Origin of the sequence: Natronospira bacteriovora (assembly GCF_030848495.1) — a bacterium.
In the GTDB taxonomy this organism is placed as follows: domain Bacteria; phylum Pseudomonadota; class Gammaproteobacteria; order Natronospirales; family Natronospiraceae; genus Natronospira; species Natronospira bacteriovora.
On record NZ_JAVDDT010000001.1, the window covers coordinates 56180 to 171522 of the forward strand.

Below are 115343 nucleotides of genomic sequence, written 5' to 3' on the forward strand. Positions count from 1 at the left end.
CTGGGCACGGGTGCGAGAACCCGCATACCGCGTCAGGAAATCCTCGCAGCCGTACTGGGCCAGGGCATTGGCCTGGAATTCATGGATACCGGCGCTGCCTGCCGTACCTTCAACGTGCTGGTGGCCGAGGAGCGATCCGTGATGGCGGGTCTATTGATGATTGAGGATGAGGGGGAGCCTGACTGATTTCCTCGCGCCGTCCCCCGGCGCGAATGAATCGATTACGCGCACCCTGGCTCATTCGAACAGGGGCTCATTCGAACAGGGCTTCTTCCGACAAGCCTTCCTTCTCCAGCAGGCGACGCAGGCGCTTGAGCGCGTCCATCTGGATCTGACGCACACGCTCGCGTGTCACGCCAATGCAATTTCCGACCTCTTCCAGAGTGGCCTTTTCATGGCCGTTCAGGCCGAAACGCCGCTGTACGACCTCCCGCTGCTTGTCCGTCAGACGACCGAGCCAGACATCCACCACGGCCAGCAGATCCTGATCCTGCAGCAGACGTGACGGGTCGCTGTTGCCATCGTCCGGGATCGCATCCAGCAACATGCGGTCACCGTCCTTGCCAATGGGCGTGTCAACGGAAGCAATTCGCTCGTTGAGGCCAAGCATGCGCTCTACATCCTGGAGGGGGCGATCGAGGGTCTCGGCGATCTCTTCCGGGCTGGGTTCACGGTCCAGATCCTGAGCCAGCTTTCGCGCGGCCTTCAGGTAGAGATTGATTTCCTTGATGACGTGGATGGGCAGGCGAATGGTACGGGTCTGGTTCATGATGGCTCGTTCAATGGTCTGACGGATCCACCATGTGGCGTAGGTCGAGAAACGGAAACCCCGCTCGGGATCGAACTTCTCGACGGCATGAATGAGGCCCAGGTTGCCTTCCTCGATCAGGTCCAGCAACGGCAAGCCACGATTGTTGTATCGCCGTGCGATCTTGACCACCAGGCGCAGATTGCTCTCGATCATGCGCTTGCGCGCCGCTTCGTTCCCGGCCAGGGCCTGGCGTGCAAAATACACTTCCTCTTCGGGGGTCAGCAGCGGGGAGAAACCGATTTCACTCAGGTACATGCGGGTGGCATCCAGCTGCTCTTCCGCAAAACCACCACGCCCGGTGGCCGATTCCACGTCAAAGCTTTCGGCCACCTCCGGGGAATCTCCGCCCCCCTCGTCCGGGTTTCCCCGGGAGGTCACCAGATCCGGATCAGCCGGATCAACATTTCCTTCCGTCTCTTTGACCCCCATAAGACCCCTCTGTCTCTCAAGGCCGCACCCTGGCGCCTGTCAGTGAGCGCTGCACGGCCGGAAGTCATCATTCACCGTGGTTCCCGATGACCGGAACATCAGCGACGGGCCGGCAGATGCTGCATCGGGTCAACCGCATTACCCTCGGAACGAATCTCGAAGTGCAGCATGGAACGATTACCCCGGCCAAGGCCCACTCGGCCAATCCGGTCACCTGCCTGCACTTCATCGCCTTCGTCCACGAGAATCTCCTGATTATGCCCATATGCACTCAGGAAAACATCATCGTGCTTGATGATAATAAGCTTACCGTAACCGATGAGTCCACTACCCGTATACACGACGCGACCGGGACCGGCTGCCATCACGTTGCTGCCTTCCTCCGCCGCAATCTGGATCCCCTTGCCCATCGCACCGTCACCGAAACGATTGATCAGCTCCCCCTCCACGGGCCAGACCCAGTTGAGGTCCGTCCGGCGACGGGGTGGCTGGGTCGGGCGACTGTCATTGCGCCCTTCACTTCCGGGTTGGGATCCTGCGGATGGACGACTGCCGCCGGTGCCGGTGGTGGATGCGGCCGCTGTGCGCTCACCGCTTGCAGCCGGGCGACGGCCCGGATCCTGCAGAATGAGCTCATCACCGGGATAAATCAGATAGCCTGCGCCAATACCATTCCAGGCCGCCAGTTCACGGTAATCGATGCCATGACGGAATGCGATGGAATAGAGGGTGTCGCCCTCCTTGACGGTATAGGACTCCGGCGCCCAGCGCAGAGCGCCGGCACAGGCCGTGATGAACAATGCGAGCAGCAGCGCTGCCAATGCCGCGCCGAATCGCATTGTTCCCCTGTTTCGCATCATGGAGGAGTATCCGCTGAGGAATGATCGGTTTACCGGCCTAGGCTACAACAGAAGTGCCACGGACTGTAGTGGCGGCCCTCTACCAGAAACGCCAGATCAGAAACCCAAGGACACACAGGCACACCAGCATCCAGCCGATGAGATCAATGTGCTGTTTCAGTCGTGCCTCCACGGGTGGTCCGCCCCAGCTCACCAGCCAGGCCACGAGAAAGAAACGGCCGCCCCGACCAATGATGGAGGCCAGAACAAACAGGGGCAGATTGAGTGCCAGGGCGCCGGCGGCGATGGTGAATATCTTGTAGGGCACCGGCGAGAAACCCGCCAGCAGCACGGCCCAGAATCCCCAGTCGTGAAACCACTCCCGTGCCAGCTCATAGGCCTGGCGATAGCTGGCCTCTTCGATCATCGGCATCACCAGCTCCATGGCGAAATAGCCCATCAACCAGCCCACCACGCCACCGAGCACCGATGCGATGGTGGTAATCAGGGCGAGACGAAGCCAGCGTCCGGGTCTGGCCAGGGTCATGGGAGCCAGCATCACGTCCGGTGGCACGGGGAAGAAGGTGGATTCCGCGAAACTCAGGCCCGCCAGGTAATGCGGTGCGTGGGGATGGGCAGACCAGCGCATGACCCGCCGGTAGAGAAAGGAAAATGGACGCATCAGATACGCCCGCTCCTCAGGGGCACAAAGCTCACCAGGCCAAGGTTCTCCTCATGGAACTCATCACCCTGTCGACGAATGCGCAACAGACGCTGGGCACCGCTTTCACCCACCGGTATGATCAGAACCCCGCCGTCTGCCAGCTGCGCCAGCAGAGCTTCCGGGACGACGGCAGGTGCCGCCGCCGCCAGAATGGCGTCAAAGGGCGCCTTGTCCCGATACCCTTCGTATCCGTCACCGTGACGAAAATTCACGTTTCTGATTCCCAGCTCGCGCAGATTGCGGCGGGCTCGCTGCAGCAGCGCCCCGATACGCTCCACGGAAAAGACCTCACCGACGAGGCCGCTCATCACTGCCGTCTGATAGCCACAGCCGGTGCCGATCTCGAGCACCTTCTCCGGCTTGCCTTGTTCAATCAGCGCTTCGGTCATGCGTGCCACCACCCAGGGCTGGGAAATGGTCTGACCATGACCGATGGGCAACGCCGTATCCTCATAGGCCCGACTGGACAGCGCCTCATCGACAAACAGGTGCCGGGGTATGTGGCGTATGGCTTCAAGCACTGCGGGGTGCTGGATTCCGTTTTCCTGCAGCCGCCGCACCAGGCGGTCACGAGTTCGGGCCGATGTCATGCCGATACCACTCTGCAACGGTGTCATTGGGCTATTTCCCCCTTGTTGAGCCAACCGGCGATCTGATCAATGGCCGAATACCGGGTCAGATCCACCTGCAAGGGGGTCACTGACACCGCGCCCGACCGCACGGCATGAAAATCCGTCCCCGGCCCGGCATCTTCCTCCCCGCCGGCCGGGCCGATCCAGTAGACCGTCCGGCCCCGCGGATCGGTGTCCCTGACGACGGCCTCGGCGCGCTTGCGATGCCCGAGACGGGTCGCCTCGAAACCACGGAGGGCGTCATAGGGCAGATCCGGCACGTTCACATTGAGAATGGTGTCGGCCGGGAGTGGATCTCTTTTCATGCGCGCAATGAGTTCCAGCACCACCCTGGCCGCGGTTTCATAATGACCACCACCGTTGATGACCAGGGAAACCGCAATGGCGGGCAGACCCAGGAAACGCCCTTCCATCGCCGCCGAAACAGTCCCGGAATAAAGGACATCGTCCCCCAGGTTGCCACCCTCATTGATGCCGGAGACCACCATGTCCGGCTGCTTATCCAGCAACCCGGTAATCGCCACATGGACGCTATCGGTGGGCGTACCTTCAACGCAGAAAACGCCGGGGCCTGTTTCGTGAATTCGCAGGGGTCGATCCAGGGTCAGGGAGTTGCTGGCACCGCTTCGGTTGCGATCCGGCGCGAAGACCACCACCCGGGCAATGGTGGCGAGTTCCGCCGCCAGGACACGGATACCGGTGGCAAGGTAACCATCATCGTTGCTGACCAGAATCTGCATAGTGTGATCTTCCGGGTTGCCGGCCCGGACGCTCTGGCCCGGGGCGCGGCACACTATACCATCCCCGCCCCCGGACCGAGCGTTCATGCCGGTGCCCGGATCATGGTAACTTGTTCCCCATGTCCGCATCGGCCTCCCGGGAGGGCGCCATGAGCCAGAGGAACTCACTCTCCGACGAGGATATCGCACTGTTTCGGGAAAGCCTGGATGGCGTACGCCCCCTGCCGGACGACAACCGTGCCGAGCGTGCTTCACGCCGCCCCCCTCCCCGGGCCCGTTTCCGCCGCGCTGACGAGGAAGCCGTCAAGGAGGCCTCCCTTGCCGGTGACTGGGAGGAATTGCCCGAAACCGGGGAAGTGCTTCAGTACGCCAGACCCGGCGTCCGGCGAGATGTCCTGCGCCGCCTTCGACGGGGGCGGATCCCCGTGCGTGATGAACTGGATCTGCACGGGCTGAACTGGCGTGATGCCCGGCTCTGTGTTGCCTATTTCCTGGCCGAGTGTCAGGCACGTGACATTCGCTGCGTGCGCCTCATCCACGGCAAGGGGCTGCGTTCCGGAAACAATGGACCTGTGATCAAGACCCGGTTGAACAGCTATCTGCAGAAACGCTCGGATGTCATCGCCTTCTGCTCGGCGCGGCAGAACGACGGCGGCACCGGGGCAATGTATGTCCTCGTCGGCGGTGGCTGACCGGGATACTCAGGGGTTCAATCGAAAGCCCGCGAAAGCTCATGACCACGACCAACAGGAGTAAATCACCATGTCCATCGATGTGAATCTGCTCACCGGCATCCTCGCCATCATTGGGGGGGTGCTCATTCTCATCAAGCCCAAGCTGCTGAACTACATCGTGGCAATCTATCTGATCGTGGTGGGCGTTCTGAAGGTGCTGCCCTACGTCACCTGAACCGCGGCCATCCCTTATTACCGATCGGGGGAGGTATCAGTCATGAATCGAGGCAGACTGCCTGCGTGTGCAGGCCTTGTGATCGTACTGATGTGGCTGTCCCCGCCAGTGACGGCCGGCCACTGGTCAGCGTCCATCCAGACAAGCAGTCAGTCCATCGACCGTGTCATTACCCGCGGTGACATCTGGTGGAGTGAGGTTGATGATCGCAGAGCGGGCCTGGGTGTCGGTCTGGCGTATCACGTCACGCCGGACTGGCGCCTGGGTGCCCGTTATCAGCGCAGCCGTGGATTCGCGGTCACCAACAGCTGCCCCGACAACGGTGCCTGCCCGCTCATCCTGATCAGCGAAAGCGGCCGACTGCAGATGTTTACCGTCGACATGGCACGGCAGTGGGAAATCGGCTCCAACTGGAGCCTGGGCGCGGGCCTGGGCTGGATGCAGTGGGAATTCGATACCAGCGGCATCCTGCCCGGTGACAGCGGGGGTGATCCCTACCTGTCCGCCGCGATCAGTCGCACCCTTGGCAATGCCTGGCGTGCCGAGCTGGGCATGGAGTGGTCGGATATCCGTTATCGCGCAACCCGGCTCAGCTTCACCCGCACGCTGGGACGATAATGGGCGGCCCCTGCCGCCTCGTAATGAAGGCAGGGGCCCATCGATCGGCATCAATGCTTGGCCGCCAGCCGTTCCACCAGGGCATGCATGGCCGCCTGGGTTTCCTTGCTGAACCAGACATCGCTAATCGCTTCCGCGGTTTCCCTGTCCACGTCAGAGAACAGCCCCATGAGATCCGAACGCACGGTTCGGCGGGTACTGGCCACAGCCACCGGGGGCTGCTCGGCAACGTAGCCGGCCCATTCCAGCGCTCTCTGGCGAGTGGCTTCACCGTCGTCCGCCAGGTGATCCACCAGCCCCACCCGTTGGGCTTCCTCGGGCAAGAGCAACTCGCCGGCGGCCAGCATACGGTTGGCGGTGCCACCACCCACCAGGCGCACCAGGGCATGGCAGATCACATCCGGAACCGGCAGACCCACCTGAACCTCGTTGAGGCCGATGCGGAACTCACCCCGACTCATCACGCGGTGATCACAGAAAAGGGCCAATACCGCACCACCGGCCGGGCTATGCCCGGTAATGGCAGCGGATAGGGGTACCGGGCACTCGGCCAGACGCCGCAACAGGCCGAGAAAATCGCCCCAGAAGGCACTGATCTCCTCCCGTGACAGACGCAGCAGGGTCGGAACGTCCAGACCGGCGGAAAACATCCTCTCGCTCCCGGACAGCACGACAGCCCGGGCACCACCGGCCACGGCCTCGGCCAGGGAGGCGTCCAGGGCCTGCACCAGTTGCGGGTTGAGGGCGTTGACCGGCGGGCGATTGAGCCTGAGCTCGGTCACAGCCCCATGCTGTTCCACATCAATCATCTTCACTGTCTCCGTTTTTCCGAAAGTCGATCAATTCACGCAGGACCGCTGTGGCAAAGGCTCCAGCCGGCAGCTGAAAGCTCAGCTGCAGGGTGTCGGTAGTGGACGACCAGAGCAGATCGGACACCTTGAGTCTCAGGGGGCGGCGGTCATGTTCCAGTCGAGCACGGGTCAGACACTCAAGTAATGCCGGAGCCCCATGAGCAGCAGCTGTTTCAAGGGCGGCCACATCAGCCGAGGCCGGTGTCTCGCCACCACCCCAGAGCGGTCCGCTTGGATGAATATCGCCGATACGGCAACGTCTCACCAGTTCCTCGTCAACCATGTCTGCGGCAAAATGACTGCGACTGCCATCCAGAATCATGCGATCACCCGCCATGACCTGATGCCAGGTACCGGAGCGCACACGTTCCGCCAGCACTTGATTGAAGAGCCAGGAGCGGCCCGCCGACAGCAGCAGGCTTCGCCGGTTTCCCCGGCGCGGCAAGCGTCCGCGCAAAAGCTGCTCCACATTGTCGCCGTCACGTCCGAATCGTTGCGGCCCAAAATAGTTGGGCACACCATGACTCGCCACACGGGCCAGGCGCTTGTCCAGCTCCGCTGAATCCACATCCAGATCGCGCACCACCAGCAGAAAGCGATTCCCCTTGAGACTGCCGGTACGCAGCTTTCGCCGATGGCGATGAACCGCCAGAATGCGGGCATCCTCGAGTCGCCAGTCGCGCGGGCTGCTTGACCCGGTCACGGGCACGCTGAACCACTGGCGGGCCACGGCCCGGCGATCCTTGAGCCCGGCCTGACCGACATCCCTGACCCCGACACCCGCCGCCGAGGCCAGTTGACGCGCCACCCAGTGAGTATTGGCATTGCGTTTCTCCACGTGCAGCAGCCAGTGGTCACCGTCGTCATCCGGGTCAAAACCCAGCACCTCATCGACACGGAAATCCGCCACCGTGGCTCGAATGAGGCCCGAACCCGCCGGCCCGCCATGGGCCCGGGGCAGCGCATCTTCCGAATAGCGATAGTCGATTGTCATGATCAGGCCGCTGCCGTTCTCGGGCAAAGCAGAACCACCGCATGGGCCGCAATGCCTTCTTCACGGCCAAGGGCACCGAGACCCTCACTGGTGGTGGCCTTGATGTTGACTCGATCCGTCGGCAACGAGAGATCCGTGGCCAGCACGGCCCGCATGTCCGGAACATGCGCCTTGAGCCTGGGGCGTTCGGCAACCACCGTGAGATCGGCATGGAGGGGACGCAGCCCGCCGTCATCCAGTCTTTGCATCACCCGAGCCAGAAGCTGGCGGCTGTCAGCGCCGGACCAGGCCGGATCGGTATCCGGGAACAACTGGCCGATGTCCGGCAGAGCGGCCGCACCCAGCAGCGCATCGCAAAGGGCATGCAGCGCCACATCCCCGTCCGAATGAGCCCGAATGCCGCGGCTATGCGGAATGCGCACACCACAGACCATGACATGATCACCTGTGGTGAAGGCGTGAACATCATAGCCGTGGCCGATTCGAAGCTGATCCATACCCTGCTCTCGCTGTCTGCAATGGCGCGGCATTATCCCACGCGAGGCGATTCAGGCATAATGTGGATTCTTCCCGGAAACAAACAACAGCTCAGAACGACGCCGGGCATATCCGCATTACCCGTATTACTGTCATGACACGCACCCGATTTTCGCACGTCAACATCGTCGCCCGTGACTGGGAACGACTGGCCTGGTTCTACGAGGAAGCCCTGGGCTGCCTGCGGCTGCCACCGGAGCGCGATTACGAGGGCCGGGATCTGGAACGCGGCACCGGCATTCCGGGCGCAAGTCTGCGTGGTGTGCATCTGCGCCTTCCGGGCTACGAAGATGGCAAGGGCCCCACACTGGAAATCTTCCAGTATGACCCCAGAGGTGAAGACCCGCCCCGATCGGTCAATCGCATCGGCTACGGGCACATCTGTTTCCAGGTCAGCAATGTAATCGAGGCTCGCGAGCATGTGCTTAATCATGGTGGTTCACCAGTGGGTGAGGTCGTGACCCTTTCACCCAGCGCCACGGCCGCGGTCACCTGGTGCTATGTGGCTGACCCCGAGGGCAATATCATCGAATTGCAGCGCTGGAGCCCCTTCGGGTTTCGTCGCGCCTGACGCCAACCGATTCTCAGGGCCGGAAGAGGGCCTCCACCAGCTGCCGATCCTCGTCAAAGGTCAATTTGACATTGCGCCAGCTTCCCGCCACCACATCCACGCCCTGCCCCGCCCACTCCATGGCCGAGGCCTCATCGCCCGGCATGGGGTTACGCCCGGCGGCGGCCGCATCGATGGCTGCGGCCAGTGCCGACTCCAGTCGTCCAAGGGGGAACATCTGGGGTGTCTGGGCTTGCCACAGCCCTTCCCGGGGCAGTGTGGACTGAACATGCCCCTGCCCGTCACAGGCCTTGAGCGTATCCCGCAGCGGCAACGCCAGGATGCCGCCACGTTCCGTAGCCAGGCAGTGATCGATCAAGGCCGTCAGGGCAGCGGCCGGCAAACCGGGGCGAGCCGCATCGTGCACCAGCACCCAGTCGTCCTCATCAGCGCCCTGACCGCGCAGTGCGCGGAGGGCATTGAGCACCGAATCACAACGTTCCGCACCGCCCGTGCAACAGCGAACCGATGGCCGCCGGGCCGAGTGCTGACGCGACCAGAAGGTATCCGTGGCGGCCAGCGCCACCATGACACCTTCAATCCGGGCATCCGCCAGAACGGCATCAATACTGGCATCCAGCACAGAGCGGCCGTCCGGCAGAGGATGGTATTGCTTGGGAATCCCGCCACCAAAACGACGGCCGATGCCGGCAGCAGGGACAACGGCCCAGATCCGCGCCGAATCAGCCATTATCGTCCTGCTCCAATTCCCGGAGGGGGCGATCCAGTTCAATCACCTCGAAGAAGATCTCATCTTCCCGCACCAGCCCCAGCTCCGTACGCGCCCTCTCTTCAATGGCATCCAGCCCTTCCCTGAGATTGCGAACTTCCGCCTCGAGCGCTTCGTTGCGCGCCTGCAGGCGGCGATTCTCCGCTTCCTGCTCGCGGATCTGTTCCCGCAGCGACCAGATCTCGGGCAAGCCCCCACGACCGCTCCAGAGCTGAACCTGAAGGATCAGTAACAGCAGGAGGAGAATGCTCAGGATTACCCGCATGACCGGGGGGTACCTCTGCGCTTGGCCTGACGACAGATCAGAGCCTTGCAGACCTGGGGCGGGTCTGCAAGGAAATCCGTATCATGGCCCAGGCTTCAGCCGATGCTCACCTTGCCGGGAAAGGCGGACCGCCCCGGGTAGAGCGCGCGGCTGCCCAACTCGCCTTCGATGCGGAGCAGCTGATTGTACTTGGCCATGCGATCGGATCGGCACAGGGAGCCTGTCTTGATCTGCGTAGCCGTTGTAGCCACGGCGATGTCCGCAATCGTGGCGTCCTCGGTTTCCCCGGAACGGTGGGAGACCACGGCGGAATAGCCGGCACCGGTGGCCATCTCGATGGCTTCCAGGGTTTCGGTCAGGGTGCCGATCTGATTGGGCTTGATGAGGATGCTGTTGGCCACACCCCGGTCGATGCCTTGCTGGAAAATGCGAGTATTGGTGACAAACAGGTCGTCCCCCACCAGCTGCACCTTGCCCCCGAGTTCACGGGTGAGAATCTCCCAGCCGGCCCAGTCATTTTCGTCCATGCCATCCTCAATGGAGACGATGGGATAACGCGCCACCAGATCACCAAGGAAGCCGGCGAAATCCGCGGCGTCGAAACGCTTTTTCTCGGAAGCCAGCTCATAGACACCGTCCTTGTAGAACTCGGAACTTGCCACGTCCAGGGCCAGCAACACATCCTCGCCCGCTCGGTAGCCGGCTTTATCGATGGCTTCGATAATGGTCTCAAGCGCCGCCTCATTGGACGGCAGATCCGGCGCAAAGCCGCCTTCATCACCGACAGCCGTACTCAGGCCACGACTGTTGAGCACCTTCTTGAGATGATGGAAGATTTCCGCGCCCTGGCGAACGGCCTCGGAGAGGCTGGGCGCACCCACCGGCATGATCATGAATTCCTGGATATCCACGCTGTTGTCCGCGTGGGCACCGCCATTGACGATGTTCATCATGGGCACGGGCATGGTGACCGCCTCCTCGCCGCCCAGATAACGGTAGAGAGGCTGCCGGCTGGTCTGTGCCGCCGCCTTTGCCGCTGCCAGTGAGACAGCGAGAATGGCATTGGCCCCGAGACGCGCCTTGTTGTCCGTTCCGTCCAGTTCCAGCATGCTGCGATCCAGGGCACGCTGATCGCTGACGTCACTGCCTTTCAGGGCATTTCGAAGCTCGCCATTGACATGAGCAACCGCCTTGCTCACCCCCTTTCCCAGGTACCGGGCAGGATCCTGATCACGGAGCTCCACCGCCTCGTTCACCCCCGTGGACGCACCGGACGGCACCGCAGCCCGCCCCATGATGCCGTTCTCGAGAAACACATCCGCTTCCACGGTGGGGTTGCCCCGGGAATCGATGATCTCCCGCCCGACGATGTTGTTGATCTTGGCCATTGATCCGTCCCTTCTGAAAAAGTCAAAAGATGAAAACCATTGGGACCACGAAATGGACACGAGATAAAGTGAGGCACTGGAGATAGCGAATTGGGCGGCAAGCTTTCACGCAACAGGCGACATTCAGCGTGTGTCGCGTAGCCCGATGCTTTCGCTCATTATTTCGTGTCTAGTTCGTGTCCATTTCGTGGTCCAAAAACGTCCTGGTCCAGAGTCAGTTTTCCAGGCTGTTCTCAAGGAGGGGGCGAGCCTTGACCGCGTCGTCCAGGGCCTTGAGTGAGACCAGCAATTCTTCCACCCGGTCCAGGGGCATGGAGTTGGGGCCGTCGCAGAGCGCCTCATCCGGTTTCGGGTGGGTTTCCATGAACAGACCGGACACGCCGGCACCGATGGCGGCTCGGGCGAGTACGGGAATGAACTGACGCTGGCCGCCGGAGCTCCCCCCCTGCCCGCCCGGCAGCTGTACCGAGTGGGTGCAGTCGAAAACCACGGGTGCCCCGGTCTCACGCATCACCGCCAGGCCCCGCATGTCGGACACCAGGTTGTTGTAGCCAAAGCTGAAGCCGCGTTCGGCCACCAGGATGTTCTCATTGCCCGTGGATCGCGCTTTTTCCACCACGCGAGCCATCTCCCAGGGTGACAGGAACTGGCCCTTCTTGATGTTGACCGGCTTGCCGTGGGACGCCGCATTGACGATGAAATCGGTCTGGCGACAGAGGAAGGCCGGGGTCTGAATCAGATCCACCACCGCGGCCACCTCGGCAATCGGCGTGTATTCGTGCACATCCGTTGTCACCGGCACACCAATGTCGGACTGGATCTTTTCCAGGATGCGCAGGCCCTCTTCCATACCCGGCCCCCGGTAGCTATTCAGGGAGGTGCGGTTGGCCTTGTCGAAAGAGCCCTTGAAGACATAGCCGATACCCAGTCGATCGGTGACTTCCTTCAAATGGCCGGCCACTTCGATGGCCAGTGACTCGCTTTCCAGCGTGTCCGGGCCGGCAATCAGGAAGAACGGTTGGTCGATACCGACACGGATATCCTTGATATGCATCAGGCAGTCTCCGAGACCTTCTTGCTCTCAGCCGCATGTTTGCGCGCGGCCTCAACGAAACCCTGGAAGAGCGGATGCCCGTCACGGGGTGTGGACGTGAACTCCGGGTGGAACTGCACGCCGAGATACCAGGGATGGTCCGGCAGCTCGACAATCTCCACCAGATCATCCACGGACACGGCCGAGAATACCAGGCCCTTGTCTTCCAGCTGTTTGCGGTAGTTGTTGTTGAATTCGAAACGGTGACGATGGCGTTCATTGATCTGGGTACTGCCATAGACCTTGTGAGCCAGAGTACCGCTCTTGATGTGCGATGCCTGCGCACCCAGTCGCATGGTGCCACCCAGATCGGATTCCTCGGTGCGTTCCTTGGTGGTTCCCTCCCGATCCAGCCACTCGGTAATCAGACCAACCACCGGGTTCTTGCTGTGAGGCGCAAACTCAGTGCTGTGCGCTTCTTCAAGGCCGGCCACATTGCGGGCAAAATCGATCACGGCGACCTGCATGCCAAGGCAGATTCCCAGGTAGGGGATTCCCTGTTCACGGGCGTACCCGGCAGCGGCGATCTTGCCCTCGATGCCACGTTCCCCGAACCCGCCAGGCACCAGAATGGCGTCCATGTCCTTGAGTACGTCTGCCCCTTCCCGGGTCAGCTGCTCGGAATCGAAATAGTGGATCCGGACCTTTGTGCGGGTATGGATACCGGCATGCTTGAGCGCCTCGTTGAGCGAAATGTAAGCATCCGCCAGCTCGACGTACTTGCCGACCATGGCGATATCCACCTCCGCTTCGGGGTTGCGCAGTGCCTTAACCACGTCTTCCCATTCATGCAGATCGGCCCTGGGGGCCTTGATACCGAACTTCTCCACTACCAGGTCGTCCAGATGCTGATCCCGCAGATGCATGGGGATTTCGTAAATGTCGTCCGCATCGGCGGCTGAAATGACCGCCCGCTCCTCCACATTGGTGAACAGGGCAATCTTGCGGCGGGCATCCTCCGGCAGGGCATTCTCGGCCCGGCAGAGCAGGATATCCGGCTGGATACCAATGGAGCGCAGTTCCTTGACCGAGTGCTGAGTCGGTTTGGTCTTGATCTCGCCGGATGTGGCGATGAAGGGAACCAGGGTCAGATGCATGTAGAGTGTGCGCTTGCGGCCCAATTCCACACTCAACTGTCGAATCGCCTCCAGGAAGGGCAGCGATTCAATGTCACCCACGGTGCCACCAATCTCCACCAGACAGATGTCGGCGTCACCCGCCGCCTGCAGCACCGAGCGCTTGATCTCGTCGGTGATGTGCGGGATGACCTGAACCGTGCCACCGAGGTAGTCACCCCGCCGTTCCTTGCGAATGACACTCTCGTAGATTCGGCCGGTAGTAAAATTGCTCTTCTGGCTGGTGGTGGTACGAACATACCGCTCGTAGTGCCCCAGATCCAGGTCCGTTTCGGCACCGTCTTCTGTGACGAACACCTCACCATGCTGGAACGGGCTCATGGTGCCGGGGTCGACGTTGATGTAGGGATCCAGCTTGACCATGGAAACCTTGAGTCCGCGTGACTCAAGAATGGCACCAAGCGAGGCGGCCGCGATGCCCTTGCCAAGGGAAGAAACAACGCCACCGGTAACGAAAATGAAATGGGTCATGAAGGGGGTCCCGAATTCCTGGAAATGCCGTGCACGACGGGCGCGAATCGGGACGCAAACTTACCAGATAAGCCCCTCCGCCTCAACGCGGGCGGGCGACTTCAGGCCCCTCGTCGCCAGCGCAGGCGACCGCAGCGGAAGTCATTTTCCCTGCAGTTACGGCGAAAATAGCCCGGATCGACCACGCTCTCGCCAACGGCGAAAATTCTTTCTCCGTCGAGGAGAATTGGCACACTTTCCCGCTGTTCTTCGGGAATTCCCGCAAGGCGCATCCATTCCTTCAGCCGCCGCCGGTGCCGGCCATCGTGAAAAACATCACCTGGCCGGCGATATCGCACGCTGACGAGCGCCGGAAGGCACACGCAATCCGGCCCCGGCTCCCTGCTGTCCAGCTCCAGGGCTCCGTTCCCGGGGAGCAGGCACTCCCTGGCCGGTGCCGTCCACTGGAAGGGGCCGGGTTCGGGCAACGGCCTGTCACGGGCGCCCAGATAGAGCCGGCCAGCGTGGCGACGAATCCGATATTCGCCGAAGACCAACTCCGGCGAAGCATCGTCGCGGGCATCCATGACTTCCTTCTGCAAGCGCCCCAGCCAGTCCGCGCCCGGAGGGTAGTCCGCCGTGCTGATCAACCAGTGTCGAAGAACATTGCGCTGTCGTTCCGCGCTGAGCTGGCGCAAGCCGCTGATCACAATGCCCCTTTCATCCACAACCGACTGCTGATCCAGCTCCGCCAGCGCCTGAAGCAGGCGGGCTTCCTCGGCCAGATGGGCGGATGTTCGGGCCGCCTGCGCCTCTGCATGGGGCCAGCGCTGGCGCAACAGAGGGAGAACACGGTGGCGCAGGAAATTGCGATCGAATCGCTCGTCACGGTTGGAGGGATCTTCCACCCAGCTCAGGCCATGGTCTTCAGCCCAGGCCTGGATTTCGCTTTCCTCGGTGTCCAGCATGGGCCGCAACAGCTGCCCGGCGCCCAGGGATCGGGAGCGTCGGATCCCGCTGAGGCCCATCCGCCCGGCGCCGCGCATCAGTCGCTGCAGCAGCGTTTCCAGCTGATCACCGGCATGGTGGGCTGTCAGCAGGGTATCTCCCGGTGCCAGCATCCCGGCCATGACGCCATAGCGAGCCTGGCGGGCCATGGCTTCGAGATTCTCGCCGCCCCCCTTTTCCAGCGTCAGCGACTCCACCCGGACGGCAACACCCAGTTTCCCGGCAAAATCACGGCAATGCCGAGCCCACTGGGCGGAACGGGGGTTCAGTCCATGATCCACATGGATGGCGAGCAGTTCGCGGTCGGGGCAGGCATGGGCAATGGCATGCAGCAGGACACTTGAATCACGCCCACCGGAAAAGGCGATCAGCAGGCGGCCACCAGGGGCACTGGCGGCAATGAGCTTACGCAGACGGGAGCCGAGATTGGGGGATTCGTCCGACATGTCCGACGGCTTCGCTCCTGCCCGTGACGTCGCGCATTCGCCCGATCATTGCCGGCGACGGTTCCGCTCCGGGCATCATGAGCACCGTGTCTGGCCCGGCCACGAAGGCTGCCGGCATCACTCCTTGAACTGGCCGAACCCCATCAGGCGCTTGTAACGGCGTTCCAGCAACTCATCCATGGGCATTTGATCAAGCTGATAATGTGCGTCAAGCAGTGATTTCTTCAGGGTCTGCGCAATGGCGTCCCAGTCCCGATGGGCTCCTCCCAGCGGTTCTTCCAGGATGCCGTCAATCAGCTTCAATTCAAGAATTCGCTCGGCCGTGATGCCCATGGCCTCGGCGGCATCGGAGGCCTTCTCGGCACTGCGCCAGAGAATGGACGCACAGCCTTCCGGCGAAATCACCGAATAGATGCTGTGCTGAAGCATGGAAACCCGGTCACCCACACCGATGCCCAGCGCCCCGCCGGAGCCCCCTTCACCGATGACGGTACAGATGATCGGTGTCCGCAGGCGTGACATCTCAAACAGATTGCGGGCAATGGCCTCACTCTGGCCGCGCTCTTCGGCGCCGATCCCCGGGTAGGCTCCAGGGGTATCGATCAGGGTGATGACCGGCAGCCGGAAACGCTCGGCGGTTTTCATCAGTCGCAGTGCCTTGCGGTAACCTTCGGGCCGCGGCATGCCGAAATTCCGGTAAACCTTTTCCTTGGTGTCCCTCCCCTTCTGGTGCCCGATGACCATGACCGGGTGACCGTCCAGGCGGGCCAGACCACCCACGATGGCGGGGTCATCCGCAAAAGCGCGATCACCGTGCATTTCCTCGAAATCGCTGAACACGCGCTCGATGTAATCCACGGTATAAGGCCGCTGGGGATGACGGGCGACCTGGGCCACCTGCCAGGCATTGAGCGAAGCATAGATGGACTCGGTCAGCGACTGGCTCTTGGTCTTGAGCCGCGCAATTTCCTCATTGATATTGATCGCCGAATCATCGCCCACGTAACGCAGCTCCTCGATTTTCGCTTCCAGCTCAGCGATTGGCTGTTCGAATTCGAGAAAATTCAGGTTCATTGCTTTCCTTCCAAGCTTAGCTGCGTTTGAGTCAAATGGCGAAGCCGTTGATTGTAAGACGAAAAAACCGAAAAGGCCATCAATACAGGCGTTTGAATGGGCGAACGGTGGCTTCCACCGGCATTCAGGCCTCCGGCACGGTCTCGCTTGGCTTGCGATAGACCCGTCGAATGCCTTCCTGGCCTACCAGCTTCTCCAGCTGATTGAGCAGCGCATTCGTCGGCCGGACCCGCCAGTCATCCCCGAGGGGAATGCGCGCCTCGGCCATGCCGTTGACGTAATGCACGGTCACCCGGCAGCCGCCCTGGCGATAAGGGGAAAGGACCTCCTTCAGGCGCCCGACGAACTGTCGATCCACTCCTTCCGCCTTCCAGCGCAGGAGCAAGCCCTTGACGGCCGCCTCGCGCGCCTCATCCATGTCGGTGATGTCCTTGACGTTGATGCGCCAGGCATTGATGAACTCGTCGAATCCCAGGCGACCCTGAATGACCAGTAGGGCGTCCTTCGACAGGAGATGCCGGAACTGGTTGAACGCATCCTCGAACAGGGTGGCTTCGATGCGCCCTGTACTGTCATCCAGGGTGAGCGATACCCGCCCGCCCCGCTTTTTCATTTCCACCGCCAGGCCGGCCACGGTGACAAAGCGCTGCTTGCGCCGCCCCCACGACTGACCGCCGTCACTTTCCGGCTCGGCGGCGATCAATTCACCGATGGGGGCGGTAACGATGCGACGCAGCTCTTCCTCGAACTGCCTTATCGGGTGGCCAGTCAGGTAGAGGCCGAGTGTCTCCTTTTCTGCCGCCAGGCGATCCAGCTCTTCCCATTCCGGAATTTCCGCAATGGCGGGTGCGGCTTCATTCACATTTTCGGGTGCGGCGGCCAGCCCGAACATATCGTTCTGACCGGCTTCCTGGGCCCGCCGGGCCTGATCGGCGCGCTGCAGGCACTCCGGCAGCGCGGCCATGAGGCTGGCCCGATTTGGGCCGAGCCGGTCCAGAGCCCCGGCGCGAATCAGGGCCTCCAGCACCCGGCGATTGACCTTCTGTAGATCAACCCGGCGACAGAGGTCTTCCAGATCACGGAATGCGCCGTTGTCGCGGCGTTCCTGAAGCACCACTTCGATGGCGGAACGCCCCACCCCCTTGATGGCACCGAGACCATAAAGAATCTGGCCGTCCGAATTCACCGTGAAGGCATGCTCGGAGCTGTTCACATCCGGCGGATGCACGGTCAGATCAAGGTTTCGGCACTCATCGATCAGGATCACCACCTTGTCGGTATGATCCATGTCCGATGACAGAGTGGCGGCCATGAAGGCAGCCGGATAGTGAGCCTTCAGCCAGGCGGTCTGATAGGACAGCAGGGCGTAGGCGGCCGAGTGAGATTTGTTGAAGCCATAACCGGCGAACTTTTCCACCAGATCGAAGATGTACTCCGCGGTCTTCGGCTCCACGTCACGCTCGGCGGCTCCATCCACGAAGATCTTGCGCTGCCGCGCCATTTCCTCGACCTTCTTCTTGCCCATGGCCCGGCGCAAGAGATCGGCGCCGCCCAGGGTGTAACCGGACAGCACCTGGGCAATCTGCATCACCTGCTCCTGATACAGGATGACGCCATAGGTCGGCTCCAGGATGGCTTCCAGACTTGGATGGGGATACTCGACTTCCGCCCGACCGTGCTTGCGGTTGATGAAGTCATCCACCATGCCCGACTGCAGGGGGCCGGGCCGGAACAGGGCCACCAGGGCCACGATGTCCTCGAAACTGTCCGGCTGCAGACGCCGGATCAGATCCTTCATGCCGCGGGATTCCAACTGGAACACGGCCGTGGTCTTGCACGCCTTTAGCAGATCGAAGGCCGCCTTGTCGTCCATGGGCAGCGCATTGACGTCCAGGGGCTCCAGGCCTTCACGCTGACGCTGCACATCGGCGATCTTGACCGCCCAGTCGATGATGGTCAGGGTTCTCAGCCCGAGGAAATCGAATTTCACCAGACCGGCGGCTTCCACATCATCCTTGTCGAGCTGGGTCACGGCGCTGCTGCCACCCGGTTCAACGTAAAGCGGGGTGAAATCCGTCAACACCGAGGGGGAAATCACCACCCCCCCGGCGTGCTTGCCGGCGTTCCTGGCCAGGCCTTCCAGGGAACGGGCGCGATCGATGAGGGAACGAACTTCCTCGTCATCCTCGTAGTTCTGCCTGAGCTCCTCGCTTTCCTCCAGCGCCTTGTCCAGGGTCATGCCGACTTCGAAGGGGATGAGCTTGGCGATTCGATCCACATAGCCATAACCATGGCCGAAGACCCGCCCCACGTCCCGCACCACGGCCTTGGCCGCCATGGAACCGTAGGTGATGATCTGGGAAACCTTTTCGCGACCGTATTTCTCGGCCACATACTCGATCACCCGGTCTCGCCCCTCCATGCAGAAATCCACATCGAAATCGGGCATGGACACACGTTCGGGGTTAAGGAAGCGCTCGAACAGCAGGTCATACTCCAGCGGATCCAGATCGGTAATCTCAAGGGCGTAGGCCACCAGGGAACCGGCACCGGACCCACGACCAGGCCCCACCGGCACGCCATTTTCCTTGGCCCATTGAATGAAGTCGGCGACGATCAGAAAGTAACCGGGGAAGCCCATGGAGTTGATGACATCGAGTTCGATGTCGAGCCGTTCGTAATAGGCCCGCACCCGGCTTTCCAGATCCTCCGTGCCCGGAGGAAAGATTTTCTTCAGACGTTGCTCGAGACCCTGGATGGAGAGCTCACGCAAATAGCTCTCGATGTCATAGCCGTCGGGGATGGGGAACTCGGGCAGATAGTTCTTGCCAAGCTCGATTTCCACGGTGCAGCGGCGGGCGATCTCGACGGTGTTCTCCAGCGCCTCGGGGAGATCACTGAAAAGTGCCGCCATCTCCTCGGCGCTGCGAACATACTGCTGGCGGCTGTATCGGCGCGGACGGCGGGGATCCTCCAGGGTGCGCCCATCGTGGATGCAGACCCGGGTTTCATGGGCCTCGAAATCATCCTCACTGATGAAACGCACATCATTGGTGGCGACCACCGGGGTCTCGGTATTGGCAGCCAGCTCTACGGCGGAATGGATGTAGTCTTCCTCCCCTTCCCGGCCGGTGCGAACCAGCTCCAGATAGAAGGCATCGGGGAAGCGGGCTTTCCAGAATTCCAGGGCCTCCATGGCCTGTGGACTTCGCCCGGCCAGCAGGGCACGGCCCACATCACCATCCCGGCCACCGGATAGGGCGATGAGACCGGCACAGCTTTTTTCATCCAGCCAGTCGCGATGTACCAGCGGCCGCCCCCGGTGCTGCCCCTCCACATAGGCGCGGCTGATCAGCTCAGTGAGGCGCCGGTAGCCCTCATTGGTGCGGCACAGCAAAGTAATGCGGCTTGGCTGATCACGATCGCCCGGTTCATCAATCCACAGATCCGCGCCGAGAATGGGCTTGACGCCCTTGGCCTCGGCGGCGCGGTAGAACTTGACCATGGCGAAGAGGTTGCACTCATCGGTCATGGCCACGGCCGGCATGCCCTGCCCGGCCACGGCATCCACCAGCGCCGGCACCCGGACGACGCTGTCGACCAGGGAATACTCGGTATGAACACGCAGGTGAACGAAAGCCGCTGTCATGCCTTGCTCCTGACAAGAACTGCCCGAACGGGCGCAAAACTGCGCCGGTGCAGGTCACAGGGGCCGTGATTCCTCAGGGCCGCCAGATGGGCCGGCGTCGGGTAGCCCTTGTGCCCCGCAAATCCGTACTCAGGATAGCGCTTGTCCGCCTCCACCATCCAGCGATCCCGGGCGACTTTCGCCAGAATGGAAGCGGCGCTGATTTCCGGGACTGAACCATCCCCACCGACGATGGCCTGCCCGGGAACCGACAGGCGGGGCAGGCGGTTTCCGTCAACCCGGGCGGCCTCCGCCGCCGGCTTGAGCTCGGCCACCGCCCGGCTCATGGCCTCCAGGGAGGCCTGCAGAATATTGAGGTCATCGATTTCTTCAACGCTCACGAAACTGATCGCCCAGGCCAGGGCGCGATTGCGGATCTCGTTATCCAGGGCAAGGCGGCGTTTTTCAGTGAGCTTCTTGGAGTCGGCAAGGCCTGCAATCGGCTCGGCCGGGTCGAGAATCACCGCGGCCGCGACAACCGGCCCTGCCAGTGGACCACGACCCACTTCATCCACACCGGCCACGAGACGGGCAGCCGGTTCGCCCCGAACCCACGGACTCATTGCTTCCCGCCCGCCAGCTCCAGGATGGCCTCCGCGGCCGTGTCCGGCCCGGCCGTCCGCAGGCTTGACGCCAGCCTGCGCATGCGGCGGCTGATATCCACCTGCAGACCTTCGTCCTCCAGAAGCTCGGCGGCGGATCCAGCCAGTCGCTCCGGTGTGGCATCACCCTGCAGGAACTCCGGCATCAAGGCCTCGTCAGCCAGCACATTGGGCATGGCGACAAAACGCGTCTTCAACAGACCCAGTCGCTTGACCAGCGCATAGGTCACCGGGCTGACCTGATAGGCCACCAGACTGGGTCGCTCCATCAGCATGGCTTCCATGGTGGCCGTGCCGGAAGCCGTGAGCACCACATCCGCTGCCGCCATGCACTCCCGGGACTGACCACGAACCATCTTGATGGGAAAGTCCAGTGCTCCCCACTCCTTCAGGGAAGCGAATTCACCCTCCGATTTACGGCCGGCCATGGGCACGACGAACTCCAGCCCCGGGAACCGTTCACGCAGCAGGACCGCCGTTTTCAGAAAAACCGGTCCCAAGCGACGGATCTCGCTGCCGCGGCTCCCCGGCAGGAGCGCAACGACCTGCCCGTCGCGCGGCAGCCCCAATTGCTGGCGGGCCGCCACCATATCCATGGGCTCGGTAATCTCGGCGGCCAGGGGATTGCCGGCAAACACCGCCTTCAGCCCGGTCTCCCGATAACAATCCGGCTCAAAGGGAAACAGGCACAGCAGGAGGTCGGCCGCCTCGGCAACGGTTTTCACCCGCCCCGCCCGCCAGGCCCACACCGTGGGACTCACGTAATGGACGGTCGGGATCCCGGCCTTGCGGATGCGTTTCTCGAGTCCGAGGTTGAAATCCGGTGCGTCAATGCCAATCACCACATCGGGGCGGTCTTCGATCAGATAGTCCACGAGATCCCGCCGAAGCCTGAACAAGCGAGGCAGATGCTGCAGCACCTCACTCAGGCCCATGACCGACAGCTCCTCAATATCACCGATGCTGCGACAACCCACGGCCCGCATCTTCGGTCCGGCGATGGCTTCAAATTCCACATCCGGGCGCTGACGGCGAAGCGCGCGCATCAGACCGGCACCCAGCTGGTCACCGGACGCCTCCCCCGCGATAAGGGCGACTCTCAGCGCCATGGGCAAGCCTCCTGTTCCTTGTGTTTGGGGATCAGCGAACGATACTGCGGCTGGTATCGCGAATAAAGGCCACCATGGCGGCGACCTCGGCCGAGGCCTGGGCCTCGTCCTCAAGTTCCTTCAGTGCCTCTTCCAGTCGCAGTCCGGACCGGTAGAGCACCCGGTAGGCATGACGGATGGATTGCAGTTGCTGACGGGTAAACCCACGCCGACGCAGGCCGACGGCATTGAGCCCGTGAGGATCCGCAGGCATTCCGGAAACCGTGACGAAGGGGGGCACGTCCCGGGTGACGCCGGAATCCATGGCGCAGAAAGCGTGGTCACCCACGCGACAGAACTGGTGCACCTTGCTGAACCCGCCCATCACGGCGTAATCACCGATATGCACATGCCCCGCCAGAGTGACGGCATTGGCCATGATGGTATGGCTGCCCACCTTGCAGTCATGGGCGATATGGACATAGGCCATGATCCAGTTGTCATCGCCGATGGACGTGACCCAGTCATCCTTCACGGTTCCACGATTGACCGTGCAATATTCACGGAAGGTATTGCCGTCCCCGATTTCCAGGCGAGTGGCCTCACCGTTGAAACCCTTGTCCTGGGGAGCTTCGCCAATGGAGCAGAACTGGTAGAAACGATTGTTTCTGCCAATGGTGGTGGGGCCGTTGATCACCACATGAGGACCCACCACCGTACCGGCGCCAATCGTCACACCGGGACCGATGATGGAGAACGGGCCGATCTCCACATCGTCGGCAATGTCTGCCTCCGGATCGACGACCGCCCGCTGATCAATCATTCACCGATCTCCCTCGCCGCACACATGACTTCAGCGGCGGTTGCCAGTTGCCCATCCACCTCGGCGCGGGTATCAAACTTCCAGATACCCCGGCTGGTCTTGATGATTTCAGCGTGAAGCATCAACTGGTCACCCGGTTCCACAACTCGCTTGAAACGCGCCTTGTCGATGCCCACGAAGTAAAAGAGCATGTTGTCACCCGGTGGCTTGCCCTGAGTCTCGAAAGCCAGGAGGCCCGACGCCTGTGCCATGGCCTCGAGAATGAGCACACCGGGCATGACCGCCCGCTGAGGAAAGTGTCCGGGGAAAAATGGCTCATTGATGCTGACATTTTTCACTGCCCGGATATGCTTGCCCGGCTCGCACTCCAGCACCTTGTCCACCAGCAGAAAGGGGTAGCGATGAGGCAGCAATTCCAGGATGCGATGAACATCCATTGTAATGGGTGAACTCACTGTTCTGATTCTCCGTTCTTGTCAACGGCTCGCTCCAGACGGCCAAGGCGTCGGGCAAGCTCATCCAGTTTTCTGAAGCGAGCACTATTCTTTCGCCAGCGTCCACTGTCATCCATGGGCAGACTGCCGGAATACACACCCGGTTTCAAAATCGAACGACTGACGAGTGTCATGGCTGTGACCACGACACCATCGCCTATTTCCAGATGGCCGGCGATCCCGACCCCGCCCGCGATCATGCAATTTCGTCCAATGCGGCTGCTGCCGGCAATGGCCGTGCAGCCGGCGATGGCCGTCCCGGCGCCGATATGGACATTGTGGGCAACCTGAACCTGGTTATCCAGTTTCACGTCGTCCTCAATCACCGTGTCCTCAATGGCACCGCGATCCACCGTCGTATTGGCGCCGATCTCAACCCGGTCTCCAATCCGCACGGCACCCAGTTGCGGCACCTTGACCCAGGTATCACCATCCCGGGCAAACCCGAAGCCATCCGCACCGATCACCACGCCCGGATGGATAATGCAATCTTCGCCAATCCGGCAGGCATTCGCCAGTACCGCCCGTGAACTCAGGCGGCTGCCCTTCCCGACACGGGCCCGTTCGCCGATCACGGCACCCGCCTCGATCACCGCGCCGGCCTCCACCTGGGCGGAAGCAGCAATCACGGCAGCCGGCCCTACGTAGGCGGTCCCATCGATACTCGCGGACGGGTCGACAATGGCATCCGGATGGATTCCGGCCTCGGGCGCCCTGACAGAATGAAGCAGGGCGGCCGCCCGGGCGTAATCCGCGTAGGGGTTCGGGCTGATCAATGAAGCAACCGGACACTCATCGACAAACTCAGCGGCCAGGATCACAACCGACGCCCGGGTTCGCGCAAGCCAAGCGCGGTAACGGTCATTGGCAAGAAAACAGAGCTGACCAGGGCCGGCTGCCTGGATTGTGCCGACCCCTTTCAGTTCAAGCTCACCATCGCCGCGGAACGACAATCCCAGCGCTGTGGCCAGTTCCGAGAGTGTCAAGGAGCGCTCCGGTTCAGTCCTGCTCGCGCTGGTGGCGTTGACGCAGTCGATCAAGAATGGCGTCGGTGATATCCACCTGGCTTGATGCGTAGAACACACCCTCACCCACCACGAGATCCAGGCCATTATCACGGGCATAGGCCTGCACCTCCGCCATGATCAGGCGCTGCAGACGACCCAGAGCTTCGTTTCGGCGAGTGTTGAAGTCTTCGGCCAGGTCACTCTGGCGACGCTGCAGCCCCCGCTGGATGTCACGAATCTCCCGCTCGATCTCGCGACGATCTTCGGCGCTCATGACCTCGGCGTCCCGCTCCATGCGGTTCTGGAGCGTCTGCATGCGGCTCTGCATTTCCCGCATTTCGCTCTGAGCAGGCTCGAACTCCCGCTGAAGTTGCTGAGAAAGCGCCTGTGCCTGCGGCGACTGCTCCATCACGCGCCCTACATCCACAAAACCGACACTCGTGCTGGCAAGCACCGACGCCGGGAAAAGAGCAATGCAAAGCATCGCAACGATCAATCCAATCTGTTTCCTCATTGCTCGAAGTCTCCAGCCACAAAATACACTCTCAAGATACCAAATTCCGGCATTGTAACGCCTGCCGGCCCTATATTCACGCCCCTCATAGCAGCCTCATTCGGGCGATCACGGTCAGAAACTGCCACCCAGATCAATTTGGAACCGATCGATAATATTCCGCTCACGATCCTCATCCCTGACATTTATGGGTCGCGCATAGCTGAATCGCAAAATACCCATGGGTGTAATCCAGGTCGCACCGATGCCCGTCGAGTAACGCAAATCACTGGCATCGACATCATCGATATCTTCCCAGACATAACCAGCATCGAAGAACAGGAAAAAACGATATTGCGCCGGCTGCTGTGTTTCATCATCGGCAAAGAGATTCGGCAGCAACAATTCGTTCTGCATGTTGAACTTCGTCGTCCCGCCGTATGGCCGACCAAATTCATCCGTGGGACCCAGGCGTGCAGCCTGATAACCGCGCACCGATGTCGGGCCACCGGCAAATACCTGCTTGAAAGGTGGGAGCTCCAGAGTGTTATCCCCGTACACATCCGAATAAACAAGCTCGCCATCCAGACGCAGGGTCCACTCATCACTCAATCTAAGATAGCTTTCCTGGTTGATTCGCGCCTGATAGTACTCGAGATCCAGATTTGGAACCGCCACATCCAGGCCAATGACGCGACGCTGCCCACGATCAGCCATGAACGCGCGGTTACGAGTATCTCGGACCCAACTCAGATTAATCTCTGCGGAATCCATCCTCGATCCGGTGAAGCCACCGCGTTCGAAGGATTCGCCATGATTCTCGATAAACTCCCGAAACTCCTGCGAGGTACCCTGCTGGAGCAAAAACTCGCTCCGGCGGACACTGGCGCCATAACGAATGCTGTCAAATTCCGACACCGGGATACCGTACCGAAGGTTCATGCCGGTGCTTGTAGTGGAAACCGGAGACTGCCCGCGAGCGAAAATATCCTGTTTGCTATAGAAGCCACCGACAGTACGTGAAACCCCGTGGCTGCCTGCATAGGGATCCGTGTGACTTACGCTGTAAAAATCACCAAGGGCATTGGACTGGATGTCGATATCCGCCCGATGACCAAGGCCAAACAGGTTATTATTCTGCACGGAGGCATTCAGGGACAGGCCTGTAAACCCACCGTAACCGACTCCCACCTGGAACTGACCAAAGTTTCTTTCTCGAACATTTACTTCGAGATCAACCTCGTCTGAAGATCCCGGAACCGGCACTTCCTGGATATCGACGAACTCCACGAACGGCAGGCGCTGCATGCGCAGACGGGAACGGTTCACGCTTACATTGGACAGGGGCGCCTTTTCGAATTGACGCATCTCTCGCCGATAAACCTGATCCTCCGTACTTTCACTCCCGGAAAACCGGATTTCACGAACATAGATCCGCTCGCCGGGCTCGACATAGAAAATCAACGACACTTCCTTGTCATCGCGGTGAAGATCCGGAACCGGGGTAACTTCCGCGTGAGCATAGCCCGAAGCGCCCAGACGCTGTTTGATATGCTCCGCGCTTCGGTTGGCGCGAGCCAGGGAGAATGTGTCACCGGGCTGCGTCTGGATAAAGGGGCTCAACTGTTCCTCTGGAACCGGAAACTCCCCAACCATATTCACGTCACGCACGGTGTAGACATCGCCCTCATCCACGTTGACGGTCAGGAACACATCTCGTCGATCCGGGCCAATGGCAACCTGAACTGACTGGATCCCGAAATCAGCATAACCGCGATCCATGTAATAGGAGCGGAGCGTTTCAAGGTCACCGCCCAACTTCTCGCGTGAGTATTGGTCACGGGAGGAAAAAATCGTCCGCCAACCTGCCCGCCGAAGCTCCAACTGCTTTCGGAGCTGGTCATCATCAAAGGCCTGGTTGCCCACGACATTGATCTGACGAATCTTCGCGACACGTCCTTCCTTGATCTCGATAGTCAGGTCGACCTGATTATTCCCCACTTCGCGGATGCTTGGAATGATATCGACGCCATAGCGGCCCTGAGCATAATAGGTGCGATACAACTCCTGCTCGAGCAGTGACACGACTTGCTCATTCAGAACCCTGCCTTCAGCAATTCCCTGTTCGCGCATGGACTGCCTGAGCATATCCGATTCAATTTGCCTGTTCCCTTCAAGCGTGATGCGAGCAATAGTCGGACGCTCCTCGACGCGTACAACGAGGACGCCGCCATCCCGCTCCATTGCGATATTGTCGAAAAACCCGGTCTGATACAGCTCGCGCACCCCCGCGCGGATGCGCTGTTGATCCACGCGATCACCCACGGAAATGGGCAGGTAGCTGAGAACGGTCTCTTCGGCGATACGCTGAAGACCTTCCAGCCTGAAATCTTCCACCACGAAATCGGCACTGCCTTCCTGGGCCGACAACGGAACCGAAAAGCAGAGCAGTAGCAGCGACAGGAGCAGAGATTTACCGGCTCTCAAAATAGGACCTCATCACCATTGTTGACCACAAAATGCGCCCCCGGCGGGCCTCTCGCCCGCAGCAGCTTCCGACCGGGGATTCAGCCGAAAAGGCGCATAAGATCGTTGTAAAGGGCGAAGGATATCAACGCCGCGATCATCACCAGGCCGATCGTCTGGCCAATTGCCAGCACATTGTCCGAGACCGGTTTCCCGGTGACGGATTCAATTCCCAGATAAACCAGGTGACCACCGTCAAGGACAGGAATGGGCAAAAGGTTCACGATACCCAGGCTGATGCTGACGATGGCAAGAAAACCCAGGAAAGATACCAGCCCTGAGCTTACGGTGATACCCGCATAGTGCGCGATATTGATCGGGCCGCTGAGATTTTTAACGGAAACCTCGCCCATCACCATTCGCCACAGCATGCGCAGGGTAAGCGCCGACATTTCCCAGGTATTGACCACGCCCATGCCAAGCGCCGAAATCGGGCCATGGCGTTCCTCACTGCGCATCCTTTCCAGCAGATCCGGGGGCACACGGGGACCGGCACCGATTCGACCCTGACGACCGTCGGCCGTTTCCACCGCCTGCGGGCGAACGAGCAACTCGCGCCCCTGGCCGGAGCGGTCCACGGTCAGGCGCACCTCCTGTTCCGGACGAGCCGAGACAGCCTCGCGAAAGGCACGCCAGTTTTCAACCGCCTCCCCGTCGACGGCCAGGACACGGTCCCCGGCCTGCAGTCCAGCTGCACGGGCGGCTCCCTCCTCACTCAGCTCACCGATCACCGCGGGCAAGGCCTCAAACCAGGGCTGCAACCCCAGACCCGGGAGCAAACGCCCCGGCTCGGTCAGGGCTCGACGTTCGGCAGAATCCACCGCAAGGCTTGTCTGATATTCCCGCCCATCCCTCAAATAACGCAATTCAATCGATCCGTCACGCAACATCCCGTCCAGAAGCTCGATGTTCGCGGTGCGCCAGGTGGGTGTCTGACGACCATTCACGGACAGGATCTGATCCTCGGCGCTGAGGCCCGCCTGCGCCGCTGGCGAGCTACTGCTGACCTCACCGATAATCGGCTTGATGCCGGGAATTCCGGCCACGAAAATGGCCCAGTAAGCCAGAATGGCAAACAGGAAATTGAAGGCCGGACCCGCGGTCACAATGAGCGCACGACGGGGCACGGATTGGCGGTTGAAACAGCGATGGCGCTCTTCCTCCGGCACCTCGAATTCCCGCTCGTCCAGCATCTTGACATAACCGCCCAGCGGCAGGCTGCCCACACTGAACTCGGTGCGGTCATCACCGTAACGACGGGAATACAAGGGTTTGCCAAAACCGATGGAGAATCGCAGAACCCGAACCCCGCACAGGCGTGCGGCCAGATAATGACCGTACTCATGGACGGTCACCAGGACGCCGATCGCCAGAATGAAGCCGAGGATGGCAATAATGATGTTCACCGGGCCAACCCCTCCGGATCCTGCATCCAGCGCCGAACGTCCGCATCCAGGGCCAGCACGGCTTCAAGCCCCTCGCATCCGGCTCCGGCAAATGCCTCAAGAGCCGCCGCGACCCGTTCCACAATCTGTCCGAATCGACAGCGCCCGGCGAGAAAATCCGCCACCGCGATCTCATTGGCCGCGTTCAGGACAATTGGCATGCCGCCGCCGTCTTCAGCCGCCTGACGGGCCAGGCGCAGCGCCGGGAAACGCTCCGGATCCGGATCCTGGAAATGGAGCGCGCCCTGGCTGACCAGATCCACGCTCTCCACACCCGCCTCGATGCGCTCCGGCCAGGCCAGGCCACTGGCGATGGGGGTACGCATGTCCGGCTGTCCAAGCTGGGCGATCACCGAACCATCCTCGTACTCCACCATGGAATGAACAATGCTCTCCGGGTGAATGACCACGCGGACGCGCTCGGGTTCCAGAGAAAAGAGGTGACAGGCCTCAATCAGCTCCAGGCCCTTGTTCATCATACTGGCGGAATCCACGGAGATCTTCCGGCCCATACTCCAGTTAGGGTGCTTGCAGGCCTGTTCCGGGGTTGCCCCGGCAATGGCATTCACATCCCAGGTGCGGAAAGGACCTCCGGAGGCGGTGAGCATGACCGACCGCACGCCCCGGGCGGTGTCACCGGTTCGGTACCCCCCGGGCAGACACTGAAAGATGGCATTGTGCTCGCTGTCGATCGGCAGCAGCTCGGCACCATGCTCGCGAACCGCCGCCATGAACAGATCACCACACATGACCAGCGGCTCCTTGTTGGCCACAAGGACCCGCTTGCCGGCGCGAACCGCTGCCAGAGTGGGCAGCAGGCCTGCCGCCCCCACAATGGCGGCCATGACCACATCCGTCTCCGGGGCCTCGGCCACGGCCTGCAGGGCGTCACCACCCTCCAGAACCGGCACTTCCAGACCTTCGGAACGCAAGGCCTCACGCAGACGGGCCGCCGCTTCAGTATCTACCATCACGACAACGGCGGGCCGGTGGCGACGGCATTGAGACAGCATGCCCTGTTCATCCCGGCAGGCAGTCAGGGCGTGGACACGAAAACGATCGGGGTGCCGAGAGAGCACATCCAGAGTACTCTGCCCGACCGAGCCGGTGGATCCGAGTACCGTCACCGACTTCATGCCAGCTCCCCGGCCAGCCCCAGACCGATCGCCAGAATCGGGGCGGCCACCAGCAGGCTGTCCATGCGGTCAAGCAGCCCACCATGCCCGGGGAGAATGCGTCCACTGTCCTTCACCCCGGCCTGGCGCTTGAGAATGGACTCCACCAGATCCCCGCCGACAGAGAGCACGGCGGCGATGACGCCAGCCAGGCTGAATGCCCACATGGAGCGGGCATCCAGAAACCAGGCGCCGGCAACGGCGACCAGGATGGCGAGGCAGGCCCCACCCGCCACCCCTTCCCAGGTCTTGCCGGGACTGATGCTGGGTGCAAGACGATGCCGCCCGAATGCCTTGCCGGCGAAATAGGCGCCCACATCGGCACCGGCCACCAGCGCCAGCGCCAGGATCACATACCATGGTCCGGACTGCTGGAGCAGCGTAATGGCGGTGCAGGTGGCCAGCAGGATGCCCCAACCGAAGATCAGACGCACGGCGCCCGGGGGCTGAAGATGGGCCCGACTCAACCAGAAAAAGGCCAGGATCCAGAGCGGCAAGACCGCGAGCAGCCATTCCCAGCCGGGGCTGAGGAATGCCACGGGCAGACAGCTGATGAACACGGCGAATGCGAAAACGGCGCGCAATGGCGCCCGATTCACGCCGGACAACCCCGCCCATTCCCAGGCCGCCACCGCCATCACCGACGCAAGCAAAAGACCGAATGCCAGCGGACTCAGAAGAAAGATGGCAGCAATGGCCAGGGGCGCCAGAATCAGGGCGGTGATTATCCGCTGCTTAAGCATTCCGTGTTTCTCCGTCTTTCCCGACACCGCCGAAGCGCCGTTCACGCTCCGCAAAATCACTCAGCGCCTGTCGGAAGCAATCCTCACCGAAGTCCGGCCAAAGCCGATCGGTGAAATGCAACTCCGTATAGGCAAGATCCCAGAGGAAGAAATTACTGATACGCCGCTCTCCGCCGGTTCGTATGAACAGATCCGGTTCCGGCAGTTCAGCCAACGAAAGGCAGGCGCTGAAACGCGCCTCATCCACCGAATCGATGTCCAGCTCACCGGAGGCAACGGCAGTGGCAATCCGTCGGGTTGCCTGGAGGATATCCCAGCGCCCACCGTAGCCGGCGGCAATGTTCAGATTCAGGCGGTGATTCTCACGGGTCAGTGCTTCGGCGTCCAGCATGCGTTGCTGAAGGTCGCCGGGGAATCGGGAACGATCCCCCAGAAATCGGAGGCGGACACCGTTCTCATGCAGACGGGGCACCGATTGCTTGATGGCCCGGCGGAACAGATCCATCAGACGGGAGACTTCACCCTTCGGTCGCGACCAGTTCTCGCTACTGAAGGCAAACAGAGTCAACACCTCGATTCCTTCACGGCCGGCCGCTTCCACCACCACCTGAGCAGCCCGGGCACCGGCCTGGTGGCCGGCATGACGGGGCTTGCCCCGCTCCCGTGCCCAACGCCCATTGCCATCCATGATGATGGCAACGTGGCGTGGCAGGAGCGAGGTCGTCAACTTGTCCTGCTCACCATCCGACATGGATCAATCCGGGCCCAGGGGAATCCGCGAGTGGTCGTCCGCCAATCCGGCACGCACGGCATTCCACGGCCGCCGCTCCGGATCACCAAACAACTCAGACCTCGAGGAGTTCCTTTTCCTTGTCGGCCAGAATCTCGTCGATCTGCGCCACATGCTTGTCGGTGATCTTCTGCACGTCTTCCTGTGCCTTGCGATCATCGTCTTCGGTGATCTCCTTTTCCTTCAGGAGGTCCTTGACATCACTCAGCACATCACGACGAATGTTGCGCACGGCCACGCGGGCGTTCTCGGCCTCGCTGCGGCAGAGCTTGATCATGTCCTTGCGTCGCTCTTCCGTCAGCGGCGGCAGTGGCACACGGATCACATTGCCAGCCGTCACCGGCGAAAGCCCCAGGTTGGCACTCATGATGGCCTTTTCCACCTTGGGCACCATGTCCTTTTCCCAGGGGGTCACGGCAAGAGTCCGACTGTCCTCGACGGCTACATTGGCCACCTGATTGATGGGGGTGACGGCCCCGTAATACTCGACCTTCACGGGTTCGAGCAGGCTGGTATTGGCGCGGCCGGTACGGATGCGGGCCAGCTCATCCCGCAGATTTGCCACGCTCTTCTTCATCCGCTCAGCGGCGTCCTTCTTGAGATCTTCAATCATGCCGAGTCTCCATTGTCCACGAGCGTGCCGATTTCAGTACCGCCACGCAGAATTTTCATGAGATTGCCGGGCTCGAACACATCGAACACCCGCAGGGGCAGATTGTTGTCACGACACATCACGATGGCCGTGGCATCCATCACATTGAGCTTGTCATTGAGCACCCGATCATAGCTGAGGTGTTCGTATCGGGTCGCCTTGGGGTCTTTCAGGGGATCGGCAGTATAGACGCCATCCACCTTGGTGGCCTTGAGCAGTACTTCGGCGCCGACCTCGATGGCCCGCAGGCTGGCTGCGGAGTCCGTCGTGAAAAAGGGGTTACCGGTACCAGCCGCGAAGATCACCACCCGCCCCTTTTCGAGATGGCGCACGGCGCGGCGCCGGATGTAGTCCTCGCACACCTCATTAATACGGATGGCGGACATGACCCGGGCGAAAACACCCAGCCGTTCCAGGGCGTCCTGCATGGCCAGGGCATTCATCACCGTCGCCAGCATGCCCATGTGGTCACCGGTCACCCGATCCATGCCGGCATCGGCCAGGCCCGCGCCGCGGAAGATGTTTCCGCCGCCGATGACCAGCCCCACTTCCACGCCGGCCCTCGACACATCCCGGATTTCCTTGGCGAGGCGACCAATCACTTCCGGGGAGATACCATAATCCCCGTCCCCCATCAGGGCCTCGCCACTGAGTTTCAGCAGGATGCGACGATAATGGATTTCCGGTTGTGACATGAACATCTCCCCAGTCAATGCTGCCGTCCGCAAGGGCACGGCCACGTCGGCACCTCTGGCTCACACCCGGGCACCGGGGCGCCGGTCAGGGAGTCAAAGGTTCCTTTACTAATGAACCCCTGATCCATCCCGCCGACGGCCCAGGCCATCAGGAGAAAAGATCAGAGGTTCCACTGTCCCGCCGGGCGGAACGGCCAAAGGCACACTTCGGCAATCAGGTCAGAACAGCGCCCCTGCCGCTGGCAGGAGCGCGATTCCTGCGATGACTCAGGATCCCTTGACCTGGGCCATGACCTCTTCAGCGAAGTTGTCTTCCTGCTTCTCAATGCCCTCGCCAACTTCAAAGCGCACAAAGCCCTTCACCTCGGCACCGGCGTCCTTGAGCAGCTTCTCCACCTTGGTGTCCGGATCCTTCACGAAGGGCTGTCCCAGCAGGGTCACCTCCGCCAGCCACTTGTTCAGACGGCCGCCGATCATCTTTTCGATGATCTCTTCCGGCTTGCCACTGTCTCTGGCCTGAGCGGTCAGGATTTCCTTCTCGTGCTCGATGGTTTCGGCGGGAACGTTATCACGGGACACGCACATGGGGTTGCTCGCAGCCACGTGCATGGCCAGATCACGACCCAGCGCCTCGTCACCACCCTTGAGGGCAACCGCCACGCCGATCTTCAGGCCGTGCAGATAATCGGCGACGATGCCGTCACCGGCATCCACCACCTCGAAACGACGCACCGTGATGTTCTCGCCGATCTTGGCGATCAGCGCACGTCGCGCTTCGTCAACGGTTTCACCGCCGGCCAGTTTGAGACCTTCCACAGCCGCCATGTCGGCCGGTGCTCCGGCGAGAATGGCATCCGCCACCTGGTCGGAGAAGCTGATGAAGTCGTCACCGCCGGCCACGAAGTCGGTTTCGCAGTTCACTTCCACGATAACGGCCTTGCTGCCGCCATCGTTCTTGCGAATCACGATACGGCCCTCGGCGGCAACACGGCCGGCCTTCTTGTCGGCCTTGGCCATGCCGGCCTTGCGCATGTGCTCGATGGCAGCTTCCAGATCACCATTGGTTTCCTGGAGTGCCTTCTTGCACTCCATCATGCCGGCGCCGGTGCGCTCCCGCAGCTCTTTCACCTGAGATGCAGAAATACCCATTGTTACTGTCTCTCCATCAATATGTGTCGATCCGCGCGCCGATCATTCGGAGGCGCTGGCGGTCTTCTTCTTGGCAGCCTTCTTCTTGCTGGCCTTCTTGGCGGTCTTCTTCGCAGCCTTCTTCTTGGCGGCCTTCTTGGTCACCTTCTTGCTGGCAGCGGCCTTTTCGCCCTCTTCCTTCTTGGGCTCGGCGGCGGACTCGCTCTTGCTTGCAGCTTTCTTGGCGGCCTTCTTGGCCGCTTTCTTCGCCACTTTTTTCTTCGGCGCAGCTGCCTGGGGCTTGCCTTCGGCATCCAGCTCGACGAATTCGTCATCACCCTCCGGGGCAGCCATGGCCGGCGCAGAGGCCTTGCCGTCGATCACCGCATCGGCAATACCGCGGGCGTACAGCTGGATGGCGCGAATGGCATCGTCATTACCCGGAATGACGTAATCCAGCCCTTCAGGGCTATTATTGGTGTCCACCACGGCAATGATCGGAATACCCAGCTTCTGGGCTTCCTTGACCGCGATCTTCTCGAAACCCACATCGATGATGAACAGGGCGTCGGGCAGACCGGGCATGTCCTTGATGCCGCCGAAGCCACGCTCCAGCTTGTCCATCTCGCGACGGAGCATGGTCACTTCCTTCTTGCCCAGCACATTGAAGGTGCCGTCCTGTTCCTGCTCCTTCAGATCCTTCAGGCGCTTGATGGAATTGCGCACCGTATTGAAGTTGGTCAGCATGCCGCCGAGCCAGCGATGGCTGACAAAAGGCATGCCGGCGCGGGTGGCTTCCTTCTCAATGGTCTCGCGAGCGGGACGCTTGGTGCCCACGAAGAGGATGCGGCCACCGTCCGCTGCCAGCTTGCCCACATAATTCGTGGCGTCCTGGTACAGGGGCAGGGTCTTTTCGAGGTTGATGATATGAATCTTGCTGCGTTCACCGAAGATGAACGGCTTCATTTTGGGGTTCCAGAAGCGGGTCTGATGGCCAAAGTGGACACCCGCCTCCAGCATGTCACGCATGGAAACGCTGGAAGACATACTCATTTCTCCGTTTTTTCAGGGTTGGGCCTCCATGTACCCCATACGACAACCCCGGGTTTCCGGCCCGGCTGCAGGCAGCCATTGAGTGGGTCGAAAAGCCCGGAGCACCCCGCCGCATGTGTCGGCACATGTGTGGTTTGCTTAATCAGGGCGCGCTTTATACCATAGGCGGGATGCCCAGCACAACGCGCCCGCGGCCGGCTATAGCCCCACCGGCGCCCGTTTGACGCCCTTCTGGCCCGCCTCAGAGCATCGGGAAAACAATGTCTGTCACCATCAAATCACCGCAGGAACAGGAAAAAATGCGCGTTGCCGGCCGCCTGGCTGCGCAAGTGCATGAAATGATTGAAGAACATGTCCGTCCGGGCGTGACGACCGAAGAGCTGGATCGGATTTGCCACGACTTCATCGTCAACGAACAGGGGGCCATTCCGGCGCCGTTGAATTACCACGGCTTCCCGAAATCCATCTGCACCTCCCTCAACCACGTGGTCTGCCACGGAATTCCGGGGCCGAAGAAGCTCAAGAACGGCGACATCATCAATATCGACGTCACTGTCATCAAGGACGGCTACCACGGGGACACCTCCAAGATGTACTACGTGGGCAAGCCCTCCATTCAGGGTGACCGCATCAGCCGGGTGGCCCGGGAAGCCATGATGGTGGGTATCCGGCTGGTCAAACCCGGCGTCCGCCTGGGTGATATCGGTCACGCCATCCAGAAGCACGCGGAAAGCCACGGTTTCTCTGTGGTTCGCGAGTACTGCGGCCACGGCATCGGCCGGGGTTTCCATGAAGACCCGCAGGTGCTGCATTACGGCAAACCGGATACCGGCCTGGAACTGCAGGAAGGCATGACCTTTACCATCGAACCCATGATCAATGCCGGAAAACGCCACACCCGCCTGTTGCCGGACGGCTGGACAGTGGTCACCAAGGACCATTCCCTGTCCGCCCAGTGGGAGCACACCGTGCTGGTCACCAGCGACGGCGTGGAAGTGCTGACCCGCCGCCAGGAAGAAGATGACATCTGAGCCGAGTGCCGCCCCCGCCAGCCGGCGACGGGTCACACCGCCCCGCTTCGATCGCGCCTGGCTGGAGGAATTGCTGGGCGAGCGGGAGCCACTGCCCCAGCATCTGCGCGCCGCTCATAAACATGCCAGCACTCGCCTGCGGGAGATGGCGGCCGCCGGCCTGTCCGCAAGTCATCTGGTCGCCGCTCGCAGCCGCATGATGGACACCCTCCTGCGCGCCCTCTGGCGCCGCCACCTGGGCGGCACCCGGGGGCTGGTGCTGATCGCGGTGGGAGGATACGGGCGCGGCGAGCTGCATCCCTGGTCCGATATCGATCTCATGGTGCTGATCAATGGTGCACTGCCGGCCCAGCGGCGCACTGCACTGCAACAGTTCCTGACCGAGCTGTGGGACATCGGCCCGGACGTGGGCCACAGCGTACGCACGCTTGAGGAATGTCGTGAGACGGCACGCCAAGACATTACCATCGCGACCAATCTGATCGAGGCACGCCGCCTGGTGGGGGCGAAGAAGCCCTTCGAGGCCCTGCGACAGCTGACTTTCTCCGACGAACTCTGGACTTCCCGCAGCTTTTTCGAGCGCAAACTGGAAGAACAGCGGGATCGCCACCACAAATTCCACGATACCGCCTACAAGCTCGAACCCAACGTCAAGGAGAGCCCCGGCGGCCTGCGTGACATTCAGATGATCGGCTGGGTAGCCAAGCGCCATTTCGGTGCCCGAACCCTGTCCGATCTTGCCTCCTACGGCTTTCTTAGCCGCGATGAACACCGCAAGCTGGTGGAGGGGCAAAGCTTCCTCTGGCGCGTGCGCTGGCTGCTCCACGAAAGTGCCGGCCGCAAGGAAGACCGCCTGCTGTTCGACTACCAGCTCAAGCTGGCCAAGCGGCTCGGTTATGAAGACCAGGAGCACAGCCTGGCCGTCGAACAATTCATGCAGCGCTATTACCGCACGGTCATGGAACTCAATCGCCTGAACGAGATGCTGCTGCAGCTGTTCAAGGAAGCCATCCTGCTGGAGGGCGAGCCCCGTCTCGAGCCCATCAACGAACATTTTCAGCTCAAGAACGGCTACCTGGACGTGGTGGATCGGGACGTGTTCCGTCGCGATCCCTCGGCCCTGCTTGAACTCTTTCATGTCCTGCAGCAGCAACCCGAAGCCGAGGGGGTCAGCGCAGGCACCATCCGCCTCATTCGGCAGCACCGGCGACTGATCAATGAGCGCTTTCGCCGCGACCCGAAGAACAAGGCACTGTTCATGGCCATCCTGCGCGAACCCCAGGGGGTGACCCATGAGTTCCGGCGCATGAACAGCTATGGCGTGCTGGGGCGATACATCCCCGAATTCGGGCATATCGTCGGGCGCATGCAGTACGACCTCTTTCACACCTATACGGTGGACGAGCACACCCTCTTCGTGCTGAGCAATCTGCGCCGCTTCGCCCTGTCGCGATTCGATCATGAATACCCGGAATGCAGCCGCATCATGCAGGCCCTCCCGAAACCGGAGCTGGCCTATCTGGCCGGCCTGTTTCACGACATTGCCAAGGGCCGCGGCGGAGACCATTCCGAGCTGGGGGCGGACGATGCCCTGCGCTTCTGCCGCCGACATGGGCTGAGTAATTACGATTCCCGCCTGGTCGCCTGGCTGGTGCGCCAGCATCTTCTGCTCTCACTCACCGCCCAGAAGAAGGACATCAGCGACCCGCGCGTCATCCACGATTTCGCGGAAAAAGTCGGCGATCAGCTGCACCTGGATTATCTCTATGTGCTGACCGTGGCCGATGTACGGGCCACCAACCCCGAGCTCTGGAACTCCTGGAAAGGCAGCCTCTTCCAGGAGCTTTACAACAACACCAGCCGTGCCCTGCGCCGCGGCCTGATCAATCCCGTAGCCCGGGATGAGATGATTGCCGAGACCCAGCGGGAGAGCCTGGAACGCCTGGCCAAACGCCGGGTCGCGGCCGAGCACGTTCGGGACATCTGGAAGGCGCTGCCCGGCGATTATTTCCTGCGCCATTCGCCGTCCGAAATCGAATGGCATACCGAAGCCCTGATGGCCCATGCCAACCCCAATACGCCACTGGTGCAGGTGCGACGGGCGAATGAGCGCGGCGGCACGGCGGTCTTCGTCTGCTCCCCCCGGGATGACCTCGCCTTCGCTCGCAGTACCGCGGCGCTGGAGCAACTGGGTTTGACGGTGCTGGACGCTCGCATCGTATCCACCCGCGATGAACGCACACTCTACACCTGGGTGGTGCTGGAGGCGGACGGTGAAGAGATCGACGACCCGCGGCGCAGCGACGAGATATTCCGCATCATGCGCGAAGAGGCCGGTCGCCTGGGCGGGGAACCTCGCGCCATTCGTCGGCGCATGCCAAGGCAACACCGCTCCTTTTCCACGCCCACGCGAATCCACTTCGATGATGATGAACGCAATGGACGTACAATACTCGAGATAAGCACCGGTGACCGACCAGGCCTCCTGACCCGAATTGCCGGCGCCCTGCGGGAAACCCGGATCCGCCTTCAGACGGCCAAGGTGGCCACGGTGGGCGAGAAGGCGGAAGACATTTTCTTCATTACCGAAACCGACGACAGTCCGCTGAACAGCGAAGAGCGTCGACAGGCATTGGCTGACGCACTTCTGCGGCGGCTGGATGACGATAACTGACAGGCAAGCTGACCACAATAAAGGGCAGGCATGAATCCCGACCTCGACAAGCTTCACCCCTATCCCTTCGAACGACTGGCCAGTCTCAAGGCAGGTATCACGCCGCCGGACCATCTCAGTCATATTGCCCTGTCCATTGGCGAGCCCAAGCACGAACCGCCGGCCTTCGTGGTCCAGGCCCTGAAGGACCATCTGGACGGCCTGGCGGCCTACCCCATGGCACCGGGCATTCCCGCGCTGCGCGCCGCCATCGCCCGCTGGCTGTGCCGACGTTTCAATCTGGCGGCCGAACGCCTGGACATCGAACGCCACATCCTGCCGCTGACCGGCACGCGAGAGGGCCTGTTTGCCCTGACCCAGGCCGTCGTGGAAGACAAGCCCGGCGCGGCCGTGATGATGCCCAACCCCTTCTATCAGATCTACGAGGGTGCGGCCCTGCTGGCCGGCGCCGAACCCATCTACCTCAACACCACCGCCGAAAACGACTATCTGCCGGACCTGGACGCAGTCGGTGCCGAAGACTGGGACCGCTGCCAGCTGCTGTTCCTGTGCAGCCCGGGCAATCCCACCGGACGGGTGATGGGCGAGGATTATCTCAGGAAGGCCATCGAGCTGGCCGACCGACATGATTTCGTGATCGTCAGCGACGAATGCTATTCGGAAATCTATCTCACGAAAACCCCGCCACCGGGCCTGCTGGAAGTCTGCGAATCCATCGGCCGTCACGATTTCAGACGCTGTCTGGTCATGCACAGCCTGTCGAAACGTTCCAACGTCCCCGGCCTGCGCTCGGGCTTCGTGGCCGGTGACGCCGACATCATCAAGCCCTTTCGCCTGTATCGCACCTATCATGGCTGTGCCATGCCGCTGCCGGCCCAGCACGCCAGCATTCCGGCCTGGGACGACGATGCTCACGTGGAAGACAATCGTGCCGCCTACCGCGCCAAGTTCGACGCCGTGCTGCCCATCCTGGAACCGGTGCTGCCCTGTGTTCGCCCCGAAGGCGGGTTCTATCTCTGGGTCAAGGTCCCAGGCGGGGATGATGAAGCCTTCGCTCGCGATCTGTTTGCCGAACAGCACATCACCGCCCTGCCCGGCACCTATCTCTCCCGGGACACCGCCCAGGGCAATCCCGGGAAGGGGCATGTCCGCATCTCCCTGGTTGCCACCGTCGACGAATGCACCGAAGCCGCCCACCGCATCCGGGCATTCCTGGAGAAACACAAGGGCTGAGCCGATCGGATCAGTCCGGGGCGAGTCAGGAAAGCGCTGCGCTCTCCGTGGCTCGACCATGCATCAGAATCCGGCACCGAACCACCCGTAAACAGAACAGGATCCAAGCAATGGCAGAACTGAAGTCGATTATTGAACAAGCCTTCGAGAAACGGGCCGGGATTAGTCCCCGCCAGGCCGACAAGGCCGTGGTGAAGGCCGTGGACGAAGCCCTGGGAATGCTGGACTCGGGCAAGGCCCGGGTGGCGGAAAAGAAGGACGGTGAATGGGTCGTCAATGAGTGGCTGAAGAAAGCCGTGCTGCTGTCCTTCCGCCTGCGGGACAACCGGGTCATGGAAGGCGGCTATACCCGCTTCTTCGACAAGGTAGCGTTGAAACATGCGGATTACAGTGAGGAGGATTTCCGCCGGGATGGCGTGCGCGTGGTGCCACCCGCCACGGTTCGTGCCGGCGCCCATGTGGCCAGGGACGCCGTGCTGATGCCTTCCTACGTCAACATCGGCGCCTGGGTGGGTTCCGGCACCATGGTGGACACCTGGGCCACGGTGGGCTCCTGCGCGCAGATCGGCAATAACGTACATCTTTCCGGCGGCGTCGGCATCGGCGGCGTGCTGGAACCCCTGCAGGCGACCCCCACCATCATCGAGGACAACTGTTTCATCGGTGCTCGTTCCGAAGTGGTGGAAGGGGTCATTGTGGAGGAAGGGTCCGTCATCAGCATGGGGGTCTACCTGGGCCAGAGCACCCGCATCTATGACCGTAATTCCGGCGAGATTCTCCGCGGCCGGGTGCCCGCCGGCTCGGTGGTGGTACCCGGCACCTTGCCGGCGAAGGATGGCAGCCACAGCCTGTATGCCGCCATCATCGTCAAGCGGGTGGATGCCGCGACCCGGGCCAAGGTGGGCATCAACGAACTGTTGCGGAGTGCCGAATGAGCATCACCCTTTACGGCATCCACAACTGTGATACCTGCCGCAAGGCCCGCCGCTGGCTGGACGAACAGGACATCGATTACCGCTGGCACGACCTGCGCAAGGACGGACTGGATACGGTCATGGTGGAGGGATGGCTGAAGGCCCTCGGCCCCGACACCCTGCTCAACCGCCGCGGGCCAAGCTGGCGAAAGCTCCCGGCCGAGGAACAGGCTGCCGCCAATGATGGCAGTGCGGCGATCTTTGTCGCCAACCCCACCATCATCAAACGTCCCGTGCTGGATCATCACGGCGACGTCACAGTCGCTTTCAGAGCGGACAGCTGGGCCAAGCGCCTGGGTCTCTGACCACACTTTCGCACCCGACTGAACCCCGGCCCGACACGAGGCGGGCCGGGTCAGTCTCTGCACAGCCCTCGTTCAGCCTCCCGGCCCGGCTGGCGGCTCCATGGGCGAGCGCATGAAGTCTTCCATGAAGCGACGGCTCTGATCAGACACTTCCTGCCACTCCTGACGGGTGTAGCACTCAGTGGTCTTGAAGTTGGTACCCACCGTGTGACGACGGCGGCAGATGACCTGGTAGTCCCGTTGGCCGCTGACCAGGGCCTGCAGTGCCTCCTGGGCGTTGTACAACTGGCGCTGCTCGTCACGGTTCATCTCGTCAACGGAATCCACGCCTTCCAGGAGATCAAGGAGACGGCGCTCCAGCTGTCCATAGCGCTGAATTTCCCGTTCATTGAACTCACGTGGAATGCCCTCCCGAACCGCCTCGCGCAGTTCGCCAAGAAACTCCCGGTACTCCGGGACGCTGACACGCTCGGCCTCAAAGGTCTCGAGCTCCTCATTGCTGCTTCCCGTTCCGGTCCCGGCGCAGCCCCAGAGCACCATCGCGGACAGGACGGCCAAGGTCAGAAATTGGCTATAACGAATCAACATCAGGCACCTCCATTGGGTTTCGACGCAATACTCACCCTCAGGCTACGACATGTTTCGTATATTGTCTACGATGTAAATCGTATTTTATGAGCAATTGCCCACGGGCCCGTGGCATCGAACCTCCGCCCGGGTCATGCTTAAATACGCCCCTTGTGTTCACCCTCAGCAGAGACCGCACTATGAGCATCACTCCCGGAATGCGCCCCAACGAGATCGCCAAGGCCCTGATCCGCCGCCGTTCGGTCACGCCGGACGATGCCGGCTGCCAGGCACTGATGGCCGAACACCTCACGGCCCTGGGATTTGACTGCGAGCATCTGCGATTCGGCGAAGTGGACAATCTCTGGGCGGTGCGCGGCGACAGCGGCCCCCTGTTCTGCTTTGCCGGGCACACGGATGTTGTCCCCACCGGCCCCGAACAGAACTGGACCCACCCTCCTTTCGACCCGGTGGAAGCCGACGGCTGGCTCTGGGGACGGGGCGCCGCCGACATGAAGGGTGGTCTGGCCGCCATGATCAGCGCCGTGGAGACCTTTCTGGCCGAGCATCCCGAGCCCGGCCTGCGTCTGGCCTTTCTCATCACCAGCGACGAGGAAGGCCCGGCCCAGGACGGCACCAGGAAGGTGATGGAAACGCTCGGCGAGCGGGGCGTGACAATCGACTATTGCGTGGTGGGCGAACCCTCCAGCCGCGACCGGGTGGGTGACGTGGTCCGCCACGGCCGGCGCGGCTCTCTTTCCGGCCAGGTCACGGTCACCGGCGTCCAGGGCCATGTGGCCTACCCTCAGAATGCCGACAATCCCATTCCGCGCCTGGCCGCGGCCCTGACCGAACTCAGCCAGCGCCAGTGGGATGAGGGCGACGAGGATTTCCCCCCCACAAGCTTCCAGATCTCGAACTTCAATGCCGGCACCGGCGCCAACAACGTCATTCCGGCCACCGCGGAGGCCTGGTTCAACTTCCGCTACAGCCCGCGACAGACGCCGGAGGGCCTTCAGGCGGTGGTGGAAGAGGTCTTCGGTCGGCATGCCCCCCGCCATGAGTTCTTCTGGCGGGATTCCGGGCGCCCCTTCATCACGCGAGGCGGAAGACTGCTGGAAGCCGTGCGCAACGCCGTACGTGAAACCGCCGGCATCGAGCCCGAATTTTCCACCTCCGGCGGCACCTCCGATGGACGCTTCATCGCGCCCACCGGCACCGAACTGGTGGAACTCGGCCCCACCAACGCCAGCATCCACGCCGTGGACGAACGCATCGGTCTCGACGAGCTCGAGCTGCTGAGCCGCTGCTACGAAGACATCCTCAAGGCATTACAGGACTAAAATACCCCTCTCGGCACCGGCGAGCTTCCCCGCCAAGGGCCTGCGGCCCCGGCCCGGATCCGATTGTGCAGAAGGAAAGGACAGCCGGCGTGCGTGACGGTCTGGTAAGCTTCACGAAGACGCAGGAACATCCATTTTCAGGTGGCCGCTCTTATCCGGAGCCGATCACAGCCGCCTGCATCCAGTGGAATCGGCATGACGGGTGAGGCGCAGACACAGGGCTCTGGCGCGGGACGGGCCGGTGGGCAGGTGCTGCTGGCGATCATGGCGCTGGCAGTATTTGTCAGTGTGCTCAACAACAGCATGATCAATGTGGCCATTCCCCGCATCCGGGAGGATCTGGGGGTTTCAGCCAGCGCCATTGGCTGGCTGATCACGGCCTACGCCCTGGTCTTCGCGGTGGGGACGGCCCTCTACGGGCGGGTTTCCGATTTCGTCAGCCTGCGCAAGACCTTTCTGGTGGCCTTGCTGGTCTTCGCGGCGGGCTCCCTGCTGTGTGCGTTGGCACCAGGCTTTGCCTGGCTGGTTGCCGGTCGGGTACTGCAGGCCGCCGGGGCAGCCGCCATTCCCGCCCTGGCCCTGGGTTCCGTCACCCGCCTGTTCCCGCCGGGCGCGCGCGGCCAGGCCTTTGGTGCGGTCATCTCCAGCGTGGGCGTCGGTGCCGCCACCGGCCCCATCGTCGGCGGCCTGGTAGTCAGCGTGGGGGGCTGGCCCTGGCTGTTTCTCGGCACCCTGCTTCTGCTGATCATGTTGGCCGCCGCCGCCTGGCTGCGGATGCCGGACAGTGACCCCGCCGACCGGAGCGCCGGTGGGCTGCGTCACTTCGGTCTCTCAGGCGGGCTGCTGATCTCGGTCAGTGCGGCCGCCCTGTTCCTGGGCGTCACCGGCCTGCAGCAGACCGGCCCCAACGCCCCCCAAACCTGGGGACCATTGCTCCTGAGTCTGGTGACAGCGGCCGGATTCGCCACGCACATCCGTTATTCGGCCACCCCTTTCGCCCCGCCGGCCCTGTTTCGCAACCGGACCTATCTTTGTGCCTGCGGTGTGGCCGTCTTCGCCCAGGCGGCCTTTCTCGGCGGCGGCCTGTTCCTGATTCCCTTGCTGATGATCGAGCAGCATGGCCTGACCCCGCTGGGCACCGGCCTGGTACTTGCCCCCAGCGCCCTGGCCATCTTCCTGCTGTCGAGACTGGCCGGACACCTTTCCGACCGAATCGGCCCGCGCGCGGTTCTGCAGGGCAGCCTGGGGCTGGTTCTGGCGGGACTGCTCTTCCTCTCTACACAGGCCCAGAGTCCGCCGGGCATCATTGCCTTCGGGCTGCTGCTCATGGGTGTCGGTTTTACCGGAGTCATGTCCCCCAATGCCAATGCGGCTTCCTTTGCCCTATCAAGGGAGATTGCCGGCATAGGATCGGGCATCTACCAGCTCTTTTTCTTCATGGGCGCCGGGCTCGGTGCCGCCGCCGTGGGCGCCTTCCTGTCCTTTCGCAGCGAGACAGCCAACGTCGCGCTCAATCCGCTTTACTCGGCCGGGCCGGGTGCTGCCCCCTACTCCGACACCTTCCTGCTGGCCGCGGCCTCTACCCTGATCGCCCTTGTCTTCACCCTGGGCATCCGCACTGGGCCGGGCCATCAATCCCGCTCATAGCGCCCCGAAAAACCATAGCCGCACAAATCGGATCAGTTCCTGGGATCATCTTCGGGGTTGATGTATTCGATGCCCCAGGGGCCGGTGCCATGGAGCTGCATGATGACCTCGCCCTCGGCGTAGCCGAACATGGGGTCTCCCGGGGGCATGATGGCCACGCTGCCCGGGGGAAGTTTACGGGTGGCGTCCTTGTCGAATTCCTCGCCATGGGCGAAGTGCAGGGTTCCGGAAAGGACGGTGACGCGCTCGTAGGCCGGGTGGACATGAGGCAGGATGCGATAGCCGTCCGCCAGGCGAAGGCGGAAGGTGAAGGGCTCTTCCTGACTGACATCACCTTCGATGAAGGCAATCTCTGCCCCCTGGCCCATGGAGGCCACCGGCCCCCAATGCAGCTTGTCCGGGGTGATCATCATGTGGCCGTCGCCCCGGTAGCGGTCTTCCGCCGCCATCAGTGGCAACATCAGGCTGGCCGCAATGGCTGCGATCAACAGGCGTGTTCTCATGACTAAGCTCCTCCCCATGAGGGTGCGTGATCTCGCTCACTCGAATCAGGCCCCGTCCACTGCCCCCATCACGAACCGGGCTTTACCCAGTGTAGACCCTAGAATTCCATTTGTGATGCCGTCACCCGGCCTGAAGGGTCAATAGAGGTAGCCCAGCCCCCTGGGCTGGATCGGTTCCGGAAGATCGGTCTCGCCCAGCATTTCGCGCAAGTCGATCTCGATGGTGCGGGCGATGTAATCCAGGGGTACGTCGTTGACCTGGTTCTCGAAGGGGTTTTCGATGTAGCGGCCCACGTACTCCAGCATGATGTAGGCATAACCGATCAGCAGGGCGAAGGGGACGGACCAGTAGCCCAGGTGGCCGGCGAGGCTAAGGGGCAGCACCAGCAGAAAGAGCACCAGGGTGTAGCTCATGAACCAGGTGTACTGCATGGGAAAGGGCGTCTTTTTCAGGCGCTCGCTGCTGCCCAGGACCTCATTGAAAGCCTGCAGGAGTTCAGTGAAGCGAACATGACGGTAGGCGTCCAGCCGCCCCGACTCGGCCAGCTCGCGCAGGGTCCGGCCCTGGCGGACGAGCAGTGCCAGCGGGGGGTGCTGGCTGGCGGCCACGGCCTGACGCTCCGCCGGATCCAACAGGCCCTCCATTTCAGCACCGGGCTGGCGTTTGCGCAGAAAGTGGTTGAGCCACCAGGCGAAGGCGGCCTGGCGGTGGACAAGTTGCCGGCGGATGCTGTCGACCCCCTCGCCGTCCTGGATCAGGCCCTGTACGAGCATGGCGAAACTGCGCGAGTTGTATTTGAGTCGGGACCAGATCTGGTGACCTTCCCACCAGCGACCGTAGGCCGCGTTGTTGCGAAAACCGATAAGAAAGGCCAGCGCCGTACCCAGAAAGCCGGCGGCATAAGACAGGGCCTGAAGCAGCCCCCGGGCCAGGTAATCCATGACCAGGCAGGCGGCCAGGGTAAAGACAGCCAATATCAGTAGCTTGGGCCAGGTGAAGCCCAGCAGCCTGGTCAGGGAAATGCGACGGGTGACGATCATTTGGAGCTCCTGGTTCAGTCTTCTTCGAGTTCGGCAAAGCGGGTAGCCAGGTGGTCGATCAGGGCACGCACGGCGGGCAGCAAACCGCGGCGCGAGGGAAAAACCACGTGGACGATTTCCCGGGGCGGAGCCCAGTCGGCCAGCAGGCTGAGCAGGCGGCCATCGGCCAGTGATTCGGTGACCATCATGCGGGGGAGCTGAACCACACCCTGCCCGGCCTCGGCCGCAGCACGCAGGGCGGGCATGCTCTGGGTGACCAGCCTGGGCCGGTGCTGGACACGCACGGACTCGCCGTCCGGGTGCTTCAGATGCCAAACATGACGCTCCCTGGGAAGGCCCAGCGCCAGACTGGGATAATCGGCCAGATCGGCAGGCGTCTCAGGCCACCCGCGGGCCTCCACCAGGTCCGGGCTGGCCAGCAGGCACTGGCCGCGATCGGCCAGGCGGCGCAAGGCCAGATCGCTGTCCTCCAGCGGTGGAGGGCGCACACGCAGGGCGAGATCAAGGCGCTCTTCGATGAGATCCACCCGCCGATTCGTGGCATCCACGTGAACGGCAACCTGAGGGTGGGCTGCCATGAATTCGGCCACCATGCGGCCTACCCGCGCATCCAGCAGGGCAACGGGGCAACTCATGCGAACGACCCCGCAGGGCTCGGATCGACTGCTGTCGATCGCTTCCTGGGCTGCCTCGGCCTGCACCAGCATGGCCTTGCAGTGGCCATAGTAGATACGGCCGATCTCGGTGGCTGTGACATGGCGGGTGGAGCGTTGCAGCAAGCGCACCCCCAACCGCTCCTCCAGAGCCGAGATACGTCGACTCAGGGTGGATTTCGGTTCACCCAGGACACGTCCGGCCGGCGCGAAACCGCCATGGTCGACAACCTGGACGAAGTAATAGAGGTCGTTGAGGTCCTGCATGCGCCTATCGTTCCATTGATGGAACGGTGAGTATAGATTCCACCCCCTACTCTTGTCAGTGATCTGCCCCCACACTGACTCCATCACCCATCAAATCACTTCCGGAGACAGGCATGAAGAAGATTCTTGCAACCTACAACCCACCCCCCGGCCACTGGGTCGGTGACGGATTTCCGGTACGCTCGCTGTTCTCCTACGACCGCCACGGCAAGCACATCAGCCCCTTCCTGCTGCTGGATCACGCCGGCCCCATGGAGTTTGACCCGGCCCCGCGGCCGCGGGGCGTGGGCGAGCATCCCCATCGGGGCATAGAGACCGTCACCATCGTCTATTCAGGTGAAGTGGAACACCTGGACTCCACCGGTGCCGGGGGAAAGATCGGGCCGGGCGATGTGCAGTGGATGACGGCCGGTGGCGGTATCCTGCACCAGGAATTCCATTCCCGCGAATTCACCGAACAGGGCGGGCAGATGGAGATGGTTCAGCTCTGGGTCAACCTTCCAGCCCGGGACAAGATGACGGAACCCGGCTACCAGACCCTGACCCGGGACACCATACCGGTGGTGGAGCTTTCCGATGGCGCCGGCAGCCTGCGCGTGATTGCCGGCGAATTCGAGGGCAAAACGGGCCCCGCAGATACCTTCACGCCCATGAGTGTCTGGGAGCTTCGCCTGGGGCGGGACAAGAGTACCCGCCTGCCACTCACCGAGGGCTGGACGGGACTGGTAGTCGCGCTGCATGGCACGGTTCAGGTCAATGGCGAGGCGGTGACCCGGGCCGATCAGGTCACGGTACTGGGCACCGATGGCGAAGGAATTCTGCTGGAAGCCAATGACGAGGCCCTGTTGCTGGTTCTGGCGGGTGAACCCATCAATGAACCCATCGTCGGTTACGGTCCCTTCGTCATGAACAGCCAGGCAGAAATCCACCAGACCATCGAGGATTTCCGTAACGGCCGCTTCGGCACCATGCCGCCCCGGGAGCGGGCCTGACATCACCCCCCGCCCCGTCGTCACCGGCGGCGGAGCGGGGCTTTCCAATCAGTCCGGCAAGGAGTCCGGCCGCGTCAGAGACAAAAGCTGAACGGGCTCCGATGCCGTCAGCTTCCAACCCTCAGAAGCGATCGCGAGAACCGCCATGGTTGCGGTGGAGAACCCCGCACCGGCAAACCGCCCGAGCTGGCGCAGGAGGCTGTCCAGACCCGGGTTGTGCCCCACCACCATGAGTGTACGGACGGAGGCAGGCTGCTCGGCAAGCACGGACATCAGGGTGGCGGGTTCGGCCAGATAAAGGCGCTGGTCAACAATCGTTTCCGGGCCGCCTTCTCCCAGCCCCGCACACACCAGTGCTGCCGTCTCCTGCGTGCGCCGGGCCGAGGAACACAGCAATTTCCCGGGATTCAGACCCAGACCGTTCATCCACAGGGCCATGCGCCGCACCTCACTCTGTCCCGCCGCGGTCAGAATGCGCTCATGATCACCACCCAAACCACCGGGTGCCGCTTCACCGTGGCGCATGAGAATGAGATGACGGGGAAGACTCATGTCAGAAACCAATTTGGAAAAGGACCAAGGGAAACCGCCTCAGAACGGTGGCCGAGCCGCCCGCCAGTTGGCCCAGACACCGGCACTGCCAAGCAGCAGGAAGAAAATGCCCACCCAGGCCGGCATGGAGAGGCCAAGAAAGGCCCAGTCCACCTCGGCGCAGTCACCGGTGCCGGTGAAGGCCATCTGCAGGGTTTCCCAGAAGCTGAACACTTCAATCATGTAGCCGAGATCGGCCCCGCAGGCCGCCCATTCATCACCCGGCAAATGCTGCTGGCGAATATGCCAGGCGGAAATACCCGCCCCGCTCACGGCCGTTGCGCCCAGCAGGCCCGCCATGATGCGCGAACGAAGCGGACCGCCCCCCAGGGCCGCTGCGACCAGAAAGACCAGCAGCAGTGCAATCATGGCGATTCGCTGGAAGATGCACAGCGGGCACGGCTCCAGGCCCAGCACGAACTGACTGTAATAGGCGTAGCTCAGCAGCACCACGCAGACGGCGGCGGCCATCAGGTTGAAGGGGCGGACTTCCAGCAAACGATCTGACACGGCATTTACTCTTGCGGCCAAGGGTTCGACGGGCATACTTTCCATTACCCGGAAGATTCGGCATTCTAGCAAAGGCTTCGTTCCCTGACCGGTTTTCGCCTGATCCGGGAACAAAAGAAAACCGCTACCGCAGTGCCCGAAACCCGGTGACTGATGGTAGGCTGGATGATATTGAACGCTCGTTTGAATAAGGGGAAAAACACATGAGCGACTGCCAGGCCTACGACAGCGAGCCCTGGTCGGACCAGTACGAGCAGCCGGTTGATCCGGCCGAAGTGGTTCCCGGCTACGACAATCTGCCCACCCTGATCCGCGAGGCCTCAAGGGCCTGGCCCGACAACATCGCCTTCACCACCTGCATGGCCAACGGCATGAACGGCTCACTGACCTTCGCTGAAGTGGAAGAGATGTCAGACGCCTTCGCCGCCTACCTGCGCGAGGAACTGGGCCTTGAGCCGGGTGCCCGGGTGGCCGTGCAGATGCCCAACTGCCTGGCCTTCCCGGTGACGGCCTTCGGCGTTCTCAAGGCCGGCTGTGTCCTGGTCAACACCAACCCGCTCTATACCGGGCCGGAAATGCGTCATCAATTCAATGATGCCGGCGCCGAGGTGGTGGTAATTCTTGACATGTTCATGGACAAGCTGGAATCGGTCATTGAGGACACCCGGATCAGGCACATCGTGGTGGCCAGTGTCGCCCAGTGGTTCCCGACCCTGGTGCGCGGCATCATGAAGGGCGTGTTGCGCTGGTGGAACCGGGTCATTCCCGACCATGAGCTGCCGGCCACCCCCATCAACCGGGCACTGGAGGCAGGTCGTCGGCACATTCGCGAAAAATCCATCGATGTTGCCGACTACAGCCGTCACCTTGGTGTTGATGATGGCGCCGTGCTGCAATACACCGGCGGCACCACCGGGGTGAGCAAGGGCGCGCTGCTCAGCCACGGCAACCTTCTGGTCAACATGCGCCAGCTCGACCAGATTTCCCGTGGTTACGTGGAAACCGGCAAGGACTGCGTGGTGACAGCGCTGCCGATGTATCACATCTTTGCCTTTACAGTGAATCTGCTGCTGTTCTATCACCATGGCGGTCGCAATGTACTGGTACCCAGCCCACGCCCCATCCAGAACTGCCAGCGAGCCATCGAGAACTATCCGGTGAACTGGATTACCGGCGTGAACACCCTCTACAACGCCCTGCTCAACGAAGAATGGTTCAATGTCTACCCGCCCAAAACCATGAAGGTGGCCCTGGCGGGCGGGACTGCACTGCACCAGTCCGTCGCCGACCGCTGGCAGAAGGTGGTGGGCTGTCCGATTGTCGAGGGCTATGGGCTGACCGAAAGTTCGCCCCTGCTCTGTTTCAACCCCATCAGCAAGGCGCGCAAGGACAGTATCGGCATTCCTGCCCCCGGCACACGGGTACGCCTGGTCGATGAAAGTGGCGAGTGCGTTGCCCCGGGTGAGCCGGGTGAATTGATTGCACACGGACCCCAGATCATGACCGGTTACTGGAACCGCCCGGAAGAAACGGAGAAGACTCTGAAGGATGGCTGGCTCTACACCGGGGATGTGGCGGTCATGGACGAGGACGGCTTTTTCCGCATCGTTGACCGCAAGAAGGACATGATTCTGGTCAGCGGATTCAACGTCTACCCCAATGAGGTGGAGGATTGCCTCGCCCGCCTGGACAAGGTACATGAATCCGCCGTCATCGGTGTGGATGACGAGAAATCCGGTGAAGTGGTATGGGCCTTTGTCGTCAAGCGCGATGACAGCCTCAACGAAGCCGAACTGGAAGCCCACTGCAAGGCCGAACTGGCGGCCTACAAGCGGCCGAAGAAGTTCATCTTCCGAGAGGAACTGCCCAAGACCCCCGTGGGCAAAGTGCTGCGCAAGGAGCTGCGCGCCGAAGTCCAGGCTGGCAATAGCCAGTCTACCGCCGCCTGATCTGGAGACGCTGACATGCTGACACCACTCGAAGAACAACTCCTGGCGATCATGATGATCGTGATCATGCTCGGGATGGGCGCATCACTGACGTTCAAGGATTTCCGCATTGCCCTTCGCCATCCCCAGGCCATCGGCATCGGCTTTGCCTCTCAATACCTGTTCATGCCGCTAATCGCCTTCCTGCTGGCCAAGACCTTCAACCTCAGCGGCCCCCAGACCATTGGTCTCATCCTCATGGGCTGCGTGCCGGGCGGGACAACATCCAACATCTTCGCCTATTTTTCAAAGAGCATGCTGAGCCTGAGCATCCTCATGACCATCTGCTCCACCATTGCGGCCTTCATCATGGTGCCGATTGTCATGGAAGTGTACACACGGGGCGTGGAAGACGCGCTGCGGATCCCACCCGGGAACATCGCCAGCATTCTCTTCGTGCTTCTCATTCCCACGCTCATCGGCATGTGGGCACGAAAGAAGAACGCCAACTTCGGGGCAGTGACCGAACTGGTCGGAGGCGTGCTTGGTGTAGTGGTGATTCTGTTCCTGCTGGTGACCTGGATCCCGCGCAACTGGGATCTACTCATGGAAACCAGCTTCGCCGTCTACGGATCGGCCATCTTTCTCGGCCTTTGCGGCTTCCTCATTGGATACTGGTTCAGCCGCGGCTTCCGGCTGGACAAACGGAAATCCCGCACCGTATCACTGGAAACCGGGATCCAGAACGGCCCTCTCGCCATCCTGATCGTGGTACTGACCTTTGACGGCGTGATTCAGCAGGAAATCATGCTGATTCCGGTAATGTACTCTCTGTTCATCGTGATCAATTCCACGATCATCACCTTCTTCTATCGGGCCCGCAGCCTCCGGGAGGAACTGTCACGGGACCAGGCGAAGGTTGAGCCGGCCAAATAAGGCCGGACGGGGCCAGTCGTTGTCGTTGTCGTTGTCGGCATTTCAGATACCTGCAAATGCCGATTACGATTACGACAACGACTATGAGGGCCGGGGCTGTTGGCACTTACCCTTGCTCACGCGGTGCGCTCTCACCGATCTCTTTCTCCATCTCCTCAATGGGGGCATGGCGCAGATCCTTCCCCTCCACCAGGTAGATAATGTATTCGCCAATATTCTTGGCGTGGTCCCCAATGCGCTCAAGCGAGCGCGCCACGAAGCTCATGTCCAGCGTTCGGCGGACGTTGCGCGGGTCTTCCATCATGTAGGTGATGTTCTGGCGCATGATGGCATCGTATTCAGCATCCACCACCTCGTCTTCCCGGGCCACCTTCAGCGCGACTTCCGGGGCCAGTCGGGCGAAACCATCCAGCGCTTCGCGCACCATGCTCCGCACATGCCGCCCCAGGTGCTCCACTTCCCGATACGCCTTTGACGGGCGGTCGCTCTCCGCCAGGCGAATGGCAAGCCGTGCGATTCGTTCGGCCTCATCCCCGATTCGCTCCAGATCGGTAATGGTCTTGACGATGGAAAGCACAAGACGCAGGTCACTGGCAGCCGGCTGCCGGCGGGCCAGGATCAGGTTGCATTCTTCATCGATCTCTTTTTCCATGTCATTTATCTGGCGATCTGCCTCGATGACTTCTTCCGCCAGTGTAATGTCGTTCTCCACCAGGGAACGAACCGCATCGCCGATCTGGCGCTCCACCAGCCCGCCCATGGCCAGCACACGATTCCTCACATCTTCCAGCTCCCGATTGAACTGGCGCGAGATATGCTGATTCAGATTCAGTTTATCCATGACTCACCCCTGCTTGTGCAATCCATCAGCCGTAGCGTCCGGTAATATAATCTTCGGTGGCCTTCTTCTTCGGATTGGTGAAGACGGTCACGGTGTCGTTGTACTCGATCAACTCACCCATGTAGAGATAGGCTGTATAATCCGATACACGGGCAGCCTGCTGCATGTTATGGGTCACGATAACGATGGTGTATTCATCCTTGAGCTCGTAAATCAATTCCTCGATCTTGGCCGTGGAAATGGGGTCGAGCGCAGACGCCGGCTCATCAAGCAGAAGCACTTCAGGCTCAATTGCAATGGCACGAGCAATCACCAACCGCTGCTGCTGACCACCGGATAAGCCGAATGCATTCTCATGCAGACGATCTTTCACCTCGTCCCAGAGTGCGGCACGCCGGAGCGACTTCTCCACCACCTCATCAAGCGTTCGGCGATTCTTCACCCCCTGTAGCCGCAAGCCATAGGCCACATTCTCATAGATACTCTTGGGAAAGGGGTTTGGCTTCTGGAAAACCATGCCAACCTGCCGCCTCAGTTCCGGAACATCAATGCCTGGCGCGTAGATATCACGCCCCTCCAGCTCAATCCTGCCCTCGATCCGGCAGATATCGATCAGGTCATTCATCCGATTCATGCAACGCAGCAAGGTTGACTTGCCACAGCCACTTGGCCCGATGAACGCAGTTACCCGCTTTGCCGGAATCTTGAGATTGATGCCCTTGAGTACCTGATCCTCGCCATACCAGAGGCGAAGGTCATCCACGTTGATACTGATGGTCTCATCGGAGAGTTTCAGCTTCCGCCCATCCGGCTGCTTCGCGAAGTGCTTCGGATCCATGGCCCGACCGATCTCCTGATGGTTGGCGTTCTGATTATCCATGAGGTGTTACCTATAGTGTCACGTTCATTTCAACGGGTGGAGAGCGAATCAGTCGCTCTCACTCTTGTATTTCTCGCGCAGACGGTTGCGAATCGCTATGGCAGTGAGATTCAGCACGATGATAATGGTCACCAGCACCAGCGCCGTCGCGTAGACCAGCGGCCGCGCCGCTTCCACATTGGGGCTCTGAAAACCAACGTCGAAAATGTGGAAGCCGAGATGCATGATGCTGCGCTCAAGATGTACATAGGGGAACTGACCGTCCACCGGCAGGTTCGGTGCGAGCTTGACCACACCCACCAGCATCAAGGGCGCCACCTCTCCGGCAGCGCGTGCTACGGCCAGGATCAGGCCGGTCATCATGGCAGGCGACGCCAGGGGAATAACGGTCCGCCAAAGCGTCTCCGCCTTGGTGGCGCCCAGCGCCAGGCTGCCCTCCCGCACGGTCTTCGGGATACGGGCAAGGCCTTCTTCCGTCGACACGATGACCACCGGCAACGTCAGCAAGGCAAGCGTCAGTGACACCCAGATGAGGCCCGGAGTCCCAAAGGTCGGCGAAGGCAGTGCCTCCGGGTAGAATATCCGATCGATATTCCCGCCCATGAAGTAGACGAAAAAACCGAGACCAAATACGCCAAACACGATGGAGGGCACACCCGCCAAATTGTTGACTGAAATCCGGATGGCCCGGGTCAGCGGCCCCTGCTTGGCATACTCACGCAGATAGATGGCCGCCAGAACACCAAATGGTGTCACGAAAATGGACATGATGAATACCATGACCACGGTACCGAAGATGGCGGGAAAGATGCCCCCCTCGGTATTGGCCTCGCGGGGATAGTCCGAGAGAAAGCTCCACAAACGGGAGAAATACTCCGCCACCTTGGCCGGAAAGGACATGGCGTTTGGGGCTGTGGCACGAACCACGTTGGAAAAGTTGATTTCCACAAGGCGCCCATCCATGGCCTCAAAGATTGCCGATGCTGCTGCCGCCTGTTGACGTTTCAGATTGCGCCGCTCACGCAGACGCTCATAGTCAATCTCCAGCTGCTGACGCTCGGCGTTGATGACTTCGTAACGCGCCTGTTTCTCTTCTGCGCTCAGGCGCTCATTCATTTCAACCCGCCTCTGCTCAAGGCGGAGCTGCTCAATGCGATGATTGATCGCACCGACTTCATAACGGTCAATCCTCGATACTTCAGCCATCAGGGAGGCACTGTGCGCTGCACGCTGCCTCAAGGCTTCCTGCGCTTCCAGGCCCGTCGCCACGGTGACACCTTGTTCCCGAACCTCCCGAACATAGCCAATGAAATCACCCCATTCCCGACGCTCGACCTTCACCGCATCACGGGGATATCGCCACTCTCCCATATTGCGGTCAAGGAACCAGTTGAAATCGCGAGTGAAGATGTCCCGATTACCGAGCTTGAGCAGATGACGAACCACCAGATCCTGGTCCTCCGGCACATGGAAGCCGGACTCACGCATGACCGCAGCCGTGAGGGTTTCGGATTGACGATGCTCACCCAGCAGTCGAATACTCTCGCCCTGCTCATTGATGTAATCGATCTCTGCAATGGCGGACGGCCAGAAATGGCCGAGCCCGCGAACGGCGATAAGGGCGACCAGGCCGATCACCATGACAAGACTGATCGATACCGCGCCTGCGTTCAGCCAGATCCAGGGAGCACCACTTTCGAACCAGTTTTTCATTTCATGAATCCCGTGCAATCAGCCTAAGGTCTTAGAGCGAACTGTATTTCCTGCGCAGCCGCTGCCGGACGATCTCGGCAATGGTGTTCAGGATGAAGGTCGCCATGAACAGCACCAGGGCGGCGAGGAAAAGTATCCGGTAATGACTCCCCCCCCGGGCCGCTTCTGACATCTCAACCGCAATGTTGGCGGAAAGGGTGCGCATTCCCTCGAAAATATTGAAGTTAACGACCGGGCTGTTGCCGGTTGCCATGAGTACGATCATCGTCTCACCCACCGCCCGGCCAAAGCCGATCATGACAGCGGAAAAGATGCCCGGACTGGCAGTCAGCAGCACCACTCCCACCATGGTCTGCCAGGGAGTGGCACCGAGAGCAAGCGAGCCCTGAGTAAGGTGCTTGGGCACATTGAAGATCGCGTCTTCGGCGATGGAGAAAATGGTAGGAATGACGGCAAAGCCCATGGCAATCCCGACCACCAGGGCATTGCGCTGATCGTACGCAATCCCCTGGTCGGTAAACCACTGACGCATATCACCGTCAAACAAAGCGATCTCAATCCAGGGGCTTGAATACACGGAGATCCAGCCCACGAAAAGCACCAACGGAATGAGAATTGCTGCTTCCCAACCGGGCGGCACGCGTTCCCGCCATACTGCCGGGACGACTCGCGTCCACAGGAAGGCGGTCACCAGCATCAGCAATGGCATCAGAATCAGCACACTGAACACCGCCGGCAAGTGATTCTCCACGAATGGCGCCATCCACAGGCCGGCAAGAAAGCCCAGAATCACGGTGGGTAACGCTTCCATGATCTCGATGGTGGGTTTGACGTAGCCCCGCATGCGCGGCGTCATGAAGTAGGCACTGTAAATCGCCCCCATGATGGCCAGGGGCATGGCGAACAGCATGGCGTAGAAGGCGGCCTTGAGGGTGCCGACGGAAAGGGGGACAAAGCTGAATTTCGGCTCGAACTCGTCGGTGGCCGATGACGACTGCCAGACATACTCGGGTTTTTCCCGACCTTCGTACCAGACCCGGTTCCACAAGGCGGCGAAGGAGATTTCCGGGTGAGGGTTGTGCAGTCCGGCGTAGGCCAGGCCCTGATTCCCGGCCGCGAAAAGCACACCATCATTTCGTGGTGTCATCGCCACACGTGTGATCGGATCGTCTGAGACCTTGCTGACCGACAACGTTCGGGCTGACGTGGCGTAGTGAACACCCAGATGGCCGCTGTCATCACCCACCAGAAAGCCCTTGCGGCTGTATTCAGGGAAGATATGCGTGATTGCCCCGGGTTGGCGATCAAATTCGCGAATTCGTGTGAGGCGCCCGATATTGTCCTGATCACGAACCAGAAACCATTGCGTCAGGGAGCCATCGGCACCGCCCACGATGACAGACACGGTTCCAAGAAGATACTCCATGGCGGTTACACCGCCCTCCACTCCCTCGACGACACTGACTGAATCCCGCCGTTGAGCGTCGGCCGGGCGATGAATGTCGTAATAATGGAGATTGCCGATCTCATCACCGATGATCAGATTCCGAAGCGTAATATCAACCAGCATTCGGGAGACGTCATAAGGCGGTGTCGGCAACTGATGAAGGCTGCGGGTTAATTGCATCTCACCGGTCATGAAGTTCCTGCGGCCTTCATAACGGGCATAATGCAGACTCCCGTCCGCCAGCTCGGCGATTATTGCGAAACCGCGTGCACCTTCCTGAACGGCGATGTTTCGGATGGCAAGTGCCGCCTCGGAAACACGAATCGGCTCTTCCCCGAGGGGATAAGTGATTGATGGGGTGACCTTGCGCTCGCCGCCCGGATAGCTGATCCCGTACTCATGACGAACAACCAGCGCCCTGCCATCAGAGAGGCCAAAAGCAACCACGCCGGACCGAGGCTCGGCAGCGGCGAAGCTTGAGATGACCGTGCCCGTGGGGATATCAAGGATGACCGAGTCCAGTACGTCGCCATTGCGAGGGTTGAAGAAAGTCGCAACCCCATCCCGGGCGAAACGCACGGCCGCCACCTGGTGACGTTCCGAAGCGACATAAAGGGTCTCTGCCTGATCGGAGCCGGGCATCTCAAAGTGCTGTGCCTGTTCCAACCGAGCGCCCTGAAACAGAGGTACCACTTCACTGAAGAGATAGACGAATATTGTGCCCAGGGCAATGATCACGCCCACGCCGGCTGTGGCGATGAGGCCCTTTGCCATGGAATCCTTGATTCGGCGCCAGGTCCGCAAACGCTGCCGGGCTTCCGGACCCGGCAGGCCAGTGGTCTTGGCGCCAGTGTTCCCGGGGTTCCCGCTCATCTGCTGCTTCTCGCTCATTGTGCTCCTACCCAGCCCGGACAGTTGGAGAATGGACGCTGCGCATGCTACGGCGCTTGTGTGACAGGATTATGACAATGACAAAGTCTTGGAGCGGAGGTCGAAACAGAAAGATGACAGTCTTGTGACGGTTACTCCCATCACCACCACAGAAAACGGTTCTTCGTGCAAAAGCGGCGAGCCCGTGAGGTTATGGGGCGTCGGACCGGCAAAGGGTTTCCCCCGCTTTTCCGCGAAGAATCAAAAAACGCCCGACCTGGCGGCCGGGCGTTTCTCGCAGGGAAATACAGCAATAATCAGAGACCCAGCCGCTCCCGCCACTGGGCGGCAACCGCTTCGGGCAGGGGGATGAAGCCATCCCGCACCGTGACGTCCTGACCCTGGGCCGACAGAACCAGACGCAGGAACTCACGCTCCAGGGGCGGAAGTTCACGGTTGGGGTTCTTGTTGACCGCCACGTACAGGAATCGGGCCAAGGGATAGTCACCGGAAGCGGCATTCTCGGCATTGGGCTCGAACAGCTGACCGTCCTCACGACCGAGCTTGATCGCTTTCACACCAGAGGTGAGATAGCCAATGCCGGAATAGCCGATACCGTTACGGGACTCGGTCACGCCCTGAACCACCGAGGCGGAGCCCGGCTGCTCGTTGATGGAGTCCTTGAAGTCGCCGTCACACAGGGCGTGCTGGCGGAAGTAGCCATAAGTGCCGGAGACGGCATTACGGCTGTACAGGGTGATATCCCGGTTTGCCCATGCACCACTCAGCCCGACCTGACCCCAGCGGGTAATGGTCTCGGGATGACCGCAGCGACGGGTGTCGGAGAAGATGGCATCCACCTGGGGAATGGACAGGCCTTCAATGGGGTTGTCGCGGTTGACGTAGACCGCCAGGAGGTCAATGGCCACCGGCACCAGAGTCGGCGCGTAACCGTGAGCCTCTTCGAAAGCCTGCTGTTCACTTTCACGCATGCCGCGGCTCATGGGGCCAAAGTTGGCCGTACCCTGGGCCAACGCCGGCGGGGCCGTGCCCGTGCCCGCGCCCTGGATCTGAATATTGACGTTGGGGTAGAACTCCCGGAACTCCTCGGCCCACAGGGTCATGAGGTTGTTCAGGGTATCCGAGCCCTGAGAGGCCAGATTGCCGGAGATTCCGGAGACCGGCTCGTAGCGCGGCAAATTGGGGTCGATTTCCGGCTGGCTGGCCAGCGCGGCGCCGGAGACACCGAGACCGACGGCCAGTGTGGTCGTGATCAGTTTCTTGAGCATTTCCAATCCCTCGTTGCAGGTTGTGACTGACAATGGCTCGGGAGGGTTTGCCCCCGAATCGCAGGCCCATTCTTCTCCCGCTGGGTTACAAGGATACGTACGGTTCTTGACCGTTTTGTGACAGACGAGTAGGGGGGGGGATTGGGCCGGTTACGATTACGAATACGATGGAACAAAAAACCCCGCCACGAGGGCGGGGTTCGGGGTATTGCGCTACGGCCGTTTCAAGTCAGAAAGAGACCTGGGTGCGGAACAGGAAGATGTTCGGTTTTTCGCTCACACCGGCCACTTCGGCGTCCACCATGATGTAGTTCCACATGAAGCGGACGTTGCGGGCGGCGTACCAGTTCAGGCCGAGGGTAACGTTGTTCTGCTCACCACCCTGGACGTCGCCATCATTGAGGTTGATGTTGGAATAACGCAGACCCACTTCCCAGGAGCCAACGGCCGGGTTACGGAAGGCACCGCCGCGGTAGCTGCGCTGGGAGCCACCGATGACGTAGCTGGCCTGGGCGTAGTAACCGTCAAAATCAAAGCTGTCAAGACCATTGCCCCGGTCCACATTGGCGGTCAGATATTCACCCTGAATGACCAGCGGCCCCACCTGGTATCCAGCCTCAATCCCCAGACGATTGATGGAGTCCACATCAGCGATCGTGCCAGTATCCACAAGACGGACGCCGGTCACGCGGGATTCCGGTCGGCTGCGAAAACGGGCTGTCTCGTCTTCACTGTGAGCCGGATTCTCGGTGGTCAGGGCAACACCAAGGTGAAACACATTGTCATCACTGCGGATAGGTGTTCCAAAGAACCGAGCGCCAACACCCATGCCTTCGTCACCACCTTCAGCGACCCGCGTGTTGTTGGTGCCAACTTCCTGACCGAACAGCATACTGGAGAAAGCCCAGTTATCACCGCTGCTGCTATAGCCCACACCAAGACGACGGGACTGGGTGAAGTCGGTCGGGAGGGAACGCTCAATGAAGGCCAGGTGATTCGAGCTGGTGAGCTGATCCATGCCGAAAGGCACCTTGAAATTACCGATGGTCAGCGCACCATTCTCAAACCCACGATAACGGAGGTAGGCATCCCGAAATGCTACCCCATTTTCGGCAAAATCAATTTCCGACTGGTAGGACCAGTTATCGTCAATTGAACCACTGACACCCAGGCGGGCGCGGCGCAGGCGGAAGCCGTCAGCCAGCTCCACATTATCTTCATCATGAACAGCGTAATCCAGATGGATACGGCCCCGGGGTTCGGGAGAGGCCATGGCAGGCGCCATCACGGCGACGCCTACAACGGCAGTGATGGCGAGAACGCCGTACTTGCTGATGGAATTCATGGTTTACTCCTTACAACAGACGGTTGCATGTTCAGTCCCGGGGACACCACAGCCATCCCCATGCTTGTTTCACGCCCTTGAACGGTTGCTTACGCTCTTGAGGTGACGGAAGGCATGCTAGACCGCCTCCGTGTCACATCAATGACGGCTTTATTGCAGATTTGTGATGAAAGAAACACTGAATGATCGAGAGGCTGCATCAATGGCTCATATGTTGCCGACAATACGGGTACCGTCTCCACGCACCACCCGGTCTGCCGGTATCACACAGCGAAAACGACTTCCCTTACCGGGGGTGCTGTCGATCTCGAGACGCCCCCCATGGCGTTGTAGAACGTGCTTGACAATGGCAAGACCGAGCCCGGTACCGCCGCTTTTCCGGGCACGGCCGGAATCCACGCGATAGAATCGCTGGGTCAGCCTGGGGATGTGCCTTGGTTCAATGCCAGGCCCGGTATCCGTCACCGTGAATCGTCCCGTCCCGGCCGGCGAATTATCCCAGACGATTCTCACTTCCCCCGCTTCCGGGGTGAACCGCATGGCATTGAAGACCAGGTTGGAAAAGGCGCTGTACAGTTCTTTCTCCGCGCCCAGTACACGAGTGTCGCCGCTGACTTCCAGCCGAACCTCCTTGGGTCCAACAGCTAGCGCCAGCGCCTCTTCCCGAATTCGCGCCGCCAGCCCGTGCACGTCCACGATATCCCTGGGTGCATCCGGCTCCTGCGACTCCAGCCGTGCCAGTTCCAGCAGATCATTGACGATATCGGTCATGCGGCGGGTCTGCTCCTGCATCTTCCGTACCGGCATGGACCAGTCGGTGGCAACCACCTCATCCTCGGCCATTGCATCAAGATAGCCCTGCAGCACAGTCAACGGTGAACGCAGCTCATGTGAGGCATTGGCGACGAAATCCCTTCGCATCCTTTCCAGGCGGTTCAGGCGGGTCATGTCCCGTACCAGGAGCAGGCGCTGTCCCTCACCATACGGAATGAGAGACAGAGCAAGCCAGCGATCAGGCACCAGAGGGGACTCAATTTCCACCGGCTCGTCATCATGTCCATCGCGAAGCTTCTTCAGAAAAGCCGGATCGCGCAAAAGGTTGCCGATGGGCTGACCCAGGTCCTGATTACCCTTGAGACCGATCAGTTGCTGTGCCGCCTGATTGAACCAGACGATATGGCCGGCATGATCCAGTACAACGGTGCCGTCGGGCATGGCCTCGGTGGAATTGCGAAACTCACGCAATACACGCGCAAGTCGGCGTTTGCGACTGAGATGGCGTTGCTGAAGTCGATAGTAATGATCGAACACCTCACCCCATACGCCAGAGCCTTCCGGTGGATTACGCTTTCGGTCCAGGCGGAACCAGCGTTCCAGTCGATACAGCTGCCGTAGATGCCAGGCCAGATAGAAAGCCAGACCGGCCATGGCACCGTAAGCAATACCAATGGTGAGACCACCGATGATCATGGCTGGCAAGAGGAGGAGAAGAAATCGGAGAAATTCCAGCGGCCAGACTGATCTCATTGCCCGTTCCCCGCTGCGGCACCTCTATCAAGCCAGTGGCCGCTCATTCAGCCGGCCTCGGGTGAGAAGCGATAACCGCTGCCACGCACGGTCTGAACGTAGCCATCGAATCCCGCAGGTGCGAGCGCCTTTCGAAGGCGGCGGATATGGACATCCACGGTGCGTTCTTCCACATAGACATTACTGCCCCAGACCCTGTCCAGCAGCTGTCCGCGAGTATAGACCCGATCCGGGTGAGTCATGAAGAACGTCAGCAGACGATACTCGGTCGGGCCCAGGTTGATCGGCTGCCCGTTTCCGGTGACGCGGTGACTGGCCATATTGATCTGCAGGCCATCGACGGCCACCAGGTCTTCGCCTCCATCGGGTGCGGCCCGGCGCAGGACGGCCTGGATCCGGGCAATCATTTCCCGTGAGGAAAACGGCTTGGTGATGTAATCGTCCACGCCACTCTCCAGGCCGCGCACCTTGTCATCTTCTTCGGAGCGGGCCGTGAGCATGATGATGGGCAGGCCGCGGGTCAGGTCATCCCGCTTCAGCAGACGGGCATATTCCAGGCCGCTCATGTCCGGCAGCATCCAGTCGAGAACAATCAGATCCGGCAACTGATCCGCCACTATCAGCCGGGCCTGGTTGACATCTTCGGCTTCCACGACCTCGAAACCCGCACGTGTCAGAGAGAAGGCCACCATTTCGCGAATGGCCGCTTCGTCCTCCACCACCAGTATCCGCTTTCCACTCATGATTCATGGAACCTTTGGGTTTTGGTTCGTGCGGATTACAACAGGGCAATATGACAATGTGATGACAGCCTGGCCCCCGAATGTGACCTTTTGATGACACTCCCTCGACAAGGCAAGCCGCCGTCAGGACCCGCCGGGCCTGGTGCGAGCCGGCTCGGCAACACGGTCACGCAGGTAGACCGGCTGGGCTTGGGCAGGGGTGAGCAAGGGCGCTCCCCTGGCCTGCTCGGCCATGGCAATGCCCAGCATGTATTTCGCATCGGGAAACTTATCCGGCAGCACGACAGCTGGCCGGCCCGAGAGAGCCCGCGTGAGTGCCTCGCCGTAGACGCCCCAGCCCGCGCCAATCGCGGTTGCCGTCTCGATGTTCAGCGCCACCTTTACCTGCTCTGGCGGACAGACCCGCTCCTGGACGACTCCCTCCGGGACACCCTCTCGAATCCGCCAAGCACCCCAGTAGACCTCACCCATGCGCGCATCCAGGGCCGTCAGGATCGTCTCGGCGCCTTGCTCTTCATGGGCCGACATGGCCATCGCTGCCAGAGTGGACACCGGATACAGTCCACACCCGAGCCCGAGACTCAAACCATGAGCCACGCCGGCGGCAATGCGTACACCGGTGAACGCGCCGGGACCACGACCAAAGGCGATCCACTCGATGCCATGGCGATCGGTACCGGCCTCTTCCAGGACGGCATCCACCATGGGCAGAATGAGATCGGCGTGGCGACGCGGTGCCAGCTCGAAACGATGATGGACCACCCCCTCATGCCAAAGGGCGGCCGAACAGGCCTCAGTAGCGGTATCAATAGCCAGAATGCTCACGCGGTATCACGCTCTTCGTTGACGCGGTCACGGCCTTCGCGGCCAAGGCTTTCAAGGAATCGACAGACCTTGTCACGATCCCGGGTCTTGGCCATGGGCGGCAGGCTGTCGATGAAAATCCGCCCATAGCCCTTCTGCAGCAGGCGCGGATCGCCAATGACCATGACGCCGCGATCCGCCGTGTCACGGATCAGCCGCCCCACACCCTGCTTCAGGGTAATCACGGCATGGGGAAGCTGCCACTCCATGAAGGGCGAACCGCCGCGTTCCTTGATGGCCTCGATGCGTGCCTCAATGACCGGGTCACCGGGTGACTGAAAGGGGAGCTTGTCGATGACCACCAGGCTCAGCGCCTCGCCCTTCACGTCCACCCCCTCCCAGAAACTCTGGGTCCCCAGCAGAACCGCCCGGCCATCCGCCCGGAATTTCTCCAGCAGGCGTGCCCGCGGGCCGTCCCCCTGAACCAGCACCTCCCGGTCCAGCCTTCCCGCCAGGATCCCGGCGGCCTCACGCAGGGCCCGGTGACTGGTAAAGAGCAGAAAACATCCCCCAGGAGCGGCTTCCACCAGTGGCAATACCTCCTCCACCAGGGCGCGCGTGTAATCAGGTGCGTTGGCCGCGGGCAGACCGTCCGGATGGTACAGAACGGCATTGCGACTGTAATCAAAGGGGCTGCCCACCACCAGTTCCCCGGCTGCAGACAGGCCCAGGCGTTGACGGAAATGGCTGACTTCGCCGCGCACGGCCAGTGTGGCCGAGGTAAATACCCAGCTGGCCGGTACACCCGCAATCCAGTCGCCCAGGCGATCAGCGGTGGACAGCGGAGTGGCATGAAGCACGAAACCACGATCACTGACTTCCAGCCAGCGAACCAGGGCCTCCTCACTTTCCTCGGCAATGAACAACTTGAGCGTCTCACGCAATTTCAAACCGCGTCGGCGGCAATTATCCAGCCCCTTGCTGTGACCGCCCAGGGTCTCCAGCTGGCCATTGACGGTCTCCAGCACACCGCCCAGGTCAGTCAGCGCCTCCACCGCCTCGGCTTCATCGGCCGGGTTCCATCGGGAACGGTGCTCGCCCTCGGGCAGGGACAGGCGTGCGGCCTGAACCGCCGGCACCAGACGATCCAGCACTTCGCGAAACCCGCCGGCCGCCGCGCCGGCCTTGACTGCCTCGGCCAGGGTATCGCTGGCGAAGTCACGGATCTGGCGCGCACTGATGCCGGTACCGAAATGCTTGCTGGCCACTTCCGGCAATTGATGGGCTTCATCCACCACCACCAGGTCGGCCTCCGGCAGCAGCTCGCCGAAACCGTCCTCGCGCAGCGCAAAATCGGCCAACATCAGGTGATGGTTGACCACCACCACACGCCGCTGCATGGCCTCCTGCCGGGCCTTGAGCACAAAACACTCCCCGTGGCGGGGGCAATCCTGGCCGAGGCAGTTGTCTCCGGTGGAGGTCACCATGGGCCAGAGCCGTGAGGTCTCGGCCAGTTCCGGGCCCTCTGCGAGGTCGCCGCTGTTCGTCTTTCGCGACCAGATGGCGACCTCCTTGAGCTGGCCGTGTTCCTTGCGACCCAGGTCCGTGCGCTGGCGGGCATCCTCGAGTCGATGCAGGCAAAGGTAGTTGCTGCGCCCCTTCAGCAGGGCCACCTGATCCTGCTCGCCGGACTGGCCCAGCGCTTCCATCACCAGCGGAAGATCACGGTGAAAGAGCTGATCCTGCAGGTGTCGGGTTCCGGTGGAAATGATTGTCCGGCGACGGCTGGCCAGAGCCGGGGCCAGATAGGCAAAGGTCTTGCCCACACCGGTGCCGGCCTCGGCCAGGAGATGGCCACCTTTCTGCAGCACCGCGGCAACCGCATCGGCCAGCGTCTGTTGCTCCGCACGGACGCGAAAATCGGGAATGTGCGCCGCCAGGGGGCCGTCGGCACCCAGCAAGCCGGCGAGGGATTGGGAAGAGTTTTCAGCCATGGATGCATTCTATCAGGCCCGCCGTCTGTCGGGGCTCTGGTCGATGCCCCCCAAATCGTCACCGAAATGTCATCCGCCGGTCATTTTGACTGGCGATTCAGGGCCTCCGGCGGCTATACTCCCGTCTCCGCCACGGGCCAGGAGGAGCCCGTCCGCCGCCGGATGATTTCAAGCAGGAAATTCAGAGGTCCCCCATGAGCACACGCAATGCAGAACTCGCCCAGTGGGTAGAGGAAGTCGCCCGTCTCACACGCCCCGACCGGATTCAATGGTGCGACGGTTCCGAAGCCGAAGATGAGCGCCTGATCGACCAGATGCTGGACAGCGGCGAGCTGATCCGCCTGAACGAGAAAACCCACCCCGGCTGCTATCTGCATCGCTCCGACCCGGCCGACGTGGCCCGCGTGGAACACCTGACATTCGTCTGCACAGAACAGGAAGCGGATGCCGGTCCCAACAATCACTGGATGGCGCCTGGTGACGCCCGCGAGAAGATGCTGGGGCTGTTCGAGGGCTGCATGGAAGGGCGAACCCTCTACGTGGTGCCCTATTGCATGGGGCCGGTGGCCTCCCCCCTCTCCCGTTGTGGCGTCGAGATCACCGACAGCCCCTATGTGGTAGTCAACATGCGGCGCATGACCCGCATGGGCAAGGCGGCGCTGGAACGCATCGAACGCGGCGACAGCTTCGTCAAGGGCCTGCATTCCACCGGCGAGCTGGATCCGGAACGTCGCTTCATCATGCACTTCCCCGAGTCCCTGGAGATCATGAGTTACGGCTCGGGATACGGCGGTAATGCCTTGCTGGGCAAGAAGTGTCACGCCCTGCGCATCGCCAGCTACCAGGCCCGCACCGAGGGCTGGCTGGCCGAGCACATGCTGATCGTCGGTATCGAAAACCCCCAGGGCGAGACCCATTATGTGGCCGCGGCCTTCCCATCGGCCTGCGGCAAGACCAACCTGGCCATGCTGATTCCGCCGGAATCCCACCAGGGCTGGAAGATCTGGACCGTGGGTGATGACATCGCCTGGCTGCACCCCGGGAAAGACGGCCGACTCTGGGCCATCAACCCGGAAGCCGGATATTTCGGGGTCGTACCGGGCACCAGCCCCAAGACCAACCCCAATGCCTACGAAATGATCACCCGGGACACCATTTTCACCAATGTGGCGGTGACCGAGGACAATCAGCCCTGGTGGGAAGGCAAGAAGGACGGCCAGCCGGCCCATGACTGGCAGGGTCGTCCCTGGAACCCGGATTCCGGCAAGGCCGCCGCCCACCCCAACTCCCGTTTCACCGTGTCGGCGACCCAGAATCCGAGCCAGAGCCCGGAGGCCGAGGCTCCGGCCGGCGTCCCGATCTCGGCCATCATGTTCGGTGGCCGACGCCGCGACCTGGCCCCGCTTGTATTCGAAGCCCGCGACTGGAATCACGGTGTGCTGGTGGGTGCCGGCATGGCCTCCGAGACCACGGCCGCCGCCACGGGCGCCCAGGGTGTGGTACGTCGTGACCCCATGGCCATGAAGCCTTTCTGCGGCTACAACTTCGCCGATTATTTCAGCCACTGGCTCAACGTGGGTGCGAAACTGGACAAACCACCACGGATTTTCCACGTCAACTGGTTCCGCCAGGATGCCGAGGACAACTTCATCTGGCCGGGTTTTGGCGAGAACCTGCGTGTGCTGCGCTGGGTGCTTGATCGCTGCCACGGCAACGCCAGTGCCGTGGAAACCCCCATTGGCTTCCTGCCGACCCTGGATGCCATTGACCAGGAAGGCCTGTCCATGAAGGACGGCGCCATGGAAGAACTGCTAAGCGTGGACGAAGCCCTGTGGCAGTCGGAAATGACTGGTATCGGCGATTTCTTCGACCAATTTGGGGAACGCATTCCGGAAGCCCTGATGGAGGAGTTCCGACGGGTGGTGGAAGCCCTTGGCAACGACAAGGCCCAGCAGGCCGGGGCCAGTCGCTGACCATTCCGTTGAGTTGGCTCCGGGGGATCTCCTTATAGACATTCCCAAAAAAATGAAAGGCCGGAACCCCTGGGTTCCGGCCTTTTTTCAACACGCTTTCCGTACTCACTCCGATTCATTGAGGCCTTCATCCAGCTGTCGGGCCCAGGTCATGGCCTCGGTCTGGAAATGATTGATCTGTCGAAGCGGGATGCCCAGCCGTCGCGAACCGTGACGAATCTCTTCCACATCGAAATGGTCACAGGCAATAGCCAGCTGCAGATAGGGTGCATAGGGGCCTTCGCGCTTGATCAGGGCCAGCCGAATGGGCTCGGGCAACTGCAGAGTACCCACCGATTCCTCCAGACTCATGCCGAACAGGACATCCAGCAGGGAAAACATGCCTGTCATGAATAGATGATCCCGCTGGGCATTGCCGAAATGAGCTGCGCCAAGCAGCTCAGTGGTGCGCGCCCGAATCAGAGCGGTTCTCAACAGGGCACGGGGCGCGACACTCTGCTTGCTGTTACGCATCATCATCATGCTGAGCCAGCGCGCCAGGCGTGTCTTGCCGAGCATGACCAGAGCATGCTTGATGGAGTTGACCTCCTCCGCCAGCCCCATGCCCGGGCTGTTGATGTAACGAAGAATGTTGAACGACAGGGCAACGTCCTGCTTGAATTCACTTTCAACGACATCGCGTGGTGCATCGGAAAGCACCAGATTGAACAATCTGGAAACGCGCTCGGCGTGGGGGTCGACACGCCGCATGTGCAGGGTTTCCGGTCGTGCGAAAAAATAACCCTGGTAATAGTTCATGAACAGGGATCGGGCCAGTTTGAAGTCGTCCGCATCTTCCACTTTCTCCGCGATCAGACGCAGGCCTCGCCCTCGCAGTTGCCGAACCTCCTTCCTAGCCTCCTCATCACTCAAATCGCCGATGCTCAATTTGGCGAAATCGATCACATTGAGAAAGTCCGGGTCGGAATGGCCCACGCGGAAATTGGTCATGGCGAAGCGATACCCCATCCGTTTGAGTTCATGCAGGCGATCCATGAGCGGTTGCTCGACCACCAGCTTCGATGAAAGGTCGAGCACAACGCGTTTCTGCGGAAGTATTTCGAGCAGGGGATGCTCAAGCATTTCGGCGGGCACCTTGACGAAGGCGACGCCATTCCCCATGACCTTCTCCAGGCCCAGGTTGTTGAGCGTGTTGAGAAGTACGTCACCGGTGGCCGCCACGTCGTCGTGGATATCGGCCGCATCAGTAAGCAGGTCGTTGCGGAACAACAGCTGCCAGGCAACGATTTCCCGGCGGTTGTTGACGATGGGCTGGCGACCGACGAACAGCTCCGGCAGGTTCGGTTGACGCCGCGTCTGGCCATTGGTCTGGCTCGGCCGAGAGCTTGTCTTTACCCGATCGGTGGCCACCTCCTGCCGCCCGGCCACCGCTTCCGTCTTGTCGGCACTTCTGAATCGAGACAACAGCGTTCTAAGCATCCCAACTCCCTCTGGATGTTCTTCCGCTCATTCTTCCATGGCTGCCGCTGCTCAAGCTGCGGCAACTGCCATGCCGTTGCCCCCTTTACCAACTCACCTGTCGTCATCGGCGTCTGCCAGAATGCCTGCCAAGGCGCCCCCCGCCATGACATGACATAAGCCGTATCTCATTGTGGCACGAATCCGGACATTTTTCCCGCACTCTGTGCCAGCTCATGTAAAACATTGCCTGTTTCCTGCAAGTATAGTGAAATTCTCGGAAAAAACGGCAATTTTGGGTTAGGCTTGGCAGTATGGAGCCTGCCAGTGGAAACGGCGAGGTGCCCGGCCCGGCGAGTCCGGGCGAACCGGGACCAATTCACTCCAGGGGAAGTAGAACGGCCATGGACACTGACCTGCTGGACAAGCTGAATCTGGAGCCCGACTACGAGTCGATGCAGTTGTTCGCTGCCAGCTCCGCCGCCTTGCCGGACATCAGCTCGGAAACCCTGCAGAATACGCTCGAGTCCTGTGGTCACGGCGAGTGCGAGCTTGAGTCCGAGCGTGTACTCGCCTTCATCGCCGCCGCTCGACAGGGCCCCACCGACCCCATGCCCCTGGGGCCCATCGCGCACGGTGAGATGAAACTGGACATTGCCGATGACGGCCTCACCGCATGGCTGACTGTCACCCCACCTCGTGGCGGACGGGCCGTGGGTGAAGACGCCGCCATCGACAGCATCTGGGCCGAGGGTGTGGTTCATGGGGTCGACAAGGATGCCGTTCGACGCATCGTGAGAGTGGCTGACGGAATCAAACACGTCATTGCCCGCGGTGTCCCGGCACAGGATGGCGAGGACGCCTGGTTTCAACCGCTTGTGGCTGACATGGTGGATCGGCGTCCGCGGATTGATGACAGCGAGCGTGCCGATTTCCGGGAGCTGGGCGGTGTGATCACTGTCCAGGCCGGTGATCCACTGATTCGTCGCCATCCACCAACGGAAGGCGAACCCGGCACGGATGTCCAGGGCCTGCCCATTCCACCCAGGCCCGGGGCCAACAAGCAGTTCCGGGGACGAATGAAGGGTGTGCGCGTGGATGACGGGGATCCCGACCTGTTGATCGCGGCCATCGATGGCCAGCCGATCTGGAAGGACGATACCGTGATGGTCAGCCCAACCCTGGATCTGGATCAGGTCGACCTCTCCACCGGGAACATCGATTTCAATGGTACCGTTCGGGTGCGCGGTGAAGTGGCCTATGGCATGAGCGTCCGCGCCAGTGACGACATCCAGGTTGGTGGCTTGGTGGAGGGTGCCAGCCTGTCTGCCGGCGGCGATATCGTGGTTCGTGGCGGCATCATTGGCCAACGCCGCAAGGGGAGCGACCGATTCAATGCCATCGTGCGCTGTGAGGGCTCTCTGGAAGCCCGCTTTCTCGAGCATACACAGGTCATTTGCGGCACCGATGTACTCGTCCGGGATCTGGTCGCCAACTGTGATATCGAAGCCGGGGAAAAGATCATCGTCGGTGCCAGGGGCACACGCAAAGGGCACGTCATGGGCGGTCGCTATGAAGCGTTCGAAATCATCCGCGCCGTGCAGCTTGGCAGCCCTTCCGGCGTGGAGACCCGCCTGCGTGTGGGCAATCAGTTTCGCCTCAAGAAACGGATTCGCCAGTTGACGGATCGCCTGCGTGATCCGAGCCTGCCTCCAGAAATGGCCGAATACACCCAAATGCGCCAATCGGAACTGGGCGAGACGCTGGCGGGGCTGGAAAACCACGCCTCAATCATTGCAAAAGATGGTGTTTTCACGCGAGTTGTCATGCAAATCGGTGCCGTTACCCGGAATTTCACAGCAGATGCGGCTGGCGGCGCCTATCGTCGGCGCCAGAATACCATTGAGCTGGATCTGAGCCGGTAAACGCTGATCGGCGGGCCGCCCTGTTCTATAATCCGGGCATGGTTCCACAAGCGGGAGGAATCCGCATGGACATCGGCAACAGCTTCCAGAACGGCGCCCAGGCCATTCAGCGGGCAGAAGTGGGCATGACCCAGTCGGCCCGGACCATTGCCAGCCAGTCGGCTGCCGGAAGCAATGACCAATCCCAGCCGCAGGAAATCACCGAGGCAATGGTGAACAACATTAGTTACGAAGCTCAGGCCGGTGCCGGCGTTCGCGTTATCCAGTCAGCCGCGGAAAGTCAGGAAGCCCTGGGGCAACTGGTGGATACCCGGGCCTGACCCCAGGCAGCCCCCGTCAGCCTTGAATCTGAACCGCGACCCTGAGTCGCGGTTTTTTTTTGAACATCACGCTCAGGCCTGCGCCCGAGCCCATCGCAGACGCTGCCACATCAGGGTAAAGACCACTGCCTGCACCAAGCGGTAGGCACCCTGGGCCAGCCACACGGCCAGCAGGCCACCACCGAGGCCCGGCCCCACTACCCAGGCAATCGGCAGAAAACCCAGCCACTGCATGGATACGGCCGCCATCATGGTTCTTCGCGCATCTCCCGCGCCAAGCAGCCCGTGCATCAGAATCATGCCGAAGGCTTCCACCACCATGAATACGCCAACCAGACGCATGGGCGTCACGGCCAGCGCCCGGGTTTCCTCATCGTGGATGAAACCCGACAGAAGCAGTTCAGGCACCAGCCACATGGGCAGAGCCAGAATGCCGAGCATGAAAAGAGCCAGGCGAACCACATCCCATCCCCAGCGGTGAGCTTCCCGCACGGATCGACGCCCCAGGGACTGCCCCACCAGACTGGCCGTGGTCAGGCCCAGCGCCATGGCCGGCAGCACCGCCAACAGCATGATGTTGATCAGCACACTGGCCGCTGCCACCTCCCGGGTACCGATCTGCCCAATGATCCAGAAAAGGACCACAAAGCTGGTGGAAAAGGACAGTTGCTGGATGCCACTGGGTCCTGCCAGGCGTATCAGGCGTTGCAACACGGCTCCTGCCGGAAAACGCAAGGCGAAACCGGCCCGGCGCGCATAACGCCAGCCGAGAACGAGATGAACGAGACTCCCGAACAAGGTCGCCAGCGCGGTGCCCAGACCGGCCCCGGTCACGCCCATCTCGGGAAATCCGAATTTGCCGAAGATCAAAAGGTAGTTCAGGAGGATGTTGAGGACATGCATGCTCACCAGCGTGAACAGGTACATTCTGGCCAGATCAATGGCGTTCCAGTAACCGCGAAAGGCCCAGTTGATTCCCATGAAGGTTATGGCCAGAACCCGCAGCTGCAGATAGGGCACCCCCTTTTCGATCACCTCCGGGTCGCCGTTCAACCAGGGATAAAATCCGGGCACGGCGAAGAAAAGCGGAAGCGACAACAGCGGGCCAGCCAGCAGGCACAGCATCAGGCCGGCATTCAGGGGCTCGGCCATGACCCCGGTGTCTCCGGCTCCCTTGCGGCGTGCAGCCATGGCCTGCACCCCGGTACCGATACCAAGAATCAGTGCCTGGAACATGAAAATGGCGAAACCGCCAAGACCCACGGCGGCGAGTGCCGCATCACCGATGGTGCCCACCATGGCGGTATCCACCAGATTCATGATGTTCTGGGAGACCATGGCGGCGAGCACCGGCAGTGCGAGAATCAGGGCATAGCGTGAACGCTGCCAGACCGAGCCCTTCATGGGCGACCCGCCCGACGCATGGCCGAACGCCGCCTCAGCGCGCGCCCATGCAGTACCGGCCAGGTCAGGGCATAGGCAAGCCAGACGGCGGCGAGGCAGATGGAAAAGGAGGCAAGCACGTAAAGCCCGGCCATCCCGAGCTCATCGGCCTGTATCAGGGCAAGCACCTCAAGACTGAACAGGGAAGCGGTGGTAAAACCGCCCAGCAGGCCGGTGATGATGAAGGCCCGGAAGCGGGGCCCATTGCCCAAGGGGCCTCTGCGCCCGGTCAGTACCGCCAGCACCCCGATCAGAAAACAGCCGACGGCGTTGACAAGGAAGGTGGCCTCGAACCCCGGATCCGGGAGGGCGCCAAGCCAGGGTGAAAGAAGCACATCCACCCCGTGACGAAGGCCGCTGCCGATCGCCCCGCCGATGGCCACCGCAATGGCCAGATCCGGCCGTGGACGCTCAGGCGACAAGGAAAGTGCCTCCCCAGTAGCCACCCATCACGGCCAGCAGGCAACCCGAGAACGTCAATGCAAAATTGGCCAGCATTCGCCAGGGGTAACCCTCCAGCCCCAGTTTCAGGGTATCCAGGCTCCAGGAGGACATGGTGGTGTAGCTGCCGCAGAACCCCACCCCCAGGCTCAGCCACAGCCACTCATCCACCGCCGGCCGAATCAGGCCGGCGCCCAGCATGCCGGCCAGCACCCCGATCATCAAGGCGCCGGAAATATTGACGGTCAGGGTGCCCAGGGGAAAGCGCAGGGGCAGCAGGCGGGAGACGGTGGTGCTTACCAGGTAACGACAGACCGCACCCAGAGCGCCACCGAAGGCCAGACCCAGCCAGGCAACCACGCCTCAGGCTGCCGGTTCGTCATCCATGCCGACATTGTTCTTCTCGAGAACCCGGTCGGCGCGATAGCTGGAACGAACCAGTGGCCCGGAAACCACTTCCAGGAAGCCCTTGGCCAGGCCCCATTCCCGGTAGCGGGCAAAATCCTCGGGGGGCACGAAACGCTCCACCCGCAAGTGGTTGGCCGTGGGCTGCAGGTACTGCCCGAAGGTGACAATATCAACCCCGACGGCCCGCAGATCGTCCATGGTGCGATCGATCTCTTCGTCGGTCTCGCCCAGACCCAGCATCAGACTGGTCTTGGTGAGCACCTCGGGACGGTGCTTCTTGGCATGGGCCAGTACCTTGAGGGTCTGCTCGTAGCCCGCCCGCCGGTCGCGAACCACGTGGGTCAGGCGCTCCACTGTTTCCACGTTCTGGGCAAACACCTCGATACCGGAATCCACCACGGTTTCCACATCCTCCAGGCGACCGCAGAAATCCGGCGTCAACGCTTCCACCGCGGTCTCGGGATTGACCCGCTTGATCTCCCGGATGCAGTCCGCGTAATGCTGGGCGCCGCCGTCATCCAGGTCATCCCGATCCACCGACGTCAGGACCACGTATTTGAGATCCATGAGCCGGACCGAGCGGGCCGCATTGGCCGGTTCTTCCGGATCCAGCCAACCGCGCGGATTGCCCGTGTCCACGGAACAGAAGCGACAGGCCCGGGTGCAGACATCGCCCATGAGCATGATGGTGGCGGTGCCATTGTTCCAGCACTCGCCCACGTTCGGGCACTTGGACTCCTCGCACACCGTGGCCAGGCGGTTTTCCTTCACGTTGCGACGGGTCTCCTGATACTTTTCCCCCGCCGGGATGCGGGCCCGAAGCCAACGCGGCTTGCCACCACGAGGCACTTCCGGGGCATCCCTGCGGGCCTTCATGCCATCCTTGATGGCGGTGAAGCCCTGGGGCTTGCGCACCTTTTCACCACTGCGAACAATGGGAATGCCCTTGAAATCGCTCATGAAACGCTCCGGGGGACGGGATCAGCGGCACCGCCAGTGACGGCGCCCGAATTGACCTTGAAAGTGGTATTTTCTCATTCATTCCGGTACGTTGCCACCCCGCCTCCCGCGTGGACCGACCGTCGATTCCCATCATGGAGTGCCCATGCTGATCATCCTGCTGATCCTGATGCTGCTGGCCGCCGTGGCCCTGCCCGGCTGGCGGGTGCGGCACGTCATGCAGCGGTACCATCAGCCTGCGGATCGCTACCCCGGAACCGGGGCCGAGCTTGTCCACCATCTGGCCGAACGCCTCGGCCTTGAGGCGCTGAGGGTAGAGCGAACCGACTCCGGACAGGATCATTACGATCCCGACAGTGCAACCATCCGCCTGTCACCGGAAAACCACGATGGCCGTTCACTGACGGCTGTGACCGTGGCCGCCCATGAGCTGGGGCACGCCATTCAGCATGCCGATGGCATGCCCCTGTTTCACTGGCGCCAGCGTCTGGTAGGCATGATCCAGCCACTGCAGCGCATCGGACTCGGCCTGATCGTGGCCGCTCCCCTGTTGGCCGTGGTGCTGCGGCTGCCCGGGATCATGCTCTGGATGCTGGGTGCCGGGCTGCTGATGATGCTGATGATGGCCGTGGCCCATCTGATCACCCTGCCGGTTGAGACCGATGCCAGTTTCGGACGCGCCCTGCCCCTGCTGGAGAAGGGCGATTACCTGCATCCCGAAGACAAGGCGGCAGCCCGTCGAATCCTGCGAGCCGCCGCGCTGACCTATGTGGCTCAGTCCCTGGCCTCGCTGATCAATCTGGGACTGTGGATGCGGATTCTTCGACCTTAGGAAGCCTCTGATTGATTCATTCGAGGGTCATGTGGACCGTTTCGCGGCGCTCCGCCACGCGGCCCGCCACCCCGCTTGCCCTGACAGCATAAAAGCGGTTGAATGGGCGCCTTTTCCGGACAGTGAGGCCCATGATGAGCACGGCGCATGCCCCCAAGAAAGAACCCACCCTGCTGGATGCCTTGCTGCCGATTCTGACACTCATCATTCTGCTTTCACTTTCCGTATACCTTTTCGGTGCCGATTCCTCCTACGGTCCCAACCAGATCGCGCTGATTCTGAGCGCCGGCGTCGCCATCCTGGTGGGGCTCAAGAACGGCTTTCGCTGGAAAGACCTGGAAGCCGGCATCGCCCGTGGCGTCAGCCTGTCCACGGGGGCGATTCTGATCCTGCTCGCCGTCGGCACCCTCATTGGCGCCTGGATTCTGTCCGGGACCGTGCCGACGATGGTCTATTTCGGCCTGCTCCTGCTGGATCCGAGCTGGTTCTATGTGGCGGCCTGCATCATCGCCGCCATCACCGCCCTCAGTGTGGGCAGTTCCTGGACGGTCGCCGGTACCATTGGCGTGGCGTTGATCGGGGTCGCCGGTGGCCTGGGGCTTTCACTCGCCGTGACGGCGGGTGCCGTGATTTCCGGGGCATATTTCGGTGACAAGATGTCACCTCTCTCGGACACGACCAACCTGGCGCCCGCCGTCTCCGGCACGGAACTGTTTACCCACATTCGGCACATGCTCTGGACCACCATCCCCAGCATGGTGATCAGCCTGCTGTTATTCGCCGTCATTGGTCTGCGCAACGACGGCCGTGCCAGTGACACCCAGATGGAACAGACCCTGCTGGCCCTGCAGGCGGATTTTCAGATTGCCTGGTATCTCCTTCTGCCAGTATTCATGGTGATGTATCTGGCCTATCGCAAATGGCCTGCCTTTCCGACCATTCTGCTAGGTGCCCTCGTGGGCGGTGTTTTCGCGCTTATCTTTCAGGGGGAACGCGTGGCCGACATGGCAGCCGAAGGGGTCACCGGCGCCCTGGGCCTGTTCAGCGGTGTCTGGAGCACGCTGTTCGATGGCTATGTGGCCAGCACTGGCGATGGGGATGTGGATAGCCTGCTGTCCCGCGGTGGCATGAGCAGCATGCTCAATACCATCTGGCTGATCATCTGCGCCATGACCTTCGGGGCTGTCATGGAGAGGTCCGGCCTGCTGATGCGGCTGGTCAGCAGTGCGCTGAAGACAGCCCACAGCGCCGGCTCCCTGGTCATCACCACCCTGTTGACGGCCATTGGCGTGAATATCGTGACCGCCGACCAGTACATGGCCATCGTTCTCCCCGGGCGTACCTATCGCCTGGAGTTTCATCGGCGCGGCCTCTCCCCCGTCAATCTGTCACGCGCGGTGGAAGATGCCGGCACCCTCACCTCCCCTCTCATCCCCTCTCATCCCCTGGAACACCTGCGGTGCCTACATGGCGGCCACCCTGGGCGTTGCCACCTTCGCCTATCTGCCCTTCTGCTTTTTCAATCTCATCAACCCCGTTCTGGCCGCGGGATACGCCTGGTTCGGCTTCCGCCTGACCTCGCTGGAAGAAGAGCCGGGGCTGGAAACGACGGCGGACACGGACTGAGGGCCAACGGCGCCGGGCCGGGATACAATTTGCCTTTCGGGGGTCTTCTGTTATCTGATAGGGCTCAGAACCGTCCACCCCAGGAGACGCTGACGCGCCATGGAACATCGTCAACATCCGACGCCGCAATACGGTGCCAAGCCGGTCGACCTGTCACAGCCTCCCCAGCGAGATCTGACGCCGGAAGAAGCCAGCCGTACCCTGCAGCCAAGCCGGGAGACCGGCGAGGAAGAGCAGGACCCCATCAGCAAGGGCCGGGGGGGGCTGGAAATCCTCTTCTACGGCATCATGCTGCTGGCTGTCGTGGCCTTCCAGCTACTGTCCCATTACGAACCACGTGAAAACGGCGAAGCTACCCCCTTCGATGATCCGCGGGTCACTTCCATTACCGTGGATAACCGTCACGCCGGTACCCGTGAGGAAATCGAGGGTGATGTGGTTAGCAAACCGGACTGCCCCAGCGGCAGTGAAGCCACCATCCAGCCACGGGTACGGGAAGTGGACGGAACCGCATTCGGCCGAATTCAGCTCAACGCGGAAAACCGTAACGGGGAATGGCAAATCATGGCCAGCGGCTTGTTGAGCGGCCTCGCACGGATCCACGCCGAAGTGGAAGTCGATTGCCGTTCCACCGCTAACGAGGAACCGGAATGATGCCAACCATGAACCGATTGCTAGCCGTGATGCTGCTCACCATGATGTTCGCAGCCTGTGAGACAGGCGTTTCCTGGGACCGCCAGGAAAGGGAAAACGCCAGCCATATCTTCAAGTCCCTGGATTACGCCCATGAAGCCGCACGGCGCGCAAACCGTCTGCCCCACGACTGGGAACCGGGTGGTGACGACGTAGCCCCGGTCATCAATGCCCTGGATGATGCCATCATCCATGCTTCCCAGGTTCGCCAGTCCGTCCTGCAGAAAGCCCACCCGAATCTCAATGCCCGATTCCGGGTGGATTATCTGCGCTCGCTTCAGGGACTTCGGGATTATTACGAAACCGGGGATTACGACAGCGACCGCCATCCCGGCAATACGCTGGGCGACTTCAGTGAGTGGTTCTACCAGAACCAGCACGAGTTCCGCTGGTGGCGCGGGTACGAGAGGGATCTGGACTTGCAGTGAGGATAACGAGGGGCGGTAACGCCCCGACCTCGTTGTCGTTGTCGTTGTCGTTGTCGTTGTCGTTGTCGTTGTCGGATTTTAATCTTCTACGAGCAACAAACGAAAAGCGGAACCCTTAAAGCCCACACGACATTGGGGCATTCTTTTAGCTCACTGCTCGTCGCTGCTTGAAAAAACCCGACAACGACTACGACTACGACTACGACTACGACTTTTAGAAATACTTGCCCAAGCGGGTATGCCAATCAAAATACTTCCGACTGCCCTTGAACCAGGGGCAGACGCGTCCCTGGAGCTTGACGAGAATGGACTTGAGGTCATTGCTGTCCACCCGGGCCTTGGTAATTGCCACGCGTTCGTCAATCACGGTGACGTAGTTGCGTCGATAAAGCTCTTCGCAGCCCAGCTTGCACAGGGGCATGGCAATATTCTCGTAATCCAGCCGATCTTCCGTGGTGCAATGCCAGCGATCCTTGATGTGGGCGGCGATAAGGAACTGCGTCGGGTACTTGTGACCACAGATGGCGCATTCCTCGATGACCTTGCCCCGGAAGAGTTGATCCCGCAGGAAGCCATCTTCCTTGCGCAGCCGAACACGCCCCTCGGTATCAAGCGGCATGGTGCGATCGATCTCCTTCACCACTTCCTTGTACTCGTCTTCGCTGACGATGGGGAAATAGACTGCACTCTCCAGCTGGTAGCCGAACACCACCGGCGCTGCCTTTTCCTCCAGGTGCACTTCGAACCCGGGCCATTCGTAACCTTCCTCCAGACCACAGAGGCGATTGACGGATTCGCGGGGGATGAACTGATCCTTCACCTCATCCACGAAATAAATACACTCAGGCGTTTGCCCCCGTTCGTCTTCCCCCCAGAGCTCCCGGGCGAGATCGGGGTTCTTTACCAGGTAGGTGACAATGCCGGACAGAAAGACCATGTCGTCTTTCATGAACAGAACCACGTCACCGCGCTGGAGCTTTTCCCACTCGGCCTTCTGTTCACCGTCCTTGCCCAGCTTGACACCACCCACACGCGCCATATCACCCGGGTAAATGGTTGCCAGCTCCTCGGCAATCCCCGTTCCGCGAATGGAACTCAGCTCCGAGAGCATCACCGGGTTCAGCAGGGTCTTCTCCAGATTTTCGCTGGAGTGCCTGTCCGCAGCTGACTGAAAGGCGATCTTGGTCATGAGAGCCAACCCCTGGTTATTGTAAGACGCTATGATGGCCTGATTCCCGCCACTGCCGGGAATCCACTTCTTTCGGCTACCCTGAACCCGGGCGATATTGATTTTTCCGCCGTGAGCCGGGAGCCTATTATACGCACGCAGACGAGAGACTCCACCGCAGGGCTCTCCCCTGCCCGAACCCGGCAACAGGAGCGACTATGCGATTGATGACAGCCATTCTGTTCCTTGGCATGGCCCTTGGCTCTGCCTGTGCCAGCCCTGGCACCACGGACCCCACGGAGACATCCCCCGCCACTGTCCCGGCGGCGGATTCCGGTCCGGGACACGCGCTCTGGACAGCGCTTCGCCCCTATTGCGGACGGGCCTTCGAGGGTGAATTGACGTCGGCGCGTGGCGGCGATGGCAGCTTCCGCGATCAGGCCGTGGTGATGGATATCCGGCATTGCGAGGGCTCCCGCATGCTGATTCCCCTGCATGTGGGCGACGACCACTCGCGCACCTGGGTTCTGGAACGGCACGCCTGGGGCGTCACACTCAAGCACCAGCACCGTGATCCGGACGGCAGTGAGCAGCAGATCAATCTCTACGGTGGCCTGGCCCGCCCGCCGGCTGACGGTACCGAGCTGGCATTTCCGGTGGACGATGAAACCCTGGCCATGCTGCCCAACAGTCGCGGCGGCTACTGGACTATTCGGGTGGACGGGGATGTATTCCAGTACCAGGTACAGCGCCGGGGTGTCGATGAGGTATTCCAGCTGACCTTCGACCTGAACACCCCGATTGAACAGCCTGATGCGCCCTGGGGCTGGGAAAGATTCCGCTAACCCCCCCACAACTACCAGCGACCCCGGCCCTCCTAGTCGTAATCGTTGTCGTAGTCGTAATCGGGTTTTGGGCAGCTACGAGCTACGAGCAAAAAAGACGACACACTCTTTGTGCGGCCTTTGAGGGTTTTTCCCGTAGCTCGCTGCTCGTCGCTCTTGGCTGCCTAAAACCCGATTGCGATTACGATTACGACTACGATTACGACTAAAAGCGGGGCGGCCGTGGTGGCCGCCCCTTGTCTTCAGATGGCCCCGATGTCGTAATAGGTTGGCGCGCTGGGCCCCACCGGCATGCCCAGCAGGAAGACCCAGAAAAAGAACAGAAGAATCCAGGCGGTCAGGAAGAAGATGCTGAAGGGCAGCATCATCGCGATGATGGTGCCGATGCCCGTTCGCTTGTCGTACTTGACCATGAACGCCATGATCAGGCCAAAGTAACTCATCATTGGCGTGATGATGTTGGTGGTCGAGTCACCAATGCGGTAGGCCGCCTGAATGACTTCCGGGCTATAACCGATCAGCATCAGCATGGGCACGAAAATGGGTGCCGTGACCGCCCACTGGGCCGAGGCACTGCCCAGGCTGAGATTGACCATTCCACACATCAGGATGAAGAAGAGGAATACCAGGGGCCCGGTCAGGCCAATGCTCTGCAGACCGTTCGCGCCCATCACCGCCAGAATCCGGCCCAGATTGGTTTCACCGAAGATGGAAACAAACTGGGCGGCAAAGAAGACCAGGACGATGTAGAGGCCCAAGGTACTCATGGCGCTGGCCATGGCGTTGACCACATCCTTGTCATTTCGCATTTCACCGGTAACCGCGCCAAAAACAACACCCGGTACCAGGAAAAAGATGAAAATCAGGGCAACGATACCGTTGAGGAAGGGTGAATGCGCCACTTCACCCGTTTCCGGGTGTCGCAGAACGCCCCACTCCGGGACCACCGAGAGTGCGAACAGCCCAAGCATGAGCAATGCCGCAATACCGGCCCACCGCATCCCGCGGCGCTCTGTTTCACTCACGGGATCCAGACTGGTCTCGTCGCTCAGGTCTTCGGAAGCGAACGAGGGGTCATACTTGCCGAGTTTTGGCTCCACGATCCGGATGGTGACGAAGGTACCCACCGCCGTTATCACGAAAGTGGAAACAATCATGAAGAAATAATTTGCGGTAGCGTCCACCCGATAGTCCGGGTCAATGAGCTGGGCCGCTTCCTGGGTAATCCCCGCGAGCAGGGGATCAATGGTGCCCAGTAGCAGATTGGCACTGTAACCGCCGGAAACACCCGCAAAGGCCGCCGCCATGCCCGCCAGGGGATGGCGGCCGAGGCCGAGAAAAATCAGGCCCGCCAGGGGAATGAGGACCACGTAACCCATCTCGGACGCGGTATTGGAGATGATGCCGCAGAAAACCAGGGCGGCAACGATCAGCTTGGGCGGGGCCTTGAGGACGATGGAGCGGATCACGGCACTGAGAAGCCCGGACTTGTCCGCCACCCCGACCCCAAGCAATGCCACCAACACCACGCCCAGCGGCGCAAAGCCGACGAAATTGGAGACCAGATTCTCCACCAGCCAGCGCAACCCATCGCCATTGAGCAGACTATTGGCCCGGATCTCGTCATCAGCGCCCGGTCGCGGATCCGGAACCGACAGATCAAAGAAGCCCGCGATACCGCTGATCACGATCATGATCACGCACAAAATGGCAAACAGGGTAACCGGATGCGGCAAGAGATTGCCGAGCCATTCCACGGTGTCCAGAAAACGGGTAAACCAGCCCCGCTCCTCCATGCGGCGGGTCTCTGACGGGGGGGTCTGCTTGCTCATCGACTGCTTCCACGACTAGAAAACGGAACCGGGGATGCTACCGGGGGCGGAACCGGCGGGCAAGCGCGGGATTGCCTTTGACCGGATGGTCGGGTTTAGAATGGGAGACGAACGCCCGGGCTACGGGTCCTGTTTCTCTGGCAGGAGACAAGAATGACGAATTGGCGTGAAGAACTGAAAAGGGTTATCGAAGAACAGGCGGACACCCCGCCGGAAATGTCCCATGCATCGGTGGAAAAGGCCCGGCGGGAAATCTCCCGATTCATCAGCCATACCGCCATGCCGGCCTTCGAGGCCCTGAAGGAAGAACTGGAACTCTATGACCGCCGCTGCGAAATCGAGCGCCGCGATTACCAGATCACCCTATCGGTGTTTCACGACGACGAGGAAGAGTTTTCCTATTCCGTGAAAGGCCGCGCCTTTCATCGTATCTTCCTGGCCTTTTCGGAATTCGGCGACCCGGGCAAGGACAGCCACATCGGCCGGGCGGAAATCCTCCTCAATCGGGAAGGGGAGCATGGTCAGGCCGTGAGTGAAATCTCGCGTGAAACCATCATTCACGACTTCATTCAGGAGTACGGCCGCTGGTTGGGCAAACGCCCCGCCTGAGCCCCCTGACCTCGCCCTGCACGACCAAGCCCCGGCCGAGCATCGGCCGGGGCTTTTTTCTGGGCTGATTTCCGGGGCACCCTCGGCGACCGCGGCCCGGCTGGCCGGCTAGACCACCGCCCGAACCGCCGCGATCACCTCATCCGCCTGCGCATCACTCATTCCGGGAAACATGGGAAGAGAGACACAGGTCTCGGAAACGGCATCACAGACCGGAAGCCGGACACCCCTGAATCGCCCTTCCGTCACCTTCTGTCGATGCAGGGGAATGGGGTAATAGATGGCTGAAGCAATGCCCCGCTCGTTCAGGGCGGCCCGGAAGGCATCCCGGTCTTTCACCTGGATGGTGAACTGGCCGTAGACGTGGTGATACCCCTCGCCTTCCACGGGCAGCTTCAGATCCAGGCCCGAAAGGCCTTCAAGATAACGCCCGGCGATATAGCGTCTGGCTGCATTGAACTCATCCAGGTGCCTGAGCTTGATTCGCAGGGCAGCCGCCTGCAGCTCATCAAGGCGACTGTTGAAACCGATGACGTCGTGATAATAACGCTGCTCGCTGCCATGGTTGCGCAGCATGCGAATTCGTGCAGCCAGCTCTGCGTCATTCGTGGTGACCTGTCCGCCATCCCCATAGCCGCCCAGATTCTTGGTGGGGAAGAAACTGAAACAGCCTGCGTCGCCGAAACTCCCCACGGGCTGCCCGTCAATGCGGGCACCAAAAGCCTGGGCACAGTCTTCAATGACCTTCAGCCCATGATGACGCGCCACGCTCATGACCTGGTGCATATCGCAGGACAGACCGAAGATATGCACTGGCATAATGGCTCGTGTCCGCTCGGTAACCAGCCCTTCAAGGCTGGATTCATCCATGTTCATGGTGTCTTCGCGGATATCGGCGAACACCGGCACGGCACCGCAATAATAGATGGCCTCCACCCCGGCAATGAAGGAAAACGGGGACGTAATGACCTCATCACCCGGCATCACGCCGGCGGCCAGGAGCGCCAGGTGGAGCGCATCGGTACCGGAGGCCACACCGATGGAATCGTTCACACCATGATAATCGGCCACTTCCTTTTCGAAAGCCTGAACATTCGGGCCAAGGATGAACTGACCGCTTTCCATGACGGCACGGCTGGCGGCTTCTACCTCTCCAGCAACCCGTTCGTGCTGGGGTTTGGGATCAAAAAGAGGGACCATCAAGACTCCTTGTTTTCCTTTTCCTTGCCGGAAACCAATGAGCTGCGCGAGAACACCGTTTCATTGGTCTCGGGATGGGGATCGTGGTGAACCCGACTGGAAATATTGCCATTCTCACCGTCCTCGAAGATGGCGAGCGGCTCCATGGGTGATTGATCCTTCTCCACCACGTCCATGATCCAGTTGGCTGTCGCCAGTGCAGACAGGCCGTCTTCGCCCGTCACTGCCGGAGGACTGCCGTCACGCACGGCATTGAGGAAGCTCATCACCTCCGTACGCAGCACATCGGCATTGTCGCAGCGAATCTCCTCCGTGGCGATACTGTCACTGTGCTCGGATTTTCGATGCTGGATGACAAGGTCCTTGGCATGCAGGTCGAGCGTAGTGTAGGCATTCTGCTGGAACAGGTGCAGCGTCCGCTGAGGCTGGGTACTGGCACGACTTGCCGTAAGATTCGCTACGGTGCCATTTTCGAAATGCAGAACGGCATTGACCATGTCCAGTGCATCCGAGAACACCGAGACGCCCTTGGCCTGAATGCTCTTCACCGGTGAACCCGCCAGGGCAAGCACCAGATCAATGTCGTGAATCATGAGATCAAGCACCACGCTGACATCGGCATTGCGCTTGGGGAAGGGGGTCAGACGATGGGACTCAATGTAGCTCGGCGAGCGCAGGGAATCGGGCAAAGCACGGAACGCCGGGTTGAAGCGCTCCAGATGCCCGACCTGAAGAACCACCTCATGCTTGCGGGCAAGTTCAATCAGGGTCTCCGCTTCTTCCACGGTCCGGGTGATGGGCTTCTCGATCAGGACATGTATACCCGCTTCGATCAGGTCACGGGCCACCTGGAAATGGCCCTTGGCAGGCACCACCACGCTGGCCAGATCAACCTTGCCGATCAGCTCACGGTGGTCGGAATAGGCCGGGACTTCGTACTCGGTCGCCGCACGCTCGGCGTGGTCCGCATTATGATCAGCTACGGCCACCAGACTGCTGCCGGGCAGGGTTGCGTACTTTTCCGCGTGAAATGAGCCGTAATAGCCCACCCCAACGACGGCGGCGCGAAGGCATGCTTCCTTATCCTGAGACAAGCTCTACTCCTGAGGGCGATTGCCCCCGACTGCAAAAGACCGGCATTATACGGGACTTGTGGCCGCTATCCCATGGGGCTCCCGGGGAAGAGCGACATTCCAGACACGGTCTGGCGAGGCCGGTCAACGCGGTCGAACCATCACCCAGTCAGCTTCGGATACGCTTGTTCACTCATGCCTGAAATGCGACGAATCGGCCTGATTCTGGGCCCCGTGCTTGCACTGTCCGCCTACCTCCTCGCCCGACATCACGGCCTGTCCACCGAGGCGGGCTGGACGGCGGCGGTGACGGCGCTCTGCGCCGCCTGGTGGATCAGTGAGGCACTGCCCATACCTGCCACCTCACTCATCCCCTTCGCTGCCTTCCCGCTGCTGGGGATTCTGCCCCATGGCGAGGTCGCGCAGGCTTATGGTCATACACTGATTCTGCTGCTGCTGGGCGGCTTCATCCTGTCCACGGCCATGGAGAAGAACGGAGCCCATCGGCGGGTGGCCCTGGGCATGGTTCATCTGGTGGGGGGCCGTGGCGGGCCGAGAATGGTGCTGGGATTCATGCTGGCCAGCGGTCTGCTGAGCATGTGGATTTCCAACACAGCCACGGTGCTGATGCTGCTGCCAGTGGCGCTGGCCGTGCTCCGCTCATCCGGCGATGAACAACTGGGCACCCCATTGCTGCTGGGGGTTGCCTGGTCGGCCAGCATTGGCGGACTGGGGACGCCCATTGGCACTCCCCCCAATGTCATCTTCATGGGGGTGTACGCGCAGATCACGGGGCGGGAAATCAGCTTTCTCCAATGGATGGCCATCGGCATCCCCGCCTCCCTTACCCTGATCGCCTTTGCCTGGTTCTATCTCACGAGAGGGATGGGTGCCGGCAAACCGTTAAGCCTGCCGCCGCTCGGCAGCTGGACGGCACCGGAAAGACGGGTTCTCCTGGTGTTCGGCCTGGCGGCGCTGGCCTGGATGACGCGCAGCGCCCCTCTGGGCGGCTGGTCACAATGGCTGCCGGTCGGCGAATACGCCGGTGATGCCACCGTCGCGTTGACAGCCGTTGTCCTCTGCTTTCTGCTTCCGGACGGGCGTGGCGGCCGCCTGCTGGATTGGGCGTCGGCCGAGAAGATTCCCTGGGGTTTGCTGATCCTCTTCGGCGGCGGTATCGCCATTGCCATGGCCTTCCAGTCCAGCGGCCTCAGCACGGCCATCGGTGATGCCCTGGCTGACCGCAGCCATTGGCCGCTGGTGCTGCTCACCCTGGTCATCTGCCTGACGGTGACCTTCATGACCGAAACCACCTCCAACACGGCCACGGCAACACTGATGATGCCCATACTGGGCGCCACCGCCATTGCGGCCGGCATTGAACCGGCCTTGCTGATGATCCCGGCCGCCCTCAGTGCAAGCTGCGCCTTCATGCTGCCCGTGGCGACCGCCCCCAATGCCGTGGTGTTCGGTACCGGGCGCGTACCCATTCGCACCATGGCCGGTCAGGGTTTCGGGCTGAATCTCATGGGCGCTGCCGTGATCACCACCCTTGCGGCAATCTGGCTGCCACGCATCTTCTCCTGAGAGGCCAAACGATGAAGCGTGATGCTGAGCATGACTGGGATGAGCTGCTCGAACAGCTTCAAAGCCACGTTCACACCGAACTGGCACGTGAGCCACTCCCAAGCGAGAGCGACATGCTGCGCCTGGCCCGGGATTACGAATCCTTCGTCAGAATGGAACACCCGCCACTGCGGGCCCGGCGCCTGGCGGAACAATTGCTCTTCCAGCAACGCCGGTACGCCGACGAGACACTCGTCCGGCAATTGGGGATCCGGGTGACCATCATGCTCGCGTCCATCTATCGAGACTGGCTTCAGACCGGCGGCTCCGGGTCGCCGAATCAGTCGGGCCAGTAATGGAAAACGGTGAGGCCAAGCGCCAGCCACAGCAGGGCCTGGCTATACCATAGCCACCAGCGCTCGCGGATCGACCCCCAGAAGGCGGCGGCGGCCAGCACCGTCAGGCCCAGAAATATCACACCGTGCCCGAGCAGCGCAGGAATGTCCTGGCGGATATAGTCGTGCTGTGCGTTGAGGAAATACAGCAGGGTCACCACCAACAGGCCGATGGAGATGGCGAAACAGGATCCAAGAATGATCCCGGTGAGAACGGACAGCGGACGCATGGCGGAGTCTCCTGCAGGGAAGTCGCAACGGTATCTGGCGCGGAATTATCCAGTTTGTGCGCCAGAATGCCAATCCTGAGCAGACCCGCGCCACCAGGCAGGGTTCGGAGGAACTCGAAATCGTCATCGGGTTCCAATATGCTGGATGAATCACCACTCCCGGCGGTCCGGCAGCAACCGGATCGAACCGGCGATACGACACCCGATCTTGGGGGACTCGATGCCCAGAAAGCTGAAGACTGCGCTGACCCTGTTCGCACTGGCCTTGACCGGCACAGTCCTGCTCGGCCAGCCGAGCCACGCGGAAGGCAAGGACGTCTGTGGCGTTCCCGCGCTTGAAAACGGCAACGGCAACGGCGAGCCTCTGAGCCCCAGCGAGCAGCAACTCTTCCTGGACCGGGTAGTCACCGGCCTGCTCGAGCAGCATCATCTCAACGCTCACCGCTTCGATGACCGCCTGGCGCGCGAAGTGCTGGAGAATTTCATCGAGCGCACCGATCCCGGACGCTACTACCTCACGCAGTCGGATGTGGATGAATTCCGTCACCGGCACAATGAGCTGCTGAAGAACAGCGATCGGCATGGGACGGGGCAACGAATCGAACTGGCCTTCGAGTTTTTCGAGCGCTTTCGTGAACGGGTGAATGAGCGAATCGCCTTCAGCACCCGTTTCCTCGAGGAAGCACCCGACCTGGACGGCAATGAGGAGCTGCCCATTGATCGCAGCGAGGCCGACTGGGCTGCGAGCGAAGCCGAACTGGACAGCCTGTGGGCCAAACGGGTCAAGAACGATGTGATTGGCCTGACCCTGGCCGGGCGTGAGTGGGATGATATTGCCGATACACTGACCCGTCGTTACCAGAATCTCAGGCGCAACGTCTCGCAAAGCAGCCGCAATGACGTCTTCGAGATGTTCATGAATGCGCATACCCTGACGCTGGACCCTCACACGGCCTACTTCTCCCCGCGGAACATGGAGGAGTTCGAGATACGCATGAGCCTGAGCCTTGAAGGCATTGGGGCGGCTCTGCAATCCATGGATGAATACGTCACCATCACCGAGATTCTGCCGGGCGGCCCGGCTGACAAGGACGGCACACTGCGCCCGCAGGACCGCATCACCGGGGTGGCGGCTCGCGACAAGTGCGAGATCGTCGACATTGTCGGCTGGCGAGTGGATGATGCCGTACAACTGATCCGCGGTCCGGAAGGAACAAAGGTTCGCCTTCGCTATCTGCCGGCAGACTCGGTGCCGGGGGATCCGGAGAAAACCATCGAGCTGGTTCGCAGTGAAGTCCAGCTGGAACAGCAGGCGGCACGCAAACTGATCCGTGACGTTGAACTCAATGGTGAAAGCCATCGTATTGGCGTCATCCAGATACCCACCTTCTACATGGATTTTCAGGCCCGAAGAGAAGGAAAGGAAGATTACCGCAGCACGACCCGCGATGTTCGGCGCCTGCTTCGTGAGCTGAAGGAAGAGGAAGTCGACGGACTTCTGGTCGATCTGCGCAACAATGGCGGTGGTTCCCTGATGGAAGCCACTGAATTGGCAGGTGTCTTCCTGGATAGTGGCCCGGTTGTCCAGTTGCTGGACAGTCGCGGCAATCTCGAGATTGCCGCGAATCCGGATGACGGTCGGGAATGGGATGGCCCCCTGGGCGTCATGATCAATCGCTTCAGTGCGTCCGCCTCTGAAATCTTTGCCGGCGCCATCCAGGACTACGGGCGCGGGGTGGTGATCGGATCACCCAGCTATGGCAAGGGTACCATTCAGAACCTGTTCGACCTGGATCGCTTTTCCAATCAGGGTGAAGCCGGTCAGCTCAAGTTCACTATCGGCAAGTTCTATCGGGTTAACGGAGACAGCATGCAACACCGGGGAGTTCTGCCTGATGTGCAGCTGCCCTCCGCCGTATCACTTGATGATTTTGGCGAAAGCACCAAGGACAATGCCTTGCCCTGGGACCAGATTGATGCGGCCGACTATGACGGCGAACCAATTCCGCGATCATTGATCGAGGCCCTGGGTGAAGCACATGGCAAACGCGCTTCCAGCGACATCGATTTCAGCACGCTGGTGGACGACATCCGCCAATACCGGGAAGTCCAGGAACGCAAGAGCATCTCTCTGAACCTGGAAACACGCAAGCAGGAACAGGATCAGCTGCGTGAACGACGCCTGGCACAGGAGAACGTGCGTCGCGCAGCGAGGGGTGAGGCGGCGCTTGAAGACATGGAGGAGGATTCTGAAACCACCGGAGACCCGGATATTCTGCTGACGGAAAGCGCCCGAATCGTTGCCAATCTGGCCGCACTGCTCCCCCAGTACGCCGAGCATGAAAGCCGTTTTGCAGCAAGGAGACAGGCACTCAGGCAGGAATGAAGCGGCAGGCCGGCCGGGCCGGAGCCCGGTCGGCCCGGGCCAGGGCGCCTCGGTCCAGAGCATCCGTCAAAGGAATACCTTCCTCAAATCCCAGAGGTCCATTTCCAGAACGTTGACCGGCATTGGCGTGGTATCACCCACCACTTCCGACCCTTCCGTGGAAATGCTTGGCTGCAGGGTATCCACGGACCGGAGATCCGGCACGGTCTGCATCTTTTCCTTGTACTTCACACGGGTACTCAAATAACGGGTTCTTCGGCGAACTTTCTCCGACCGCTCCCGGTCGGCACGCCAACGTCCAGAGACCTCCCGGATCTGGCGCATGATCTTGAGGCATTCCTCAGGGGGGCCGAAGTGCGCCTGGTGAACCGGCTTGTTGCGGGCCCCACGCGCCATGTCCACCACGCTGTCCTTCTGAAAACGGAGATAGAGATACTGAGCCAGGGCGATGGCGGCCAGGTTGATATGACGCCGACCTTCCACGCTCAGGCCCTCATAACCCGGTGCCCCCCGATCCTGGACATCTCGGATACGACGGCGGCAGTCCTCCAGTTGCTGCTCCACCGGCTCAATCTCGAGCCGGGCCGCAGCCACTTCATCCTCCAGGCGCTTGCGCTTGAAGTAATGCCAGAAGCGTTGCGATCGACTCAGTTCCTGTTCAAGCTTGCGTTTCCTGGCGAGCACCATGCGATGCTCTTCCTCCACGTCCCGCAACTGAGTATCAAGGCGAGCCGCCTCTTCCTCCTGTTCGGTGCGAAACCGGGCGAGCTGCTGATGACGCTCCTCTTTTTCCAGGTGCTGGGCAAGCTCGGTCACCAGATGGTTGATCTCGCCATGACAGGCAAACCAGATATCGCGCAGCTGGTAATAGACGATGGCATTCTGCGCCCGGTCTGGATCGCTGAGCATTTCCTCGAGAGCCTTGAGGTTCTTTTCATTATCCGAACCGCGCTGCCTTAGCACCTCGACCTGCTGACGCAGTGAGGTTTCCTCGGCCTGGGTCTGCCTGAGCTTCTCCTCAAGCTGCCGGCTTCGCTCCCGCTCGGCATTGAGTTGCGGAAAGCTGTCCGATTCGATTCGTTTCGATTCCACAACGTCCGTGACGAAGAAACGCCCGATGCCGGGCAAGCGACTCAACCATTGCCTCATTCCCTGTCCCCCTGGCAGACCTGAACAACGCAGTGAGCGTGCGGATCACGTTCATTGCTCCATTGTGTTCCATGTCGTGGGAAAAGCAAGCCAGACCCGGCTCGCTCCAATCGATTTCACAGCCCGTACCGCCTAGAATCGATGTCCATTCTCGATACAGAACTCCAGCCACTTGTGAAACATCTGATTGCGGGCCCAGCGCTGTCGTATTTCTTCACCACCCGGAGTGACCCAGGGTCGCAGGATTCGATGTCGGTGGAACTCGCAACAGGAGGTGACTTCCGCCATGCGCGCATCATGATAGATTCGCACAATCAGATCCGGATCCGGCCAGACCGGCTCGCGGTCGGCATCGAACCAGTAGGTCAGCCGCAGCGTCGAGGTATAGGGGCATCGCTCCAGCACTTCAAGGTGCAAAGGCAGATCACCCGGGACTCGTGAAATGGCATGGGCCGGGGGGGCGTCAAGTGCTTCGACCAGTGTGCGCAGTCTGCGATAATTCCCCTCATACAGACTCATCAGCCCGGCGAAGCTCCGCCTCGGGACCAGCCTGATACCCTGTCTGTCGGCTTCAATCAGCATAAGCCGCAATATAACACAGCCGATGAGCATGCAGGACGAGGAGATTCCCTTGACAATCAAGGTGATAGAGACTACCCCATTCTCTGACCAGAAGCCCGGAACCGCCGGATTGCGCGAGTCCGTTGCACGTTTCAGGGAGCCTCACTACCTCAACAATTTCATCCAGTCCGTCTTCGACAGCGTGCCCGATCTTGCGGGTGCCCGCCTGGTGATTGGCGGAGACGGCCGCCATTTCAACCGGGAGGCAGCGCAAACGTTGATCCGCATGGCCGTTGCCAACGGTGTTTCCGAGATCATTCTTGGCGCCGACGCCATTCTCTCGACACCCGCCGCCGCCCACCTGGTCGCCCTGGAAGGTGCCGCAGGCGGCTTTCTGCTGACCGCCAGCCACAACCCTGGGGGGCCGGACGGGGATTTCGGCATCAAATTCAATGTACGAGGCGGGGGACAGGCCTCAGCGGAGCTCACCGACCGCATTCACGCTCGCAGCCTGCAGATCCGTGAGTATCGGGAAGCCCACATCCCCCTGCCCCGCCTCGACGACATCGGTCTCCATTCGCTGAGCGAGGGTTGCCGGCTGAGAATCGTCGACCCGGTCAACGCCCACGCCGATCTGATGGAAAGTCAGTTCGATTTTCCGGCCATTGCCAGATGGCTCCAGGCACGACCCGGGCGTTTTCTCTTCGATGCCATGCACGCCGTCACAGGTCCCTACGCGCGGGAAGTGTTCGTCCGGCGTCTGGGGGGCGACGACTCGCTGCTGCTGAACGCCAGCCCCCGGGAAGATTTTGCCGGTGGCCACCCCGACCCCAACCCGGTGGATGCCGCCGATTTCGTCGCCCGCTTTGCCACTGCGGACGCCCCGGATCTGGGCGGTGCATCGGACGGTGACGGCGACCGCAACATGATCGTCGGGCCCGGCCGCATGGTGTCGCCCTGTGACAGCCTGGCCATCATCTGTGCAAACCACGACTGCATCCCCGGCCTGGCCGGGCGTCTCAAGGGCGTGGCGCGCTCCATGCCCACCAGTCGGGCACTGGATACCGTTGCCCAGGCCCTGGGCATCCCCTGCCACGAAACGCCGACGGGCTGGCGCTTCTTTGCCAGCCTGCTGGATGCCGGGCAAATCCAACTCTGTGGTGAGGAAAGTTTCGGCACCAGCAGCGACCATGTCCGAGAAAAGGACGGCCTCTGGGCCGTGCTGGCATGGATGCAGATGTTGGCAAGCCACAACTGCAGCGTGGACGAGCTACTTGAACGCCATTGGCAACGCTTTGGACGCCACTATTTCGTTCGCCACGACCATGCCCTTAGCAGTGAACAGGGCGATGCCGTCATGGCCCATCTCGATCAGCACACGGATCGCGGCAGACTGACCCTGGGCGGCTACGAGCTGAGCGCCGACAGCTTCAGTTACACGGACCCGATTTCAGGTCATACGGTGACCCGGCAGGGGATTCGACTGCACACGGATACCGGCGGACGAATCGTCTTTCGCCTCTCGGGCACGGGCACCCAGGGCGCCACGCTCCGCATCTACCTGGAACAGGCCGTGGCCGCCGACGCGGATTGGCGCCAGGATCGAGATGGGGTGCTCGAACCCCTGAGCCGCCTGGCGCTGGAGGCCGCCAATCTGCGGAAGCTGTGCGGGGAGACCACACCAACCGCCGTGATCTGACTCGCCCCGCCACAGTCCGTCAGGCAAGGGCTGTGGCGGATGCCCGAACAAGGGGCGGGAACCGTGCCTGAAAATATTGATTAGCATTCTCTGATTTGATATAAATCGGACACGCTATCGAGGCTCGGAGACTGTCATGGAACTTGATCCGGTTCTGCTGTCGCGCATCCAGTTCGCCTTCGTGGTCAGTTTTCACGCGATCTTCCCTGTCTTCACCATCGGCCTCGCCGCTTTCATCGCCTTCCTTGAGGGGCTGCTCTACAGGACCGGCAACCCGGTCTACGAGGAACTCTCCCGCTTCTGGACCAAGGTCTTTGCCGTGGTCTTCGGCATGGGAGTGGTGTCTGGCATCGTCATGGCCTTCCAGTTCGGCACCAACTGGAGTGTTTTTTCCTATTCCGCCGCCAATTTCCTGGGACCGGTTCTGAGCTACGAAGTGGTCACCGCTTTCTTTCTGGAAGCGGTCTTTCTCGGTGTTCTCCTCTTCGGCCGTCACCGGGTGCCAGCGGGCACACACCTGTTCGCGGCCATCATGGTGGCCGTGGGCACATTCATATCCTCCTTCTGGATACTATCGGCCAACAGCTGGATGCAGACACCAGCCGGGGTGGAACTGCGTGATGGCATCTTCCACATGACCTCCTGGCTGGAAGCCATCTTCAACCCTTCCTTTGGCCTGCGTTTCCTGCACTTCGCCATTGCCGCCTTCCTGACCGCCGGTTTCGTGGTACTGGGCATTTCAGCCTGGTACCTGCGCCATGACAAGGCCACCGCCAGCAGCCGTCGCGCGCTGTCCATGACCGTGGTGCTGATGGCCATCCTGGCTCCCACCCAACTGGTGGTGGGTGATCTGCACGGCCTGGATACCTTCAAGCACCAGCCCGAGAAGGTGGCAGCCATGGAGGGGATCTGGGAGACCCAGGAAGGGGCGCCACTGCTGCTGTTTGCCATTCCCAGCCAGTCAGCGGAACGCAATTTCCTGGAAATCGGCATCCCCAAGGGAGCCAGCCTGATCCTGACTCATGAACTGGATGGTGAGATTCGGGGGCTCAAGGAATGGGCACCGGAGGATAGACCCCATGTTGCGACGGTCTTCTGGAGCTTCCGCATCATGGTGGGGCTGGGATTGCTGATGATCGTGTTTGCTCTTGCCGGTGTCGTGCAGCTTGTTCGCGGGCGCCTGTACGAATCACGACGACTGCTCAGAATCTACACCTGGATGATCCCGGCACCCTTCATCGCCGTTCTGGCCGGCTGGTTTGTCACCGAGGTGGGTCGCCAGCCCTGGCTGGTTCACGGCATCATGCGGGTGGAAGAAGGCATCACGCCTTCCCTCACCGGTGGCATGGCCCTGTTCACGCTGATCGGCTTCATTCTGGTCTATTCGGCCGTATTCGTGGCGGGTGTCTATTATCTGGGCCGCGTCATGCGGGCGGGGCCCGAATCCTTCAAAGCGGAGGATGAGGATTCCGGCATCGCCAAGCGGCCTCTGGCCAATGTGAGCACACGCCTGAGCGAGGGTGATGAACCCTGGGGCATTCCGGAGGGCAAGTGATGGAACTCATTGACCTGACGCTCATCTGGATCGTGATTCTCGGCTTCGGGGTGTTGATGTACGTCCTCATGGACGGTTTCGACCTCGGGGTGGGCATCCTCTTTCCCTTCGCCCCCTCAAACGCCGCCCGGGACGACATGATGAATTCGGTGGCTCCGGTCTGGGACGGCAATGAGACCTGGCTGATACTGGGCGGGGCAGGCCTGCTCGCGGCTTTCCCCATGGTCTATGCCGTCTTCCTGCCCGCACTGTACATCGGTGTATTCCTTCTACTTGCGGGACTCATCTTTCGTGGTGTTGCCTTCGAGTTTCGCTTCAAGGCCAATCGCTCACGCTATATCTGGGACCACGCCTTCAATATCGGCTCCACCGTGGCGGCCTTTGCCCAGGGTGCTGTGGTCGGTGCCTACATTCAGGGTTTCCAGGTGGAAGGTTTCCAGTATGTGGGCGGGCCCTTTGACTGGCTCACACCGTTTACTGTGATGACCGGCCTCGGGGTGGTTACCGGCTATGCCCTGCTGGGTGCAACCTGGACCATTCTCAAGACCGAGGGCGAAACACAGCGCTGGGCCTGGCGCATCACTCCCTGGCTGATCGTCGGCATGCTCGCCTTCTTCCTGCTGGTCAGCGTGTGGACGCCCCTGACCAACGAACGGGTATTCGAACGCTGGTTCGGAAACATCGAAGTGTTGTGGATCTTCCCGGTGGCCACACTGGCGGTCTGCGCCTGGCTATACCAGGCTGTCCGCAAGCGTCGGGAAGGCACCCCCTTCGTGGCGACCATGACTCTCTTCGTGCTGTTCTACATCGGCCTGCTGATCAGCATGTGGCCCTACGCCGTGCCGCCCGAGCATACCTTCTGGGATGCCGCTTCGGACCCCGGCTCCCAGCTCTTCCTCCTGCTGGGCTTCCTGTTCGTCATTCCCTTCGTCCTTGGTTACACCGCCTGGACGTATTGGGTTTTTCGCGGAAAGGTGGGCAATCAACAGGGTTACGGCCACTGATTCCTCGCCAGACTGACGTGACGGGAGCGGCATGACGCCCGATGAAGCCGCAAGGGAGGATCTGGCCCGGCGGTCAGCCAATCGGGCCGATGCGCACTGGCTGACTCGACAGGCACCCGCCCGCCAGCGCCATCGCCTGACCCTTCTGGTCAGCCTTGAGGCCGTCTGGCTGATCCTGTTCCTGCTGCTGCTGGCACAGTGCATTGCCTATCTGGCCACGGATGGCACAAGCCTGGGTCTTGCCGACGACACGCTACGCCTTGGCCTGGTGCTCCTGCTGATCATCGGACTGACCCGCTACTTTCTGCAGCGGGCGCTGGCCCGGACGGTGACCGATCTGGCCGCCACCGTGACCACCGCCATTCATCGTCGCGCCCTCACCCGGGCCCTCTCGCCGGCCTGGCGCACAAACCAGAACGCCGGCGACGCCGAACTCGGACTGCGTCTGAGTGAACACATCGAGGCGCTGCGACCCTGGTTCGAGACCTACCTGCCGACGCGAACTCGCGCCATTGTCCAGCCTGGGCTGATCCTCCTCATCGCCTTCAGCCTGGATTGGCTGGCTGGCCTGCTTCTGCTTCTGACGGCCCCTCTGATTCCCCTGTTCAGCGCCTTGATTGGCCTGGGCACCCGGGCACTGGCAGACCAGCAGAGAGAGCGCCTGGAGCGACTGGGTGCCCATTTCCTTGATCGCTTGCGTGCCCTTCCCACGCTGCGCCTTTTCCGCCAGAGCGACCAGCAGGGAGAGAGTGTGGCCCAGGCAGCCGAAGCCTACCGGCGGAGCGCCATGCGGGTGCTCCGTGTCGCCTTTCTGTCTTCGGCTGTGCTCGAGTTCTTCAGCGCCGTTGCAATTGCCACCCTGGCCATTTACATCGGCCTTGCCCTGTTGGGTTTCATCGACGTCGGCCCCGCCGCCGGGATGACTTTCCAGAACGGGCTGATGCTGCTTCTGCTGGCCCCCGAATTCTTCCAGCCCTTGCGGCAACTCGCGGGTAGCTACCATGAACGGGCGGCGGCAATCGCTGCGGTGCCCGGTCTCAGGACAATGCTGCAGCCAGCTGCAGCAAGCTCTCCCCGGCAGGTTGCCGCCTCAACGAATGCTGCGCTGACCCGCGCACCCACGGTGAAGCTTGATGATGTCACGATCCAGTGGCCGGAGGCACAACGCCCTCTGCTGGAAAGGCTCAGCGCCCGCCTGGAGGCTGGCCAATGGACCACCATCAGCGGCCCCTCCGGCTGTGGCAAGAGTACACTGGCAGCGACCCTGCTCGGCCTGCGCCCACCCCAGCGCGGACGCGTTCTGCTTGACGGCAGGCCAATCGAGGATGTAACGGAAAGCCGTCATCGGAACGCCCTGGCCTGGCTCGGCCAGGAAACCCAGCTGCTGCCGACCAGTCTCCGACGCAATCTGGATCCGGGTCGTCAACACCGTGAGCGCGAATTGCTGGACGCCCTGGCGCAGGTGGGGCTGGGCGACCTCATCCGCCAGCTACCCGGCGGTCTGGAAACCCGTCTTGGCGAACGCGGTGCCGGTATTTCGGGCGGCGAGGCTCAACGACTGGCCCTCGCCCGAAGTCTTCTGGGCCGGCCACGCCTGCTGGTACTGGACGAGGCGACTGCCAGCCTGGACCCGGACAATGAACACCATATTCTCACCGCCCTGAAACACCTCAAGGGCCAGCTGACCATTGTGTTTTTCTCCCACAGCGAAGCGGTTGCGGCCGCTGCAGACCATCACCTAACCATCCGCGCAGGAGGCCTGCATGAGTCCCGGTGAGCGCAGGGATCTTCACTTTCTGCTGCGTGTGCTGCCCGCAGGCCGAAGGGGATGGCTGGTCGCAGGCAGCCTGTTATCCATGCTGGCTGCCCTTTCCTCGGTAGGCCTGGTGGCTGCTTCGGGCTGGCTGATCACCGCCAGCGGTCTCGCCGGAATTGCGGCGGCGGGGGGTGTGGCCATCACCCTGGAAATCTTTGCCCCGGGCGCCCTGATCCGTCTCTTCGCGGTCACCCGCACGGCCGGACGCTATCTGGAACGGCTGATCGTCCACGAGGCCGTCTTCCGCCTGCTCTCACGACTGCGTCGGGGACTGTTCCTGGAATACGCCCGCCGCCCCTTTGCGGTCCTTCGACGCATGGAAGACGGACCCCTGCTTGCGCGCATGACCGGCGACATCGGCCGCCTGGAGCAAGCCCATGCCGGCCTGATTCTGCCGCTGCAGACCGCACTCGTGATCCTGGTGCTGCTGGTGCCACTGCTGGGTCTGATGCTGGGTGGGGCCGCCGCCAGCCTTGGCCTGGTACTGCTGCTGGCCACCATGATGCGCTTGCACCACCACCTCCATCGGCAATCACCGCGGGAAGCCCGGCAGGCACTGGGAGAAGCCCGGGATCAGGCCCGACTGAACCGCCTTCTGAGCAACCATGCCGCCCTCTACTTCGCAGACCCCGGCGATGTGATGGCCGCTGAGCACCGACGACGCTATCTGCAATATGCCTGGCAGAAGGCCCGCAATGAGCGCCGAGCCCTGGGTTGTGACGCGGAAATCCAGCTGTTCTTCTCCCTGTTCGTGATCGCACTGATGCCGGCCTTCCTGGTCGGCAACAGTGAAGTCCCGTGGCTTGCCGCCGGGACGCTCGCCGTCCTGGCCGCGGGCACGGTCATGGCGGGTCTGGGAGGTGCGCTGTCGCGCTGGGGTGGCGTACGGGTTGCCCTGCACAGGCTGCGCACCCTCCGTCAGATTGAAGGCGGAGACAGTCCCCCCGGCGGCAAGCTGTCGGCGCCGTCATGGAGGCTCTCAGCCGTGACCCTCAGGCGTGGCATGACGGACAGACCGGTGCTCGACGGTGTCAATCTGGAGATCAAGCCGGGTGAACGGGTGCTGATCACTGGCCCCAGCGGCACAGGGAAGAGCCGTATCGCCCGTCTGCTGGCGGGGCTGGAAACGGCTGACGACGGAACGGTGTGGCTGGCAGAACGGCCCGTGACGGACTGGCCGGAGAATCAGCGATTTGCCCGCATCAGCCTGCTTGAACAGCACAGTGTGCTGCTGTCGGATTCGGTGCGTAGCAATCTTGTGCTGGGAAACCCGAGCCTGGACGATGAAAAACTCATGCAGGCGCTGAAGGCGGTCGGCCTTGATCGCGGCGGCATTGGCCTGGATCAGTGGATCGACCCCTACCGTCGTCCCCTGTCAGGCGGAGAGGCCCGTCGCCTGGTCTTGCTGCGTACCGTACTCAGCGACACCCCGGCCGTAATACTGGACGAGCCATTCCGAGGCCTGAATGCCGTGGACCGGCAGGCCGTCATCGACTGGCTCGAACCGACGCTGGCCGGAAAAACCGTGGTGCTGCTGGACCATGAACCCGATCCGGCCTGGACATGGCAGTGGCGCCACCTTCGAATGGAAGGTGGCGCCCTGCAAACGAGAATGAGTCAATCAGATTTCCCCGGATCCGGGAACACTTAGAATGACATCCCGTAGCCGATAATAACCTGATTGATATCGGAATCCATGAAGCGGCGAAGGCCGGCAAAGACCGGCCCCACATCCAGACCAATATCAAGGATCGGCTGATCAATCAGGTCATTCGGCTCCAGGCGGTACGCGGCATGCACGGCCATGTTCGGTGTGATGCCGACCGCCGCACCAAACTGAAGATTCAGGGAAAAATCATCGTCACCGCTTCCCGTACCCACGGGAACGACGAAGCTTACATAATTGAAGCCGCCAGCACCGTAGACGATGACGTTCTGGACGGGTTCAATGAAGTACCCCAGCTGCATTCCGACTTCGTTGAGGTGCGGCCGATCGTCTGCGAGTGCAATCAACCCGTACATCAGGTCAAAGCCCATGTACATGCCGTGTCGCTCGGCAAACTTCCCGAATATACGACCACGGTAGATGAACCCCTCCAGCTCAAAGTCACCGTTCATGTCTTCCTGAAGGTAGCCCGCGAAGGCCGTTCTGGCGGCCATGTAGGCCTGTGTCGGAGTATATTCCACGCCGTGGGGGCTGGCGATCTGGTTCTCGGCAGATTCACTGCCTGCTCCGGACTGCGCGTCGCCGCGTGGCGGGTCGACCGCGGGCGGCTGCCCCAGCGTGAGGGCCAGCTCGCCCAACAGTCCATCGCGGGAAACCTCGACCTGCCAGCGATCGCCCGGGCTGGCAGCCTCCAGCCGTGCCATTAGCTGCTGACGGGAAACCGATTCACCATCAATCGATACAATGACATCCCCCTGGCGCAGTCCCGCCGCTTGAGCAGGCCCACCCTGGCTCAATCCGGCGATGCGAGCATGATCAAAGCGATCCAGGCCCAACGATTGCGCACGTTCACCGACTTCCTCGAACTGTGCGCCGACCCAGGCCGAATCTCCGGCCAGTGCCTGCGCCGGTACGGCAATGGCAAATGCGGCCAGTACAGTACTCAAAAACAGTGCTGCGGATTTCACATTTCATCTCCCATCCAGAATCTGCCAATGACGGGCTCGGGGCCCGCTCCTCGGGGAGACTATATGTAAAACGACGACCGGCATCGTCACCCAAACGGGTGAGGAAATGACAACAATGCGGGAGGCGTCATTCAGTCTGATCGATCAATGCCCAGCCAGTACTTTCCCACCAAATCAGGATAGCTTCAGCGGTGTAACAGCGGAGCGGCGTAGAGCCGGGCCCGACAGCAAGTGCATCACAAGCTCCGGCTGCCGCCCGACGCCGGTCTTGCGAAACAGGGACTTGAGGTGGGAACGAATGGTATTCAGGGAAACACCGCCCTGTTCGGCGATTGCGGTCAGCGTTTCACCGGCCACAAGCTGAATGGCCAGGCTCGATTCGGCGGGTGTAAAACCGTAGACATCCCGCAACGTCTTCCAGCAGAGGCTGGGTACCCGCCCGGGAGCATGGAAAAAGAGGGCAACGAAACCTATTCGCTCAAGGGCCAGCAGGGGGTGATCCGGGTGGATCGGCAGCGCGGTCACGATCAGGCTGCCTCCGGCGGGGTCGCTGAGGCGCAAGGATCCTCCCGCCTGGGCCCACTGTCCCATGGAGGCATTCAGACAGGAATCGATCAGGCGGCGCAAATCACGCCCGGAAGAGCCACTGACCTCAAGCTTCTGGCTCTGTATTCGCAAGGGCTCGCAGGCTTCAATCAGGGCCTGCGCCTCGCTGCTCAGATAGCTGATTCGCGCGCTTTGATCCAGCAGCAGGAACGGATCGGGACTTTCCTGTGCGGCCTCCAGCGCGGCCGCGTCCACAAGGCGCTGCCGCGTGAACTCACGCCCAAGCTTCAGTATCCGCCGAAGATGGGGAATCAGGTCATTGAAGGCATCCGTCTCGGCCGGAGAGTAAGCCCCCTGCTGGCGCGTCCGCTGCAGCAGAAGCTGGACGGTCTCGCGCTCGGACTGGGCAATCGTGCCGAGCATGCCGTGATGGACATCCTGGGGACCGGCCCAGTCGTTGAAGAACTCCGTGTGATAGAAATCGCGCTGCGGGACAGAAAAGTCGTGATAGGTGGAATAGAATCGTCCCGCCTGCTTGCGCTTCAACTCCGGACGCCAGGGGCAGAGATTGACGTAATACTCCACATACTGGCGATGGAAGGCGTCATCGATGTTGAACTTCACGCTATCCAGGACTTCATCAGCCGTGGGGTTGAGCACCAGCATACGCCCGGAACGGGATCCGGAACGAGACACCAGTTGCTCGATGAATTCGGGCCACAGTGACGGTTCCGCCGCACAGCGGTACCCGAATTCAATCAGTTCGGAAAAAAGGCCATCACTCGCAACGGCCGGAAGCTTCCCCATACGGTTGCCCTGCCAAGCTATTATCCCCCACCCTGAAAGTCTAGGCCTTCCCTCCGAAATTACCAACAATCCCTTTCCAATTGTTCATCCCAGATATGGCAGGAAAATGACAGTGGATGCGAATGGGATTTTCAGACCACTATCCCACTTTGCCACTGTGCGCAATCTGGGGCAGTATCTGGCTCGACTTCACCGTTAGCCGACAGGAGACCCCGTATGAGCGATATCCGCTTCGATCACTACCCCGGCCCTGACCCAGCGATAGTGATGATTCACGGATGGACCTGCCGCCGAAGCGACTGGAACGCACAGATTGACCACTTGAACGGTCGGCACGAGATGCTTGCCCTTGACCTCCCCGGCCATGGCGACAGTCCGGTCGACGAACGAGCCCAGTGGACGATGCAGGCCTTCGCCGGAGACGTTGTCGATTGCTTACAGAAGCTTGCATCCGAGACGGTCGTCATCATGGGCCATTCCATGGGCGGCACTGTCGCACTGGAGGCCGCGGCCCTGGCACCGGAGCGCGTTAAAGGGGTTATTCTGGCCGATACTTTCCTGATCAACTACGGGGCGCTGACCGCCGAGGAAATCACTGGCTTCTACCAGCCCTTTTCTGACGACTTTCATTCCGCCATGGACACACTGATCGAGAACACCACCGGTCCCGATACCGGCGACGAGCTGAAGTCACGACTCAAGAGACAGATGGGCGAGGCCGACCCAGCCTGGGCACTGGCGGCCTGGGAACAGCTGCTCAACTGGAATCCAGCTCCGGTCTGGCCAAAGTTGAAGTGCCCGGTTCATGCCATAAACTGCCCGCTCATCCCGGACACGACCCGTGAACGCCTGGGCGCCCACATGAGCGAGACCGTCATCCCCGGCAGTGGGCATTTCCTGCAAATGGAAGTGCCCGCCGCGTTCAATGCCGCCATGGATGACGCCATCCGTCGTTTCTGAACCCGATCACTAAGGTTCATCGGCGAAGGCAAGAAATAAAAGGTTCTTCGCGGAAAAGCGGGGAGCGCCGAGCGGTTATGGGCCGTCGGGTTGATGGGGGCATGCCCGGAACCGCCGCAAGTACCTCCCTGTAGGCTGCGAAATCAACGTCCTGTTGATTACGCTTCCGGGCACGCCCCCACCAACCCGCCGAATCGCCGCTCTGGAAAGGGTCTTGGTGGCCCTGACCAGAACCGTGGGAAACAGGGATGTTTCCCTCGAGCCTACAGGGACGTATTCACGGCGTGTTCTGGGCAGGGCCACAAAGACCCGCCCTGGCAACCACGCCCGAAATCCCTCCCCGCTTTTCCGCGAAGAACCATAAAAAAGCCCATCACACTAGCGTGATGGGCTGTATACCTTGAGCCGGCCTCGCAAGACCGACGGTATCAACTGGTGAATTCGATCTCGAATGCCCCCTCACAGGGGTTAGGAGCATCAGGATCAACCGGCTCGCCATCAATGAATACCTGGCCGTTTGAATATTCCACATCAAAGCTGGCTCCACCCTCGACATCCACGGTCATGCGACCGGAGGCAATGACTTCACTACGGGTTTCATAACCTTCGATCACCAGCGGCTCAACGGTTGTGTAGTTGACGGCGATGTCACAATCCGTGCCGCCACGGACCAGCATCATGTAGCCATCAATGGTTTGTTCGGCCACGCCGGCGCCCACATCAAGCCACTGGGCTGTCGATACAAAGGGTGAATCCGGTTGACCAAACTGAAACTCCAGTGACTCATCGTCGAATTCCATCTCCCAGTTGAGATAGTAATTCAGGCTCAACAGGCCGCCAGCGGAGCATTCCTCGCAGGTATGCGCCAGTCCGCGAAGACGCCACTCCCCACCGGAAAACTCCCAGACAAACTGCCCATCAGCACCGACTGGGTCATCCTGGTTTCCAGCCCAGCGCTCATAGCGCACAGCCCCCTGCTCCGCTTCACCAAAGGCATTGTAACCATCGATGCGGGAGGGAAAACCGAACTCGGAGCCTTCCTGGCAATTGTCGTAAATTTCTTCTTCCAACCAGTCGATGACCCCCCCTTCCGTGTACGGCGACCCAACATCCGCAAACTCCTCAACAAGAAACTCCCGGGTACCGCCATCCTCACATTCCTCGACGGTTGCCATGGCTGCCTGGAGCCGTGCCATCATGCTGCCCCGGGAAGCGCTGCCATCACCGTCGTCGTCATCGTCATCGTCGTCAGTCGGATCATCCAGGGCACCAGACAGGACACTGGCAGAAGCAGCTGCCGCTGCTCGGTCACGATCACTGAGGCTGGCGTCATCGGAATCGCTGCTACTGCTGCTGAAACAACCAGACAATAAAAAAAGCACTGCTGTCAGGCTCACAAGAATACGGTAATCCATTGAAATCTCCCTCCAGAAACCGGAAATGGCGCGACCATCCCAAAGATAAACGCATGCAATTGCCGGCCAGGTCGGATATCACCAACCCCGTTACCGACCCCCAATACGCTCATGCTAGCCCGATTCGGGCGCTTGTCAAAGTCTTGCCAGAACCGGGACGACCGTCAATGGGAAAGACGCTCCTATCACTGTAGGAGGCGTCTGACACCGACTCGCACTCAGTAGAAGCGGCGCTGAAGCCCGGCGCTGTGCAGCACCGTGGTAGCAATTTCCTCGACAGAGGAGGTCGTCGTGCTGATGAAGGGAATGCCATAGCGGCGAAACAGGAATTCCGCCTCTCCGACCTCAAAGGTCACCTGGCGCGTGGAGGCGTAGTTGCTGTCGGGTCGACGTTCGTTGCGAATCTCCTTGAGACGAACCGGATCAATGGTCAGCCCGTACAGCTTGGATTTGTGTTTTTCCAGACTTTTCGGCAGCTTACCGTCTTCAAGGTCATCCGGGGTGAGGGGGTAGTTGGCGGCATAGACACCGTAATGCAGGGCCAGATAAAGACAGGTGGGGGTCTTCCCGGAGCGGGAGACCCCCACCAGAATCACCTCCGCCCGATCATAGTGCCGGGTGGTGATGCCATCATCATTGGCCAGAGCGAAGTTCATGGCGTCAATGCGGCGGGTATAGGTTTCGGCGTCAAACACACCGTGGGCCCGACCGGCGGCATGGGAGGAGGTGACCCTCAGCTCACGCTCCAGCGGGCCGATGAAGGCATCGAAGAAATCCAGGTACATGCCATTGGCTGCCTTGACGATTTCCCGGCATTCATCGGTGATCAGGGTGCTGAAGACCAGCGGGCGCCACCCCTCCTCTTCCGCCGTCTCGTTGATCCGGCGGGCCACGTCCTCCGCCTTGTCTTTGGTGCCGATAAATGGCACAGTCACCGGCCTGAATTCGATGCCGTCGAACTGGGTCAGAAGGCTGTGACCAAGGGTTTCGGCGGTTATCCCGGTTCGATCCGAGACGAAAAAGACGGTTCGGCGTGGTCGTTCCGGTTTTTCGCTCACGATCGGGTCTCCTGCCAGGACAAATGGCCTGCCGCCTTGGCATCGGCCACGGAATACTTGGAAAGGATCAGGCGCCGCCCGGGAATGTGCATGCGAACACCTGCCAGAGATCGGCCAGTCTTCCAGCTTTCAGTCCGTTTAACAAGGGGTTAGGGACCAGTGAACGAGTATGTAATCGGCCTCGAGTCGCTCGGAATGGGCGATGTGGAACGGGTCGGGGGCAAGAACGCTTCCCTCGGCGAGATGATCAGCAGCCTCTCCGGGCTGGGGGTATCGGTGCCCGGGGGCTTCGCCACCACCGCCGACGCCTACCGGGAGTTCCTGCAGCACGACGGCCTGGCCGACCGCATCAACGTCGCCCTGGCGGATCTGGACACCGACGATGTGGAGGCCCTGGTTCGCGTGGGCGGGCAGATCCGCCAGTGGATCATGGAAATCCCCTTCCCCCCTGCCCTGGAGGAGGCGGTCAGCAAGGCCTACGCCGGGATGGCCGTGAATGGCGAAGACGCCACCGTGGCAGTCCGCTCCTCGGCCACCGCCGAAGACCTGCCGGACGCCTCCTTTGCCGGTCAGCAGGAGACCTTCCTCAACATTCGCGGCATCGACAACGTGCTGGTGGCACTCAAGGAGGTCTTCGCCTCCCTGTTCAATGACCGGGCCATTGCCTATCGCGTCCATCACGGTTTCCGCCACGAGGAAGTGGCGCTGTCGGCGGGCATCCAGCGCATGGTGCGTTCAGACATAGGCGCCAGTGGCGTCATGTTCACTCTGGACACCGAATCGGGCTTCCCGGACGTGGTTTTCATCACCGCCGCCTATGGTCTCGGTGAGATGGTGGTTCAGGGCGCCGTCAACCCGGACGAGTTCTACGTCTACAAACCGGCGCTGGAAAGGAAGAAACATCCCATCCTGCGGCGCATGATGGGCACGAAGATGGAGAAAATGGTCTACGGCGACAGTGCCGCCAGCGGCAAGTCGGTGAAGACGGAGCCGGTGGACGAGGCCGACCGCAAGCGCTTCTGCCTGAGCGATGACGACGTGGAAGAACTGGCTCGCCAGGCAGTCACCATCGAGAAGCATTATGGACGTCCCATGGATATCGAATGGGGCAAGGATGGTGAAGATGGCAAGATCTACATCCTCCAGGCCCGCCCCGAGACAGTGAAGAGCCGGGCCGGCCAATCCATCGAACGTTACGTACTCAAGAACCGTGGTGAGGTGGTCTGCGAAGGTCGCGCCATCGGCCAGCGAATCGGCACCGGCAAGGCCCGCGTGGTCTCCGACATTTCGGAAATGAACCGTGTGCAGGCGGGCGATGTACTGGTCACCGACATGACCGACCCGGACTGGGAGCCGATCATGAAGCGGGCAGCCGCCATCGTCACCAACCGCGGTGGCCGCACCTGCCATGCTGCCATCATTGCCCGTGAGCTGGGCATTCCCGCCGTTGTCGGCTGCGGCGACGCCACCCGCAGCATTCGTGACGGCAACGGTGTCACGGTCTCCTGCTCGGAAGGCGATACCGGGTACATCTACGACGGCGAGCTGGAGTTCGAGCGCAGCGAGATCAGTCTGGAGTCCATGCCCGACATTCCGCTCAAGGTCATGATGAACGTGGGCAACCCGGACCGGGCCTTTGATTTTTCCGGCATTCCCCACAAGGGCATCGGCCTGGCGCGCCTGGAGTTCATCATCAATCGCATGATCGGCGTCCACCCCAAGGCGCTGCTGAACTTCGAGCAGCAGGACGAAAACATCCAGAACACCATCCGCGAGTTCACCGCCGGCTATGCCAGTCCGGTGCAGTTCTACATCGACAAGCTGGCAGAGGGTATCGGTACGCTGGCGGCCGCCTTTGCGCCGGAACCGGTGATTGTTCGCATGTCGGACTTCAAGTCCAACGAATACGCCAATCTGGTGGGTGGCAGCCAGTACGAGCCGGACGAGGAAAACCCCATGCTGGGCTTCCGGGGCGCCTCCCGTTACATCTCCGATGATTTCCGGGACTGTTTCGAGCTGGAAGTAGCGGCACTGAAGAAAGTGCGGGAGGACATGGGTCTGGAGAATGTCCAGATCATGATTCCCTTCGTTCGCACGGTGGACGAAGCACGCCAGGTCACCGAACTCCTGGAGGGGCATGGCCTAAAGCGGGGCGAGAATGGCCTCAAGCTGATCATGATGTGCGAGCTGCCCTCCAACGCCCTGCTGGCCAATGAGTTCCTGGAATACTTTGACGGTTTCTCCATTGGCTCCAATGACCTGACCCAGCTGACCCTGGGACTGGATCGGGATTCCGGCCTGATTGCCCATCTCTTCGACGAGCGTGACGCTGCCGTGAAGAAGCTGCTTTCCATGGCCATTCAGGCCTGCCGGGATCAGGGCAAGTATATCGGCATCTGCGGGCAGGGTCCCTCGGATCACCCCGACCTGGCCAAGTGGCTGCTGGATCAAGGCATTGAATCGGTCTCACTGAATCCGGACACGGTCATCGAGACCTGGCTGCACCTGGCCGGACAGAAACTGGAAAGCTGACAGCACCGAAACACCTGCCGGACTGAGCGAGGGCCGCCGGGATCATGGAGGAAGCCGATTTTCCTCTGTGAACCCGGTGGCCCTCTGTGTAATCTGTGAAGATTCTTGCCTTCCGGAGTCTGGACATGACAGCGATCAGCAATTCACGGGTACTGGTAACCGGGGCGGCCAGCGGAATCGGCCGCGGCCTCTGCCTGGCCCTGGCGGCCCGCGGTGCCCACGTACTGGGGGTGGACCGGGATCAGGCGGGCCTGGACAGCCTGGCCCGGGAAATCGGGGATGCCTTTGAAGGACACCTCTGCGATCTGAGCGACGTCAACGACATTGAACGCCTGGGGGCCGACCTCCAGGACCGTGGCGAGCCAGTGGACGTGTTGATCAACAACGCCGGCGTGGTGGGTGGCCGCTATCTGGAGCAATCCGACCCGGACAGCATCGAACGTACCTTCCGGGTCAATGCCCTCGCTCCCATTCACCTCACCCGGGTAATGCTGCCGTCAATGCTGGCCCGGGACAGCGGCCATATCGTGACCGTGGCCTCGGCCGCCGGAATTGTGGGTACGGCCCGTCTGGTGGACTATTCGGCCAGCAAATGGGCGGCGATGGGCTTTGACGAAGCCCTGCGCCTGGAGCTCAAGCATCGGGGCAGCCGCATTCGCACCACAGTGGTCTGTCCCTTTTTCGTCAACACCGGCATGTTCGACGGCGTGCAGACCCGTTGGCGCTGGCTGCTGCCGATTCTGGACCCGGACAGGGTCATCCGCCGCATTGTTCGCGCCATCGAGCGGGACCGGGCACGCCTGATCATGCCCTGGCTGGTGTATACCGCCTGGCCGGCCCGCCTTCTTCCCGTGGGGCTGTTCGATCGCCTCATGAGCCTGCTGGGCATTACCCGGAGCATGGACGCCTTCCGCGGTCGCAGCAGGAGCGAGCAGGAAAACACACTCAAGGACGCCGACGACAATCGGGGCGCTGGGCCGTGAGTGAGCATCCCTCGGAAACCGAACAGGAAGCCCGTGTCTTCAATCCGGCAGACGGCTCGATTCTGGCCCGCTATGCCTGGATGACGAACGAGCAGGTGGATCGCGCCTTTGCGGATGCGCGGCTGGCGCAAGCGGAGTGGGCCGCCCTTTCAGTGAAAGAACGCGCCAGCAGAATACGCCCCCTGGAACAATGGTTCGTCAATCAGGCGCAGGATCTGGCCGCCAGTATCAGCGCCTGCAACGGAAAACCGCTGCAGGATGCCCTGGCCACCGAAGTTCTTCCGGGTGCCGGTGCCATCCGGCATTATTGCCGTATGGCACCACGCTGGCTCAAGGCCGAGCATCCGCGGCGCAGCAGCGTCGCCTACTTGAACAAGCACACCCGGATCCACTACCAGCCTCATGGGCTGGTAGGAATCATCGCTCCCTGGAACTACCCGCTCGGCATCCCTGCCCATGAGGTGGTCGCCGCCCTGCTGGCGGGCAACGCCGTGGTGTTCAAGACCGCGCCGGAAACGGTGCCCGTGGGCGATGCACTTGCCCGGGGATTGGGCGAGCTGGATATTCCCGATGGGCTCTTCCATCACCTGATCCTGCCGGGTCCGATTGCCGGTGAGCGCTTTATGGCCAACCCCGGTGGCGTGGACAAGCTTTGCTTCACCGGTTCGGTTCCCGTGGGAAGATTGTTGGCCCGCAAGGCGGCCGAGACGTTCACACCGGTCAGCCTGGAACTGGGTGGAAAGGATGCCATGCTGGTGTGCGGGGATGCCCCGTTGCAGCGCAGCGTCAATGGGGCCCTGTGGGGCAGCCTCCAGAATGGCGGTCAGGCCTGTGCCGGTATCGAACGCATCTATGTGGAAGCGTCGTTGTACGAGGATTTCGTGGCCACCCTGGCCGAAAGGGTCTCGAAACTGCGCGTGGGGCTGCCCACTTCGCCCGATACCGACATCGGCCCCATGACCAGTCAGCGCCAGCGCGATCGGGTCGCAGACCAGGTGGACGCCGCCGTCGCCGACGGCGCTCGCATTGCCGCCCGGAGCCCCCTCCCCGATGATCTTCCGCCGGGTGGTTTCTATTACCCGCCGACGCTGCTGACCGAAGTGACGGACGACATGGCAGTGATGCGGGAGGAAACCTTCGGACCCGTTCTGGCCGTCCGCAAGGTCCGGGACATGCAGGAAGCCATACAGCTGGCCAACGCCAGCCCCTTCGGGCTGACCGCCTCGATCTGGACCCGGCGCCGGCGCCGGGGACGAAGGCTGGCTTTGCAGCTTATTGCCGGCACTGTCACCGTCAATGATCACCTGATGACCCATGGCATGCCGGAGATAAGCTGGGGCGGCCCCCGGCAATCCGGTCTCGGAAGGACCCACGGACGCAGCGGCCTCATGGGCATGGTGCGGGAACAGAACGTGGTGGATGAACGACTGTGGTTCGCCCGACGGGCGCCCTGGTGGTTTCCCTACAGCACTCGCTCCGCCCGTGGCCTGGAAGGTGCCCTGCATGCCTTTCACGGGCGCGGGGCCGGACTCAGGTTAAGTGGCATCGGTCGATTTCTTCGACTCATCCCCGGCCTGTTCCGCTCACAAGGGTCGTGAGAAAACCATGAGAAAGCGACCCCCGTTGCTGGCGCTGCTGCCGGTCGTCACCCTGCTAGCGGCCTGCCAGACGCTACCGCCCAGGGAAGAAATGCTGGCACTGGGCTGTTCCCATGCCCCCTGCCGGGAAGCCGGGGCGCTGCAGCTTCATGATGACGAAGGCCGGGTTCAGACCTTCCATGTGCCTGCGGGACCCGTGTTCGCCGGCGGCATTCTCAGCATCGTTCTGGGCGAGACTCATTATCTGGGCATCAGCCATGAGGGAACAGATGATGGGCGCCTGAAAATGCAGTGGATGAACGCCAGCGACCGGGGCGAAGCGGATCTGAGATTGACCCTGCAAAGGATCAGCACCGGCGACGGTTACGTTAGCCGGCTTACAATACACAATCAGCTGGATCATGCCCTGTGGCTGGAAGCAGAACAGTTTCCGGTGAACCAGGATCGCTTTTACCCCCTTAGCCTTCCGCCGGTCCCGGCGCAGAGACGGGTTCATCGGGAGTGGCCACACACCATCCTGGAGGTACAGCTGACGGGCATCCGGCGCCTCGATCCAGCACGCAGGCCGTGAGATTTGCTTGCAGAAATGCTCGTATGCAGCCAAAGTAGAGCCCATGAAAGGATCCTTTCCGCCGTCCGAAACGGCCCTTCCACGGACCTGGAAATCTGCGTTGACCGGGCCCGCCTATCTGTTGACCGCCCTTTTCCTGGGGGCGGCGCTTCTGCTTCCCCTGCCCTCCCTGGCCGACAGCGACCGTCTGCAACGTTCGGCGGAACTTCGTGACAGTGAACCGGCCCGGGCTCTGGAGCTTGCGCGTGAGGAGCTGGAAGCGGCGCAGGACAGCGGCAATGAGAGCCTGGCCGCACGGGCACGACTGGCCCTCGCTCATGCCCTGGAGGTGCTCGGCGGCCATGACGAAGCCTTGATTCTTCTGGATGCGGCAGAAACCGTCTTTGCCCGGGAACGGGAACAGGAACTGCTGGCCGAAGCGCTGAAACTGCGTGGAGCCATACTCTACTATCAGGGGCGTAACGATCTTGCCCTGAATGCCTTCCAGCGTGCTTACGACATCCATCAGAGGGAAGGCAATCTGAGCGGACTGGCCGAGGCGCTCAATCGAATGGGCCGGGTGCATGACTCCCAGGGCAATCCACAACGGGCGCTGGAATACTATCGCCAATCCTACGAGCAGCAGGAACAGGCCGGCAACCTGGACGGCATGGCCACCCAACTCAACAACATGGCGACCATCGAACGTCAACAGGGCAATGTGGACGCCGCCCTGGAAGCCTACGAGCGGAGCATTACCCTGCGCGAACGCACGGGTAACCTGCGGGACATGGCGGGCACCTACAGCAACATCGGGGTTCTCTACTACTTCGAAGGCAATCACACCCAGGCGCTGGAATGGATGGATCGTGCCATTGCGCTTCAGGAGCAGATCGGCGATCAGCCGGGTGTGGCCCGCAGCCAGTACAACATCGGCCGGATCCTGGAAGGCCTGGAGCGGACGGATGAAGCCATCGAACGCTTCGAAACCAGTCTGCCCATTGCGCTGGAGAACAATAACCTCAATCTCTTGCGTCTCATCTACACCCGTCTTTCGGAGATCAATGCCGACCGGGGAAACTACCAACGTGCACTCGAGTTCAGCCGCATGGCCACGGACGCGCGAACTGAAATGTTTGACGTTGAGCGCCAGCGGCAGATTGAAGCCATGAATGCGCGATTCGAGACCAGTCGCAAGGAACGGGAAATCGCATTACTTCAGGAACAGCGGCGCTTTGACAGCCTGGTTCGCAATACCGCCATGGGAGGCAGCCTGCTCATGCTGATCCTGATTGCGGTCACCTACAACCGTTACCGCATCAAGCTTCGCGCCAATCAAACCATTCAGAAGAAGAATGAGGAACTGTCCACACTGGACAGCATTGTGGCAGCCATCAACTCCCAGGAAGACTTCAGGGATGTGCTCGCCATCCTGCTCAAACGCACCGTGGGGTTCTTTCATAACGCAGACAAGGGCACGGTGCTGGTCATGGAACCCGGCACGCGTCGCTTTCAGGTCGCCGGCGCCTACGGCGTACTGGCTGCCGAAATCGATGACCATGAGCTGGATTACGAGACCGTCCTGGACATGTACACGCATGGCGGGGAAGAAATCGGTGATGGCATCTTTCTTCATGACCCGGCCAGACCCATCGGCCGCACTTCAATGACTGAAGGGGATAGTGAACTGGTCTCCCTCGTAGCCATGACGATCATGATCGACCGTCAGATCGAAGGCTTCCTGATCCTAACCAACAACCCGGGCGATCCCCCATTTCGTCCTGCCGACGCCCCCCGTTTCGCCCGTATTCGGGAACATGCCATTTCCGCGTTGACCCGTGCGCGGCACATCGAGAACCTCAAGGAAGAAAACCTGCGTGCCGAAGAGGCCATTTGTCGCCTGAGAATAACCGAGCGGAACCTTAAACAGGCTGTTGAAGAGGCACGCAAGGCCAATGCGATCAAGAGTGACTTTCTGGCCCGCATGTCCCACGAACTGCGCACGCCGCTCAATGCCATCATTGGCTACAGTGAAATGCTCGCCCGTGAACTCAACCAGGGTGCAACTGCCGGATTTGCCAATGACGCCCAGAGAATCCGGTCCGCCGGGCAACACCTGCTGACACTCATCAACGAACTACTGGATCTTTCGAAGATCGAAGCCGGAAAAACCGAGATCTGGGGAAGCGAGTTCCGGGTCAATGAACTGACTCACGATGTGGCGGACATGATCCGGCCGCAGATTGCCGAGAACAGGAACGAGCTCCACGTCCATGATGCGGAAACGGACCCCCTCATGAATTCGGACCCGGTCCGCCTGCGCCAGATCCTGTTCAATCTTCTCGCCAATGCCACCAAGTTTACCGAAGCTGGTGACATTCACCTCGAAGTGGAATCCGAAGACGGGGGCGAGGTTCCCATGATCCGCTTTCGCGTGCGGGACAATGGCATTGGCATGACGGCCGAACAGACGCGTCGAGTATTTGATTCCTTCACCCAGGCCGATGACACCATCAGTCGCCGTTTCGGTGGCACCGGTCTGGGACTTTCTGTCAGCCGAGGCCTTGCCCGTCTTCTGGGTGGCGACATTGCCGTTGAAAGTGAACTGGGGCGAGGGTCTGTTTTCACGCTCACGCTGCCGGCCAGCATGCCGACAGAAAACGAAGCAGGCACTGAACAGCGACAAATCCGCTCGGCTCCACAAGATGAGCATCAGGAATCAAGCGGCGGCGGTCGCATCCTCGTTGTCGAGGACAATGCCATCAATCGCGACATGCTGACACGACATCTGGAACTGGAAGGTTTCGAGACGCTGAGTGCGGATGACGGCCCGGTTGCCATTGACATGGCCCGCCGCGAGCAACCGGATCTCATTCTCATGGATATGAGCCTGCCCACCATGGATGGCTGGGAAACCACACGGCAACTCAAGAACAGCGCCGAGACCCGATCCATACCCGTGATCGGCCTGTCGGCACACGCCATGAACAGCCATCGCAACAAGGCGCTGGATGCCGGTTGTGATGAGTATGAGCACAAGCCCATCGACTTTGAGGGCCTGCTGCAGAAGATCCGGCGACTCAAGAAGGCCTGAGTCGCCCGGTCACCCTCGCCGCTCACGCGATCAGTGCTGGGTTCCCCCCAACCCCCCTTCCCCGTCCTCGTTACGACCCAGCCAGTCGATGCGATAAAGATCCAGGCGACGATCCCGGAAATTCCTCACGGAGCCCTCGTTGCGCAATTGCTTGAGCTTCTCCAGGTCCAGATCCACGATCAGGGTCATCTCTGTATTGGGCGTGGATTCCGCAGCCACCCCGTCATGGGGAAAGGCGAAATCAGCCGGGGTGAAGACCGCCGTCTGTGAATACTGGATATCCGCATTCTCGATCTTTGGAAGGTTGCCCACACTCCCGGTGATTGCCACATAGCATTCGTTCTCCACAGCCCTCGCCTGGGCACAACGGCGAACCCGAAGGTAGCCATTCTTTGTGTCTACCCAGTAGGGCACAAACAGAATCTGCATGCCCTTGTCCATGAGAATCCGCGATAATTCCGGAAACTCACAGTCATAACAGACGAGGATGCCGATCTTGCCCACATCGGTGTCGAATACCTTGAGCGAATTGCCGCCCACTGTCCCCCAGTACGCCTTTTCATCCGGGGTCACGTGCAACTTGTATTGCCGGTCCTGCGTCCCGTCCCGACGAAAGAGGAATGCAACGTTGTAAAGTTTCTGCTCTTCGTAGACGGGCATGGAACCGCCAATGATATTGACGTTGTAGGAGACCGCCAGTTGCTGGAGCTGGTCGGCAATTTCTTCGGTGTAGCCCGCCAGGCCGCGGATGGCTTCAGCCGGATTACCCTGGTCGAAGAAGCCCAGCAGGGGCGCGTTGAACAGTTCGGGGAACACGAGAAAGTCCGCATTGTAGCCGCCCATGGCATCCACAAAGAACTCCGCCTGTTGCATCAGTTCTTCCAGAGAGCGAACTCGCCGCATCTGCCATTGCACCGTACCGACACGGACGGTGGTCTTCTGCTCACCGATCAATGGTGGTGTCCGATCCTCGTAGTAGATATTGTTCCACTGAAGGACGGTCGCAAATCCCTGGGAGGCCTCATCATCCGGAATATAATCGCGAATGATGCGTCGCACATGAAAATCGTTGGCCAACTGAAAACTCAAAATGGGGTCACGAATTTCGCGGCGCTGCACCAGCTCGATGTACTTTTCTGGTGACATCTCGCCGGCGTACTCCCGGTAACCGGGGATACGCCCTCCTGCCACGATGGCCCGCAGATTGAGATTTCGGCACAGTTCCTTGCGGGCATCATAGAGGCGCCGGCCTAGCCGCATGTCACGGTATTCCGGGTGGACAAAGACATCCACCCCGTACATGACATCACCGTTGGGATCATGCGTGGAAAACGTGCCGTTTCCGGTGATCTGACGATAGCTGTGATGATCGCCGAAGCGGCCGTAATCAACCACCAGCGTAATGGCGGCGGCAATGACCTTGCCCTTGTCCTCCACACCGATCTGACCTTCCGGAAAACGAGACAGCAAGGCGTTGAATTCATCACGATCCCAGGCTCCGCCCATGCCGGCATAGACCTGGTTCATGATTTCGGCAACATCCTCATAGTCATCATGCCGCAGGTTACGTAACTGCAGATGGTGCTCTTCGTGCTCACGCCCATCCTTTTGCGAGTCCCTGTCAATCATTGCTCACCCTTGCCGTCATGGTCATCGATGCCTTGACCTCGATCCGAAGGAATATCACCTTCCAGACGTTTCCAATGTGATGTGCGCCCCAGCATAGGCGTGCCCACATAGCCACGGAGATTCAACCCGGCACCCTCATCCACGGCTCGCAGGCGGGCCCGGTAGGTTCGGCCATTCTCCGGATCGTAGACCTCACCACCGCGCCAGTCACCTTCACGCCGTCGTTCGAAACCCTCCAGTATCCTCAGACCCAGCACCGGCCGCTCCCGAATCTCGGGTTCAGGGTTCTCCACGTCCAGAAGCGGCTGCCCGGCACGTTCGTGGGACTCCGGATGACGAGGCTCAAGGAGCCAGATGATTCTGCCCGCAAGCCCTTCATCCAAGAGACGGATCTCCACAATGGCCTCACCGTCTTCCGTCCACCATCGACCTTCCACCGGATCGGCGATGGCCGCCCCACTCAACAGCAACGACATGAGCAATGCGAGCAAGTGATTATTCATGCATCCTGTCCTTCAATTCCCAGTACATCCTGGCGATAGCGCTTCGCTCTGGGATCCATGACCCTGCGCCAGAGCGACGGCACGAGTGCCAGCAACACCATGCCC

The 115343-nt window shown here is 61.2% G+C and carries 103 protein-coding genes and 1 pseudogene (2 of these 104 running past the window's edge); 38 read left to right on the forward strand and 66 right to left on the reverse strand.

The features are described 5' to 3' along the window. Positions 1-186: the 3' end of an Mth938-like domain-containing protein gene (locus RBH19_RS00295; RefSeq protein ID WP_306726801.1), read on the forward strand. The gene continues 213 nt to the left of window position 1, outside the view; only the last 186 of its 399 coding nucleotides appear in the window; the start codon falls outside the window, past its left edge; its stop codon occupies positions 184-186. A gap of 67 nt (positions 187-253) precedes the next feature. Here RBH19_RS00295 and rpoS read toward each other — a convergent pair whose 3' ends face one another. The 5 genes from rpoS to surE all read right to left on the reverse strand — a co-directional run bounded on the left by rpoS (position 254) and on the right by surE (position 4175). Next, positions 254-1240 carry an RNA polymerase sigma factor RpoS gene (gene rpoS, locus RBH19_RS00300; RefSeq protein ID WP_306726802.1) on the reverse strand — a complete coding sequence of 329 codons (987 nt, stop codon included), beginning with the start codon at positions 1238-1240 and terminating at the stop codon, positions 254-256. Positions 1241-1338: 98 nt separating this feature from the next. Then, positions 1339-2100 (reverse strand): peptidoglycan DD-metalloendopeptidase family protein, encoded by a 762-nt coding sequence (locus tag RBH19_RS00305; protein WP_306726803.1) that lies wholly within the window; start codon positions 2098-2100, stop codon positions 1339-1341. A gap of 79 nt (positions 2101-2179) precedes the next feature. Then, positions 2180-2761: a YqaA family protein gene (locus RBH19_RS00310; protein ID WP_306726804.1), complete on the reverse strand. Its 582-nt coding sequence runs from the start codon at positions 2759-2761 to the stop codon at positions 2180-2182. After that, a complete protein-coding gene (locus tag RBH19_RS00315; RefSeq protein ID WP_306726805.1) occupies positions 2761-3420 on the reverse strand; it encodes a protein-L-isoaspartate(D-aspartate) O-methyltransferase in 660 nt (219 codons plus the stop codon). The genes RBH19_RS00310 and RBH19_RS00315 overlap by 1 nt, the downstream gene beginning before the upstream one ends. Further along, positions 3417-4175: a 5'/3'-nucleotidase SurE gene (surE, locus tag RBH19_RS00320; protein ID WP_306726806.1), complete on the reverse strand. Its 759-nt coding sequence runs from the start codon at positions 4173-4175 to the stop codon at positions 3417-3419. The genes RBH19_RS00315 and surE overlap by 4 nt, the downstream gene beginning before the upstream one ends. 149 nt (positions 4176-4324) lie before the next feature. Between surE and RBH19_RS00325 the strand changes: the two genes are divergently transcribed. The 3 genes from RBH19_RS00325 to RBH19_RS00335 all read left to right on the forward strand — a co-directional run bounded on the left by RBH19_RS00325 (position 4325) and on the right by RBH19_RS00335 (position 5702). Then, complete coding sequence (locus RBH19_RS00325) at positions 4325-4867, forward strand: Smr/MutS family protein (RefSeq protein ID WP_306726807.1); 543 nt, start codon at positions 4325-4327, stop codon at positions 4865-4867. A gap of 64 nt (positions 4868-4931) precedes the next feature. Further along, positions 4932-5084, forward strand: coding sequence for a DUF3096 domain-containing protein (locus tag RBH19_RS00330; protein WP_306727279.1), 153 nt, complete (start codon positions 4932-4934; stop codon positions 5082-5084). Between the two features lie 42 nt (positions 5085-5126). Next, on the forward strand, positions 5127-5702 hold the full coding sequence (locus tag RBH19_RS00335) for a porin family protein (protein WP_306726808.1): 576 nt from the start codon (positions 5127-5129) through the stop codon (positions 5700-5702). A gap of 50 nt (positions 5703-5752) precedes the next feature. Here RBH19_RS00335 and RBH19_RS00340 read toward each other — a convergent pair whose 3' ends face one another. Genes RBH19_RS00340 through ispF form a run of 3 tightly spaced genes read right to left on the reverse strand, consistent with a single transcriptional unit; the run spans position 5753 to position 8044 of the window. Then, entirely contained in the window at positions 5753-6511 is a 759-nt protein-coding gene (locus RBH19_RS00340) for an enoyl-CoA hydratase/isomerase family protein (protein ID WP_306726809.1), read from the reverse strand. Next, positions 6504-7547 (reverse strand): tRNA pseudouridine(13) synthase TruD, encoded by a 1044-nt coding sequence (gene truD / locus RBH19_RS00345; RefSeq protein ID WP_306726810.1) that lies wholly within the window; start codon positions 7545-7547, stop codon positions 6504-6506. The genes RBH19_RS00340 and truD overlap by 8 nt, the downstream gene beginning before the upstream one ends. A gap of 2 nt (positions 7548-7549) precedes the next feature. Continuing rightward, positions 7550-8044, reverse strand: coding sequence for a 2-C-methyl-D-erythritol 2,4-cyclodiphosphate synthase (gene ispF, locus RBH19_RS00350; RefSeq protein WP_306726811.1), 495 nt, complete (start codon positions 8042-8044; stop codon positions 7550-7552). Between the two features lie 134 nt (positions 8045-8178). Between ispF and RBH19_RS00355 the strand changes: the two genes are divergently transcribed. Further along, positions 8179-8655 carry a VOC family protein gene (locus RBH19_RS00355; protein ID WP_306726812.1) on the forward strand — a complete coding sequence of 159 codons (477 nt, stop codon included), beginning with the start codon at positions 8179-8181 and terminating at the stop codon, positions 8653-8655. Between the two features lie 13 nt (positions 8656-8668). Here the strand turns inward: RBH19_RS00355 and ispD are convergent, their stop codons facing one another. From ispD to rpsB, 23 genes are all read right to left on the reverse strand, one after another. Beyond that, the gene (gene ispD / locus RBH19_RS00360; protein ID WP_306726813.1) at positions 8669-9385 is read right to left on the reverse strand and encodes a 2-C-methyl-D-erythritol 4-phosphate cytidylyltransferase; all 717 of its coding nucleotides are present in this window, start codon (positions 9383-9385) and stop codon (positions 8669-8671) included. Beyond that, the gene (gene ftsB, locus RBH19_RS00365; RefSeq protein WP_306726814.1) at positions 9378-9689 is read right to left on the reverse strand and encodes a cell division protein FtsB; all 312 of its coding nucleotides are present in this window, start codon (positions 9687-9689) and stop codon (positions 9378-9380) included. Before ftsB ends, ispD begins: the two co-directional genes overlap by 8 nt. 95 nt (positions 9690-9784) lie before the next feature. After that, a complete protein-coding gene (gene eno / locus RBH19_RS00370) occupies positions 9785-11077 on the reverse strand; it encodes a phosphopyruvate hydratase (RefSeq protein ID WP_306726815.1) in 1293 nt (430 codons plus the stop codon). Between the two features lie 214 nt (positions 11078-11291). Further along, entirely contained in the window at positions 11292-12131 is an 840-nt protein-coding gene (kdsA, locus tag RBH19_RS00375) for a 3-deoxy-8-phosphooctulonate synthase (protein ID WP_306726816.1), read from the reverse strand. Continuing rightward, on the reverse strand, positions 12131-13777 hold the full coding sequence (gene pyrG / locus RBH19_RS00380; protein WP_306726817.1) for a CTP synthase: 1647 nt from the start codon (positions 13775-13777) through the stop codon (positions 12131-12133). Before pyrG ends, kdsA begins: the two co-directional genes overlap by 1 nt. Before the next feature lie 101 nt (positions 13778-13878). Then, the gene (gene tilS, locus RBH19_RS00385) at positions 13879-15210 is read right to left on the reverse strand and encodes a tRNA lysidine(34) synthetase TilS (protein WP_306726818.1); all 1332 of its coding nucleotides are present in this window, start codon (positions 15208-15210) and stop codon (positions 13879-13881) included. A 117-nt stretch (positions 15211-15327) separates the two neighbouring features. Continuing rightward, the gene (gene accA, locus RBH19_RS00390; protein ID WP_306726820.1) at positions 15328-16284 is read right to left on the reverse strand and encodes an acetyl-CoA carboxylase carboxyl transferase subunit alpha; all 957 of its coding nucleotides are present in this window, start codon (positions 16282-16284) and stop codon (positions 15328-15330) included. A gap of 124 nt (positions 16285-16408) precedes the next feature. Next, positions 16409-19933 carry a DNA polymerase III subunit alpha gene (gene dnaE / locus RBH19_RS00395; RefSeq protein WP_306726821.1) on the reverse strand — a complete coding sequence of 1175 codons (3525 nt, stop codon included), beginning with the start codon at positions 19931-19933 and terminating at the stop codon, positions 16409-16411. Continuing rightward, a complete protein-coding gene (gene rnhB / locus RBH19_RS00400; RefSeq protein ID WP_306726823.1) occupies positions 19930-20535 on the reverse strand; it encodes a ribonuclease HII in 606 nt (201 codons plus the stop codon). The genes dnaE and rnhB overlap by 4 nt, the downstream gene beginning before the upstream one ends. Then, the gene (gene lpxB, locus RBH19_RS00405; RefSeq protein WP_306726825.1) at positions 20532-21683 is read right to left on the reverse strand and encodes a lipid-A-disaccharide synthase; all 1152 of its coding nucleotides are present in this window, start codon (positions 21681-21683) and stop codon (positions 20532-20534) included. The genes rnhB and lpxB overlap by 4 nt, the downstream gene beginning before the upstream one ends. A gap of 31 nt (positions 21684-21714) precedes the next feature. Further along, entirely contained in the window at positions 21715-22485 is a 771-nt protein-coding gene (gene lpxA, locus RBH19_RS00410; protein WP_306726826.1) for an acyl-ACP--UDP-N-acetylglucosamine O-acyltransferase, read from the reverse strand. Further along, complete coding sequence (gene fabZ / locus RBH19_RS00415) at positions 22482-22922, reverse strand: 3-hydroxyacyl-ACP dehydratase FabZ (protein ID WP_306727280.1); 441 nt, start codon at positions 22920-22922, stop codon at positions 22482-22484. The genes lpxA and fabZ overlap by 4 nt, the downstream gene beginning before the upstream one ends. Positions 22923-22936: 14 nt before the next feature. Further along, complete coding sequence (lpxD, locus tag RBH19_RS00420; RefSeq protein WP_306726827.1) at positions 22937-23965, reverse strand: UDP-3-O-(3-hydroxymyristoyl)glucosamine N-acyltransferase; 1029 nt, start codon at positions 23963-23965, stop codon at positions 22937-22939. Between the two features lie 13 nt (positions 23966-23978). After that, positions 23979-24500: an OmpH/Skp family outer membrane protein gene (locus RBH19_RS00425; protein ID WP_306726828.1), complete on the reverse strand. Its 522-nt coding sequence runs from the start codon at positions 24498-24500 to the stop codon at positions 23979-23981. A gap of 114 nt (positions 24501-24614) precedes the next feature. Then, positions 24615-26966, reverse strand: a complete 2352-nt coding sequence (gene bamA / locus RBH19_RS00430; RefSeq protein WP_306726830.1) for an outer membrane protein assembly factor BamA — start codon at positions 26964-26966, stop codon at positions 24615-24617. Between the two features lie 80 nt (positions 26967-27046). Next, positions 27047-28411, reverse strand: a complete 1365-nt coding sequence (rseP, locus tag RBH19_RS00435; protein WP_306726831.1) for an RIP metalloprotease RseP — start codon at positions 28409-28411, stop codon at positions 27047-27049. Continuing rightward, positions 28408-29586, reverse strand: a complete 1179-nt coding sequence (locus tag RBH19_RS00440; RefSeq protein WP_306726832.1) for a 1-deoxy-D-xylulose-5-phosphate reductoisomerase — start codon at positions 29584-29586, stop codon at positions 28408-28410. Before RBH19_RS00440 ends, rseP begins: the two co-directional genes overlap by 4 nt. Then, complete coding sequence (locus RBH19_RS00445; protein ID WP_306726833.1) at positions 29583-30368, reverse strand: phosphatidate cytidylyltransferase; 786 nt, start codon at positions 30366-30368, stop codon at positions 29583-29585. The genes RBH19_RS00440 and RBH19_RS00445 overlap by 4 nt, the downstream gene beginning before the upstream one ends. Then, positions 30361-31119, reverse strand: coding sequence for a polyprenyl diphosphate synthase (gene uppS / locus RBH19_RS00450; RefSeq protein WP_306726835.1), 759 nt, complete (start codon positions 31117-31119; stop codon positions 30361-30363). The genes RBH19_RS00445 and uppS overlap by 8 nt, the downstream gene beginning before the upstream one ends. 94 nt (positions 31120-31213) lie before the next feature. After that, positions 31214-31771, reverse strand: a complete 558-nt coding sequence (gene frr, locus RBH19_RS00455) for a ribosome recycling factor (protein ID WP_306726836.1) — start codon at positions 31769-31771, stop codon at positions 31214-31216. Continuing rightward, positions 31768-32505: a UMP kinase gene (gene pyrH, locus RBH19_RS00460; RefSeq protein ID WP_306726837.1), complete on the reverse strand. Its 738-nt coding sequence runs from the start codon at positions 32503-32505 to the stop codon at positions 31768-31770. Before pyrH ends, frr begins: the two co-directional genes overlap by 4 nt. Before the next feature lie 267 nt (positions 32506-32772). Further along, on the reverse strand, positions 32773-33654 hold the full coding sequence (gene tsf / locus RBH19_RS00465) for a translation elongation factor Ts (protein WP_306726838.1): 882 nt from the start codon (positions 33652-33654) through the stop codon (positions 32773-32775). 42 nt (positions 33655-33696) lie between these two features. Continuing rightward, positions 33697-34680, reverse strand: coding sequence for a 30S ribosomal protein S2 (gene rpsB, locus RBH19_RS00470; protein ID WP_306726839.1), 984 nt, complete (start codon positions 34678-34680; stop codon positions 33697-33699). A gap of 266 nt (positions 34681-34946) precedes the next feature. Here rpsB and map point away from each other — a divergent pair, with 266 nt between their 5' ends. The 5 genes from map (at position 34947) to RBH19_RS00495 (ending at position 40903) form a co-directional block, all read left to right on the forward strand. After that, positions 34947-35717 carry a type I methionyl aminopeptidase gene (gene map / locus RBH19_RS00475; protein ID WP_306726841.1) on the forward strand — a complete coding sequence of 257 codons (771 nt, stop codon included), beginning with the start codon at positions 34947-34949 and terminating at the stop codon, positions 35715-35717. Beyond that, complete coding sequence (gene glnD, locus RBH19_RS00480) at positions 35707-38391, forward strand: [protein-PII] uridylyltransferase (protein ID WP_306726842.1); 2685 nt, start codon at positions 35707-35709, stop codon at positions 38389-38391. The genes map and glnD overlap by 11 nt, the downstream gene beginning before the upstream one ends. A 30-nt stretch (positions 38392-38421) precedes the next feature. Continuing rightward, positions 38422-39624, forward strand: coding sequence for a succinyldiaminopimelate transaminase (gene dapC / locus RBH19_RS00485; RefSeq protein ID WP_306726843.1), 1203 nt, complete (start codon positions 38422-38424; stop codon positions 39622-39624). A 110-nt stretch (positions 39625-39734) separates the two neighbouring features. Then, positions 39735-40559, forward strand: a complete 825-nt coding sequence (dapD, locus tag RBH19_RS00490) for a 2,3,4,5-tetrahydropyridine-2,6-dicarboxylate N-succinyltransferase (RefSeq protein WP_306726845.1) — start codon at positions 39735-39737, stop codon at positions 40557-40559. Continuing rightward, positions 40556-40903 carry a Spx/MgsR family RNA polymerase-binding regulatory protein gene (locus tag RBH19_RS00495; protein WP_306726846.1) on the forward strand — a complete coding sequence of 116 codons (348 nt, stop codon included), beginning with the start codon at positions 40556-40558 and terminating at the stop codon, positions 40901-40903. Before dapD ends, RBH19_RS00495 begins: the two co-directional genes overlap by 4 nt. A 72-nt stretch (positions 40904-40975) precedes the next feature. Here RBH19_RS00495 and RBH19_RS00500 read toward each other — a convergent pair whose 3' ends face one another. After that, the gene (locus RBH19_RS00500; protein ID WP_306726847.1) at positions 40976-41491 is read right to left on the reverse strand and encodes a hypothetical protein; all 516 of its coding nucleotides are present in this window, start codon (positions 41489-41491) and stop codon (positions 40976-40978) included. 179 nt (positions 41492-41670) lie between these two features. Between RBH19_RS00500 and dapE the strand changes: the two genes are divergently transcribed. Then, positions 41671-42813, forward strand: a complete 1143-nt coding sequence (dapE, locus tag RBH19_RS00505) for a succinyl-diaminopimelate desuccinylase (protein WP_445353953.1) — start codon at positions 41671-41673, stop codon at positions 42811-42813. Positions 42814-43008: 195 nt separating this feature from the next. After that, positions 43009-44460 carry an MFS transporter gene (locus RBH19_RS00510; protein ID WP_306726848.1) on the forward strand — a complete coding sequence of 484 codons (1452 nt, stop codon included), beginning with the start codon at positions 43009-43011 and terminating at the stop codon, positions 44458-44460. A 32-nt stretch (positions 44461-44492) separates the two neighbouring features. Here RBH19_RS00510 and RBH19_RS00515 read toward each other — a convergent pair whose 3' ends face one another. The 3 genes from RBH19_RS00515 to RBH19_RS00525 all read right to left on the reverse strand — a co-directional run bounded on the left by RBH19_RS00515 (position 44493) and on the right by RBH19_RS00525 (position 46924). After that, positions 44493-44963: a cupin domain-containing protein gene (locus RBH19_RS00515; protein ID WP_306726849.1), complete on the reverse strand. Its 471-nt coding sequence runs from the start codon at positions 44961-44963 to the stop codon at positions 44493-44495. A 138-nt stretch (positions 44964-45101) separates the two neighbouring features. After that, on the reverse strand, positions 45102-46004 hold the full coding sequence (locus RBH19_RS00520; RefSeq protein WP_306726850.1) for a bestrophin family protein: 903 nt from the start codon (positions 46002-46004) through the stop codon (positions 45102-45104). Positions 46005-46018: 14 nt separating this feature from the next. Next, positions 46019-46924 (reverse strand): LysR family transcriptional regulator, encoded by a 906-nt coding sequence (locus RBH19_RS00525; RefSeq protein ID WP_306726851.1) that lies wholly within the window; start codon positions 46922-46924, stop codon positions 46019-46021. A gap of 113 nt (positions 46925-47037) precedes the next feature. On the opposite strand from RBH19_RS00525, the gene RBH19_RS00530 reads away from it, so the two are divergent. Then, positions 47038-47916: a pirin family protein gene (locus RBH19_RS00530; protein WP_306726852.1), complete on the forward strand. Its 879-nt coding sequence runs from the start codon at positions 47038-47040 to the stop codon at positions 47914-47916. Between the two features lie 48 nt (positions 47917-47964). Here the strand turns inward: RBH19_RS00530 and RBH19_RS00535 are convergent, their stop codons facing one another. Continuing rightward, on the reverse strand, positions 47965-48468 hold the full coding sequence (locus RBH19_RS00535) for a SixA phosphatase family protein (RefSeq protein ID WP_306726853.1): 504 nt from the start codon (positions 48466-48468) through the stop codon (positions 47965-47967). A 39-nt stretch (positions 48469-48507) separates the two neighbouring features. After that, positions 48508-49017 carry a disulfide bond formation protein B gene (locus RBH19_RS00540; protein ID WP_306726854.1) on the reverse strand — a complete coding sequence of 170 codons (510 nt, stop codon included), beginning with the start codon at positions 49015-49017 and terminating at the stop codon, positions 48508-48510. A 203-nt stretch (positions 49018-49220) separates the two neighbouring features. Here RBH19_RS00540 and RBH19_RS00545 point away from each other — a divergent pair, with 203 nt between their 5' ends. Further along, positions 49221-50966 (forward strand): AMP-binding protein, encoded by a 1746-nt coding sequence (locus RBH19_RS00545; RefSeq protein WP_306726855.1) that lies wholly within the window; start codon positions 49221-49223, stop codon positions 50964-50966. 15 nt (positions 50967-50981) lie between these two features. Beyond that, a complete protein-coding gene (locus RBH19_RS00550) occupies positions 50982-51881 on the forward strand; it encodes a bile acid:sodium symporter family protein (RefSeq protein WP_306726856.1) in 900 nt (299 codons plus the stop codon). Between the two features lie 106 nt (positions 51882-51987). Here RBH19_RS00550 and phoU read toward each other — a convergent pair whose 3' ends face one another. From phoU to yoaA, 10 genes are all read right to left on the reverse strand, one after another. After that, positions 51988-52722, reverse strand: coding sequence for a phosphate signaling complex protein PhoU (gene phoU / locus RBH19_RS00555; protein WP_306726857.1), 735 nt, complete (start codon positions 52720-52722; stop codon positions 51988-51990). A 25-nt stretch (positions 52723-52747) separates the two neighbouring features. After that, positions 52748-53602: a phosphate ABC transporter ATP-binding protein PstB gene (gene pstB, locus RBH19_RS00560; RefSeq protein ID WP_445353954.1), complete on the reverse strand. Its 855-nt coding sequence runs from the start codon at positions 53600-53602 to the stop codon at positions 52748-52750. 48 nt (positions 53603-53650) lie between these two features. Beyond that, positions 53651-55315 carry a phosphate ABC transporter permease PstA gene (pstA, locus tag RBH19_RS00565; RefSeq protein WP_306726858.1) on the reverse strand — a complete coding sequence of 555 codons (1665 nt, stop codon included), beginning with the start codon at positions 55313-55315 and terminating at the stop codon, positions 53651-53653. Positions 55316-55346: 31 nt separating this feature from the next. After that, positions 55347-57536 (reverse strand): ABC transporter permease subunit, encoded by a 2190-nt coding sequence (locus RBH19_RS00570; protein ID WP_306727283.1) that lies wholly within the window; start codon positions 57534-57536, stop codon positions 55347-55349. Positions 57537-57949: 413 nt separating this feature from the next. Continuing rightward, the gene (locus RBH19_RS00575) at positions 57950-58921 is read right to left on the reverse strand and encodes a PstS family phosphate ABC transporter substrate-binding protein (protein WP_306726859.1); all 972 of its coding nucleotides are present in this window, start codon (positions 58919-58921) and stop codon (positions 57950-57952) included. A 229-nt stretch (positions 58922-59150) separates the two neighbouring features. After that, positions 59151-60266 carry an OprO/OprP family phosphate-selective porin gene (locus RBH19_RS00580; RefSeq protein ID WP_306726860.1) on the reverse strand — a complete coding sequence of 372 codons (1116 nt, stop codon included), beginning with the start codon at positions 60264-60266 and terminating at the stop codon, positions 59151-59153. Positions 60267-60473: 207 nt separating this feature from the next. Then, complete coding sequence (phoR, locus tag RBH19_RS00585; RefSeq protein ID WP_306726861.1) at positions 60474-61793, reverse strand: phosphate regulon sensor histidine kinase PhoR; 1320 nt, start codon at positions 61791-61793, stop codon at positions 60474-60476. Positions 61794-61840: 47 nt separating this feature from the next. Then, positions 61841-62536, reverse strand: coding sequence for a phosphate regulon transcriptional regulator PhoB (phoB, locus tag RBH19_RS00590; protein ID WP_306726862.1), 696 nt, complete (start codon positions 62534-62536; stop codon positions 61841-61843). A 123-nt stretch (positions 62537-62659) separates the two neighbouring features. Further along, positions 62660-63361 carry a tRNA (adenosine(37)-N6)-threonylcarbamoyltransferase complex dimerization subunit type 1 TsaB gene (tsaB, locus tag RBH19_RS00595; RefSeq protein WP_306726863.1) on the reverse strand — a complete coding sequence of 234 codons (702 nt, stop codon included), beginning with the start codon at positions 63359-63361 and terminating at the stop codon, positions 62660-62662. Further along, entirely contained in the window at positions 63358-65334 is a 1977-nt protein-coding gene (yoaA, locus tag RBH19_RS00600) for a DNA repair helicase YoaA (protein ID WP_306726864.1), read from the reverse strand. The genes tsaB and yoaA overlap by 4 nt, the downstream gene beginning before the upstream one ends. 179 nt (positions 65335-65513) lie before the next feature. Here yoaA and RBH19_RS00605 point away from each other — a divergent pair, with 179 nt between their 5' ends. After that, the gene (locus RBH19_RS00605; protein ID WP_306727284.1) at positions 65514-67307 is read left to right on the forward strand and encodes a phosphoenolpyruvate carboxykinase (GTP); all 1794 of its coding nucleotides are present in this window, start codon (positions 65514-65516) and stop codon (positions 67305-67307) included. Between the two features lie 105 nt (positions 67308-67412). On the opposite strand, the gene RBH19_RS00610 is transcribed toward RBH19_RS00605, so the two are convergent. After that, positions 67413-68786, reverse strand: a complete 1374-nt coding sequence (locus RBH19_RS00610; protein WP_306726865.1) for an EAL and HDOD domain-containing protein — start codon at positions 68784-68786, stop codon at positions 67413-67415. 383 nt (positions 68787-69169) lie between these two features. On the opposite strand from RBH19_RS00610, the gene RBH19_RS00615 reads away from it, so the two are divergent. Both RBH19_RS00615 and RBH19_RS00620 read left to right on the forward strand, forming a co-directional pair. Then, entirely contained in the window at positions 69170-70690 is a 1521-nt protein-coding gene (locus RBH19_RS00615) for a flagellar assembly protein A (protein ID WP_306726866.1), read from the forward strand. A 65-nt stretch (positions 70691-70755) separates the two neighbouring features. Further along, complete coding sequence (locus tag RBH19_RS00620) at positions 70756-71010, forward strand: hypothetical protein (RefSeq protein ID WP_306726867.1); 255 nt, start codon at positions 70756-70758, stop codon at positions 71008-71010. Positions 71011-71082: 72 nt separating this feature from the next. On the opposite strand, the gene RBH19_RS00625 is transcribed toward RBH19_RS00620, so the two are convergent. The 4 genes from RBH19_RS00625 to lipA are packed head-to-tail and all read right to left on the reverse strand — an operon-like array spanning position 71083 to position 74262. Next, on the reverse strand, positions 71083-72414 hold the full coding sequence (locus RBH19_RS00625; protein ID WP_306726868.1) for an MATE family efflux transporter: 1332 nt from the start codon (positions 72412-72414) through the stop codon (positions 71083-71085). Continuing rightward, on the reverse strand, positions 72411-72875 hold the full coding sequence (locus RBH19_RS00630; protein ID WP_306726869.1) for a fluoride efflux transporter FluC: 465 nt from the start codon (positions 72873-72875) through the stop codon (positions 72411-72413). The genes RBH19_RS00625 and RBH19_RS00630 overlap by 4 nt, the downstream gene beginning before the upstream one ends. Next, positions 72865-73254 carry a fluoride efflux transporter FluC gene (locus RBH19_RS00635; RefSeq protein ID WP_306726870.1) on the reverse strand — a complete coding sequence of 130 codons (390 nt, stop codon included), beginning with the start codon at positions 73252-73254 and terminating at the stop codon, positions 72865-72867. The genes RBH19_RS00630 and RBH19_RS00635 overlap by 11 nt, the downstream gene beginning before the upstream one ends. Positions 73255-73257: 3 nt before the next feature. After that, positions 73258-74262 carry a lipoyl synthase gene (gene lipA / locus RBH19_RS00640; RefSeq protein ID WP_306726871.1) on the reverse strand — a complete coding sequence of 335 codons (1005 nt, stop codon included), beginning with the start codon at positions 74260-74262 and terminating at the stop codon, positions 73258-73260. 139 nt (positions 74263-74401) lie between these two features. Here lipA and RBH19_RS00645 point away from each other — a divergent pair, with 139 nt between their 5' ends. The 4 genes and pseudogenes from RBH19_RS00645 to RBH19_RS00665 all read left to right on the forward strand — a co-directional run bounded on the left by RBH19_RS00645 (position 74402) and on the right by RBH19_RS00665 (position 77841). Beyond that, a complete protein-coding gene (locus RBH19_RS00645; RefSeq protein ID WP_306726872.1) occupies positions 74402-75094 on the forward strand; it encodes a zinc metallopeptidase in 693 nt (230 codons plus the stop codon). Between the two features lie 131 nt (positions 75095-75225). Continuing rightward, positions 75226-76720 (forward strand): annotated as a pseudogene (gene nhaC / locus RBH19_RS00650) (Na+/H+ antiporter NhaC). A 99-nt stretch (positions 76721-76819) separates the two neighbouring features. Beyond that, positions 76820-77374 carry a hypothetical protein gene (locus tag RBH19_RS13660; RefSeq protein ID WP_445353955.1) on the forward strand — a complete coding sequence of 185 codons (555 nt, stop codon included), beginning with the start codon at positions 76820-76822 and terminating at the stop codon, positions 77372-77374. An 8-nt stretch (positions 77375-77382) separates the two neighbouring features. Then, complete coding sequence (locus tag RBH19_RS00665; RefSeq protein WP_306726874.1) at positions 77383-77841, forward strand: cysteine hydrolase family protein; 459 nt, start codon at positions 77383-77385, stop codon at positions 77839-77841. Positions 77842-78055: 214 nt separating this feature from the next. On the opposite strand, the gene RBH19_RS00670 is transcribed toward RBH19_RS00665, so the two are convergent. Further along, entirely contained in the window at positions 78056-79030 is a 975-nt protein-coding gene (locus RBH19_RS00670; protein WP_306726875.1) for a hypothetical protein, read from the reverse strand. A 197-nt stretch (positions 79031-79227) separates the two neighbouring features. On the opposite strand from RBH19_RS00670, the gene RBH19_RS00675 reads away from it, so the two are divergent. After that, entirely contained in the window at positions 79228-79854 is a 627-nt protein-coding gene (locus tag RBH19_RS00675) for a hypothetical protein (protein ID WP_306726876.1), read from the forward strand. A gap of 242 nt (positions 79855-80096) precedes the next feature. Here RBH19_RS00675 and RBH19_RS00680 read toward each other — a convergent pair whose 3' ends face one another. Beyond that, the gene (locus RBH19_RS00680; protein ID WP_306726877.1) at positions 80097-81686 is read right to left on the reverse strand and encodes an AbgT family transporter; all 1590 of its coding nucleotides are present in this window, start codon (positions 81684-81686) and stop codon (positions 80097-80099) included. A 153-nt stretch (positions 81687-81839) separates the two neighbouring features. Between RBH19_RS00680 and RBH19_RS00685 the strand changes: the two genes are divergently transcribed. Next, entirely contained in the window at positions 81840-82295 is a 456-nt protein-coding gene (locus RBH19_RS00685; RefSeq protein WP_306726878.1) for a hypothetical protein, read from the forward strand. 108 nt (positions 82296-82403) lie between these two features. Here the strand turns inward: RBH19_RS00685 and RBH19_RS00690 are convergent, their stop codons facing one another. After that, positions 82404-83495 carry a DegT/DnrJ/EryC1/StrS family aminotransferase gene (locus RBH19_RS00690; protein ID WP_306726879.1) on the reverse strand — a complete coding sequence of 364 codons (1092 nt, stop codon included), beginning with the start codon at positions 83493-83495 and terminating at the stop codon, positions 82404-82406. Then, the gene (locus RBH19_RS00695) at positions 83495-84589 is read right to left on the reverse strand and encodes a Gfo/Idh/MocA family protein (RefSeq protein ID WP_306726880.1); all 1095 of its coding nucleotides are present in this window, start codon (positions 84587-84589) and stop codon (positions 83495-83497) included. Before RBH19_RS00695 ends, RBH19_RS00690 begins: the two co-directional genes overlap by 1 nt. Before the next feature lie 174 nt (positions 84590-84763). On the opposite strand from RBH19_RS00695, the gene RBH19_RS00700 reads away from it, so the two are divergent. Both RBH19_RS00700 and RBH19_RS00705 read left to right on the forward strand, forming a co-directional pair. Then, positions 84764-86155, forward strand: coding sequence for an SLC13 family permease (locus tag RBH19_RS00700; RefSeq protein WP_306726881.1), 1392 nt, complete (start codon positions 84764-84766; stop codon positions 86153-86155). Positions 86156-86166: 11 nt separating this feature from the next. Continuing rightward, positions 86167-86490, forward strand: coding sequence for a hypothetical protein (locus tag RBH19_RS00705; RefSeq protein WP_306726882.1), 324 nt, complete (start codon positions 86167-86169; stop codon positions 86488-86490). On the opposite strand, the gene RBH19_RS00710 is transcribed toward RBH19_RS00705, so the two are convergent. Continuing rightward, complete coding sequence (locus RBH19_RS00710; protein WP_306726883.1) at positions 86475-86759, reverse strand: hypothetical protein; 285 nt, start codon at positions 86757-86759, stop codon at positions 86475-86477. The genes RBH19_RS00705 and RBH19_RS00710 overlap by 16 nt on opposite strands. Before the next feature lie 220 nt (positions 86760-86979). On the opposite strand from RBH19_RS00710, the gene RBH19_RS00715 reads away from it, so the two are divergent. Beyond that, on the forward strand, positions 86980-89145 hold the full coding sequence (locus RBH19_RS00715) for a carboxy terminal-processing peptidase (protein WP_306726884.1): 2166 nt from the start codon (positions 86980-86982) through the stop codon (positions 89143-89145). Between the two features lie 66 nt (positions 89146-89211). On the opposite strand, the gene RBH19_RS00720 is transcribed toward RBH19_RS00715, so the two are convergent. Continuing rightward, positions 89212-90294 (reverse strand): hypothetical protein, encoded by a 1083-nt coding sequence (locus RBH19_RS00720; RefSeq protein WP_306726885.1) that lies wholly within the window; start codon positions 90292-90294, stop codon positions 89212-89214. 132 nt (positions 90295-90426) lie between these two features. Further along, positions 90427-90813: a DUF1249 domain-containing protein gene (locus tag RBH19_RS00725; protein WP_306726886.1), complete on the reverse strand. Its 387-nt coding sequence runs from the start codon at positions 90811-90813 to the stop codon at positions 90427-90429. Between the two features lie 112 nt (positions 90814-90925). Between RBH19_RS00725 and RBH19_RS00730 the strand changes: the two genes are divergently transcribed. From RBH19_RS00730 to RBH19_RS00750, 5 genes are all read left to right on the forward strand, one after another. Next, a complete protein-coding gene (locus RBH19_RS00730; RefSeq protein WP_306726887.1) occupies positions 90926-92554 on the forward strand; it encodes an alpha-D-glucose phosphate-specific phosphoglucomutase in 1629 nt (542 codons plus the stop codon). A gap of 136 nt (positions 92555-92690) precedes the next feature. Beyond that, positions 92691-94109 (forward strand): cytochrome ubiquinol oxidase subunit I, encoded by a 1419-nt coding sequence (locus RBH19_RS00735; protein ID WP_306726888.1) that lies wholly within the window; start codon positions 92691-92693, stop codon positions 94107-94109. Further along, positions 94109-95113, forward strand: a complete 1005-nt coding sequence (cydB, locus tag RBH19_RS00740) for a cytochrome d ubiquinol oxidase subunit II (RefSeq protein ID WP_306726889.1) — start codon at positions 94109-94111, stop codon at positions 95111-95113. The genes RBH19_RS00735 and cydB overlap by 1 nt, the downstream gene beginning before the upstream one ends. 31 nt (positions 95114-95144) lie before the next feature. Beyond that, positions 95145-96890 (forward strand): thiol reductant ABC exporter subunit CydD, encoded by a 1746-nt coding sequence (cydD, locus tag RBH19_RS00745; RefSeq protein ID WP_306726890.1) that lies wholly within the window; start codon positions 95145-95147, stop codon positions 96888-96890. Next, the gene (locus tag RBH19_RS00750) at positions 96877-98580 is read left to right on the forward strand and encodes an amino acid ABC transporter ATP-binding/permease protein (RefSeq protein ID WP_306726891.1); all 1704 of its coding nucleotides are present in this window, start codon (positions 96877-96879) and stop codon (positions 98578-98580) included. The genes cydD and RBH19_RS00750 overlap by 14 nt, the downstream gene beginning before the upstream one ends. Here the strand turns inward: RBH19_RS00750 and RBH19_RS00755 are convergent. Both RBH19_RS00755 and RBH19_RS00760 read right to left on the reverse strand, forming a co-directional pair. Beyond that, on the reverse strand, positions 98577-99563 hold the full coding sequence (locus RBH19_RS00755; protein WP_306726892.1) for a PDZ domain-containing protein: 987 nt from the start codon (positions 99561-99563) through the stop codon (positions 98577-98579). The genes RBH19_RS00750 and RBH19_RS00755 overlap by 4 nt on opposite strands. A gap of 174 nt (positions 99564-99737) precedes the next feature. Beyond that, positions 99738-100916 (reverse strand): LuxR C-terminal-related transcriptional regulator, encoded by a 1179-nt coding sequence (locus tag RBH19_RS00760; protein WP_306726893.1) that lies wholly within the window; start codon positions 100914-100916, stop codon positions 99738-99740. A 216-nt stretch (positions 100917-101132) separates the two neighbouring features. Between RBH19_RS00760 and RBH19_RS00765 the strand changes: the two genes are divergently transcribed. Beyond that, positions 101133-101876: an alpha/beta fold hydrolase gene (locus tag RBH19_RS00765; protein ID WP_306726894.1), complete on the forward strand. Its 744-nt coding sequence runs from the start codon at positions 101133-101135 to the stop codon at positions 101874-101876. Between the two features lie 428 nt (positions 101877-102304). Here the strand turns inward: RBH19_RS00765 and RBH19_RS00770 are convergent, their stop codons facing one another. Continuing rightward, complete coding sequence (locus RBH19_RS00770) at positions 102305-103291, reverse strand: hypothetical protein (RefSeq protein WP_306726895.1); 987 nt, start codon at positions 103289-103291, stop codon at positions 102305-102307. 218 nt (positions 103292-103509) lie between these two features. Continuing rightward, positions 103510-104349 carry a posphoenolpyruvate synthetase regulatory kinase/phosphorylase PpsR gene (gene ppsR / locus RBH19_RS00775; protein ID WP_306726896.1) on the reverse strand — a complete coding sequence of 280 codons (840 nt, stop codon included), beginning with the start codon at positions 104347-104349 and terminating at the stop codon, positions 103510-103512. Between the two features lie 159 nt (positions 104350-104508). On the opposite strand from ppsR, the gene ppsA reads away from it, so the two are divergent. The 5 genes from ppsA (at position 104509) to RBH19_RS00800 (ending at position 113106) form a co-directional block, all read left to right on the forward strand. Then, complete coding sequence (ppsA, locus tag RBH19_RS00780) at positions 104509-106881, forward strand: phosphoenolpyruvate synthase (protein ID WP_306726897.1); 2373 nt, start codon at positions 104509-104511, stop codon at positions 106879-106881. Positions 106882-107006: 125 nt separating this feature from the next. Next, positions 107007-107864, forward strand: a complete 858-nt coding sequence (locus RBH19_RS00785) for an SDR family oxidoreductase (RefSeq protein ID WP_306726898.1) — start codon at positions 107007-107009, stop codon at positions 107862-107864. Next, complete coding sequence (locus RBH19_RS00790; protein WP_306726899.1) at positions 107861-109462, forward strand: aldehyde dehydrogenase family protein; 1602 nt, start codon at positions 107861-107863, stop codon at positions 109460-109462. The genes RBH19_RS00785 and RBH19_RS00790 overlap by 4 nt, the downstream gene beginning before the upstream one ends. A gap of 7 nt (positions 109463-109469) precedes the next feature. Further along, a complete protein-coding gene (locus RBH19_RS00795) occupies positions 109470-110033 on the forward strand; it encodes a hypothetical protein (RefSeq protein WP_306726900.1) in 564 nt (187 codons plus the stop codon). Between the two features lie 100 nt (positions 110034-110133). After that, positions 110134-113106 carry an ATP-binding response regulator gene (locus RBH19_RS00800; RefSeq protein WP_306726901.1) on the forward strand — a complete coding sequence of 991 codons (2973 nt, stop codon included), beginning with the start codon at positions 110134-110136 and terminating at the stop codon, positions 113104-113106. Between the two features lie 30 nt (positions 113107-113136). Here RBH19_RS00800 and RBH19_RS00805 read toward each other — a convergent pair whose 3' ends face one another. The 3 genes in view from RBH19_RS00805 to RBH19_RS00815 are tightly spaced (each overlapping or abutting the next) and all read right to left on the reverse strand, a layout consistent with a single transcriptional unit that may run on beyond the window. Then, positions 113137-114735, reverse strand: coding sequence for a bifunctional GNAT family N-acetyltransferase/carbon-nitrogen hydrolase family protein (locus RBH19_RS00805; RefSeq protein ID WP_306726902.1), 1599 nt, complete (start codon positions 114733-114735; stop codon positions 113137-113139). After that, positions 114732-115238, reverse strand: a complete 507-nt coding sequence (locus RBH19_RS00810; protein WP_306726903.1) for a DUF2147 domain-containing protein — start codon at positions 115236-115238, stop codon at positions 114732-114734. The genes RBH19_RS00805 and RBH19_RS00810 overlap by 4 nt, the downstream gene beginning before the upstream one ends. Next, on the reverse strand, positions 115235-115343 hold the 3' portion of the coding sequence (locus RBH19_RS00815) for an alkane 1-monooxygenase (RefSeq protein WP_306726904.1). 989 nt of this gene lie beyond the right edge of the window; the window shows 109 of its 1098 coding nt (coding positions 990-1098); its start codon lies off the right edge, out of view — the gene reads right to left on this strand; its stop codon occupies positions 115235-115237. Before RBH19_RS00815 ends, RBH19_RS00810 begins: the two co-directional genes overlap by 4 nt.

What these genes read in the sequence shown, in the direction of transcription:
- accA (WP_306726820.1), bottom strand. Translation starts at nt 16,284, where the DNA reads ATGAACCTGAATTTTCTCGAATTCGAACAGCCAATCGCTGAGCTGGAA.
- dnaE (WP_306726821.1), bottom strand. Translation starts at nt 19,933, where the DNA reads ATGACAGCGGCTTTCGTTCACCTGCGTGTTCATACCGAGTATTCCCTG.
- ispD (WP_306726813.1), bottom strand. Translation starts at nt 9,385, where the DNA reads ATGGCTGATTCGGCGCGGATCTGGGCCGTTGTCCCTGCTGCCGGCATC.
- frr (WP_306726836.1), bottom strand. Translation starts at nt 31,771, where the DNA reads ATGATTGAAGATCTCAAGAAGGACGCCGCTGAGCGGATGAAGAAGAGC.
- RBH19_RS00530 (WP_306726852.1), top strand. Translation starts at nt 47,038, where the DNA reads ATGAAGAAGATTCTTGCAACCTACAACCCACCCCCCGGCCACTGGGTC.
- rpoS (WP_306726802.1), bottom strand. Translation starts at nt 1,240, where the DNA reads ATGGGGGTCAAAGAGACGGAAGGAAATGTTGATCCGGCTGATCCGGAT.
- RBH19_RS00340 (WP_306726809.1), bottom strand. Translation starts at nt 6,511, where the DNA reads ATGATTGATGTGGAACAGCATGGGGCTGTGACCGAGCTCAGGCTCAAT.
- surE (WP_306726806.1), bottom strand. Translation starts at nt 4,175, where the DNA reads ATGCAGATTCTGGTCAGCAACGATGATGGTTACCTTGCCACCGGTATC.
- RBH19_RS00675 (WP_306726876.1), top strand. Translation starts at nt 79,228, where the DNA reads ATGCGATTGATGACAGCCATTCTGTTCCTTGGCATGGCCCTTGGCTCT.
- phoU (WP_306726857.1), bottom strand. Translation starts at nt 52,722, where the DNA reads ATGGATAAACTGAATCTGAATCAGCATATCTCGCGCCAGTTCAATCGG.
- ftsB (WP_306726814.1), bottom strand. Translation starts at nt 9,689, where the DNA reads ATGCGGGTAATCCTGAGCATTCTCCTCCTGCTGTTACTGATCCTTCAG.
- dapD (WP_306726845.1), top strand. Translation starts at nt 39,735, where the DNA reads ATGGCAGAACTGAAGTCGATTATTGAACAAGCCTTCGAGAAACGGGCC.
- RBH19_RS00690 (WP_306726879.1), bottom strand. Translation starts at nt 83,495, where the DNA reads ATGGTCCCTCTTTTTGATCCCAAACCCCAGCACGAACGGGTTGCTGGA.
- yoaA (WP_306726864.1), bottom strand. Translation starts at nt 65,334, where the DNA reads ATGGCTGAAAACTCTTCCCAATCCCTCGCCGGCTTGCTGGGTGCCGAC.
- RBH19_RS00715 (WP_306726884.1), top strand. Translation starts at nt 86,980, where the DNA reads ATGCCCAGAAAGCTGAAGACTGCGCTGACCCTGTTCGCACTGGCCTTG.
- RBH19_RS00325 (WP_306726807.1), top strand. Translation starts at nt 4,325, where the DNA reads ATGAGCCAGAGGAACTCACTCTCCGACGAGGATATCGCACTGTTTCGG.
- RBH19_RS00445 (WP_306726833.1), bottom strand. Translation starts at nt 30,368, where the DNA reads ATGCTTAAGCAGCGGATAATCACCGCCCTGATTCTGGCGCCCCTGGCC.
- RBH19_RS00305 (WP_306726803.1), bottom strand. Translation starts at nt 2,100, where the DNA reads ATGATGCGAAACAGGGGAACAATGCGATTCGGCGCGGCATTGGCAGCG.
- tilS (WP_306726818.1), bottom strand. Translation starts at nt 15,210, where the DNA reads ATGTCGGACGAATCCCCCAATCTCGGCTCCCGTCTGCGTAAGCTCATT.
- eno (WP_306726815.1), bottom strand. Translation starts at nt 11,077, where the DNA reads ATGGCCAAGATCAACAACATCGTCGGGCGGGAGATCATCGATTCCCGG.
- fabZ (WP_306727280.1), bottom strand. Translation starts at nt 22,922, where the DNA reads ATGGATGTTCATCGCATCCTGGAATTGCTGCCTCATCGCTACCCCTTT.
- RBH19_RS00550 (WP_306726856.1), top strand. Translation starts at nt 50,982, where the DNA reads ATGCTGACACCACTCGAAGAACAACTCCTGGCGATCATGATGATCGTG.
- RBH19_RS00525 (WP_306726851.1), bottom strand. Translation starts at nt 46,924, where the DNA reads ATGCAGGACCTCAACGACCTCTATTACTTCGTCCAGGTTGTCGACCAT.
- RBH19_RS00615 (WP_306726866.1), top strand. Translation starts at nt 69,170, where the DNA reads ATGGACACTGACCTGCTGGACAAGCTGAATCTGGAGCCCGACTACGAG.
- RBH19_RS00770 (WP_306726895.1), bottom strand. Translation starts at nt 103,291, where the DNA reads ATGGATTACCGTATTCTTGTGAGCCTGACAGCAGTGCTTTTTTTATTG.
- pstA (WP_306726858.1), bottom strand. Translation starts at nt 55,315, where the DNA reads ATGAAAAACTGGTTCGAAAGTGGTGCTCCCTGGATCTGGCTGAACGCA.
- RBH19_RS00720 (WP_306726885.1), bottom strand. Translation starts at nt 90,294, where the DNA reads ATGAGGCAATGGTTGAGTCGCTTGCCCGGCATCGGGCGTTTCTTCGTC.
- lpxB (WP_306726825.1), bottom strand. Translation starts at nt 21,683, where the DNA reads ATGGCGCTGAGAGTCGCCCTTATCGCGGGGGAGGCGTCCGGTGACCAG.
- RBH19_RS00670 (WP_306726875.1), bottom strand. Translation starts at nt 79,030, where the DNA reads ATGACCAAGATCGCCTTTCAGTCAGCTGCGGACAGGCACTCCAGCGAA.
- RBH19_RS00665 (WP_306726874.1), top strand. Translation starts at nt 77,383, where the DNA reads ATGAACCGATTGCTAGCCGTGATGCTGCTCACCATGATGTTCGCAGCC.
- RBH19_RS00610 (WP_306726865.1), bottom strand. Translation starts at nt 68,786, where the DNA reads ATGCTTAGAACGCTGTTGTCTCGATTCAGAAGTGCCGACAAGACGGAA.
- tsf (WP_306726838.1), bottom strand. Translation starts at nt 33,654, where the DNA reads ATGGGTATTTCTGCATCTCAGGTGAAAGAGCTGCGGGAGCGCACCGGC.
- RBH19_RS00495 (WP_306726846.1), top strand. Translation starts at nt 40,556, where the DNA reads ATGAGCATCACCCTTTACGGCATCCACAACTGTGATACCTGCCGCAAG.
- RBH19_RS00795 (WP_306726900.1), top strand. Translation starts at nt 109,470, where the DNA reads ATGAGAAAGCGACCCCCGTTGCTGGCGCTGCTGCCGGTCGTCACCCTG.
- RBH19_RS00500 (WP_306726847.1), bottom strand. Translation starts at nt 41,491, where the DNA reads ATGTTGATTCGTTATAGCCAATTTCTGACCTTGGCCGTCCTGTCCGCG.
- rnhB (WP_306726823.1), bottom strand. Translation starts at nt 20,535, where the DNA reads ATGAGTCCGTGGGTTCGGGGCGAACCGGCTGCCCGTCTCGTGGCCGGT.
- RBH19_RS00805 (WP_306726902.1), bottom strand. Translation starts at nt 114,735, where the DNA reads ATGATTGACAGGGACTCGCAAAAGGATGGGCGTGAGCACGAAGAGCAC.
- RBH19_RS00760 (WP_306726893.1), bottom strand. Translation starts at nt 100,916, where the DNA reads ATGGGGAAGCTTCCGGCCGTTGCGAGTGATGGCCTTTTTTCCGAACTG.
- RBH19_RS00625 (WP_306726868.1), bottom strand. Translation starts at nt 72,414, where the DNA reads ATGAAGGGCTCGGTCTGGCAGCGTTCACGCTATGCCCTGATTCTCGCA.
- lpxA (WP_306726826.1), bottom strand. Translation starts at nt 22,485, where the DNA reads ATGATTGATCAGCGGGCGGTCGTCGATCCGGAGGCAGACATTGCCGAC.
- pstB (WP_445353954.1), bottom strand. Translation starts at nt 53,602, where the DNA reads ATGGATAATCAGAACGCCAACCATCAGGAGATCGGTCGGGCCATGGAT.
- RBH19_RS00705 (WP_306726882.1), top strand. Translation starts at nt 86,167, where the DNA reads ATGAAGCGTGATGCTGAGCATGACTGGGATGAGCTGCTCGAACAGCTT.
- lipA (WP_306726871.1), bottom strand. Translation starts at nt 74,262, where the DNA reads ATGAGCGATTTCAAGGGCATTCCCATTGTTCGCAGTGGTGAAAAGGTG.
- phoR (WP_306726861.1), bottom strand. Translation starts at nt 61,793, where the DNA reads ATGAGATCAGTCTGGCCGCTGGAATTTCTCCGATTTCTTCTCCTCCTC.
- RBH19_RS00535 (WP_306726853.1), bottom strand. Translation starts at nt 48,468, where the DNA reads ATGAGTCTTCCCCGTCATCTCATTCTCATGCGCCACGGTGAAGCGGCA.
- RBH19_RS00315 (WP_306726805.1), bottom strand. Translation starts at nt 3,420, where the DNA reads ATGACACCGTTGCAGAGTGGTATCGGCATGACATCGGCCCGAACTCGT.
- RBH19_RS00570 (WP_306727283.1), bottom strand. Translation starts at nt 57,536, where the DNA reads ATGGCAAAGGGCCTCATCGCCACAGCCGGCGTGGGCGTGATCATTGCC.
- RBH19_RS00520 (WP_306726850.1), bottom strand. Translation starts at nt 46,004, where the DNA reads ATGATCGTCACCCGTCGCATTTCCCTGACCAGGCTGCTGGGCTTCACC.
- RBH19_RS00545 (WP_306726855.1), top strand. Translation starts at nt 49,221, where the DNA reads ATGAGCGACTGCCAGGCCTACGACAGCGAGCCCTGGTCGGACCAGTAC.
- dapE (WP_445353953.1), top strand. Translation starts at nt 41,671, where the DNA reads ATGAGCATCACTCCCGGAATGCGCCCCAACGAGATCGCCAAGGCCCTG.
- glnD (WP_306726842.1), top strand. Translation starts at nt 35,707, where the DNA reads ATGACATCTGAGCCGAGTGCCGCCCCCGCCAGCCGGCGACGGGTCACA.
- RBH19_RS00750 (WP_306726891.1), top strand. Translation starts at nt 96,877, where the DNA reads ATGAGTCCCGGTGAGCGCAGGGATCTTCACTTTCTGCTGCGTGTGCTG.
- cydD (WP_306726890.1), top strand. Translation starts at nt 95,145, where the DNA reads ATGACGCCCGATGAAGCCGCAAGGGAGGATCTGGCCCGGCGGTCAGCC.
- RBH19_RS00810 (WP_306726903.1), bottom strand. Translation starts at nt 115,238, where the DNA reads ATGAATAATCACTTGCTCGCATTGCTCATGTCGTTGCTGTTGAGTGGG.
- rpsB (WP_306726839.1), bottom strand. Translation starts at nt 34,680, where the DNA reads ATGTCTTCCAGCGTTTCCATGCGTGACATGCTGGAGGCGGGTGTCCAC.
- RBH19_RS00735 (WP_306726888.1), top strand. Translation starts at nt 92,691, where the DNA reads ATGGAACTTGATCCGGTTCTGCTGTCGCGCATCCAGTTCGCCTTCGTG.
- RBH19_RS00680 (WP_306726877.1), bottom strand. Translation starts at nt 81,686, where the DNA reads ATGAGCAAGCAGACCCCCCCGTCAGAGACCCGCCGCATGGAGGAGCGG.
- RBH19_RS00575 (WP_306726859.1), bottom strand. Translation starts at nt 58,921, where the DNA reads ATGCTCAAGAAACTGATCACGACCACACTGGCCGTCGGTCTCGGTGTC.
- RBH19_RS00785 (WP_306726898.1), top strand. Translation starts at nt 107,007, where the DNA reads ATGACAGCGATCAGCAATTCACGGGTACTGGTAACCGGGGCGGCCAGC.
- kdsA (WP_306726816.1), bottom strand. Translation starts at nt 12,131, where the DNA reads ATGCATATCAAGGATATCCGTGTCGGTATCGACCAACCGTTCTTCCTG.
- map (WP_306726841.1), top strand. Translation starts at nt 34,947, where the DNA reads ATGTCTGTCACCATCAAATCACCGCAGGAACAGGAAAAAATGCGCGTT.
- RBH19_RS00685 (WP_306726878.1), top strand. Translation starts at nt 81,840, where the DNA reads ATGACGAATTGGCGTGAAGAACTGAAAAGGGTTATCGAAGAACAGGCG.
- pyrH (WP_306726837.1), bottom strand. Translation starts at nt 32,505, where the DNA reads ATGTCACAACCGGAAATCCATTATCGTCGCATCCTGCTGAAACTCAGT.
- RBH19_RS00425 (WP_306726828.1), bottom strand. Translation starts at nt 24,500, where the DNA reads ATGAGGAAACAGATTGGATTGATCGTTGCGATGCTTTGCATTGCTCTT.
- dapC (WP_306726843.1), top strand. Translation starts at nt 38,422, where the DNA reads ATGAATCCCGACCTCGACAAGCTTCACCCCTATCCCTTCGAACGACTG.
- pyrG (WP_306726817.1), bottom strand. Translation starts at nt 13,777, where the DNA reads ATGACCCATTTCATTTTCGTTACCGGTGGCGTTGTTTCTTCCCTTGGC.
- cydB (WP_306726889.1), top strand. Translation starts at nt 94,109, where the DNA reads ATGGAACTCATTGACCTGACGCTCATCTGGATCGTGATTCTCGGCTTC.
- RBH19_RS00580 (WP_306726860.1), bottom strand. Translation starts at nt 60,266, where the DNA reads ATGAATTCCATCAGCAAGTACGGCGTTCTCGCCATCACTGCCGTTGTA.
- RBH19_RS00700 (WP_306726881.1), top strand. Translation starts at nt 84,764, where the DNA reads ATGCCTGAAATGCGACGAATCGGCCTGATTCTGGGCCCCGTGCTTGCA.
- RBH19_RS00510 (WP_306726848.1), top strand. Translation starts at nt 43,009, where the DNA reads ATGACGGGTGAGGCGCAGACACAGGGCTCTGGCGCGGGACGGGCCGGT.
- RBH19_RS00515 (WP_306726849.1), bottom strand. Translation starts at nt 44,963, where the DNA reads ATGAGAACACGCCTGTTGATCGCAGCCATTGCGGCCAGCCTGATGTTG.
- truD (WP_306726810.1), bottom strand. Translation starts at nt 7,547, where the DNA reads ATGACAATCGACTATCGCTATTCGGAAGATGCGCTGCCCCGGGCCCAT.
- RBH19_RS00620 (WP_306726867.1), top strand. Translation starts at nt 70,756, where the DNA reads ATGGACATCGGCAACAGCTTCCAGAACGGCGCCCAGGCCATTCAGCGG.
- RBH19_RS00335 (WP_306726808.1), top strand. Translation starts at nt 5,127, where the DNA reads ATGAATCGAGGCAGACTGCCTGCGTGTGCAGGCCTTGTGATCGTACTG.
- uppS (WP_306726835.1), bottom strand. Translation starts at nt 31,119, where the DNA reads ATGTCGGATGGTGAGCAGGACAAGTTGACGACCTCGCTCCTGCCACGC.
- RBH19_RS00710 (WP_306726883.1), bottom strand. Translation starts at nt 86,759, where the DNA reads ATGCGTCCGCTGTCCGTTCTCACCGGGATCATTCTTGGATCCTGTTTC.
- phoB (WP_306726862.1), bottom strand. Translation starts at nt 62,536, where the DNA reads ATGAGTGGAAAGCGGATACTGGTGGTGGAGGACGAAGCGGCCATTCGC.
- RBH19_RS00355 (WP_306726812.1), top strand. Translation starts at nt 8,179, where the DNA reads ATGACACGCACCCGATTTTCGCACGTCAACATCGTCGCCCGTGACTGG.
- RBH19_RS00765 (WP_306726894.1), top strand. Translation starts at nt 101,133, where the DNA reads ATGAGCGATATCCGCTTCGATCACTACCCCGGCCCTGACCCAGCGATA.
- RBH19_RS13660 (WP_445353955.1), top strand. Translation starts at nt 76,820, where the DNA reads ATGGAACATCGTCAACATCCGACGCCGCAATACGGTGCCAAGCCGGTC.
- RBH19_RS00725 (WP_306726886.1), bottom strand. Translation starts at nt 90,813, where the DNA reads ATGAGTCTGTATGAGGGGAATTATCGCAGACTGCGCACACTGGTCGAA.
- RBH19_RS00440 (WP_306726832.1), bottom strand. Translation starts at nt 29,586, where the DNA reads ATGAAGTCGGTGACGGTACTCGGATCCACCGGCTCGGTCGGGCAGAGT.
- RBH19_RS00310 (WP_306726804.1), bottom strand. Translation starts at nt 2,761, where the DNA reads ATGCGTCCATTTTCCTTTCTCTACCGGCGGGTCATGCGCTGGTCTGCC.
- ispF (WP_306726811.1), bottom strand. Translation starts at nt 8,044, where the DNA reads ATGGATCAGCTTCGAATCGGCCACGGCTATGATGTTCACGCCTTCACC.